Source organism: Empedobacter sp. ULE_I140, from assembly GCF_053482575.1.
In genome coordinates this window covers 1499456-1614798 of record NZ_JBQMTX010000001.1, presented here as the reverse complement: position 1 = coordinate 1614798, position 115343 = coordinate 1499456, and the positions used below count along the sequence as shown (strand labels likewise).

98 protein-coding genes, 3 tRNA genes, 1 pseudogene and 1 riboswitch (2 of these 103 running past the window's edge) are annotated in these 115343 nt (G+C 31.9%); of the genes and pseudogenes, 50 read left to right on the top strand and 52 right to left on the bottom strand.

Annotation, left to right across the window (positions count from 1 at the left end):
• The 8 genes from ACTS9J_RS07635 to ACTS9J_RS07600 all read left to right on the top strand — a co-directional run.
• Positions 1 to 748, top strand: the 3' end of a protein-coding gene (locus tag ACTS9J_RS07635) for an FUSC family membrane protein (RefSeq protein WP_280050133.1). It extends 1430 nt beyond the left edge of the window; only the last 748 of its 2178 coding nucleotides appear in the window; its start codon lies off the left edge, out of view; it ends in the stop codon at positions 746 to 748.
• Positions 749 to 751: 3 nt separating this feature from the next.
• The gene (locus ACTS9J_RS07630) at positions 752 to 2551 is read left to right on the top strand and encodes an ABC transporter ATP-binding protein (RefSeq protein WP_115001141.1); all 1800 of its coding nucleotides are present in this window, start codon (positions 752 to 754) and stop codon (positions 2549 to 2551) included.
• A gap of 60 nt (positions 2552 to 2611) precedes the next feature.
• The gene (locus ACTS9J_RS07625; RefSeq protein WP_416410770.1) at positions 2612 to 3286 is read left to right on the top strand and encodes a hypothetical protein; all 675 of its coding nucleotides are present in this window, start codon (positions 2612 to 2614) and stop codon (positions 3284 to 3286) included.
• 146 nt (positions 3287 to 3432) lie between these two features.
• On the top strand, positions 3433 to 4815 hold the full coding sequence (locus tag ACTS9J_RS07620; protein ID WP_221855572.1) for a TolC family protein: 1383 nt from the start codon (positions 3433 to 3435) through the stop codon (positions 4813 to 4815).
• Between the two features lie 4 nt (positions 4816 to 4819).
• Positions 4820 to 5812 carry an HlyD family secretion protein gene (locus tag ACTS9J_RS07615; protein ID WP_291051971.1) on the top strand — a complete coding sequence of 331 codons (993 nt, stop codon included), beginning with the start codon at positions 4820 to 4822 and terminating at the stop codon, positions 5810 to 5812.
• A 6-nt stretch (positions 5813 to 5818) separates the two neighbouring features.
• On the top strand, positions 5819 to 7000 hold the full coding sequence (locus ACTS9J_RS07610; RefSeq protein WP_291051974.1) for an ABC transporter permease: 1182 nt from the start codon (positions 5819 to 5821) through the stop codon (positions 6998 to 7000).
• 35 nt (positions 7001 to 7035) lie between these two features.
• Positions 7036 to 8925, top strand: a complete 1890-nt coding sequence (locus ACTS9J_RS07605; RefSeq protein WP_448353100.1) for an ABC-F family ATP-binding cassette domain-containing protein — start codon at positions 7036 to 7038, stop codon at positions 8923 to 8925.
• 67 nt (positions 8926 to 8992) lie between these two features.
• Positions 8993 to 9092, top strand: a riboswitch (SAM-I-IV-variant riboswitch).
• Between the two features lie 43 nt (positions 9093 to 9135).
• Entirely contained in the window at positions 9136 to 9381 is a 246-nt protein-coding gene (locus ACTS9J_RS07600) for a hypothetical protein (protein ID WP_448353099.1), read from the top strand.
• A 57-nt stretch (positions 9382 to 9438) separates the two neighbouring features.
• Here the strand turns inward: ACTS9J_RS07600 and ACTS9J_RS07595 are convergent, their stop codons facing one another.
• Entirely contained in the window at positions 9439 to 10926 is a 1488-nt protein-coding gene (locus ACTS9J_RS07595) for a helix-turn-helix domain-containing protein (protein ID WP_291049525.1), read from the bottom strand.
• 117 nt (positions 10927 to 11043) lie between these two features.
• On the opposite strand from ACTS9J_RS07595, the gene aceB reads away from it, so the two are divergent.
• The gene (gene aceB / locus ACTS9J_RS07590; protein ID WP_448353098.1) at positions 11044 to 12630 is read left to right on the top strand and encodes a malate synthase A; all 1587 of its coding nucleotides are present in this window, start codon (positions 11044 to 11046) and stop codon (positions 12628 to 12630) included.
• Between the two features lie 77 nt (positions 12631 to 12707).
• Entirely contained in the window at positions 12708 to 13985 is a 1278-nt protein-coding gene (gene aceA, locus ACTS9J_RS07585) for an isocitrate lyase (protein ID WP_349676205.1), read from the top strand.
• Positions 13986 to 14036: 51 nt separating this feature from the next.
• Here aceA and ACTS9J_RS07580 read toward each other — a convergent pair whose 3' ends face one another.
• Both ACTS9J_RS07580 and ACTS9J_RS07575 read right to left on the bottom strand, forming a co-directional pair.
• Entirely contained in the window at positions 14037 to 14474 is a 438-nt protein-coding gene (locus ACTS9J_RS07580; RefSeq protein ID WP_115002102.1) for a hypothetical protein, read from the bottom strand.
• 9 nt (positions 14475 to 14483) lie between these two features.
• Complete coding sequence (locus ACTS9J_RS07575; RefSeq protein WP_448353097.1) at positions 14484 to 15674, bottom strand: MFS transporter; 1191 nt, start codon at positions 15672 to 15674, stop codon at positions 14484 to 14486.
• A gap of 293 nt (positions 15675 to 15967) precedes the next feature.
• On the opposite strand from ACTS9J_RS07575, the gene ACTS9J_RS07570 reads away from it, so the two are divergent.
• A complete protein-coding gene (locus ACTS9J_RS07570; RefSeq protein ID WP_448353096.1) occupies positions 15968 to 16843 on the top strand; it encodes a helix-turn-helix domain-containing protein in 876 nt (291 codons plus the stop codon).
• Between the two features lie 93 nt (positions 16844 to 16936).
• Positions 16937 to 18886 carry an oleate hydratase gene (locus ACTS9J_RS07565; protein ID WP_286485601.1) on the top strand — a complete coding sequence of 650 codons (1950 nt, stop codon included), beginning with the start codon at positions 16937 to 16939 and terminating at the stop codon, positions 18884 to 18886.
• A gap of 156 nt (positions 18887 to 19042) precedes the next feature.
• Here ACTS9J_RS07565 and ACTS9J_RS07560 read toward each other — a convergent pair whose 3' ends face one another.
• The 3 genes from ACTS9J_RS07560 to ACTS9J_RS07550 all read right to left on the bottom strand — a co-directional run bounded on the left by ACTS9J_RS07560 (position 19043) and on the right by ACTS9J_RS07550 (position 21053).
• Positions 19043 to 19489: a hypothetical protein gene (locus tag ACTS9J_RS07560; RefSeq protein WP_448353095.1), complete on the bottom strand. Its 447-nt coding sequence runs from the start codon at positions 19487 to 19489 to the stop codon at positions 19043 to 19045.
• Between the two features lie 146 nt (positions 19490 to 19635).
• On the bottom strand, positions 19636 to 19842 hold the full coding sequence (locus ACTS9J_RS07555) for a helix-turn-helix domain-containing protein (protein ID WP_125349309.1): 207 nt from the start codon (positions 19840 to 19842) through the stop codon (positions 19636 to 19638).
• Between the two features lie 569 nt (positions 19843 to 20411).
• A complete protein-coding gene (locus ACTS9J_RS07550; protein ID WP_115001161.1) occupies positions 20412 to 21053 on the bottom strand; it encodes a DUF6266 family protein in 642 nt (213 codons plus the stop codon).
• A gap of 635 nt (positions 21054 to 21688) precedes the next feature.
• Here ACTS9J_RS07550 and ACTS9J_RS07545 point away from each other — a divergent pair.
• From ACTS9J_RS07545 to ACTS9J_RS07535, 3 genes are all read left to right on the top strand, one after another.
• Positions 21689 to 22783 (top strand): adenine-specific methyltransferase EcoRI family protein, encoded by a 1095-nt coding sequence (locus tag ACTS9J_RS07545; protein WP_448353094.1) that lies wholly within the window; start codon positions 21689 to 21691, stop codon positions 22781 to 22783.
• The gene (locus ACTS9J_RS07540; protein WP_448353093.1) at positions 22780 to 23943 is read left to right on the top strand and encodes a GmrSD restriction endonuclease domain-containing protein; all 1164 of its coding nucleotides are present in this window, start codon (positions 22780 to 22782) and stop codon (positions 23941 to 23943) included. The genes ACTS9J_RS07545 and ACTS9J_RS07540 overlap by 4 nt, the downstream gene beginning before the upstream one ends.
• A gap of 226 nt (positions 23944 to 24169) precedes the next feature.
• Entirely contained in the window at positions 24170 to 24664 is a 495-nt protein-coding gene (locus ACTS9J_RS07535) for a hypothetical protein (RefSeq protein ID WP_448353092.1), read from the top strand.
• A gap of 150 nt (positions 24665 to 24814) precedes the next feature.
• On the opposite strand, the gene ACTS9J_RS07530 is transcribed toward ACTS9J_RS07535, so the two are convergent.
• From ACTS9J_RS07530 to ACTS9J_RS07510, 5 genes are all read right to left on the bottom strand, one after another.
• Complete coding sequence (locus ACTS9J_RS07530) at positions 24815 to 26362, bottom strand: IS1182 family transposase (RefSeq protein WP_448353091.1); 1548 nt, start codon at positions 26360 to 26362, stop codon at positions 24815 to 24817.
• Between the two features lie 186 nt (positions 26363 to 26548).
• Positions 26549 to 29725, bottom strand: coding sequence for an efflux RND transporter permease subunit (locus ACTS9J_RS07525; protein ID WP_219034226.1), 3177 nt, complete (start codon positions 29723 to 29725; stop codon positions 26549 to 26551).
• A gap of 13 nt (positions 29726 to 29738) precedes the next feature.
• Entirely contained in the window at positions 29739 to 30809 is a 1071-nt protein-coding gene (locus ACTS9J_RS07520; RefSeq protein WP_221856169.1) for an efflux RND transporter periplasmic adaptor subunit, read from the bottom strand.
• Positions 30810 to 30821: 12 nt separating this feature from the next.
• Positions 30822 to 32135, bottom strand: a complete 1314-nt coding sequence (locus tag ACTS9J_RS07515; RefSeq protein WP_448353090.1) for a TolC family protein — start codon at positions 32133 to 32135, stop codon at positions 30822 to 30824.
• 7 nt (positions 32136 to 32142) lie between these two features.
• On the bottom strand, positions 32143 to 32733 hold the full coding sequence (locus ACTS9J_RS07510; protein WP_448353089.1) for a TetR/AcrR family transcriptional regulator: 591 nt from the start codon (positions 32731 to 32733) through the stop codon (positions 32143 to 32145).
• Positions 32734 to 32876: 143 nt separating this feature from the next.
• Here ACTS9J_RS07510 and ACTS9J_RS07505 point away from each other — a divergent pair, with 143 nt between their 5' ends.
• From ACTS9J_RS07505 to dinB, 4 genes are all read left to right on the top strand, one after another.
• A complete protein-coding gene (locus tag ACTS9J_RS07505) occupies positions 32877 to 33854 on the top strand; it encodes a YpdA family putative bacillithiol disulfide reductase (protein WP_448353088.1) in 978 nt (325 codons plus the stop codon).
• Between the two features lie 39 nt (positions 33855 to 33893).
• Positions 33894 to 34598 carry a class I SAM-dependent methyltransferase gene (locus ACTS9J_RS07500; RefSeq protein ID WP_221856162.1) on the top strand — a complete coding sequence of 235 codons (705 nt, stop codon included), beginning with the start codon at positions 33894 to 33896 and terminating at the stop codon, positions 34596 to 34598.
• A gap of 142 nt (positions 34599 to 34740) precedes the next feature.
• Positions 34741 to 37008 (top strand): cation:proton antiporter domain-containing protein, encoded by a 2268-nt coding sequence (locus ACTS9J_RS07495; RefSeq protein WP_448353087.1) that lies wholly within the window; start codon positions 34741 to 34743, stop codon positions 37006 to 37008.
• Between the two features lie 18 nt (positions 37009 to 37026).
• Complete coding sequence (gene dinB, locus ACTS9J_RS07490; RefSeq protein WP_286496366.1) at positions 37027 to 38106, top strand: DNA polymerase IV; 1080 nt, start codon at positions 37027 to 37029, stop codon at positions 38104 to 38106.
• Positions 38107 to 38531: 425 nt separating this feature from the next.
• On the opposite strand, the gene ACTS9J_RS07485 is transcribed toward dinB, so the two are convergent.
• The 6 genes from ACTS9J_RS07485 to ACTS9J_RS07460 form a co-directional block, all read right to left on the bottom strand.
• On the bottom strand, positions 38532 to 39344 hold the full coding sequence (locus ACTS9J_RS07485; protein WP_115001055.1) for a purine-nucleoside phosphorylase: 813 nt from the start codon (positions 39342 to 39344) through the stop codon (positions 38532 to 38534).
• Positions 39328 to 40368 carry a tetraacyldisaccharide 4'-kinase gene (gene lpxK, locus ACTS9J_RS07480; RefSeq protein WP_221856528.1) on the bottom strand — a complete coding sequence of 347 codons (1041 nt, stop codon included), beginning with the start codon at positions 40366 to 40368 and terminating at the stop codon, positions 39328 to 39330. The genes ACTS9J_RS07485 and lpxK overlap by 17 nt, the downstream gene beginning before the upstream one ends.
• A gap of 121 nt (positions 40369 to 40489) precedes the next feature.
• Entirely contained in the window at positions 40490 to 41107 is a 618-nt protein-coding gene (locus ACTS9J_RS07475) for a DUF4230 domain-containing protein (protein WP_052217853.1), read from the bottom strand.
• Positions 41100 to 41651, bottom strand: coding sequence for a TlpA family protein disulfide reductase (locus tag ACTS9J_RS07470; RefSeq protein ID WP_219034218.1), 552 nt, complete (start codon positions 41649 to 41651; stop codon positions 41100 to 41102). The genes ACTS9J_RS07475 and ACTS9J_RS07470 overlap by 8 nt, the downstream gene beginning before the upstream one ends.
• 35 nt (positions 41652 to 41686) lie before the next feature.
• Entirely contained in the window at positions 41687 to 42862 is a 1176-nt protein-coding gene (locus ACTS9J_RS07465; protein ID WP_286495560.1) for a M14 family zinc carboxypeptidase, read from the bottom strand.
• A 206-nt stretch (positions 42863 to 43068) separates the two neighbouring features.
• The gene (locus tag ACTS9J_RS07460) at positions 43069 to 44190 is read right to left on the bottom strand and encodes a GNAT family N-acetyltransferase (protein WP_286495561.1); all 1122 of its coding nucleotides are present in this window, start codon (positions 44188 to 44190) and stop codon (positions 43069 to 43071) included.
• Positions 44191 to 44395: 205 nt separating this feature from the next.
• Between ACTS9J_RS07460 and ACTS9J_RS07455 the strand changes: the two genes are divergently transcribed.
• On the top strand, positions 44396 to 45085 hold the full coding sequence (locus ACTS9J_RS07455; protein ID WP_286495562.1) for a zinc metallopeptidase: 690 nt from the start codon (positions 44396 to 44398) through the stop codon (positions 45083 to 45085).
• A 58-nt stretch (positions 45086 to 45143) separates the two neighbouring features.
• Here the strand turns inward: ACTS9J_RS07455 and ACTS9J_RS07450 are convergent, their stop codons facing one another.
• The 6 genes from ACTS9J_RS07450 to ACTS9J_RS07425 form a co-directional block, all read right to left on the bottom strand.
• Complete coding sequence (locus tag ACTS9J_RS07450; RefSeq protein ID WP_115001063.1) at positions 45144 to 46919, bottom strand: AMP-dependent synthetase/ligase; 1776 nt, start codon at positions 46917 to 46919, stop codon at positions 45144 to 45146.
• Between the two features lie 121 nt (positions 46920 to 47040).
• Positions 47041 to 47277 (bottom strand): hypothetical protein, encoded by a 237-nt coding sequence (locus ACTS9J_RS07445; RefSeq protein WP_038336082.1) that lies wholly within the window; start codon positions 47275 to 47277, stop codon positions 47041 to 47043.
• 1 nt (position 47278) lies between these two features.
• The gene (locus tag ACTS9J_RS07440) at positions 47279 to 48730 is read right to left on the bottom strand and encodes an MATE family efflux transporter (RefSeq protein WP_286495564.1); all 1452 of its coding nucleotides are present in this window, start codon (positions 48728 to 48730) and stop codon (positions 47279 to 47281) included.
• A 140-nt stretch (positions 48731 to 48870) separates the two neighbouring features.
• On the bottom strand, positions 48871 to 50628 hold the full coding sequence (gene aspS / locus ACTS9J_RS07435) for an aspartate--tRNA ligase (RefSeq protein WP_286495565.1): 1758 nt from the start codon (positions 50626 to 50628) through the stop codon (positions 48871 to 48873).
• Positions 50629 to 50747: 119 nt separating this feature from the next.
• Positions 50748 to 52166 carry a hypothetical protein gene (locus ACTS9J_RS07430; RefSeq protein ID WP_448353086.1) on the bottom strand — a complete coding sequence of 473 codons (1419 nt, stop codon included), beginning with the start codon at positions 52164 to 52166 and terminating at the stop codon, positions 50748 to 50750.
• A gap of 90 nt (positions 52167 to 52256) precedes the next feature.
• Positions 52257 to 54158 carry an amino acid permease gene (locus ACTS9J_RS07425; protein ID WP_448353085.1) on the bottom strand — a complete coding sequence of 634 codons (1902 nt, stop codon included), beginning with the start codon at positions 54156 to 54158 and terminating at the stop codon, positions 52257 to 52259.
• A 140-nt stretch (positions 54159 to 54298) separates the two neighbouring features.
• On the opposite strand from ACTS9J_RS07425, the gene ACTS9J_RS07420 reads away from it, so the two are divergent.
• Complete coding sequence (locus ACTS9J_RS07420) at positions 54299 to 55324, top strand: M28 family peptidase (RefSeq protein WP_448353084.1); 1026 nt, start codon at positions 54299 to 54301, stop codon at positions 55322 to 55324.
• Positions 55325 to 55375: 51 nt separating this feature from the next.
• Here ACTS9J_RS07420 and ACTS9J_RS07415 read toward each other — a convergent pair whose 3' ends face one another.
• The 3 genes from ACTS9J_RS07415 to ACTS9J_RS07405 are packed head-to-tail and all read right to left on the bottom strand — an operon-like array spanning position 55376 to position 58324.
• Entirely contained in the window at positions 55376 to 56137 is a 762-nt protein-coding gene (locus ACTS9J_RS07415) for an ABC transporter permease (protein WP_286495567.1), read from the bottom strand.
• Between the two features lies 1 nt (position 56138).
• Positions 56139 to 57020, bottom strand: a complete 882-nt coding sequence (locus ACTS9J_RS07410) for an ABC transporter ATP-binding protein (RefSeq protein ID WP_286495568.1) — start codon at positions 57018 to 57020, stop codon at positions 56139 to 56141.
• Positions 57020 to 58324: an erythromycin esterase family protein gene (locus ACTS9J_RS07405; protein ID WP_291047075.1), complete on the bottom strand. Its 1305-nt coding sequence runs from the start codon at positions 58322 to 58324 to the stop codon at positions 57020 to 57022. The genes ACTS9J_RS07410 and ACTS9J_RS07405 overlap by 1 nt, the downstream gene beginning before the upstream one ends.
• 185 nt (positions 58325 to 58509) lie before the next feature.
• Between ACTS9J_RS07405 and ACTS9J_RS07400 the strand changes: the two genes are divergently transcribed.
• From ACTS9J_RS07400 to ACTS9J_RS07385, 4 genes are all read left to right on the top strand, one after another.
• Complete coding sequence (locus ACTS9J_RS07400; protein WP_219034212.1) at positions 58510 to 60000, top strand: aminoacyl-histidine dipeptidase; 1491 nt, start codon at positions 58510 to 58512, stop codon at positions 59998 to 60000.
• A 262-nt stretch (positions 60001 to 60262) separates the two neighbouring features.
• Positions 60263 to 64330, top strand: coding sequence for a glycoside hydrolase family 2 TIM barrel-domain containing protein (locus ACTS9J_RS07395; RefSeq protein ID WP_448353083.1), 4068 nt, complete (start codon positions 60263 to 60265; stop codon positions 64328 to 64330).
• 97 nt (positions 64331 to 64427) lie between these two features.
• Positions 64428 to 65219, top strand: coding sequence for a cobalamin-binding protein (locus tag ACTS9J_RS07390; protein WP_219034207.1), 792 nt, complete (start codon positions 64428 to 64430; stop codon positions 65217 to 65219).
• A gap of 4 nt (positions 65220 to 65223) precedes the next feature.
• On the top strand, positions 65224 to 65535 hold the full coding sequence (locus ACTS9J_RS07385; RefSeq protein ID WP_219034206.1) for a hypothetical protein: 312 nt from the start codon (positions 65224 to 65226) through the stop codon (positions 65533 to 65535).
• Between the two features lie 26 nt (positions 65536 to 65561).
• Here the strand turns inward: ACTS9J_RS07385 and murB are convergent, their stop codons facing one another.
• Both murB and ACTS9J_RS07375 read right to left on the bottom strand, forming a co-directional pair.
• Entirely contained in the window at positions 65562 to 66581 is a 1020-nt protein-coding gene (gene murB, locus ACTS9J_RS07380; RefSeq protein WP_448353082.1) for a UDP-N-acetylmuramate dehydrogenase, read from the bottom strand.
• Positions 66582 to 66594: 13 nt separating this feature from the next.
• Positions 66595 to 67797: a pyridoxal phosphate-dependent aminotransferase gene (locus ACTS9J_RS07375; RefSeq protein ID WP_221854791.1), complete on the bottom strand. Its 1203-nt coding sequence runs from the start codon at positions 67795 to 67797 to the stop codon at positions 66595 to 66597.
• Between the two features lie 100 nt (positions 67798 to 67897).
• Between ACTS9J_RS07375 and ACTS9J_RS07370 the strand changes: the two genes are divergently transcribed.
• The 3 genes from ACTS9J_RS07370 to ACTS9J_RS07360 all read left to right on the top strand — a co-directional run bounded on the left by ACTS9J_RS07370 (position 67898) and on the right by ACTS9J_RS07360 (position 68987).
• Complete coding sequence (locus ACTS9J_RS07370) at positions 67898 to 68257, top strand: YtxH domain-containing protein (protein ID WP_125350224.1); 360 nt, start codon at positions 67898 to 67900, stop codon at positions 68255 to 68257.
• 63 nt (positions 68258 to 68320) lie between these two features.
• Positions 68321 to 68671, top strand: coding sequence for a phage holin family protein (locus ACTS9J_RS07365; protein ID WP_219034203.1), 351 nt, complete (start codon positions 68321 to 68323; stop codon positions 68669 to 68671).
• Positions 68661 to 68987, top strand: coding sequence for a hypothetical protein (locus ACTS9J_RS07360; protein ID WP_115000004.1), 327 nt, complete (start codon positions 68661 to 68663; stop codon positions 68985 to 68987). The genes ACTS9J_RS07365 and ACTS9J_RS07360 overlap by 11 nt, the downstream gene beginning before the upstream one ends.
• Positions 68988 to 69053: 66 nt before the next feature.
• On the opposite strand, the gene ACTS9J_RS07355 is transcribed toward ACTS9J_RS07360, so the two are convergent.
• From ACTS9J_RS07355 to ACTS9J_RS07325, 7 genes are all read right to left on the bottom strand, one after another.
• Positions 69054 to 70751, bottom strand: coding sequence for an AMP-binding protein (locus tag ACTS9J_RS07355; protein WP_219034202.1), 1698 nt, complete (start codon positions 70749 to 70751; stop codon positions 69054 to 69056).
• A gap of 115 nt (positions 70752 to 70866) precedes the next feature.
• Positions 70867 to 72744 carry a DEAD/DEAH box helicase gene (locus ACTS9J_RS07350; RefSeq protein ID WP_125350223.1) on the bottom strand — a complete coding sequence of 626 codons (1878 nt, stop codon included), beginning with the start codon at positions 72742 to 72744 and terminating at the stop codon, positions 70867 to 70869.
• Positions 72745 to 73007: 263 nt separating this feature from the next.
• Positions 73008 to 74423, bottom strand: a complete 1416-nt coding sequence (locus ACTS9J_RS07345; protein WP_125350222.1) for an L-serine ammonia-lyase — start codon at positions 74421 to 74423, stop codon at positions 73008 to 73010.
• Positions 74424 to 74630: 207 nt separating this feature from the next.
• Complete coding sequence (locus ACTS9J_RS07340) at positions 74631 to 75113, bottom strand: hypothetical protein (RefSeq protein WP_219034200.1); 483 nt, start codon at positions 75111 to 75113, stop codon at positions 74631 to 74633.
• A gap of 9 nt (positions 75114 to 75122) precedes the next feature.
• Positions 75123 to 75824 carry an NUDIX hydrolase gene (locus tag ACTS9J_RS07335; protein ID WP_038336322.1) on the bottom strand — a complete coding sequence of 234 codons (702 nt, stop codon included), beginning with the start codon at positions 75822 to 75824 and terminating at the stop codon, positions 75123 to 75125.
• A gap of 33 nt (positions 75825 to 75857) precedes the next feature.
• Complete coding sequence (locus ACTS9J_RS07330; protein ID WP_038336320.1) at positions 75858 to 76328, bottom strand: Lrp/AsnC family transcriptional regulator; 471 nt, start codon at positions 76326 to 76328, stop codon at positions 75858 to 75860.
• A gap of 213 nt (positions 76329 to 76541) precedes the next feature.
• Positions 76542 to 81137 (bottom strand): translocation/assembly module TamB domain-containing protein, encoded by a 4596-nt coding sequence (locus tag ACTS9J_RS07325; protein ID WP_448353081.1) that lies wholly within the window; start codon positions 81135 to 81137, stop codon positions 76542 to 76544.
• A gap of 63 nt (positions 81138 to 81200) precedes the next feature.
• Here ACTS9J_RS07325 and tsaD point away from each other — a divergent pair, with 63 nt between their 5' ends.
• The 3 genes from tsaD to ACTS9J_RS07310 all read left to right on the top strand — a co-directional run bounded on the left by tsaD (position 81201) and on the right by ACTS9J_RS07310 (position 83378).
• Entirely contained in the window at positions 81201 to 82220 is a 1020-nt protein-coding gene (gene tsaD / locus ACTS9J_RS07320) for a tRNA (adenosine(37)-N6)-threonylcarbamoyltransferase complex transferase subunit TsaD (protein ID WP_291075682.1), read from the top strand.
• Positions 82220 to 82927 carry an RsmE family RNA methyltransferase gene (locus ACTS9J_RS07315; protein WP_448353080.1) on the top strand — a complete coding sequence of 236 codons (708 nt, stop codon included), beginning with the start codon at positions 82220 to 82222 and terminating at the stop codon, positions 82925 to 82927. Before tsaD ends, ACTS9J_RS07315 begins: the two co-directional genes overlap by 1 nt.
• A gap of 97 nt (positions 82928 to 83024) precedes the next feature.
• Positions 83025 to 83378, top strand: coding sequence for a hypothetical protein (locus ACTS9J_RS07310; protein ID WP_291053520.1), 354 nt, complete (start codon positions 83025 to 83027; stop codon positions 83376 to 83378).
• Positions 83379 to 83737: 359 nt separating this feature from the next.
• On the opposite strand, the gene ACTS9J_RS07305 is transcribed toward ACTS9J_RS07310, so the two are convergent.
• The gene (locus ACTS9J_RS07305; protein WP_291064735.1) at positions 83738 to 85357 is read right to left on the bottom strand and encodes a glycoside hydrolase family 10 protein; all 1620 of its coding nucleotides are present in this window, start codon (positions 85355 to 85357) and stop codon (positions 83738 to 83740) included.
• Positions 85358 to 85542: 185 nt separating this feature from the next.
• On the opposite strand from ACTS9J_RS07305, the gene ACTS9J_RS07300 reads away from it, so the two are divergent.
• Positions 85543 to 85977, top strand: a complete 435-nt coding sequence (locus ACTS9J_RS07300) for a potassium channel family protein (protein ID WP_291047081.1) — start codon at positions 85543 to 85545, stop codon at positions 85975 to 85977.
• A gap of 36 nt (positions 85978 to 86013) precedes the next feature.
• Here the strand turns inward: ACTS9J_RS07300 and ACTS9J_RS07295 are convergent, their stop codons facing one another.
• Positions 86014 to 86748, bottom strand: a complete 735-nt coding sequence (locus tag ACTS9J_RS07295; RefSeq protein WP_291047082.1) for a DUF2911 domain-containing protein — start codon at positions 86746 to 86748, stop codon at positions 86014 to 86016.
• Between the two features lie 4 nt (positions 86749 to 86752).
• Positions 86753 to 86914: a DUF5522 domain-containing protein gene (locus ACTS9J_RS07290; RefSeq protein WP_160279602.1), complete on the bottom strand. Its 162-nt coding sequence runs from the start codon at positions 86912 to 86914 to the stop codon at positions 86753 to 86755.
• Between the two features lie 161 nt (positions 86915 to 87075).
• Between ACTS9J_RS07290 and ACTS9J_RS07285 the strand changes: the two genes are divergently transcribed.
• The 3 genes from ACTS9J_RS07285 to ACTS9J_RS07275 are packed head-to-tail and all read left to right on the top strand — an operon-like array spanning position 87076 to position 89399.
• Entirely contained in the window at positions 87076 to 87402 is a 327-nt protein-coding gene (locus ACTS9J_RS07285; RefSeq protein ID WP_038336313.1) for a hypothetical protein, read from the top strand.
• The gene (locus tag ACTS9J_RS07280) at positions 87403 to 88320 is read left to right on the top strand and encodes a 1-aminocyclopropane-1-carboxylate deaminase/D-cysteine desulfhydrase (protein WP_291047083.1); all 918 of its coding nucleotides are present in this window, start codon (positions 87403 to 87405) and stop codon (positions 88318 to 88320) included. It begins immediately after the preceding gene.
• Complete coding sequence (locus ACTS9J_RS07275) at positions 88317 to 89399, top strand: glucosaminidase domain-containing protein (protein ID WP_219034192.1); 1083 nt, start codon at positions 88317 to 88319, stop codon at positions 89397 to 89399. The genes ACTS9J_RS07280 and ACTS9J_RS07275 overlap by 4 nt, the downstream gene beginning before the upstream one ends.
• Positions 89400 to 89441: 42 nt before the next feature.
• Here ACTS9J_RS07275 and ACTS9J_RS07270 read toward each other — a convergent pair whose 3' ends face one another.
• Positions 89442 to 90026, bottom strand: a complete 585-nt coding sequence (locus ACTS9J_RS07270; protein ID WP_181816294.1) for a TlpA family protein disulfide reductase — start codon at positions 90024 to 90026, stop codon at positions 89442 to 89444.
• Positions 90027 to 90184: 158 nt separating this feature from the next.
• On the opposite strand from ACTS9J_RS07270, the gene queA reads away from it, so the two are divergent.
• From queA to ACTS9J_RS07250, 4 genes are read left to right on the top strand one after another with little or no spacing between them, the layout of a single operon-like run.
• The gene (gene queA, locus ACTS9J_RS07265; protein WP_038336356.1) at positions 90185 to 91234 is read left to right on the top strand and encodes a tRNA preQ1(34) S-adenosylmethionine ribosyltransferase-isomerase QueA; all 1050 of its coding nucleotides are present in this window, start codon (positions 90185 to 90187) and stop codon (positions 91232 to 91234) included.
• A gap of 7 nt (positions 91235 to 91241) precedes the next feature.
• Entirely contained in the window at positions 91242 to 92291 is a 1050-nt protein-coding gene (gene rlmN / locus ACTS9J_RS07260) for a 23S rRNA (adenine(2503)-C(2))-methyltransferase RlmN (protein ID WP_038336309.1), read from the top strand.
• A gap of 11 nt (positions 92292 to 92302) precedes the next feature.
• Positions 92303 to 93256, top strand: a complete 954-nt coding sequence (locus ACTS9J_RS07255; RefSeq protein ID WP_286495588.1) for a hypothetical protein — start codon at positions 92303 to 92305, stop codon at positions 93254 to 93256.
• Positions 93257 to 93312: 56 nt separating this feature from the next.
• Complete coding sequence (locus ACTS9J_RS07250) at positions 93313 to 94245, top strand: polyprenyl synthetase family protein (protein WP_180906365.1); 933 nt, start codon at positions 93313 to 93315, stop codon at positions 94243 to 94245.
• Positions 94246 to 94540: 295 nt separating this feature from the next.
• On the opposite strand, the gene ACTS9J_RS07245 is transcribed toward ACTS9J_RS07250, so the two are convergent.
• On the bottom strand, positions 94541 to 95452 hold the full coding sequence (locus ACTS9J_RS07245) for a GNAT family N-acetyltransferase (protein ID WP_448353079.1): 912 nt from the start codon (positions 95450 to 95452) through the stop codon (positions 94541 to 94543).
• A gap of 95 nt (positions 95453 to 95547) precedes the next feature.
• Between ACTS9J_RS07245 and kbl the strand changes: the two genes are divergently transcribed.
• The 4 genes from kbl to ACTS9J_RS07225 all read left to right on the top strand — a co-directional run bounded on the left by kbl (position 95548) and on the right by ACTS9J_RS07225 (position 101466).
• Entirely contained in the window at positions 95548 to 96747 is a 1200-nt protein-coding gene (gene kbl, locus ACTS9J_RS07240) for a glycine C-acetyltransferase (RefSeq protein ID WP_114999975.1), read from the top strand.
• Positions 96748 to 96815: 68 nt separating this feature from the next.
• Positions 96816 to 97304, top strand: coding sequence for a hypothetical protein (locus ACTS9J_RS07235; RefSeq protein WP_416410004.1), 489 nt, complete (start codon positions 96816 to 96818; stop codon positions 97302 to 97304).
• Positions 97305 to 97371: 67 nt separating this feature from the next.
• The gene (locus ACTS9J_RS07230; RefSeq protein WP_291047085.1) at positions 97372 to 100059 is read left to right on the top strand and encodes a PD-(D/E)XK nuclease family protein; all 2688 of its coding nucleotides are present in this window, start codon (positions 97372 to 97374) and stop codon (positions 100057 to 100059) included.
• Between the two features lie 138 nt (positions 100060 to 100197).
• Entirely contained in the window at positions 100198 to 101466 is a 1269-nt protein-coding gene (locus ACTS9J_RS07225; RefSeq protein ID WP_280037926.1) for a dicarboxylate/amino acid:cation symporter, read from the top strand.
• 82 nt (positions 101467 to 101548) lie between these two features.
• Here the strand turns inward: ACTS9J_RS07225 and ACTS9J_RS07220 are convergent.
• Together ACTS9J_RS07220 and ACTS9J_RS07215 are read right to left on the bottom strand one after the other, a co-directional pair.
• A pseudogene (locus tag ACTS9J_RS07220) lies at positions 101549 to 101865 on the bottom strand (GNAT family N-acetyltransferase).
• Between the two features lie 102 nt (positions 101866 to 101967).
• A complete protein-coding gene (locus tag ACTS9J_RS07215) occupies positions 101968 to 103089 on the bottom strand; it encodes a metallophosphoesterase (RefSeq protein WP_312066987.1) in 1122 nt (373 codons plus the stop codon).
• Positions 103090 to 103355: 266 nt separating this feature from the next.
• Between ACTS9J_RS07215 and ACTS9J_RS07210 the strand changes: the two genes are divergently transcribed.
• Positions 103356 to 104603 carry a GTP-binding protein gene (locus ACTS9J_RS07210; protein WP_284583857.1) on the top strand — a complete coding sequence of 416 codons (1248 nt, stop codon included), beginning with the start codon at positions 103356 to 103358 and terminating at the stop codon, positions 104601 to 104603.
• A gap of 245 nt (positions 104604 to 104848) precedes the next feature.
• Here ACTS9J_RS07210 and ACTS9J_RS07205 read toward each other — a convergent pair whose 3' ends face one another.
• The 6 genes from ACTS9J_RS07205 to ACTS9J_RS07180 all read right to left on the bottom strand — a co-directional run bounded on the left by ACTS9J_RS07205 (position 104849) and on the right by ACTS9J_RS07180 (position 109890).
• Positions 104849 to 105856, bottom strand: a complete 1008-nt coding sequence (locus tag ACTS9J_RS07205) for a cytochrome d ubiquinol oxidase subunit II (protein WP_448353078.1) — start codon at positions 105854 to 105856, stop codon at positions 104849 to 104851.
• 2 nt (positions 105857 to 105858) lie between these two features.
• Positions 105859 to 107196, bottom strand: coding sequence for a cytochrome ubiquinol oxidase subunit I (locus tag ACTS9J_RS07200; protein WP_448353077.1), 1338 nt, complete (start codon positions 107194 to 107196; stop codon positions 105859 to 105861).
• Positions 107197 to 107300: 104 nt separating this feature from the next.
• Entirely contained in the window at positions 107301 to 107660 is a 360-nt protein-coding gene (locus ACTS9J_RS07195) for a hypothetical protein (RefSeq protein WP_125350396.1), read from the bottom strand.
• Between the two features lie 18 nt (positions 107661 to 107678).
• Positions 107679 to 108680: an acyl-ACP desaturase gene (locus ACTS9J_RS07190; RefSeq protein WP_125350395.1), complete on the bottom strand. Its 1002-nt coding sequence runs from the start codon at positions 108678 to 108680 to the stop codon at positions 107679 to 107681.
• A 9-nt stretch (positions 108681 to 108689) separates the two neighbouring features.
• Entirely contained in the window at positions 108690 to 109424 is a 735-nt protein-coding gene (locus ACTS9J_RS07185; RefSeq protein WP_125350403.1) for a lysophospholipid acyltransferase family protein, read from the bottom strand.
• Positions 109425 to 109488: 64 nt separating this feature from the next.
• Positions 109489 to 109890: a hypothetical protein gene (locus ACTS9J_RS07180; RefSeq protein WP_416410008.1), complete on the bottom strand. Its 402-nt coding sequence runs from the start codon at positions 109888 to 109890 to the stop codon at positions 109489 to 109491.
• A 101-nt stretch (positions 109891 to 109991) separates the two neighbouring features.
• Here ACTS9J_RS07180 and ACTS9J_RS07175 point away from each other — a divergent pair, with 101 nt between their 5' ends.
• Complete coding sequence (locus ACTS9J_RS07175; RefSeq protein ID WP_219034183.1) at positions 109992 to 110243, top strand: hypothetical protein; 252 nt, start codon at positions 109992 to 109994, stop codon at positions 110241 to 110243.
• A 379-nt stretch (positions 110244 to 110622) separates the two neighbouring features.
• Here the strand turns inward: ACTS9J_RS07175 and ACTS9J_RS07170 are convergent, their stop codons facing one another.
• The 4 genes from ACTS9J_RS07170 to ACTS9J_RS07155 all read right to left on the bottom strand — a co-directional run bounded on the left by ACTS9J_RS07170 (position 110623) and on the right by ACTS9J_RS07155 (position 111367).
• Entirely contained in the window at positions 110623 to 110928 is a 306-nt protein-coding gene (locus ACTS9J_RS07170) for a hypothetical protein (RefSeq protein WP_180906354.1), read from the bottom strand.
• 149 nt (positions 110929 to 111077) lie between these two features.
• A tRNA-Arg gene (locus tag ACTS9J_RS07165) sits at positions 111078 to 111151 on the bottom strand.
• A 27-nt stretch (positions 111152 to 111178) separates the two neighbouring features.
• Positions 111179 to 111253 (bottom strand) — tRNA-Pro (locus ACTS9J_RS07160).
• A gap of 30 nt (positions 111254 to 111283) precedes the next feature.
• Positions 111284 to 111367: transfer RNA gene (locus ACTS9J_RS07155), tRNA-Ser, on the bottom strand.
• 145 nt (positions 111368 to 111512) lie between these two features.
• On the opposite strand from ACTS9J_RS07155, the gene ACTS9J_RS07150 reads away from it, so the two are divergent.
• The 5 genes from ACTS9J_RS07150 to ACTS9J_RS07130 all read left to right on the top strand — a co-directional run.
• Entirely contained in the window at positions 111513 to 112427 is a 915-nt protein-coding gene (locus tag ACTS9J_RS07150; RefSeq protein WP_114999956.1) for an N-acetylmuramoyl-L-alanine amidase, read from the top strand.
• A 157-nt stretch (positions 112428 to 112584) separates the two neighbouring features.
• A complete protein-coding gene (locus ACTS9J_RS07145; RefSeq protein WP_313254203.1) occupies positions 112585 to 112959 on the top strand; it encodes a VOC family protein in 375 nt (124 codons plus the stop codon).
• Positions 112960 to 113030: 71 nt separating this feature from the next.
• Positions 113031 to 113210: a hypothetical protein gene (locus ACTS9J_RS07140; protein WP_185655206.1), complete on the top strand. Its 180-nt coding sequence runs from the start codon at positions 113031 to 113033 to the stop codon at positions 113208 to 113210.
• Positions 113211 to 113213: 3 nt separating this feature from the next.
• Complete coding sequence (locus tag ACTS9J_RS07135) at positions 113214 to 113780, top strand: pentapeptide repeat-containing protein (protein ID WP_291063420.1); 567 nt, start codon at positions 113214 to 113216, stop codon at positions 113778 to 113780.
• Positions 113781 to 114210: 430 nt separating this feature from the next.
• A protein-coding gene (locus ACTS9J_RS07130) for a hypothetical protein (RefSeq protein WP_291091685.1) crosses the window boundary here: on the top strand, positions 114211 to 115343 show its 5' portion. It continues 100 nt past the right edge of the window; 1133 of the gene's 1233 nt are visible here — the first part of the coding sequence; it begins with the start codon at positions 114211 to 114213; its stop codon lies beyond the right edge, outside the window.

The window sequence follows — 115343 nt, the reverse complement described above, 5'->3', positions numbered from 1 at the left end:
TTACACTTTTATTCGTCATAAATATGCAATTGGTACATTTTATTTAACCGCATATATTCTTATTTCGTTTAGTTTTTATTCGCAAAAAGATTCATTGTATATTATTCAAGAACGTTTTATTGACACACTTGTTGGAGGATTTATGGCGTTTATTTCGAGTTATTTGATTTTACCAACTTGGGAAAAAAATAATATGAACGAATATATTCAAAAAGCATTGATTGCAAATTATGAGTTTATTTATTTGGTTTTTAAAAAATTAGCAGACAACGAAGTTTCTACAACTGATTATAAGTTAGCTAGAAAAGATGTTTTTATTGCAATGGCAAATATTAATTCAGTTTTTCAACGTGTAATTTCTGAACCGAAAGGAAAACAAGAAAATGCTAACGTACTGAATAAATTCACCATTTTCAACCAGTCATTTGTCTCATATTCAGTTGGTTTAGTTAAAATTTTAAAGAAAAACAATTCTGTTATTTTAACTTCAGAACACATTCGATTGATGAAGAAAATTTTGCAATTATTGTTACAAAACATTCGGCTTTATGGCGAATATGAAACAGAAAATTTACCTAAAACAATAGAATTTGGAGAAAAAACTGTTGCATATACTGAAATTGAAACAGAGGCTTTGCAAAATGATTCTGAACTGATTGAAGATCTATTAGAGTATTTATACGAGATTGCTTACGATTTCACAAAAGTTGGTCACGTTTTTGTGAAAGAACAACCGTTAAAAGAATAATAAATGACAATCATTCAACTGTTTAAAAATCTACGTCCATTTGTAAAACCTTATCGTTCTTTGGTTGTCGCAACTTTGCTCCTAACCTTAGTTGGATCTTTTACGTCACAGGTAAACGCCCTTATTTTACAGTATACCGTAGATTCTATAAATGGTTTGGTTGAAGCTGGAAAAGGATTAAAAGAAGGTCTGAAAATCATTTCGTTTATTTCAATTGTTTTGATGACAAAAGAAATCTTGAATGCTTTTATCACATTTGGTCAAAAATATTATGGTGAAAAGCTTAGAATCTTAGTTTCACAAGATTTAGCACAAACCATTATCGAAAAGATTTTGACGTATAGAATGGCATTTTATACAAATCAAGATAATCAAGCAGGAAAACTTCAAACCCGTATTGACAGAGGAATTGAAAGTTTGACACGTTTAGTTCAAAACTTTTTTATCGATATTCTTCCACTTTTTGCCAATTCAATTGTTGCTTTAATTTTAATGTTCAATGCTAATTTTTATGTTGGATTGGTTGGACTTTGTATCGTTCCGATTTATTTCATTATCACGCAACAGCAAGCGAAAAAGCTGAGTGGTTGGCGACGAAACTTAAGAGGTTATCGTGAACAAAAATCACAAGGAATTATCAGCATAATTGATTCAATTACAGTAATTAAATCATTTAACCGAGAAGATATAGAAGGTAAAAAACAACTTGATTTGCAAAAAGAATTGACGAATAATCAAATGCAAACACGCAAAACAAGCTTCTTTTTTGATGGTTTAAAATCTTTTATCGAGCAGTTTGGCGTAGTGATTATCATTATTTTAACTTCGTATTTGGTTCTTGACGGACAAATGACAATTGGTGCAATTATGTTTCATATTTTGTTGTTTAACAACGTTTCTGCGCCTATTCGTCAACTGCATCGTATTTACGATGAAATGAATGATGCTATGATTTATTCCGAAAGTTTCTTTGGAATTTTGAAAGCAGACAATGAAAAAGAATCATCTGGGAATTATCTTCCAACAAATCTAAAAGGAAAATTCGAAATCCAAAATGTTGACTTTTCTTATCCAAATGGTTACAAAGCCTTGAAAAATATCAACATGACAATTCAACCCAATAAAATTACTGCTTTAGTTGGTTTGTCTGGTGCTGGAAAAAGTACAGTGATTAATTTGTTAGATAAATTTTATCAACCTGATTCTGGAAAAATTCTACTTGATGGAATTGATTTAGAAGAATATGACACGCAATTTTTACGTGATAATATTGGGTTGGTTTTACAAAAAAATCACATTTTTAATGGAACAATTGAAGAAAATATTCGTTATGGAAATGTAAACGCAACTTTCGGAGAAATAGAAGATGCTGCAAAACGCGCTTATATTCATGAACAAATTATGGACTTGCCAGAAGGTTATCAATCCAAAGCCTTATTGTTATCTGGCGGTCAACAACAACGCATCGCCATAGCACGTATGTTTCTCAAAAATCCACCAATTATTTTTCTAGACGAACCTACTGCAAGTTTGGATGCAATTGCGACAGAACAGATTAAAAATAGTTTGGATGCCATCAAAAAAGATCGAACAGTTATCATTATTTCGCATAGTATTTCTCAAATTATCGATGCCGATTATACATACGTGATGAAACAAGGCGAAGTTGTAGAACACGGGATTCATGAAGATGTCTACAAAATGAACGGCACTTATAAAGAGATTTTTGATGCGATGGCAAAAAGCTTAAACATTGAAAAAATTGCCAAAACTTTTGACGATGAAGAAGAAGAAAATTATTAGCAATAATTTTATTATAAAACATTATAAATCACTACCTTTAAAGAGGTAATAGGATAGTGTATGAAAAAATTAGTTTATTTTATTGTTGGGGTATTGTTTTTTACCCAATCTTGCGAGCAAAAAAAAGAAGCTCCAAAAGAATTAGCACTTAATACGGTAACTTACGAAAATGCTTTAGACGTTCCTGTAAACAAAGTTGGTGTTCTCATTAACATAGATTCTCTTGTTTTTTTTGATCATAATTCTCAAAATTTAGATCAAAACATTGATTCAAAATCAATTGAAAATCAGCTTAAACAAATAAATTCTAAATTTGATATTGTAAAAATAATTCGTGATAAATCTGAGAAAATATTAAACGATAACAAGTATACTTATCAAATGATTGATAAATTTGATAAAAACTTAGTTCCAAATGAATTAATCACAAAGGAAAATGTAAATCAAGTTAAATTTAATGATTTAAAAAAAGCGATTAATCAAGATGATTTAGTTTTGATTAATGTAAAATCGGGTCTTGATTATGATCCTGCCAACAAACAGAAATACATCGCAAAAACATATGTCTATATTAATATTTTAGACCTTAAAAATAATGCTTTAAAATATAGCGAAACAATTGGTGGAACTAAATATATAGACGAAACAATCAATAAAAGTACGACGGATTATTTAGAGAAAATGATGAAAGAATCATTAAACGAAACGTTGGATATTATTGATAATAAATATTAAATACATTGAACTATGCGCCATTTTTTTGGCAACTTTTGGAAGTCCTGAACCCTTAAAAAGTTTCAGGATTTTTATTTTTAATGACATTCTAATATTGACTTTTATTCATGGTATATTTTTTGTTAATTTTATGCTAAAATTATAGGATGCCTATTATACGATATTTATCTTTTATTCCATTATTGACTTCTATTTCGGGATTTGCACAACAATTGATTGATCCGCAACTTCGATTGCCTGTTGAAAAAGCGATTGAGTCGAGTTACGAATTAAAAAATAAACAATTGGAAGTCGAGAAAAACAATTACCAATATAACGAAGTAAAAGGTAAACAACAACCAAGTTTATCTGCAATTGCGCTGGGTGGTTATCTAAACTCGAACGGAATTATCGATATTCCAACCAAATCAATCGATATTTTGTCCACAGAATTGTTTTCGGGTAATCAAAAATTCAATACCTCTGCAGGATTATTTACTGTTGGAGTTAACGCCACTCAAATTATATTTTCGGGATTACAAATTCCAAATGCGTTGAATGCTATTCAGGAAAAAAGTACTGCTTTAGATTATTTGAAAGAAGCCGAAAAAGAAACTATAACCAAAGATATTTTACAAACTTATGATCAATTGATGTTATTGGTCAAAGTAGAAGAATTAATTTCAAATTCTGCAAAACGATTGGATAAAGAACATCTTAAAGTGCAGAAAGCAATTCAAAATGGTTTAGCTATTCCATACGATCGGGAAAAAATAAAATTAGCAATTCTAGAGTTAGAAGCCCGACAAGTAGAATTGAACGGTAATCGACAATTGCTATACAAAAAATTAGAAATGTTGACGCATCTATCTGAACAAGATCTTCAACAAATTCAATACGAACTTACACCTATTGATATTCTTGCTTCAAGCTATACTTTAGAAAATAAAAAAGAATTGAAAGCACTTGAACACTCTGTAAAAGCTTACGAATTTCTGTATCAAAAGGAAAAAGGTTCACATTTACCGCAAGTTTTTGCATTCGCGAATACCAATTACACCTCAATTTTTGGAAGTCATTTCAAATTAAAAGATGGTGATGTATTAGGTGATGTTAATTTAAAAATGAACCAATTTTCGATGTTCCCTAATATTTTGATTGGTATTGGCGCAAAGTGGGAATTGTTGGATGGCGGACAACACAAAAATAAATTAGCACAAGCAAAAACTGACATTTTAATAAATGAAAACAAGTTGAGAAATTCGCAAGAAAAACTGAATTTATTATTAAGTAAAAACAAAATTGATTATGAAACTTCTACTGAAAAATTAAAAGTAAATAATCAACAAAATACCATTGCAACAAATAATTTAGAAATCGCTTCAAGACGATTTCAAGAAGGATTAATAGATGTAACTGAACGTTTGGCTGCCGAAAATGATTATTACAAAGCCAATCTAGGTTATTATGCTCAAATCTTAGATCAACGCTCTAAAACCTACGAATTACTTCAAACTTCTGGAGAATTATTTAATCAAATCTCAAATTAAAATCATGAAAAATACATTATCCTATATTTTTGCTTTAAGCGGATTAATTTTTATTACAAACTGTAAATCATCTGACAAGGAAAATAAAAAAGAACAGCAAACTATTTTTCAAGGTAAAATTGAGCGCGATCAAATTAGCGTTGTAACAAAAATCCCAGGAAAAATAGATCAAATATTAGTTCACGAAGGCGATGAAGTAAAAAAAGGACAAACGCTTTTTGTCTTACAATTACCAGAAGTTGACGCGAAAAAAAGTCAAGCAGAAGGCGCTGTAAATTCTGCCGAAGCTCAATACGAAATGGCTAAAAAAGGTGCAACAGATAATCAATTAAAACAATTGCGTGCAAAAGTTGCTGGTTTGAAGGAACAATTAGATTATGCTGAAAAATCAAATCATCGACTAAAAAATATGCTTCGAGATAGTCTTGTTCCGCAACAAAGTTATGATGAAGTTTATGCGAAATATCAAGGCGCTAAAAACCAATATTTAGCTGCAAAAGCTGAATTAGCTGATGCCGAAAATGGAACGCGTGTAGAGCAACAACAAATGGCTTTAGGACAAAAAGAACGTGCTTTGGGAGCTTTGCAAGAAGTAGATGTTGCAGAAGCGGAAAGACACATCAAAGCACCACAAGATATGACGGTTGAAACAATTAATCTAAAAGTTGGAGAATTGGCTTTGGCTGGATATTCTATTGCAAACGGAATTTTGGGAGAAACTACATTTTTTAGATTCACAATTCCTGAGAATAAAATCGGACAATTGCAAAAAAATCAAATCGTCAATTTAAAAGTTCCTTATAAAAATAATATGGTTTTGAAAGGTAAAATTGTTTCGATAAAAGTACTTAATTCGTACGCTAATATTTCGACTGCTTATCCTGATATTGATCAACAACAATCGCAATATGAAGTGAAAGTTGTTCCTGTTGACTATAAACAAGCTGCTCAACTATTGACAAAAGCAAATGTAATTTTGGATCTTAACGCTAAATAAATTCTGATGAAAACGATTTTTCATTTAATTATACGAGAATTCAAACTTTTCTTCAAGAATCCTGTTTTACCAATTTTATTCTTGGGAGCACCTATTATGTATGGTGTTCTGATCGGAAATGTTTATAAAAAAGGAAATGTAACCAATTTACCAATTATTGTTGTAGACGAAGATCATACGATGACAAGTCAGAAAATTATTCAGATGTTAGATGAAAATGAATCGGTGAAAGTTGCTGAAGTTTTACCTTCAACATTTGATTCTAAGAATAAAGCTTTAGCAATCGGAGCTGAAGTTGTGGTTGTTATTCCTCGAAACTTTCAGTCTGATGTACAACAAAAAAAATTACCTGAAATCGCTTATTTTGTAGATGCTTCAAATACGTTAACTTCTAATACAGCGGCAATCGCAATTACTACAGTTTTAACAACAATGAAAGCTGGTATTTCAATAGAAACAGCTCGAAAACAAGGTGTTCCAGAATATATTGCAACACAAAGCTACGAACCATTCAAATCAACGATGATTCGTCAAAATATCAGAAGTGGAAACTACTTATATTTTATGCTTCCAGGTGTTTTATTAACCGTATTACAACAAGTTTTATTATTAGGTTTAGCACTTTCATTTGCTTCAGAATTTGAGAATAGAATATTTAATGAATTAATCTCAAAATCATCCAATCCATTTACCATTTTATTCGTCAAAACTTTTCCTTATTTATTTATGTCAGTATTTATATATATGCTGTATTATTGGTTCGGAATGTTTTATGACATGAAATTAGAAACCGAGTTTTGGCCATTCTTCACTTCTTCTCTTGCATTTATTTTAGCCGTTTGCTTTTTAGGATTTTTAGTCAGTATTCTCCTTCCAAGCCAACTAAAAGCAACCGAAGTTTTGATGGTTGTTGCAACACCAAGTTTCATTTTAAGTGGATTTACATGGCCTTTAAGTCAAATGCCAAAATGGATTCAAGCAATTGCAGATTGCATTCCATTAACACATTATTTGAAAATATTCCGAATACTTTTCATCGAAAAAGGCGATCCTACCCTAATTCAACCGCATTTAAATAATCTAATTGTAATAGGAAGTATTTGCTTTGTCTTATCTTTGGCTATTCTAATCGTTAAAATAAGAAAAGCTAAACAATCGATGAAACAAATCGAAACAGAAAAGATTTAGCATCTTTTTTTAATTTACAAAACAGATAATAAACCATGAATTTTCTTACAGTTGAAAATCTAACCAAATCATACGGAATCAGAACTTTATTTGAAGATGTAAATTTTCATGTAAATGAAGGAGACCAAATCGCATTCGTAGCAAAAAATGGAAGTGGAAAATCTACTTTACTTAAAATTTTAGCTGGATTAGAAACTGCCGATTCTGGCGAAGTTCGTCCAAATAAAGGTGTTAAAATCTTGATGTTGGATCAAAGTGATGACTTTGACGAAAACTTGAAAAGTGAAGAATATATTTTCAATCATTCGAATGAAGTTTTAGATGTTGTTCGTCAATATGAAAACATGATCGAAAATGACCCAACAAATCCTGATTTAATTGATTTAATGGGAAAAATGGATGTTTTAGATGCATGGAAAGTTGAGCCAACAATCAAAGAAATTTTATCAAAATTGAAGATTGATTTCTTGGATCAAAAAATTGGAAAACTTTCTGGTGGTCAGCGTAAACGTATTTCTTTAGCGAAGTTTTTGATTGATTTAAGTTTCGAAACTGGATATGTTCTTTTAATTTTAGATGAGCCTACCAACCATCTGGATATAGAAATGGTGGAATGGCTTGAATATTTCTTGAACAAAGAAAACAAAACATTGATTTTGGTTACGCACGATCGTTATTTCTTAGATGCAATTTGTACCAAAATTCTCGAAATGGAGGACAAAACATTGTATGTACATTCGGGAAATTACGAAACTTATATTACGAACAAAGCATTGCGTATCGAAAATCAAAATGCAACAATTGACAAAGCGAAAAACCTTTATCGTAAAGAGATTGAGTGGATGCGTCGTCAACCACAAGCGCGTACAACAAAGTCTAAATCTCGTATTGAAGCGTTTTATGATACTGAAAAAGTTGCTAAACATAAAATTGTCGATCAACAAGTAAAATTAGAAATGGTAATGACGCGTTTGGGTCAAAAAATCATCGAAATGGAACATGTTTCGAAAGCATTTGGTCAAAAGAAAATTTTAGATGATTTCTCATATATTTTCGCTCGTGGTGGAAAAATTGGTTTAGTTGGAAAAAATGGTGTTGGAAAAACGACTTTCCTAAAAATGTTAGAAGGAATCGAAACTATGGATTCTGGAACAATTGAACGTGGAGAAACCTTAAATATTGGACATTTCAAACAAGATGGAATTGATTTTAAAGAAGATGAACGTGTCATTGAGTTTGTGAAAGATATTGCCGATTTTTTCCCGCTTGCAAATGGAAAAGAAATGCGTGCAGAGCAATTCTTAGAAATGTTTTTGTTTACGCCAGAACAACAACATACTTTTATCTCAAAGTTGAGTGGTGGAGAGAAAAAACGTCTGCAATTATTAGCAATTTTGTATAAAAATCCTAACTTTTTGATTCTCGATGAGCCAACAAACGATTTAGATTTACCAACTTTGACGGTTCTTGAAAGTTTCTTAGAAGAATATCAAGGCTGTTTATTAGTTGTTTCCCACGATAGATATTTTATGGATAAAGTGGTTGATGAATTAATGATTTTCGAAGGCGAAGGGAAAGTTTCTCGTTATATGGGAACGTATACCGAATATCATATAGAAAATAAAAATAAACCTGAGTCAGAAGATAAAAAAGCTGAAAAAGAAATTTCAATTCAAGAAAAAGTAGAATCAAAAGAAAAAATAAAAGAAGCCAAACCAAGAAAATTATCGTTTAAAGAGCAAAGAGAATTAGAAGAAATTAATAAATCTTTACCAATTCTTGAAGCCAAGAAAGAAGAATTAACGAATTTACTTTCTGATCCAAATTTAGGCTACGACAAAATCACAACTATTGGAGATGAACTACAAAAAATTGTAGACGAATTAGAAGAAAAAGAATTTCGTTGGTTAGAATTAAGCGAATAAAAATATTGAAAAGGAACTTTTTTGAGTTCCTTTTTTTGTTTTTAAAATTTATGCCTATATTTACTCTATCAATCATCAGGAGTTTCTGAAAAATCAGAACACCAACCGAGCCAAAACCGCGCTACGGTGGTATAGAATGAGGGCAAACGCCAAAATAAAAGGTTATTCTCCACTCTATCCTGTTGTTTTTATCATTAAAAAATTAAAACAATGGAAAATCTAAAAAATGAATTTGTCGTATTATTTCGTGAATTAACTGACAACGAATTAATCGAACGCTTTAATCAAAACGTAGGAAACAGTTCTTGGAATTCTGCAAGAAGATGTTATGTCAAAACATTATTCAACGAATTACAATACCGTAATTTTGATTGCACAACCATAGAAAGAGGAAACACATTTTCGCTTCAACATTATGTAATATTAATTGAAAATAGATTAGAATATTTAGATTAAACATATAAAAAGGAAAACTTGAAACAAGTTCTCCTTTTTATTTTATGGTAGATAATATTACTTACTCTGCTCTTTTATAAAATCATTAATCGTAACATTTAATCGTTTATTTCGGATATCTTTTTCAAAACGAATTGGTTCAGCAACACGTTCAGCACAGTCTTTCATACCACAATTTTCACACGTAACCGCAACTTCTTTTACAGGAATTGAAGGATCATTCATAAATTTAACTTTACGTTGAGCTGATTTGTACAACACACCAATCGTTACGCTTCGTAAATAATTTGGATTAAATGGATCTTTCGTTGCAGAAGAAATTACATAATATTTTTGATTATTATTGAACGGATACAACGAAATTTGTGCAGAAATCTCATGATGATCATCTTGATGTTTTTCCAATTCTTTCAAAACATTTAACGAAACCCAACGACGACAATAATGCTCATCCGTTTCATTTGCTTGTGGCGATTGTTGTTGATTAAGATGAAGTTCTTTCGTTAATTTATATGAATTTGAACCAACTTTTGCTGACAAACGCAAGAAAAACAAATCACGAATATTAAAATGTTTGGGTAACAAATTTGTCATTCGTTGATAAACCGTTTCAGGTGATTCGGTATATTTTCCTAGAATTTCTTGAAAATTAGACAAATCATGATGTTCTAAAGCAAACAAATTCTGCATATCCTTCAACAGTTTTTCTTCTGGTAGCAACAAAGCTCCAGCAAAATAAGACGCATAAAAATTGTTTAACAATTGATCAAAATTATCAAAACTTGCCCACGAAAATGTATACAAACGTTCCTTCAAATCAAGATAATTATAGCCTAATTCTTTCGCTAAAATAAATCGTTTTTGATCATTGTCAGAATTGATATTGATATACAAAAGTTTTTTCTCTTTGATAAAAATAGAACGCAATTTCGCTAAATCCTTCCCTCCTAAAGAAGTGAAATCTTCATAAACAATGGTATAATTATATTCCTCTTTCAGAATTTCCTCCATCGTTTCATTTTTTACAAAATCCTCAGATTCAATCAAATATTCTTGTAAAAAACTCTTTGCCGATTTTTCAATTTCAGGAAAGTAATTATCATTTGCTTCCTGAAAAGACCTCAACGAAGCCAAGAAAAAACTTTCGCGTGTAAGATTGTAATTATTACCTATTTCAATCAACGTAGAAATAAACGCATTTACCTTCATTGGGGCGTTAGAAATGATCTCAATTAAATCTCTTTCTTCAATTCCGAAGAGTTCCAAAGGAATTTCTTGCAATAAATTTGATTGTAGAATCTCAGCGACTGGTGCTAAATTTTTATCTAATTTTAAGGAAACTATCTCATCGTAAGGAATTTCCAACGCTTCGGCAAGAGCAACAATTTTATCAGTTTTTGGATATTTTTTACCTTTTTCGATCTCATTCAAATACGATTTCGAAAGTCCAGTTAACTTAGATAACTTAAACAATGACAAATCTTTAGCCATTCTAACTTGTTTTAGTTTTAAGCCAAAAATTAATTTAATGTATTCTTCTTGCATAATTTTTTCAAAAATATTTGGTAAATGTAAACGAATTTTTATAATTTAGCGAACGTTCGCTGGGAGTAAAATTCCGCTCGAATAACCAAAACCAAAATTACAACAAAAACACAAAAAATGGATACTATTACAAGTGAATTAAAATTATCACAGAATAAGCTGGATAATTATCCAGATATTTTGACAACCGAAGCGGTTAAATTTTTAACAGCTTTACACAAAAATTTCAACGAAAGACGTTTAGAACTTTTGGCGAATCGACAAGAAAGACAAATCTTTTTTGATTTGGGTAATTTTCCAACTTTTTTGTCAGAAACAAAAGAAATCAGAAATAGTGATTGGACAGCAGCTCCTATTCCAGCTGATTTACAAGACAGACGCGTTGAGATAACTGGTCCTGTTGACCGTAAAATGGTAATTAACGCGTTAAATTCAGGCGCTAATACATTTATGGCCGATTTTGAAGATAGTAATTCTCCCACATGGGATAACAATCTTCAAGGACAACAAAATTTAAGAGATGCAGTAAATGGTACTATTTCATTCGAAAATAATGGAAAAAAGTATCAATTAAACGAAAAGACTGCTGTCTTGCTTGTAAGACCGAGAGGTTTACATTTGAATGAAAAGAATATCATAATAGATAAACAAGAAATATCAGGCTCACTATTTGACTTTGGTTTATATTTTTTCCATAATGCACACACGTTACTTTCCAAGCAAAGTGGGCCTTATTTCTATCTTCCTAAATTAGAACATCACCTAGAAGCACGCTGGTGGAACGATGTTTTTGTTTTCGCGCAAAATTATTTAAACATTCCACAAGCTACGATTAAAGCTACAGTTTTGATCGAAACTATAACAGCTTCTTTTCAGTTAGATGAAATTATTTACGAATTAAAAGACCACATCGCAGGCCTTAACTGCGGTCGTTGGGATTATATATTTTCTTATATCAAAAAATTTAAGAAACACTCAAATTTTATTGTTCCAGATCGTTCACAAGTTACGATGACTTCGCCTTTTATGGCTGCATATTCGCAAGCAGTTATTCAACGTTGTCATAAACGAAACATACATGCAATTGGTGGAATGGCTGCTCAAATTCCGATTAAGAATGATGAAAAAGCCAATGAAATCGCTTTCGAAAAAGTGAAGAATGATAAACTTCGCGAAGTAAAAAATGGACATGACGGAACGTGGGTTGCGCATCCTGCTTTGGTAAAAGTCGCAAAAGATATTTTTGACGAATACATGCCACAAGCGAATCAAATAGATAATAAGCGAGAAGATGTTATAACAACTGCCGAGGCTTTGTTAGAATTGCCAAAAGGAACAGTTACAAAACAAGGAATTCGAGACAATATTAATGTTGGAATTTTATACATCGAAAGTTGGTTATCTGGAAAAGGAGCCGCTGCCTTATATAACTTAATGGAAGATGCAGCAACAGCAGAAATCTCTCGTACGCAGGTTTGGCAATGGTTAAGCCAGTCGATTACATTAGAAAACGGATGCGAATTTAATAGTGACAAATACAAAAAATTAAGAGCTGAAGAGGTTCAGAAAATAAAACAATTAGTTGGTGAGGAAAACTATTTGAACGGAAGATTTGAAGAAGCTATTTCAATCTTTGACGAATTAGTTTTATCGCACAAGTTTACCGAATTTTTAACATTAGAAGCCTATAAGTATATTGATTAAGCCCTTATAACCAAACACACACGAAAAGAAATACACACACAACACACATTCATAAACAAAACACAAAAAACACAATTATGAGCAATCAAGAAAGAATTCAGAAGATTCGGCAGGATTGGGGAACTAATCCACGCTGGACAGACGTTGTTCGTCCTTATTCAGCAGAAGATGTAATTCGATTAAGAGGTTCTTTGGACATCGATTACACCTTAGCAAGATTAGGGGCTAAGAAACTTTGGGAAGGTTTGAATTCAAAACCATTTATGGCGGGTTTAGGTGCTTTAAATGGTAATCAAGCCATACAAGAAGTACAAGCTGGTTTAGATGCAATCTATCTTTCGGGATGGCAAGTTGCTGCAGATGCAAATCTTTCGGCAGAAATGTATCCAGATCAATCATTGTATCCAGCCAATTCGGTTCCAATGGTGATAAAGCGTATTAATAATGCGTTGCGTCGTCGCGATGAAATACAATCTGTTACCCAACAAGGAAACATTGATTATATGGTACCGATTATTGCCGATGCTGAAGCTGGATTTGGAGGAAACTTGAATGCTTATGAATTGATGAAACAAATGATAGAAGCTGGTGCTGCTGGCGTTCATTTCGAAGATCAATTGTCATCAGCCAAAAAGTGTGGTCATCTTGGTGGAAAAGTTTTAGTTCCAACACAAGAAGCAATTAACAAATTGGTTGCAGCGCGTTTAGCAGCAGATGTCTGTGGCGTTCCTACTCTATTGGTTGCCAGAACTGATGCAGAAGCTGCGAATTTGATTACTTCGGATATTGACGAAAGAGATCAACCTTTTATCATCCAAGGAAGTAGAACTTCTGAAGGTTTTTACAATGTGAGAAATGGTTTGGAACAAGGAATTAATCGAGGCTTAAGCTATGCGCCTTATGCTGATTTAATTTGGATGGAAACATCTAATCCAGATCTTGGAATGGCAAGAGAATTTGCACAAGCGATTCGAGAAAAATATCCAAATCAGATGTTAGCTTATAATTGTTCCCCATCATTTAATTGGGCAAAACATTTAACAGAAGTTCAAATGGAAACATTCCGCGAAGATTTAGCTGAAATGGGATACAAATTCCAATTCATTACTTTAGCTGGTTTCCATGCAATGAATACCTCTATGTTCGAGTTATCACGTGCATACAAAGCCAAAGGAATGGCGGGATATTCGGCATTACAAGAAAAAGAATTTGCGTTACAAGAAGAAGGTTTTGCAGCTGTAAAACACCAATCTTTTGTAGGAACACAATATTTCGATTACGTACAAAACACAGTGCAACAAGGCATTTCATCTACTACAGCTATGGCTGAAAGTACGGAAGCCGCACAATTCTAATACATACTTTTCAATTAGAAAGGACGTACCGCAACTACGTCCTTTTTTATCTTAATTAATTTTACTAATTACAAAAACTTTTCCATTCATTTCGAACGAATCTTGTTCCGATTTTCCAACCAAGATTCTAGCCAAAGGAGTTTGAGTTGATAGGACAAATATCTTTTTATTCTCGAAAATAATTTCCCCAAAACTACACGCCATACAGAAATTTCCCATCGTAGTTTCAACATAACTACCTAAACCAATGGTTTTGTTCTCCACAATTTTTATTTTAGAAAACACGTCTTGCTGAATTAAAACTTCATTCAATTGATTTTGAATTCGAGTAATTTCCTGTTGCATCATTTCGCGCGACGTTTCATACTTATCACCCATACTACTTTTAGTATCGTTGTTTGAAGCACGTAAATCGTCAATCAAACCATTCAAATACGTTATTTTATCTTCGATTTGTTGTGCTATAAATTGATATAATTCTGCTTTCATTTCTTTCAATTAAATTGTTTGAGGCTTATTCTTAAATCTCAGCATGTAAATGGTTCCCAAAAGACAGATAAATGCCGAAACATAAATCACCATCGGAATGCGAGCCAAATAATCCTGAAAATACCAACCCGCACACAATGCTCCAAGTCCTATCCCCGCTTCCATCGCAATATACATTGTTGCCATCGCCTTTCCACGTTCATCAGGTTTACTAAAATCTATTGTCCAAGCATTTAGTGCAGGTGAAAGAATTCCGGTTGAAATTCCATACATCAACCCCCCTAAAATCAACCCTATTTTTGCATCAATAGAAGCCAAAAGTACCAATGCAATAATCAATAAAACTAAGCCTAATTTTATCACCAACACACGCCCTTTTTGGTCAGATATCTTACCTGCAAAGAAACGAACCATCATAGATGATATTGTAAATACCATAAAGAAAACCCCTTTATTTTGAAAACCTAAATGTTCGGTCCAATCTGGAATTAATGTCAATATAGAACCATAAGCAACATACGAAAGAAACGTAATCAATGCCGCTGGCAAAGCTTCTTTTGCAAAAACATCTTGCTTCGAAATCTTTAATAATCCGAACGAAAATTTTTGTTTATTTTGCAAGGTCTCTTTCATATTGAATAAAATCAATATCGATAATAATGCAAAAAACGAAGACGTAAAAAACATCACATTAATCGATGTATATAATGTAATTGTACTTCCCAATGCAGGTCCAATTGCCATTCCGATACTGAAACAAATTCCGTGCAAGCCCAATGCTTCGCCCCAACGTTCGCGCGGAATAATATCTGCAATATAAGCTGCTGTTGCAGTGGGTTTGAAACCTGTCGAAAAGCCGTGTACCAATCTCAAAAATAAAAAACCTGAAACGGTTGTTAAAACAGGATATAAAATTCCGCACACAAAACAGACAATAGAACCGACTGCCATAATAGGTACCCGCCCCACTTTATCGGTTAATTTTCCACTAAAAGGTCTCGAAATTCCCGCTGTCAAGGTAAATAATGCAATAATAAATCCTTTGTATTCTGCTCCTCCCATGCTGCTTAAATAAGCAGGTAGCTCGGGAATCATCATATTAAAACTCGCTGAAAACAACAACGAACTCAAACACATTAAAATAAAATGGAGATTATAAACGGGATCTAAATTTAATTTTTTATTAATGGCAGAAAACATAACGGATTTTTTGCAAAGGTAATTTATCTTAACCGAAACAAACTACACAATCCAAAAGTATTACTTGTTACAAAAAATTACTACATCATTCAACATTGTTAGCCGATATTTCATTGATTATATTCATGAAATTTCTTATTTAAGAACTACTTAGTTGATATGAAAATAACTTTTACATTAGAATACAGTTAAAATACCTTATTGTATTTAATTACTTACTAAACAATTCTTATTTTTGCTATATCAATTCTACTACCCTAAAAAAACGATCTAACCAACTATTATTTTCAAGCATGAAAAACTATGAAAACCTAAAAGAGACCTTGTCTTTTTATGGCGTAAATTGTAATAAACTATATTATATCTCATCAGGAAATCCAATTTTTGCTTTTCCTGAAAGATCTTTTCGAATCGACTTTTATGCATTTTGTATTTGTTTATCTGGCTCAATAGAAGTTGAGATAGATTCTCAGAAATATTTTATTACTCAAAACGAATTCTTGATTTCTGCTCCTTCTACTGTTTTGAAAATTCTAGATACTAGCTCTAATTTCAGAATGAAATTGTTATTTTTTGAGAAAAATTTTCTCCTTAAAAACATTTCTAATCCTTTCTTTATTGATAAACTTAATTTGTTTACACATCAAAACTTTACAGTTTGTAAGGCAAATAAAAAAGAAGCGAATCATCTTTTTATGCTAATTAATTATCTTCAAGAGCAACGAGAAAGAAATGTTTTGTTCTTAGAAGATATTATTCGATCGATTATTTTCACTTTACTACTTGAATCTGCCTCTATAATTGCTGAACAATATTCAAAAGAAAATAAAAATCATTCTCGCGAAATCAGCACTCTATTTTGTAAGTTCACACAACTTGTACAAGAAAATGTTATCGCTCACAAAGACGTACAGTTTTATGCAGATCAATTATTTATTACAAATAAATATTTGATTCATCTTGTAAAAAAAGCAACTAAGAAAACTCCACATGTTATTATCGACGAATATTTATTAAAAGAAGCGTATGTTTTACTTGGCTATTCAGAGAAAACAATTGTCCAAATAGCATTAGATCTAGGTTTCAACTCTTCTTCATCTTTTGGTCGGTTTTTTAAAAAATACACTTCTATTTCACCTCAACAATATAGAAAACAACAACATATATAAAAAAAGAAATTTGGGATACAAATGACGAATTTCGGGATACTTTAGAAAAATAATAAAGCGTAATTTTATTCTAGAATCTTAAAATAAATAATTATGAATAAAGTTACTTCAAAATTTGACAACGTTTTAAATCATTCTACTATCTACGGGAATATTGATCATCAACCAGATGCGAGTAAAGAAACGCCAAGAAACACTCCAGAAAAATCTTATCCTTTCTCTGATCAAATAGGAAATTACCAACGCAATAAAGGAATTCCTACAAAATCTTATAAGGACAGTAAGGTATATATTGTGGGAAGTGGTATTGCAGGTTTAGCTACTGCTTATTATTTTATTAGAGACGGACATTTCACTCCAGAGAACATCACATTTATAGAACAACTTCAGGTCGAAGGAGGTTCGTTAGATGGAGCTGGAAATGCAAAAGATGGTTACATAATTCGAGGAGGTCGAGAAATGGATTGTACCTACGAGAATTTATGGGATATTTTCCAAGACATTCCTGCATTAGAGTTACCAGAACCTTATAGTGTTTTAGATGAATATAGATTAGTAAATGATAATGATTCTAATTATTCTATTGCACGTTTAATTCATGAAAAAGGGAAAGTAAAAGACTTTAGTAAATTTGGTTTGAATAAGAAAGATCAATTAGCTATTATCAAACTTTTGTTGAAGAAAAAAGAAGAATTGGACGACATAACGATTGAAGATTATTTTAATCAATCATTCTTAGAAAGTAATTTCTGGACATTTTGGCGTACAATGTTTGCCTTTGAGAATTGGCATAGTTTACTAGAATTCAAATTATATATGCATCGCTTTTTACATGCGATTGATGGTTTAAATGATCTTTCTTCATTGGTATTTCCTAAATACAATCAATACGACACTTTTGTTACGCCATTAGGTAAATGGTTAAAAGAAAAAGGAGTAAAAATTCAGTTAAATACACTAGTTAAAGATTTAGATTTATTAATTAATACAGAAGGAAAAGTAGTCAAAGGAATTATAACAGAACAAGATGGACAAGATGTAATTATTCCTGTCACACCAAATGATTATGTTATTGTAACTACTGGTTCCATGACAGAAGATACTGCGTATGGAGATAATACAACAGCTCCAGTCTTAGCGATAGATAATAATACAAGTGGTCAAAGTGCAGGATGGAAACTATGGAAAAACCTTTCTGCTAAATCTCCTATTTTTGGTCGTCCAGAAAAATTTTGTGGAAATATTGAAAAATCTTCATGGGAATCTGTTACTTTAACTTGTAAACCTTCTGCATTAGTAGAAAAACTAAAAGAATATTCTGTTAATGATCCATATTCAGGTCAAACTGTTACAGGCGGAATTATTACCATTACAGATTCTAATTGGTTAATGAGTTTTACGTGTAATCGTCAACCACATTTTCCTACACAACCAGATGATATTTTAGTTCTTTGGGTTTATGCATTATTTATGGATAAAGAAGGAAACTACATTAAGAAAACAATGCCTACTTGTACAGGAAACGAAATCCTAACAGAATTATGTTATCATTTAGGAATTGAAGACCAAATAGACGACGTTATTGAAAATACAATCACTCGTTCTGCTTATATGCCTTACATCACATCTATGTTTATGCCTAGAGCAAAAGGAGACCGCCCACAAGTAGTTCCAGATGAATGTAAGAATCTAGGTTTAGTTGGTCAATTTGTAGAAACCAATAACGATGTAGTTTTCACAATGGAAAGTTCTGTTCGTACCGCACGTATTGCAGTTTATGAATTACTTAATTTAAATAAGCAAGTTCCAGACATTAATCCATTACAATACGACATTCGTCATTTATTAAAAGCAACTAAAACGTTGAACGATGATAAACCATTTATGGGTGAAGGTTTATTGAATAAAGTTTTAAAGGGAACTTATTTTGAACATATTCTACCTATTGGATCAGATTCTCCTCAAGAGGAAGAAGAAAAAGAATCTTTTCTATTAGAACAATTTGGTAAATTCAAAGAATGGGTAGGACATTTTAGAGGTTAAAATCACCCACAATTCAATCCTGAATACCAATGCTATAAAACCAATAAAAGCTTCTAAATCTTTAGTGATTTAGAAGCTTTTTGAGTATTACTATATTTTTTTCTATTTAAAAACTATACCAGCTTTTATTAATAAATATTAGCTATAGTGATATTATTATTGAATTATTAAAGGTTTTATTTCAAATTCTGATTCAATATTTTCCTTTAATTTTAGAAATTCTATTGTATGCATACTATGCAAATCAACATCAGTTAATCCAAATGGTCCATTTTTCTCAGTAATATATAGTCCATTTTCAAGCTCAATTATTGCTTTCTCCATTTCATCAAGTTCATTTTCGAAATATTTAAAATGATAATTAATGATTTTTAAATTTAAAATTAATTCTATTGGTTTAGATTCAACTTTCCTTGCTAATTCAAACTTTTTTAAAGTTTCACTTTCATTCCATTCTTCTGTTGGAAAGTAAGGAATTTGAATTACTTTATCATTATCAATTTTTATAAAAGACTCAAACTCCTGTAATCCATATTTATTTTCTGGGTTATAACAATATTTTATTTCGGTTATAATTTTTCCAATACTATCAGTCAGGGTCATTTTACAAAATTAAACTTAACAATATTTCTTTACAAGAATAAACAAAACCTGTTTTACAAAAAAGTTGTCATTTCTATATTTCATTCAACAACATTCCAATATACAAAATCTCAACCACTCCCAACACCTCATAAAAAAAGCTCTTATCAAAGAGCCATTTGGTTAAAGAACTGTTTTGGATAATAAAATTTATTTCCAAATTTTATATAAGGAATCTTATTCGTTTTCCTCATCCTATACAACGTTTTGTCACTCACGTTAAGCAAACTTTTTAGGTCTGCGTTATCATAGAATTTCTGATTTTCTTCTAATAGTAGAAAAGTTTTTTGGAATTCTATCAGCAGGAGCTTCATATCCTTTAATGCCTCTCCATCGTTTTGTAAAAATAAATCATTTTTCATATATTTAGTTGATGTTAAGATGTACTAATTTATAAAATAAATACTTAATAACCAAATATTTACCAAACAAACAATATTCCTTTACACGAAATCTAGCTATCACCCTACTTTTTGTAGAGTACTCAAATCGATTATGTTCGACAATAAACCAATGTATCGTTGAACAGTTTTAGGATTAAAACCATAAATACAAGCAAGGTTCTCCCAGAATTTTACACCAAACATAAAGTTGAAAAAAAAACACATATTCACTTTGCAAAAAAAATACCACATAGAAACATAGAACCAAATGATTTTGCTTTCCAATTAGTAGTCTACCTATTCGTATTTTCAACTAATCTTTATAAGCCATCACAACTAAAACTATGTTTCTATGTGGTCAAAATAAATTTGAACAACATCTATAAAATTCTATTTTCGATACGATTCTTCTTCACTCTTCTACGCCGTTAAACAAAGTATTGTACCGAAAAATCACTCCAATCAACGAACTTCATTTTACTACTACCTCACTACTACCTTTACACAACCATATACTCGCCAAGATAAATACTGGTACTCGCCATAGCCTTTGTTTCACTATTCAGAAACGCCCAAAAATTCACTTTTTTGCCATTGTAATACGTTGGTAAAGTAACATCTATAATCATAGAATCACGAGTTACAACATTCTGAAACACTTCGAACGAATTTAGTTCCTCGCAATAACAAACAAGATTCACAAAATCCGAAGGTTGCGCATTGCCTTGCCCAGAATTATCTTCCCAATTCATTTGGAAACTATCCCCACCTGCCGTCTCTATCGTAGGTTGTAAAAAGCCAACCAAATCGCCTTTCGACACCAATACACGCTCTAATACAATAACAGGTAAACCATTCTCCATTTCCAATGCATTGTTCAGCATATAAGAAGTCGCGATGTTGTAGCGCGATTTTAGCCCGACTCTATTCCCAAAATATAAATTAAGAATAAGACGAATTGGTTGCAAAAAACCAATAATTTTCTTAAATTTGATTTGTTGCATCAATTGCAAATCAGTAGGTTGGCTTTTAGATTTTTTTGGCAAACTACGGATAATGTCTTTGCCGCGCCAATTAACGCCTACTACAGTTCCTACTTTTCCTGAGAATCCACCAAGGATTCCTTTTTTAATTTCTGCCATAATTGCAAGTTTTTATTGTTAATATTCATAAAGTTAGCAACAGAAACAACACCATTTACAAAAACACAATTTTGTGCCCGCATTTGCCCTGCTCTGCCCGCATTTGTCCACTTCTGTCCAGTTGCTTTTTACACAATAATAGTAATATAACAAAATAAAAACCTCGCTAACCTCCTATTTATAAGAGCTAGAGAGAAGTTGAATTTTTGGTCAATTTTGGTCTTGTTCGACCATTGTTCGACCATTGTTCGACGAATCTTCGGAAAAACGGCATTCTCGTCGAAGAACGGTCGAAGAAAACACGAACAAAAGTGGGAGGAAATTGAAATTGTAAAAATAAAATGATGCAAGAATACTTTGTTTCGCTATCCATACATTCATTATTACATTCTACATTAAATTATTTCGTGATACATGAATATTGTTTTTATAAATATCTTATTTACAAAAAAATAATTATATTTGCTTCTAATTTTACGAAATGCAGATATAGGTGATTTTTTACGAAACAAAAGCTAGATCAGTTTCGTGAAAAAACAATGTTGGCAGCAAGGCTAACGGAACTCGGGGCTAAAAAAAACATTCCGAAAAAATAAGTCCGTTTGACTTTGTTGCCGTAAATCGGAAAACGGCAAATGGCGGACAAAAAAGCGAGCAACAGAAACTTAACAAAAGCGAAAAACACAAAAAACGATGAATTTTATACGCAATATTTTGATATTGAACGTGAAATCAACGCATATTTAGAATACGATCCAAACGTATTTCGTGGTAAGACAATTTTACTTCCTTGTGATGACCCGGAATGGAGCAACTTCACAAAATTTTTTGCACAAAACTTTGAAAACTTCGGACTAAAAAAACTGATTAGTACAAGTTTTGCACCCGACAGTAAAACTTTCAAAGGTGGCTACCAGCCTACCCTATTTGAAACCAACGACCCACAATTTGACGAAACTAAAACCGTAACAAACGGCAAAATTTTCACGCTTACAAAAGACAAATCGGGAGACGGAAAAATTGACGTAAACGATTTGGAATGGGAATATCTAAAAGGTGACGGAGATTTTAAAAGCAATGAAATCAAAAAATTGAGAGATGAAGCTGACATCATTGTTACCAATCCACCATTTTCATTATTTCGTGAATTTCTAAATTGGATTGTGGAAGCTGACAAACAATTTGTAATCATCGGAAGTATGAACGCCATTACCTACAAAGAAGTTTTTCCGCTAATCAAAGAAGATAGAATGTGGCTTGGAAACGGATTTAAAGCAGGAAATGCCTTTTTTTCTTCGCCTGTAAACAATGATTATGCAGACGGAGTTTTCAATCCTGATACTGGACTTGTAAAGTTTAGAAATGTGGTTTGGTTTACCAACATTGACCACGGAAGACGACACCAACCTTTGCCTTTAATGACAATGGCTGACAACATAAAATTTAGCAGACACAAAGAAATTAAAGGAAAAGAATACCAAAAATATGAAAATTATGATGCTATTGAAGTATCATATACAGATGCTATTCCAAGCGATTATACTGGAGTTATGGGAGTTCCAATTAGTTTTCTTGACAAATATTCTCCCGAGCAATTTGAAATTGTTGGTATGGCAGAAGATAACGGAAAGGGATTTTCAGGAGGAATTTGGGATGGGAAAAATCCTCATTGTGTCATAAATGGAAAAAATAAATTCAAAAGAATTTTCATAAAACATCGTACAATATGAAAACAACTTTACAAACAGAAATTACCATAAAAGATATTTGCGAAGGCTTTGTTTACAACGAACTCGAAGGCAAAGGCTTATTTGGACTTTCGGGAACTTTGACCATTCAGCCCGAATACCAACGAAATTACATTTATGCAGACGGAAAACGTGATGTTGCCGTTATTGAATCTATTTTAAAAGGCTATCCGTTAGGACTTATTTACTTCAACAAAGTGGATAACAACAAATTTGAAGTGTTGGACGGACAGCAACGAATTACAAGTATCGGACGATTTGTAACAGGAAAATTTGCAATCCAAGACGACAACGGAATGCAACAATATTTTAGCAGTTTAGCACCTGAATTACAAAACAAAATATTACAAACAAAATTACTTATTTATGAATGTGAGGGAACAGAACCTGAAATCAAAGAATGGTTTAGAACCATCAATATTGCAGGTGTTCCACTAAATTCACAGGAGCTTTTAAATGCGGTTTATTCAGGTCCTTTTGTAACACTTGCTAAAGAAGAATTTAGCAATAGCCAAAACGCAAATATTCAAAAATGGAGTGCTTATATTTCAGGTTCAGCCAATCGACAAGAGTTTTTAGAACGTGCTTTAGATTGGGTCAGTAAAGGAAAAATTGATGATTATATGAGTAAACATCGCTTTGATACCAATATCAACGAACTAAAAACATATTTTAATAGCGTTATAGATTGGGTTTCGACCGTTTTTACAGATGTTGAAAGTGAAATGCGAGGTTTGGAATGGGGACGACTTTACGAAACGTATCGAAAACAACCTTACAATCCGCAAAAGGTATCCGAACAAGTCCGTGAACTTTATGCAGACTCTTATGTAAAAAACAGAAAAGGAGTTTTTGAATTTATTTTGGGTGGCTCGACAGATTATAAATTACTTGACGTTCGGATTTTTGACGAAGCAACCAAAAAATCAGTTTACGCAAAACAAACAACCGAAGCCGAGAAAAACGGAACTTCAAATTGTCCGTTATGTACAGTTGGTAACAACGTAAACAAAACTAAAATTTGGATTTTAAAAGATATGGACGCAGACCACGTTTCTGCTTGGAGTAAAGGTGGAGCAACCGACATTAAAAACTGTGAAATGCTTTGTAAAACGCATAATCGAGCAAAAGGAAATAGATAAAAGCCCAGCTGCCAACAAAGGTTTTGCAAAAGAGCGGGTTAAGTGCAAAATTCAAGGTTTGTGCAATTAATCCGCAAAACCATTTTTTATTTGCTCTTTTTTGTAATTTAGCAAATAGAAAAAATGGTTTTGCTACGTTTGTGCTAAATTGAAACTTTTCGCTTCAATTTCCGCTACTGACGCCAAGCCCCGAAACGTTAGCTGCAATATAAAAACCAACATACAAATGAATCCAGAAAACATTGATTACAATAAACTACATAGTATCTTATATAAATTTAAATTTTCATTGGAACAAATTAAACCATATAATTATAATGCGTTAAAACCACACATACAAAAACAAATAGATGTTAATGTAAATGCTCTTGTGGAAAGAGCAAGTATTGTTTATGAAGCATATTTAACTGATGAAGTATTAATTTATATTGGTCAAAAAATAGATCCTAAAACATCATATCAAATACATAAAGCTTTAATTATCGATGAATATAAAAATAAATTATATAATAACTTACCTAAGGAACACCCTTTGAAATATTCAGATCGCATATTTTTGTATTTAATAATTTCTACAATTTTAATATTATTAGTATTTTTGGTTTTTAATACATTTAATGAATCTACTTTACTATATTCATTTTATACATTAATTATCGGAATAATAATTTCAATAATTACAAAAAAAATATATTTATATAAAAAATTTTCTACATTATAAAAATACTGCAGCTAACATAGGTAACTGTTGCACAACTCCAATTTACAGTAAAAACAGAATATATGACCTCGTTTAAGCCTTTTTAAGCGAGGTTTATTTTTTGGAAATATATTAAATTGTAAAATTATAGGGGTTTAAAAACGCACTTTTTTAAGTTGTGAAGGAGTACTTTTGTAAAAAGCTGTATTTCCCTTGTTTTAGGGAAACAACTTGGGCTAAAACACTCGGGATTTTGAAAATAAAGCGCAGGTATTTCTTCAAGTTGTAAGATAAACTTGACATCAAAACGTGTTTATTGGCTTTAGACATTCCTCTGCTGTTGATTCGTTTTAGGTTAAAGAAGTTAATCAACGTTCCTAAAACTGGTTCTACTGTAGAACTTCGACGTTTAACTAACCTGCGGTGATACGCTTTATTTTGGGTGAGTTTTTCATGCATTTTATCGTACAAAGGCTTGTGAATGCTATCTTCCAACTTTTTAAACTTGGTTACTTTTCCACAACAACTTTCTCGTAAAGGACATTGTCCACAATCTTTTTCCGAACTTCTATAGCTTTTCTTTTCGTAGCCTTTGCTATCTGTTAAAGTTCGTTTGAAAGGCAGAAAAGCTTTATTCCCTCCTTCTTGAATACATTCGTATCGGTTTTCTTTTTTATTGAAAATAAAGCCTTCTCGCTCGGGTTTATATTGTCCAAAGTTGGGAATCCAAGCATCTAAGTTATGATCTTCACAATATTGCAAACTTGTACCGCTACTATAGCCCGCATCAGCTAAAACTTCTCCTATTTGAATCTCGTTTCGTTTAAAATTTTCAATCGTTTGATCCATAATTTCTGCAAAGATAGCACTGTCTTTACTACCAGCTGTACTAGCACAAGCTCCTGTAATCACGTGGTGTTTATCATCAACTGCTAACTGTCCTGCATAGTTCAGTTGGCGTGGTTTACCTGGTTTGGTCGAGATTTTCGCATCAGGATCTGTTGGGCTATAATAGGTATGATTACTTAAAAACTTTGGACGAATATCTTCACCATCTTCATTTTTTTGAAGCGTTTTCACATGTCCCGGCATTCCTTTAAACGCTTCCTTTTTCCAATTATGATGTTGTTCTACCAACTTCTTTCGAGTTGATGTTACAGTTCGACTAGACTCACTGCATGCTTTGAATTCTGAATTTTCTTCCAACTCATTCACAAAAGCAAAAGCATCGTTTAGAACCTCTTTTTCAACCAGAGAATCCATACTTGCGTTTGCTTTGATAAAGGCAGAGTCTACCGCCTGACGTTTCCCTGAAACCATGCCTTTATTCACACACAGTTTTAAAACCAACTGAAACAATTGCAAGAAAACTTCTTGGCCAAATAACGCGCGCGTTCGGCTTATGGTTGAATGCCAAGGCAATTGTTCGTTCAGATCATAACCTAAAAACAAGCGAACATCCAAGCAATTGCTACAATAGCGAATCAATGCTCTGTCGCTATTGATATTATTCAAATAACCCACTAACAATATTTTAAAAAACACCACAGGATCTATACTTTCTTGACCTTGAGTACCGTAATATTTTTGAGTGGATCTATACAGAAAATGTAAATCTAATACTTGATTTACTTGGCGATAAAAGTTATCAGATGGAACTAGCCGATCTAAACTTAATTCATAAAAAAGTTGAGGAATAAATTCTTTTCGTCCTTGCATACAACAAAATACGAAAAATTAGTCTATTTTAGAGTTCTGCAACAAGCACATCGCATTAACAAAATAACGAGTTTCAACTAAATAAAAATCCTTGTCAAGGTTTAGAACTTTGACAAGGATTTTTTTATGTATCAATTAAAATAATAAAAACTGAACGGGTTTGATTAAATATCTAAAAACGAAAGATTACTCTTCCCATTCTTCTTTTATTTGTCGCGCTTCATAATCTGCAACCATTTCTGCTTCATAATCTACTTTTTCTCCTTTTGAGAATCGACGAATTGCACTATCGAATAATGAATAAACCACAGGAACAATAATTAAGGTTAGGAATAATGAGGAAACTAATCCACCGATAATAACCCATGCCAAACCGTTGTTCATCTCTGCTCCTGCTCCTTCTGCCAAAGCAATCGGAATCATACCAAAAACCATGGCGATAGTTGTCATCAAAATTGGACGAAGACGCGCATGATTGGCTTGTACCAAAGCATTGTGTGTTGTTTCTCCTGCTTCTTTTCTATGGTTTGTAAAATCGACTAATAAAATGGCATTTTTGCACACCAAACCAATCAACATAATCATTCCGAGAATCGTGAAGATATTCAACGAATTATTAGTTAAAGCTAAAACCACAAAGACTCCAATTAATGATAATGGAATAGAAAACAAAACCACGAAAGGATAAATAAACGAATCATACAAAGCAACCATCACCAAATAAACTAAAATAATTGCTGCTAATAATGCGTAACCTAATGTACCAAAACCTTCGGATTGATTTTCTTCATCTCCACCCCAAACATACGATACACCGGTTGGTTTTTTACTATCAATTTTTTGTAAACTATTTTTGAAATCAGTCACAATATCACCCGTTGTACGACCAACAGATTGCGCTTGCACAGTTACAGAAGGTGTTTTATCACGACGCTCTAAGAAACTTGGTCCAGAACTTTGTGTAACCGTTGCAAATTGATCCAAACGAATTTGTTGTCCTTTATCATTCATAAATATCAAACTACGAACATCATCGATATTCGAACGATTAAAATCATTGTACTGAATATTAATATCATATTCGTATTCACCCGCTCTAAATTTACCATCTGTATTTCCAGAGAAAGCAGTTTGCATCGTCAAACCAACTGTTTGTAAATTCAATCCTAAAGCAGCCATTTTATCACGGTCAACTTGCACATTAATTTCAGGATTTCCGGCTTCTGTCGTTAATTTCACTTCCGAAGAACCCTTAATTTGCTCTAATTCGTGTTTTGCTAATTCAGCAAATTTCATGGCGCTTTCTAAATTTGGACCTGTCACAACCAACGCTATTGGCGCTTGTTCCGCTCCAATTAAACCAACTGGAACAGTTTTAACCTTAGCACCAACTAATTCTTTTTCTAAATCGCGTTTTACTTTTGCCGCATAAATAAATGAATTGTCTTCACGCTCTGATTTATCATTTAAAATAACGTCTATTTCTGCTTTATAAGCTGTTGCTTGTGCTGCTCCAAATCCTTCAGAACTTTGACCAACAGTTGTAATCATATCAACAACTTCTTTTTTACCACGTAAAAATTTTTCTGCTTTTTGCGTCATAAAATTTGATTCCTCTATTGTTGCATCTTTTGGTAACTCTATTTGAACTAAGAATTCACCTTTATCTGTTTTAGGGAAGAATTCACCACCAATATATTTTCCTCCCATTAAAACTCCAATAACTGCAAATAAAACGATAAATACCCCAATAAAAACTCCAATTCTACGAACGGTAGATTTTAAACACCATTCTAACATATCAGAAATGAAGTGGGTAAATTTCATTAATTGTTTTTCGAACCAAAGAATAAATTTCTCAAAAATATTTTTCCCTGTGATATGTTCTAATTTCCCGAAACGAGAAGACAACCAAGGAACAATTGTAAATGACGACAATAAGGATAGTAAGGTTGCGATAACGACTGTCACACAAAACTGTGCAATAATATTCGCCACCAAACCTGTACTCATTGCAATTGGTAAGAATACCACGACAATTACCAACGTAATAGCTGTTACTGTAAATCCAATTTCTTTTGCCCCATCGTATGATGCTCTAATTTTCGATTTTCCCATCTCCATGTGACGGTAAATATTCTCTAAAACAACGATAGCATCATCCACTAAAATCCCTACAACAAGCGATAAACCAAGTAACGACATCAAGTTTAAGGTATACCCCATTAAGTACATTCCGATAAAAGTCGCAATTAACGATGCTGGAATAGAAACCATTACAATAAAAGCATTACGAATACTATGTAAAAATAAAAGCATTACAATTGCAACTAAAACAACTGCTAAAACTAAATCGAAAATAACGTGATCTGCCGCAGCCAATGTAAAATCAGACGTATCATTTACAATCTGAATTTTAAGTCCTTCTTTCTTATAATCTGTTTCAACTTTTTTGATGGTTTCTTTCATCAATTCAGAAACTGCAACCGCATTTGCATCTGATTGTTTTACAACCTGAACAATAATCGCTGAACTCTGATTAACACGTGCAATTTTTTCTACTTCTTTTTGAGAATCTTGCACAAAAGCAACTTCCGATAAACGAACTTGAATTCCATTATTCGAAGAAATTACCAAATTATTTAATTCATCAACTGATTTATATTTTCCAGAAAGACGAATAATTGTAGAGTTTTCACGTGTTTTTACACTTCCTGTTGGGAAATCTAAATTCGAAGTTAAGATTGCTTGCTGAACTTGAGGCACAGATAATCCATAACCTTTCAATTTCACAGGATCTAAACTTACCTGAATTTCACGTTCTTGTCCTCCAATCAAATTTACTTGCGCAACACCTGTCACACGCGATAAAACTGGTTCTATTTTTTTATCTAACAAATCATACAAATCTTTTTCTGTCAACTTATCAGACGTTACACCAGCTGTAATAATTGGTAAATCACTTAACGAGAATTTCGTCAAAGAAGGCGGATCTACATCATCAGGTAAATCTTTCTCAATGGCATTAATCTTACGTTGCGCATCATTCAACGCTAAATCTGCATTTGCATCAGAATTCAACGTCACCATTACAACTGATAAACTTTCATAAGATTTCGATTCTACTTTCTTTACATTTTCTAAGGCTGCAACCGCATCCTCTATCTTTTTGGTTACAGAATTTTCAACTTCGTTTGGAGAAGCTCCAGGATAAACCGTTGAAATCGTAACAACATTCGTTTCAAATTTTGGGATTAATTCGTATCCCATTTGCGTATAACTAAACAATCCTCCTAATGTTAAAATCGTGAATAACACGATAATCATTGTGGGACGTTTAATTGATATTTCTGCTATTTTCATGGAAAAACTACTCTTATTTTACAACTTTCACTTTCGTTCCATCTTTCAGATTAATCTGACCACTTGTCACGATTTCAGCTCCATCTTTAATTCCACTAATAATTTCAACTTCAGTTCCAACCGTTTTCCCAATCACAACTTTCGTTAATTTCGCTGTATTATTTTCAACCACGAAAACTTGTCCAGAACTAATTCCGTTAACAAAAGCATTCGCTGGAACAACCAATACATTTTTCCCTGCATTTACATCATCTTTTGTCGAGAAAACTGCCGTTCCGTACATACCAGCTTTTAAACCAGAATTATTCGAAACTTGAATTTCTACTGGAAAGTTTAATGAAGCATCTGCTTTAGGCGCAATAAAAGAAATTTTTCCTGCAAATTCTTGATCAGGAAAAACACTCGCCAATACTTTGATTGTTTGTCCCACTTTCAAATTCACAACTTCAGCTTCTGTTACTGTAACTTGTAATTTTAGTTTTGACACATTAACAATATCAAACATTTGCGAACCCGGTGCTACTACAGATCCTGGCTCTATGTAACGCTTGTTAATCACACCAGAAATAGTTGCTTTTACATTGGTATCACGAACACGTAAATTTTGTGCAGAAACCGCTGCTCTTGCATTTTTTAATTGCAAACGCGAATTATCCAATTGTTGCTTTGTTACTCCTCCAGTTTTGTACGCATTTTCGTAACGTTGATTATCTATAATCGCATTTTGAAGATTATTTTGTGCTTGAGTTACATCAACCTCAATTGCATCTTTTTTGATTGTTGCCAATGTTTGACCAACAGAAACATAACTACCTTCATCTACCAATACACGAACAATTCTTCCTGAAATTTCTGAAGGAAAACTCATTTCCTGAAATGGCGCAAATGTACCGTTTGACGTATAATCTGTATTTAAGCTTTCGTATTTTGCTTTAATTGTATTTACCACAACCTCATCGTTATTAGCATTTACAATCGCAACTTCCTTTTCTTGCTTCGCTTTGTTATTTTTGATTATGTAAACTGCTCCACCAATCAAGCCAGCAGCAATTAATATATAAAGTAAAGTTTTTACTGATTTCATAAATCGGTTCTATTATTGAATTAATGTTTTTAAGTCTCCTTTTGCTTTGATTAATGCTATTTCTGCAATTTTATATTCTAATAAAGCATTTGAGTAATTATTTCGAGCGTCTGTCAACGCATTTTCTGCGTCTAAAATTTCTGTCAAATTAGCTAAACCTTGTTGGTAATTATTTTGAGTATTTGCTAAAACTTTCTCTGCCAAACTCACATTTTCTTCTTGAATATCGACACTTTTCAATGCATTTTCTATTTGTGCTTTTGCATTTTGATATTCTAAACTCAAACCAAGTTTTGTGTCATTCATTTGTTCTTCGATATCCAACAAATCAATTTCTGCTTGATTAATTTTTGCTTTTGTAGCTCCACCCGAAAAAATCGGAACTTTAACACTCAAACCTATCGAAGCCAAATCTGACCAGATGTAACTTTTCGACGTAATAAATTTTTCGCCAAAACCTTGCAATCCATAATTTCCAGCTAAACCAACTGTTGGATATAAATTCGCACGCTCGGCTTCTTTAGCAAAATCTAACAATTCTTTTTGTTTTGATAAAACTTTAAATTCTGTTCTATTTTCAACATCTATTTGATCTTCCAACAAAACTAAATTTGGCGCAATAGTTTCTACTGCTAAATTAATTGGTTTCTCAATTGTATAACCCATATAAAATTTCAATGCATTTTTGTTGATTTCAACTGCATTTACCAACTGTTGACGCGAAGAAGAAATGTTATTTAATTGTACAACAATTCGGTCCAAATCAATTGGTTTTGCCAAACCATTATCCACTAAACTTTTGATTACATTTCGAACTTTATTTGTGTTTTCGTAACTTTTTTCAATCGTTTTTAATTTTTCTTCTTGAATAAAAACTTGATAATACGCATTCGCTACACGCTCAATAATTTGTTCGTCAGTTAAATCTGCATTTACCTGATAAAATTCGCGTGTTGTTTTCGCGGCTTTCAAACCTGTAAAAACACGTTGATCGAACAATGTTTGGTTTACCGTTACACCCAAACTCGAATTCCATGGTTGTCCCATTTTGATCACAGTTGTTTGTCCTCCCATTGTCAACGCCATTTCTTGTACAATTGGATTATATTGCAAACCTCCATTGGCATTTACCTGAGGCAAAGCTCCTGCTCTAGCTTCATCAATTTTGTATTCGGCTTTTTTGATTGCCAAATCTGCTCGTTTAGCATCTGCTTTGTTTTCTAGTGCAAAATTTACTGCATCTTTAAGTGCAATAACTTCTTGAGCATTAGCTGAACTTATCAATGCTACAATCGCTATAGAAAGTAATGGTTTTAATCTTTTCATTGATATATTAATTGTTAAAAAGTGTATTGAGAATAATTTCTTTTCGATCAGAAAGAATACGTTTAAAATCTTTGTCACTCAATTTCATATCCAATTGAAGAAGTGGACGAATTGTAAACGGATAATTTACCAAGGAAATCATGTTTAACAAAAACTGAAGTGGTTCCATCTTTTTTATCGTTCCTTTTTCCATTTCTTCCTCTAATCTTTCGTAAAAAACATTTACAACGACATCTAAATCATCTTTCATTAACTTAGAACACATTGTATTATTTTTATTCATTTCGGTAACGATGTAAGTTTCCAAATATGGATACTTGATTGATGTTGCAATAGAATCCTCTATAAATTCGCCAATCATTTCTTTGATATCACGATTTCTATCAAAAATAGCGCGCGATTTTTCATTACTTACACGCGTAGCTTCTTCGTAAATAATACTAATTAAATTGTTTCGCGATCTGAAATAATAATTAATCAACGTTCTATTCACTTTCGCTTCATCAGCTATTTCTTGCGTAGTTGCATGAAATCTACCTTCCGCAAAAAACATTCTTTTCGCTGTTTCTTTGATTAATTCTTCTGTATCGTCTTTCATATCTGTGCGGCTTTTTTATTTTGACAAAATTGTCAAACAAAATTATTAATATATTTCGTTAATCCAAATAGTTAAACATTATTTTTATAAAAATTGGTAAAAATCATAAAGATTACCGAACTGATTATCCGTAAATTTGCTTAATGAAAGAACAATATGATTTGATAATTGTAGGTGCTGGACCGATTGGTTTAGCTTGTGCAATAGAAGCGAAAAGAAACAATCTTTCTTATTTAATTATTGAAAAAGGTGCTTTGACAAATAGTTTGTACAACTATCCTTTGTATATGACATTTTTTTCGACTGCAGAACGATTAGAAATTGGAGAAATTCCATTTAACTGTATTGCGCCAAAACCTGGTCGACAAGAGGCTTTAGAATATTATCGAAACATTCATAAATATTTTAAATTTAATCTCAATCTTTACGAAGAAGTTGAATCGATTAATAAAGTTGAAATAAATCATTTTGATATTAAAACCTCTAAAAGTAATTATTCAGCAAAAAATGTAGTTATTGCAACAGGTTTTTATGACATTCCAAACTTAATGAATATTGAAGGAGAAAATTTGCCAAAAGTTCATCATTATTACAAGGAAGCTCACCCTTATTCTTTTCAGAATGTGGTAGTTGTTGGAGCGAATAATTCTTCTGTTGATGCGGCTTTAGAATGTTATAGAAAAGGTGCAAATGTAACAATGGTAATTCGTGGCGAAGGTTTTACGCATCGACTAAAATATTGGGTTCGTCCTGATATCGAAAATCGAATTGCGGAAGGAAGTATCAAGGCTTTTTTCAACTCGAATATTACATCGATTGACGAAAATCAAGTTCATATCCAAACGCCAGAAGGTGATATTTCAATTGAAAATGATACCGTTTTAGCTTTAACTGGTTATCATCCAAATTTCAAATTTTTGGAGAACTGTGGAATAACTTTCAGTAATGATGAATTGAAAACGCCAACTTACAATCCTGAAACAATGGAAACAAATGTGGATGGTTTATATTTGGCAGGCGTTGTTTGTGGTGGTATGTTGACGAATATTTGGTTTATTGAAAATTCGCGCGTACATGCACAGCAAATTGTTGAGGCAATTTTAGCAAAAAATAACAAATAAAAGTTTCTGTATCAATCAGAACATAAAAATAAAAATAACATGAAAGACCTTTTCGGACAGGCAATTTTAGATTATCAAACCAATCATTCGCCCGAAGATCTCTATACCGAAACATCAATTTCAGAGTTGGATGTGATGCCAATTGATTATCTTTTTCGAAAGTATGATGATATGCCAATTTTGGAACAAAAAGCATTAGATTTATCAAAAGGAAAAATATTGGATGTAGGTTGTGGAGCGGGTTCTCATTCACTTTATTTGCAAGAAAAAAGTTCAGATGTTTTAGCGATTGATATTTCTCCAAAAGCGATTGAAGCTTGTTTGTTGAGAGGAATTAAAAATGCAAAAGTTCAGAATTTCCTTGAAATCAATGAAGCTGAGAAATTTGATACGATTCTATTTTTGATGAATGGAACTGGAATTTTTCAGAATTTAGTTTTAATCAATGTTTTCTTGGATAAAATTAAAAATTTATTAACCGAAAATGGTCAAGTTTTGATTGATGGAACCGACATTATTTATATGTTTGATGAAGACGAAGATGGTGGAAAATGGATTCCAAGTAATGGAAATTACTACGGTGAGTTAGATTTTACGGTTCATTATAAAGGTGAGCAAGAAGAATCTATTCAATGGTTGTATTTGGATTTTGATACGTTAAAAAATGCGTGCGAATATCATAAACTAAAATGTACAAAAATAAAAACCGAAGGAGATTCTTATTTAGCAAAAATATCATTATAAAAAATTCATACTATTAAATACAAACTCACTAATTCAGATAAATTAGTGAGTTTTTTATTATGAGAAATTAAAATTTAATCGAATATTAAGCAGTATTTTATCCATTAAAAAACATTAAATTAGTAAAAAATAAACGCAATTTATGGAAGAACACCTGCCAAAACTTATTACCGATCTTGGATTAATTCTATGTGTAGGCGCTGTGACGACGCTTATTTTCAAACGTATCAACCAACCTCTTGTTTTAGGTTATATTATTGCTGGTTTTTTGGTTGGACCGCATTTCGAATATATTCCCACAGTTGCAGAAGAACATAATGTGGAGATTTGGGCGAAGATTGGTGTTATATTTTTGCTTTTTAGTCTTGGTCTCGAATTTAGTTTCAAAAAATTACTCAATGTTGGTGGCTCTGCCTCCATCACTGCAATTGTCGAAATTATTTGTATTGTAACCGTTGGTTATTTAGTTGGTCGATTTATGAATTGGTCGACGATGGACAGTATTTTCCTCGGCGGTTTATTAGCAAGTTCCTCTACAACCATTATTATTAGAGCATTTGATGAATTAGGATTGAAACGAAAGAAATTCGCGAATGTCGTTTTCGGAATTTTAATTGTAGAAGATATTGTAGTCATTTTATTAATGGTTATGCTTTCTACTATGGCGGTCAGCCAGCATTTTAACGGAGCAGAAATGATTAATTCTTTCGTTAAATTAGGTTTCTTTTTAGCGGTTTGGTTTATTGGAGGAATTTTTATTATTCCAACTTTTTTACGTTCAATTAAGAACTATTTAGATGATGAAACTTTACTAATTATCTCAATTGGATTATGTCTTGGAATGGTTTATATAGCGGATAGTGCTGGTTTTTCTATAGAATTGGGTGCATTTGTAATGGGGTCTATTCTAGCTGAAACTGTTTATGCAGAAAAAATCGAACATAATTTTCAATCTGTAAAAAATTTATTTGCTACAATCTTCTTTATTTCTATTGGAATGATGATTGATCCTGTTTCAATGTACGAACACAAATGGGCAATTTTAATTGTAACATTGCTGACGATTTTTGGAAAGTTAATTTTTACCACTTTAGGTGCTATAATTTCAGGACAACCGCTAAAACAGTCCGTACAAGTAGGAATGAGTATGGCACAAATTGGTGAATTTGCTTTCATCGTTGCTGGTTTGGGACTTTCTCTTGGCGTAACAAGCGACTTCTTATTTCCTGTTGCAGTCGGTGTTTCGGCAATTACAACATTTACTACACCTTATTTAATAAAATCATCTGACAAAGTTTATACTTTATTGGAAAAAGTTCTTCCACAAAAATTTATTCAAGGTGTTGAAAATTATTCATCTGATACACAACACATTCAAAACGAAAATAAATGGAATAAAATCATCAAACAAACAGTTTCTACAATTTTTATCAATGGAATAATCATTATCGCAATCACATTGATTATCAAAAGCTACGTTTTATTCTTATTAACCGATTGGTTTACCTATTTTGGCGCAAGTTTGGTTAGCCTTACATTGACATTTGTATTGTGTATTCCATTTATTTGGGCAATTATTGGAAATCGACCAAAAAGAGAAATTATTGGAGAGTTTTGGGATGAATCTAATTATAATCGTGCACCAATTATCGCGATTATTTCTATCCGTTTAACTTTAGTTGTAGTTGCTGTAATTTTTATTTATAATCAATTTTTTTCAAGCACAATTGCCTCAATTGTATTAGTTATTGGATTAATGATTACAATGTATTTTCTTTCAAAATATTTCAATCAATTTTACAATTATATTCAAACAAAATTCATTTATAACTTAAATGAACGTGAAATTCTAACTAAAAAAATTGAAGAGAAAAAGAAACAAGATAAATTTCAATATACTTGGGATAACACGCATATTTCGGATATGATTGTTCCTCAAAATGCCAATTTTATTGGTGTTCCTTTGGGTGAATTGGATTGGCGAACAAAATTTCAGATAAATATTGCGTATATCAAACGTGGCGATCGAATTATTCAGACTCCAAATTCTGAATCTGTTTTATATCCTTTCGATAAAATTGGAATCATTGGAACGGATGAACATATTCAACGATTTGAGAAATATTTGCAAATTATTGGCGAAACTCCTCCAGAAAATACAGATCTTAAAAATACAGATAATTTTACGTTAGATAAAGTAGTTATTCCGAATGATTTTTGTGTTTTGGAACATAAATCAATTGGTTGGGTAAAAGATACGGCAAAAGGAATTGTGGTTTCGATAGAGCGCAATGGAAAAATGATTCACAATCCTGATCGAAATGTACCCATTGAATTGGGCGATTATTTGACAATTGTTGCCGATAAGAAAAACTTAAAAAACTTTATTCAAGAGTATCATTTAAAATAAAGCGAGTAATTTTGCAAGATGCAGCGTAAGATTATTCACATCGATATGGACGCTTTTTATGCTTCTGTTGAACAACGAGATTTCCCCGAATTAAGAGGGAAATGCATTGCTGTTGGCGGAAATGAAGAACGTGGTGTGATTGCTACCGCTAGTTACGAAGCTAGAAAATATGGCGTCGGCTCTGCAATGTCTTCTGTTGTTGCAAAACGCAAATGTCCACATTTGATATTTGTAAAACCTCGATTTCAAGTTTATAAAGAAGTTTCGAATCAAATTCGTGAAATATTTCTTGAATATACTGATTTGGTTGAACCTTTATCTTTGGATGAAGCTTTTTTGGATGTAACAATTAACCATAAAGACATCGAAATCGCCACAGATATTGCAAACGAAATCAAACAAAAAATAAAGGAACGAACAGATTTGACTGCTTCTGCAGGTGTTTCTTTCAATAAATTTTTAGCTAAAATTGCTTCGGATTATAACAAACCTGATGGACTTTATGTGATAACACCTAAAATGTCTGAAAATTTTATTGATCAATTACCAATCAAAAAATTTCATGGAATTGGAAAAGTAACTGCAGAACGTATGCAAATGATGGGCATTCATACAGGTTTGGACTTGAAAAACCTAGAATTAGAAAAACTGTTACGGGAATTCGGGAAATCAGGTAAATACTATTACAATATTGTTAGAGGATTAGATTTTAGAGAGGTCAACCCTACTCGATTGCGAAAATCATCTGGTTCAGAAACAACTTTTAGCAAAGATTTAGAAACCTTAGAAGAAATGCAAATCGCATTATTTCCACTAATAGAAGATGTTTGGAACTTTTCTTTAAAAACATCAATTTACGGAAGAACAATTACTGTAAAAATAAAACACAATGATTTTTCGGTTACTACAAAAAGTAAATCAGCATCATTTCCAGTTAAAAATAGAGAACTTTTTGATCTTATTTGTTATGATTTATTAAGTGAAGGTTACTCCTTAGAAAAACCAGTTCGACTATTAGGTGTTGCTATCTCTAATTTATCCAATAATCAAAAAAAATTCGGAACTCAACTAGAAATTCCATTTAGAGAAACTATATAAAATCTTCAATATAATTTATCTTTAATAAGATATGACAAAATCAACTTTTACCATTGTTTATCAAACAAAAGTATGTTCTAATAAATTAATAAAATATGGTAAAACGAGGAACGGCAAACAACGTTATAAACGAGCTAATTATAAATTGTAATATTTTTTAAGTAAAAAAAACTAATATTTTAGATTTTTAAAAACATTATTATAACTTAAATCATATCCTAATTTTTGTATATTAGCATTAGAGTTATCGGAAATAGATTGAAATACTAAGCAATAAGAACCGTTACAAAATAATTACTACTCTTTTTCAACAATATTTATAAAATTTTGATTTTCAATAAATAGTAGCTTTTATAAATACTTTAAAATAAAAAAAAAACCAACTTTTCAGTTGGCTTATTAATTTATCTAAGTAATATCAAAAATTAACAATTCTCGATTACGCTTTTTACCACGCGAATTACATTTGGCATTGCTGTATTCGCTGCATTTAATACATCTTCGTGCGAAACATCGAATGAAATTTCTGGTCCACCTAAATCTGTAATAATAGATAAACAAAAAACGCGCATATCCATGTGACGAGCAACAATAACTTCAGGAACTGTACTCATACCAACACAATCTCCTCCAATAAAACGAACCAATCCGTATTCAGATGGCGTTTCGAAAGTTGGTCCTTGTAATCCTACATAAACTCCTTGATGAACCAGGATATCATTTGCTTTTGCAAATTCTGCAGCTTCATTCAACATTTCTCTGTCATATGCTTTAGACATATCCACAAAACGAGGTCCTAATTCGTCAATATTTTTTCCGCGTAAAGGATGTTCTGGCATCATATTAATATGATCTTTTACCAATAAAATATCTCCAACTTGGAAATTTGGATTAACACCTCCAGAAGCATTCGATAAAACAACTTTCTTAATTCCTAATCCGTTAAATACACGCATTGGGAACGTTACTTCTTCCATCGAATATCCTTCATAATAATGGAAACGACCAGCCATCATCAAAACTTTTTTACCTAAAATAGTTCCGTATACTAAATGACCTTTGTGCCCTTCTACTGTTACTTGAGGAAAGTTTGGTATATCTTTGTAGCTAATAACAACTTTATTTTCTACTTCATCTTCTAATTTTCCTAATCCAGACCCTAACACAATTACAAATTCTGGTTGATCTGGCAATAAATTATTGATGTACTTTACAGCCTCATTAATTCTGTCCAACATACTCTAAAATAGTTTGATTAAATTTTTCTTTATCGTTAATATCGATACTAATCGGAATGTAGTATAAATCGTCCTTTATCATGGATTCTTCCATCAAACGCATATAATCTTTCTCTGTTGTCATGATAATTTTATCAAAACGCTTTCTACCTTCCGTATCTTCGTATCGTTTGTAAATATACTCAATTTCTGATTGACTAAAATTATGATGATCTGGATATTCTAAATGCAAGACATTTGCAAAGTTTTCTTCCGCAAATTTTACCAAACCATCTGTTTTAGCAATTCCTGTAACTAAAATAACATTCAGATTTTTCCAAGTCGATTTCTCAACATTATCCAATTTCCCAATCAATTTGTTATCATAAACAATTTTCGAAAAAAATAATTGCTGATGAGATTTTAAGTTAATCTTTTTCGAAATTTCTTTGTGTTTTTCTTCCGAAATTCTGTCTGGACATTTCGTTACAATAATAATATCTGCACGACGAACTCCACTTCTACTCTCTCTCAAATCACCTGCTGGCAATAAAAAATCTTTGTAATATGGATTATTGTAATCGGTCAACAAAATATTGAAACCAGCTTTTATTCCTCGATGTTGATATGCATCATCCAACAAAATTGCTTCTGCATTATAATGGTCAATTAATTTTTGTGCACCAAAAGCTCTGTCTTCGCAAACAGCAATCAATATTCTATTCTTGAAACGTTGAAAAAACTGCATTGGTTCGTCTCCTATATCATACACTTTTGAAGAATAATTTGCAATCAAAAAACCCTTTGTTTTTCGTCCATATCCTCTACTCAATGTTGCAATTAATTTTTCGTCTTTCAACAAATCAATTAAATACATGATATGAGGTGACTTTCCCGTTCCGCCAACAGAAAGGTTTCCAACATTAATAATTGGAATATTGAATGATGAGGAACGCATCATTCCTATATTGTAAAACAGATTTCGAACCGAAGTTCCTATCCAATATAAACCAGAAAATGGAAGTAAAAATCTACGCCAATTCATTTTTATTTTTAATATTAAGCGAAAATACTATTTTCAATTTTAATTCTAAAGAAAGAAACACTTCATTTCTTTATTCAGCGAAAAAAAACCTATTCTATCGGAACAGGTTTTTAATTATTTATTAATCGTATAATTTATTCAATTCGTTGGCATAACTCGTTTTATCTTCTATCTTCCAACCATAGGTTTTTGCAAGGAAATACAAATCGCCAAGATTTTGAATTAATTGTTGATGTGCTTCTTGTTTTAGTTTGGTTTGATCCACAGTTTTTTCCACATGCTCCACGGCACGTTTTTTAATTCCGTTCAAATCATCTTTACTAAATTTATTGAAAACACTTTGATCCATGTCATAAAAACTAACATCTGGATATACTTGGATTTCAACTGGAGGAATAGATTTGATGATGATTTTTTTATTCACCGAATCCAATTCAATATCCATTTTTTTTAAATCATACGTTGCTTGTGCTTTGGCTTTCACCAAAAGTGTCACCTTTTTATCCGCAGAAAAAATATCAGTTAAACCTGGCAACGATTTTTTTGACGTGTGATTGTATAAATCTGAATAGGTTTGTTCTGCAACAATCATTTTATTCATTCGTTCGATTTGATACGCAATCACATGAGATTGTTCGGTATAGCTTTCAGATTTGAATTTATCCATGATGAAATACGTTATCATCACACCAAAAATAAAGGCTACAACAACAAGAATTATTTTCTTTAAATTATTCATTTGCATAATTTGGAGTCAATGGCGTACCATTCACAATCTGTGCCAAATCTTCTTCTAGATAGCCCGAAACTGGAGATTCTACAATTCTACCAACTTCTTCTTTTTTATTATTATATACGATAATTGTCGGAACGTGAGTCACATTTTTATTGATTTCTTCTCCGTTGAAACTTTTCTTTTGACGATTTACACCAATCACTTTCAAACGATTTTGAGGAAATTTAATATCATCTAAAATTTTGTACAAACGTGGTAATTCACGACGAGAATCTGGACACCAAGTTCCTACAAAAACTTCCAAACGGTAGTTACGTAAATCTTTTAAACCTTTCAATTTACTTTTCTCAACTTCGTAAGTGTCATATTCGTGGTGATACCATTCTTTAAAATCTTCTTCTTCCAAAGCTTTTCTATTGAATTCTCCCGTCAACATTTTCTTCCCATTTTCAGCTGTAATCGTACGATTCAACACTTTATTTTGAGCAAACGATTGCGTAGAAAATCCCAACATTGCAACAAGTGCAATTGCTAATATTTTTTTCATTGTATTTTTAGTTTATAGGTTAAATGTATAAATAATTATGAAATGATTTGCCCATTTTCAACTTTAATTGAGCCAATTTCGAAAGTCGCCAATTGATTCAATAAAGGATAATTTTTGGATGCTCCTTTATAAACTTGTTTTTCAGCATCAATTTCGAGATGACCAATAAATTTTCGCAAATCACCAATTTCAATAATTTTTGCGATTTGCTCTACCGAATTATTTTCTTCGTTGTATTCATCTTCAAAATAAATTCCCAAATCAACAACAGAAGATTTTTCACCATTCAGAATTTGAACATTATGAATCACAACATCCAAATATTTTTGTCCATTTTGAGGAATCGCTAAATATTCATCAAACGGAAAGTTATCTTGCGTAGCTAAAGCATTCAATCCTGCTAAAATAGCCAATGCATTGTATTTTCTTGTTGTATTACGTTGATAATCATTCGGAAAATGTCCCGCTTCAAATAATACGCACGGATAATCCATTTTTGTAAAATTATCCCCAGTAGACATCGGATAGAACTCTGATGTATAACGACCTACATGACCAGGAATTACTTTTTGCAATTCAATATTCATTGCCTGAATAATTCCCATCGTTTTTTCGCGAACTTCGTTTACATCTTCTTCAACATTGTAAGAAGGCGCCAAAAAAGAAAGCGTTGCAGGTTTTGCTGTTTGTCCAACATTGAAAATCGTACGCTGATCATGCAAATTGAATAACGTTTGATAATTTCCTTTCTCCACTTGATTCAACAAAACATGAATTTCTGTTGATTCTTTTGCTAAAAAGTCACGATTAATATCAATTCCAACCGCATTTCTACGTGTATTGACATTTGCACCATCAGGATTTAACATCGGAATAAAATCAATTGTCAATTGAGATAAAATGGTTTGAGCTAATTCAGATTTTTGTTCAAAAAAATTAATCACATCAAACATTGCACGCGTTCCAGAAGATTCGTTTCCGTGCATTTGAGACCAAATCAATAAACGTTTTTCTCCATTCCCGAAACTTAATTTATAAATCTCATTTCCTAAAAAAGATGTTCCAATTTGCTCTTTTTGACTTGATTTTAATGAAAAATAGTGATTTAAAGCTTCAAAATTTAACCATTTCGAATCAAAACCTTCTTGTCTGAAAGTTGAATATTCTTTCTCTAATTGATGAATATCAAACATATTTATTATGTTATACATTTATAATTTCTATGTTATAAATTTTGATTATCAAAATAAATAAAACCATCAATTCGAGTGAAATTCGTTTAGAATTTTGTATCGAGAATAAGGTTTTTGAAGATAAAATATATCTTAATTCTCGATACAATTTTTAAAAATAATCTTTCTAAAAATCACTCGAATTGACGAATTTTAATCCAAAATATACAACATTATTATTTATATTAAATTGATTTCTTGAAAGTTTTGCGACGTTTGTGATTTACAGGATTATATGCTTTCCATAAAACTTGAATACTTTCGTTGTCCGCTAATTCAGGGTTTGTTTCCAAAAATTTGATCCCGTTGTTTCTAAACGTATCAAACATTGCATTAAAAATCAATGCTGTAACTCCCTTTCCTTGAAATTTCGGATCAATTCCAATCAAATAAAATTGAGCAGAATCATTATTTTTACTTGCTTTCATTAAATGCCACCAACCAAAAGGAAAAATTTTACCTTTCGCTTTTTGCATCGCTTTCGAGTAAGAAGGCATCGTAATTGCAAACGAAACCATTTTTCCGTCTTCATCAACAATACAGTTCACAAAATCTGGATTGATAAACGGAATATATTTCTTTTTGTAATATTCTATTTGGTAATCCGCAATTGGCACATAAGTATCCAATTCGCTGTAAGTTTTATCTAACAAATCGAACATTTCGTCGACATACGGAATAATTTCAGAAGTTTTTGTAAACTTCAATTCTCGTAATTTGTAACGTTCTCGAATAATTTTATTAAATTTGATAACCTTTTCTGGCAATTCTGTTGGTGCAGCCAATTCATATTCCACCCACTCATTAGCCGTTTCAAAACCTAATGATTCTAAGTGTTGCGCATAGTACGGAAAATTATATAAACCAACCATTGTAGCCAATTTATCATATCCGAAAGTTAGCAAACCTGCCTTTTCCAAATTCGAAAAACCAACTGGTCCCTCTATATATTCTAATTGATTTTCTTTACCTATTTCCGTGACTTTTGCCAAAAGTACTTTCGTGACTTCGATATCATCAATCATATCAAACCAGCCGAAACGCATTTTACGTTTTTGTTGATTATTGACTTCTTGCCAATTGATAATTGCCGCAACACGTCCCACAATCTTACCTTCTTTTTCAGCAAGAAAATAACGCGCTTCAGCATCTTTAAAAACGGGATTTTTAGAAACATCTAATGTTTCCTTCTCCTCATTAATAAAGGGTGGAACGTAATATTGATTATCCTTATACAAATTCATCGGAAACTTAATAAATGCTTCCAAATCGTGTTTTGATTGTACTTCTATTATGCGAATACTCATAGCTTACAAAGGTAATGAGTTTTGTAATTTCAATTCAAAAATTTTTGAGCAAAATGTCAGTTTTTGTTCATTTTTATATGATTTAATACAGAACTCTGCCAAAAAAACTAACTTTTCTGCTATTTTTGTCTCTATTCACTTATTGGAATACTTTTTGAATTTTGAATAAATATTAAAATTGATTAAAAAATAAAATAGAAAATAGATGACAGGTTATTACATTATTATTGGGTTATTTATGCTGATTAGTTGGTTTGTTAGTAACCGACTGCAAAGTAAATTTAAGTATTATTCGAAGGTACATTTAGCAAACGGAATGTCAGGAAAAGAGATTGCAGAAAAAATGCTTTCTGATAATAATATTCGCGATGTTCGTGTTATCTCTACTCCTGGACAATTGACGGACCATTACAATCCTGCTGATAAAACGGTAAACTTATCGGAAGTTGTTTACCACGAACGAAATGCAGCGGCAGCAGCAGTTGCAGCGCACGAGTGTGGTCACGCAGTACAACATGCGGTTGGTTATAATATGTTGCATTTACGCTCGAAAATGGTTCCAATGGTAAACGTTGCATCTCGCTTAAATCAATGGATTTTGATGTTAGGATTAATCGTGATGGCTTCATCTAAAAATGCAACTTTATTGTGGATTGGTATTTTCCTATTTGCGGTAACAACAGTTTTCGCATTTGTTACTTTACCTGTAGAATACGACGCTTCCAACCGTGCGTTAGCTTGGTTAAAAGGAAACAATATGGTAATGCCAAACGAATATGAAGGCGCAAAAGATTCATTAAAATGGGCTGCAAGAACTTATGTAGTAGCGGCGATTGGTTCATTAGCGCAATTACTTTATTTTGTAATGATGGCAATGGGCGGACGACGAGATTAAAACTTAATTATTATAAAATTAAAAAAATCCCTTCAAAAATTTTTGAAGGGATTTTTTATTATTTCTTATCGTATAATTTATTGTATAAATCTTGATATTTAGCCAAGACATTTTTACGTTTCAATTTTAATGTTGGCGTTAATAATCCATCATCAATTGTCCATTCATCAGGAGTTAATTCAAACTTTTTGATTTGTTCCCAATGTCCTAAACCTTTATTCATTTTTTCAATTTCACGACCTATAATATCTAAAATTGCAGGCTCTTTAATTAAATCTGCCTTCGTTGCAGGTTCAGCAATTCCTTTGATACGTAAATAATCTTTCAACACTTGAAAATTAGGTTGAATAATCGCACAAGGCATCTTCTCTCCTTCTCCAACAACCATTACTTGCTCGATAAAACGAGATTGTTTAAACTTATTTTCAATAATTTGAGGTGCAATATATTTTCCTCCAGAAGTTTTGAACATCTCTTTTTTACGATCAGTAATTTTAAGTAAACCTCTTTCAAGAACTCCAATATCACCCGTTTTGAAATAACCATCTGGTGTGAATGCTTCAGCAGTTTTTTCAGGATCTTTATAATAACCTTGTGTAACGTTAGGACCTTTGACTAAAATCTCTCCATCTTCTGCAATTTTAACCTCGATTCCTTTTAATGGAGCACCAACAGTTCCGATTCCGAAACCATCTTTCTTCATACAATTCACCGAAATTACAGGAGAAGTTTCTGTCAAACCATAACCTTCTAAAATTGGAATTCCAGCACCCCAGAAAATATGATTCAAACGTGCTGCTAAAGGTGCAGATCCCGACACCATACATACTAAATTTCCTCCAACTCCTTCTTTCCATTTACTGAAAACCAAACTTTTCGCGATAGAATGTTTCAACCCAAATAATCCACCTTTTGGATTATAAGGATCGTAATCTTCAACAAGGCTTAAAGCCCACATAAAAATTTTCGTTTTAAGACCTCCTGCAGAAGCACCTGTATTGTAAATTTTATCGTAAACCTTTTCAACTAATCGAGGCACAACCGTCATTACATGTGGTTTGACCTCTTTCATATTATCTCCTAATTTATCGATGCTTTCTGCATACCAAATTCCAATACTCAAATGTTGATACAAATAAATCAACATACGTTCGAAAACATGATTAATCGGAAGAAAACTTAACGCAATCGCATGATTTGGAAAATCTGGAATACGATCAACAGACATTAAAACATCAGAAACGATATTTTCGTGCGTTAATACAACACCTTTCGGACGACCTGTTGTTCCAGAAGTATAAATCAAAGTTGCCATATCAGAAGGTTTTATCATCTCTTTGATACTATCTACTTCATGTTGTGTTGAATTATCTTCACCCAAATCTAAAATTTCTTTATAATTAGGAACTCCAGCAATTTCATCAAAACTATAAATCCCAACCAATGTTGACACTTTATCTTTTACAGCCGCAACCGTATCGTATAAACCTTTATCAGAAACAATGATAAATTTACATTCAGCATTATTTAAGATATAATCAAAATCATCTTCCGAAAGTGTTGGATATAATGGAACGGAAATCGCGCCAACTTGCTGAATACCGATATCACAGATGTTCCATTCGGTACGATTAGTTGAAGTGACTATTGCAATTTTATCTTGTGGCTTGATTCCTAATTGTAATAATCCTCGACTAAATGCATTTGCTTTGCCAACGTATTCTTGCGTAGATGTTTTCACCCAAGTTCCGTTCACTTTAGACACCAATGCATCTTCTCGAGGATTATTTTCTAATTGATTTTGCGGAAAATCAAATAATCTTTTTATTTCCATGGTTTTGAATAATTTTCTTAGTTGCAAAATACTAATAAAAAAATTATAATGCAAGCATATAAAATTATTTTAGTGTAAATCTTACACCAATAAAAACACAGAAATTTTATTTATTTAAGACTTATTCTTCATCATCTAACAAAGACATTTCTTGATCATAAAAATCTAAAGCGTCTTCAATTAAATTAGCAATTTCAGTATTAAATTCTTCGTTATCTTCTTCTTCAGAAATATCTTCAAACCATTCAATATCGTCAGTTTCTACATCTAATAAAAATCGAGGATAATCTGTATGTAAAATAAAGATTTTGTCTGGCATTGTAGAGTTATCAGCCAATAAAAATTTTGGTAATTCCATTTTATATGTTTTTTAATTTATCTTCTAAAATTATTTCTGCATTAGGATTTTCCCTAATCATTTTCTTCGTTTGACGATTGTAACGAATCATCAAAAACACTGCCGAAGCTGTTAATCCAGTTCCTAAACCAATCCACATCCCAAATGCTCGCATTTCAAATACAATAGCTAAGACTACACCAATCGGAATTGCGATTAACCAATATGAAATAAACGTTAGAATAGAAGGGATTTTAACATCAGTCATTCCTCTCAAAGCACCTAGTAATACCAATTGTACGCCATCTGACATTTGGAAAAGCGAAGCAATGATTAATAAGGATGCAGCTAAATTGATAACATCTGGATTGTCTAAATAAATTGTTGGTAACTGATAACGGAAAATAATAAACAAAATTCCACACAAAATCATAAATGATAAAACCATTAAAATACAAGACCAACCTGCCTCTCTTAAGGTTTTATAATCTTTTAAACCTAATTGATTTCCAATACGAACCGTTGCTGCAACCCCAATTCCTGTACACATCATAAAAGTTGTGGAAGCTAAATTTATCGCAATTTGATGAGCTGCTAAATTTACTTTTGCTAATTCTTGATCTGCAATAGAGTTTGTAAATGTATAACCGCAAACAAAGGCTGCCAGAGAGAACGCACTCATTTCAAAGAAAGAAGTTAAGGCGGTTGGAATTCCAATTCCAGCAATTTTTCTGAAAATAGTTTTCTGAAAATTACTTGCCTTAAATTGAACTTCTTGCAAAACTGATTTCGTTTTCTTAAAATTAAACAATACAATAATTAAGAAAATCATCATCACCAAACGCGCAACGAATGTTCCCCAGGCTGCACCAGCGACTTCTAAACGTGGGAATCCCCAATTCCCGTAAATCCAACCATAGTTTAACGTAATATTAATCACGTTACTCAAAACAGTTGCAATTGTAACAGGAATCGTTAATGATAAACCTTCCGATAATTGACGAAAAGTTTGGAAAATCATCAATGGAATCATCGAAAATGTCATAATCGTTAGATATGGAATACATTTTTCCACTACATCAGCGGGTTGTCCCATGTAGAACATTAGCGGTTTCAGAAATGTAATCAATAAGAATAAACCGATTGATAGAGTAATATTCAAGACCAAACTATGCGAAAAATAATTTGCAGCCATTTTTTTATCGCCTTTCGAATCTTCTGCCGCAATCAATGGTGACAACGCAAAACTAAATCCGAAAGCAAATACTAAAACCGCAAAAAATAATGAATTTCCTAAAGAAGCTGCTGCTAAAGCTGTTTTCCCCAAAACCTCATCTTCTATATTATCATATTTTCCACCTAAACCACCAACCATAATGTTATCAATAATGTTGACAGAAATTTGCCCCATTTGAGTAATCATTACAGGAAATGCTAATTTGATATTACGCCTTAAATGCTCTTTTAATTCCAATTTATTCTCTATTTACAATTGCAAAGATACAGCAAAGGTTTTGCTTCTACATTTAAAAATTGTCATGTAATTTAAAATTAATCAATAAAAAAAGACTACTTAAATAAGTAGTCTTTAATATTTATAGAAAATTTTTCTTTTTATTTTGCAACAAATGTTGACGCAATATTCAGTTCATCCATTTGTGTTTGATCAATTGGAGAAGGTGCATCAATCATGACATCGCGACCCGAATTATTTTTAGGGAATGCGATGTAATCACGAATTGTTTCTGAACCATCTAAAATCGATACAAAACGATCAAAACCGAATGCTAAACCTCCATGAGGTGGCGCACCATATTTGAAAGCGTTCATTAAGAAACCAAATTGCGCTTCTGCTTGATCTGGCGTAAATCCTAATAATTCGAACATTCTTGCTTGAACTTCTTTATCGAAAATACGAATAGAACCTCCACCGATTTCATTCCCATTTAAAACTAAATCATATGCATTTGCACGAACTTCACCTGGATTAGTCGCAATTAATTCCATATCCTCTGGTTTTGGAGAAGTAAATGGATGGTGCATCGCGTGATATCTTTCAGATTCTTCGTCCCATTCTAATAAAGGAAAATCTACAACCCATAATGGAGCAAAAACTTCTGGATTACGTAATCCTAAACGCTCTGCGATTTCCATACGTAAAGCCGATAATTGCGCACGAACTTTGTTTGTATTACCAGACATCACCAACATTAAATCTCCTGGTTTTGCGTTCATACGCTCTGCCCAAGCTGCTAAATCTTCTTGCGAATAAAATTTATCTACAGAAGATTTAAATGTTCCATCTTCATTATAACGCGCCCAAACAAGACCAGTTGCCCCAATTTGTGGACGTTGAACCCATTCGATTAATTTATCAATATCTTTACGTGTGTAAGCATTACAACCTTCCGCAGCAATACCAACAATTAATTCTTGTTCATCAAAGATTTTGAAATCTTTTCCTTTAGCTAAGTCTGTGATTTCACCGAATTCCATTCCAAAACGAATATCTGGTTTATCATTTCCATAACGACGCATTGCTTCTGCAAATGTCATACGTGGGAATTGTTCAAATTCTAATCCTTTGAAAGTATGTAATAAATGTTTTGCTAAACCTTCGAAAACATTCATGATATCTTCTTGTTCAACAAACGACATTTCACAGTCAATTTGTGTAAACTCTGGTTGACGGTCTGCACGTAAATCTTCGTCACGGAAACATTTTACAATTTGGAAATAGCGGTCTAAACCTCCTACCATTAATAATTGTTTGAATGTTTGTGGCGATTGTGGTAACGCATAAAATTCACCTGGATTCATACGAGATGGAACCACGAAATCACGCGCACCTTCTGGCGTAGATTTAATTAAAACTGGAGTTTCAACCTCTACAAATTCTTGTGCATCTAAATATTTACGAACTTCCTGCGCAACTTTAGAACGGAAGATTAATTTTTCTTTTACTGGATTACGACGAATATCTAAATAACGATATTTCATACGGATATCTTCTCCACCATCTGTATTATCTTCGATTGTAAATGGAGGCAATGCAGATTCATTCAAAATTGTAATGTTTTCTGCTAAGATTTCAATATCCCCTGTTGGAATGTTTGGATTTTTTGAAGCTCTTTCGATTACAGTTCCTGTAACTTGAATTACGAACTCGCGTCCTAAATGACGAGCAGTTTCAAATAATTCTTTCGAAGAACGTTCTTCATCTAAGATGATTTGTGTGATTCCATAGCGATCACGTAAATCGATCCACATCATAAAACCTTTGTCACGTAACGTTGATACCCAACCGCTTAACGTGACTTTTTCATTAATGTTGGCTTGTGTTAATTCACCACAAGTATGAGTTCTAAACATTTGTCGTCAAATTTATAGGACAAAGGTAAAGTTTTGCGTCGAAATAAAGAAGTTATCTAACTTATTTGAGAAAATAAATTTAATAAAAAAAGCGATTCAAAATTGAATCGCTTTTCATACTATTTACAAGTCGTTTTATATTTTTCAAAAAAGGTTTTGATTCCATCTACAGATTTTAAGTCAAAATCCGTCACATTTAAACTACATTTTATGTATTCGTTGAAATTTTTTTCCAATTTATCATCATTATTATTTCCTAAATAAAGCGCTTTTTCTTGATTAGGTATTTTTATATAAAGTTTATTATTAGACGGTTCTTCTAAAATAAGAAATCCGTTATCTTCATTTAAAATTTTATAGAAATATGAAAAATCAGTGCTTAAACTCATTACATTTCCAATTGAATTAAAAACATTACCAATCGTTTTCAAACCTATATAACAATCTCCTGAATCTGTACAGAATTTTGCTCCTGTGTTTGATTTATATCGTGTAGATTTTTCTTTCCCTTTCTCATTTACAGCTTTTACATAAACTGATTTACCGTAATTTTCAGGTAAAGATTCTATATTGCTTTTTTCAACTTTACTTGTTGCATTTTCAAAATTAATCGAAAGTTTACCAGCAACCTTATTTCCTTTTTCGTCAATAAGAAAACCTGGGACATCATATAAATTGGAAGAATTTGCTTTAGCTTCTGCAATTTTATTCTGATAATCAACCCTTTCCTCTGTTGAATTTTTTATTTGAAGTTGAGTATTTAAAGCAAAACCATTTTTTAAAGCAAATCCTACAATTTGGGTAAAAAATTTATTATTCTTTATATCTCTTGAACTTTTATCTTTTAATGGGTTTTCTAATTCTTTTAATTTTAATGAATAAACTTTATTTAAGTCACTAATTTCTAAAGAATTTCCTCCAAATTCACCTACTTTATAATTATTATTTTCAACTAAAGTATAATTATCTACAGAAAATCCAGAAGGAGAATACAATATTTGTCCAATTTTAATGTTATTTTGATATATAATTCCTTTATTGTCAAAATAAATCCCATTAGATTTCACTAATTCTGTTAATTCATCTAATAATTTATTATAATCTAAAATTTCATTATTATATTCCTCTTGTATATCTCTTTTATCAAGTTGCAAAATTTGTTGTACAATAGATTGATCTATTCCATTTGAAGTAATAATCTTATATTGTCCATTTGAAAAGGTTTTCACAATATCTTTTTCTAAATTAAATAAAGAGAAACCTTTCATATCTGTTTCAAAATCATTAGACTGATTTGATGTTAAATCAATCAATCTAAACCAAATTTTATTACCACCATATGGATATGGTTCAGCTTTATATTCAATAGATAAAATTGGTTTATTTTGTATATCTGACAACGTATAAACACGTTTTTTTCCTTCAACTAATACAACTTCTTTTTTATCAAATAGAACTTTTCCTTTTTTTATATCAATATCTTGCGCAGAAACATAAAAAGAACCTAAAATAAACAGGCTCAATAGAATTTTTTTCATAGGGTTAAATTTCTGCAAATATAACTGATAGAAACAAAAAGATCCGGTTATAAATGATTATAATCGGATCTTTTATTGTTTATTGTAAGTTTAAACATTTCTCAACTTACTATGTTTATAACCGTAAGTGAAATAAATTGTTAAACCAATTGCAATCCAAATCAAGAAAATCATCCAGTTTTTCAATCCTAATTGCGCCATCATATAAAAACAACACAACATACCAGCTAACGGAATAATAGAAGTTCTTTTGAAAAATGTTCTAACTACCATAAAAACATAAATCATTAAGAATAGAATCATTGGAATTTTGTGTTTGAAAACATCCCATCCTTTTTCCATCTTCTTATCTTCGTAAACTGGTAATTTGCTCAACGTAGATTTATATTGTTCTGGAGATAATTGTGCCAAATAATCATCCAAAAATTCAATTTCAGATCCTGTTAATTCATTAATTGTGGCATAAGAATCTTTTAATTCTTTTGGCGATAACGAACTTACAAAATGTTCAACTGGCATAGGTTGCGGTTTATTTGTAAAGAAATCAATCGAATCATCTTTAAATGTTGTTGCGCATAAAAATACAATCACGGCAGTTACAATTGGCATAATGTATTTTGCATTGATAAAAGGCGTTTTAAAATTTCCTCTTTTCGCATTTGGATCGGCATCCATACGAAGTACAGCAGCACAAACTAACACAAAAGCAAACAAAGTTCCGATAGAACAAGCATCAACAACCAATTCCAAATCTGTAAATAAAATAGGAACTCCAACTACAAATCCAGTAAAAATAGTTGCAAAAGAAGGCGTTTTAAATTTTGGGTGAATGGTAGAAAATTTCTTTGGCAATAAACCATCACGAGACATTGTCATCCAAATACGAGGTTGTCCAATTTGAAAAACAATAAATACACTCGCCATCGCTACTACAGCCGAAAAAGCAATAATTCCTGCCAACCATTTTAAATCTTGAATTTTATCAAAAACATACGCCAAAGGATCTCCAACATTCAATTCAGAATAATGCACCATTCCCGTAATCACCAAAGCAATAAGTACATATAAAACAGTACAAATAATAATTGAAGCAAAAATTCCGCGAGGTAAATCACGCTTCGGATCTTTACATTCTTCCGCAGTTGTACTAATCGCATCAAACCCAATATAAGCGTAAAAAACAGAAGAAACTCCAGCCAAAACACCTCCTATTCCATTCGGTGCAAAAGGATTCCAATTATCAGGATTCACATAAAAAGCACCAACCACAATTACCAAAAGCACTACTGCTAATTTTAACACAACCATTGCGTTACTTGCTTTTCTCGATTCATTAATTCCACGATAAACCAAAGCTGTAATCAAAAAAGTAATGATTAATGCAGGAATATCCACCACCAAATTAAATCCTAAATATGGAGCATCTTTGAAAGCTAAATATTTCGGAATCTCTTGTGCATAAGGCGAATTTGCAATTCCTTCTAATGTTTTACCTTTCGCTAATTCATTCGAAACAAACTCAAAACCTTCTCTCGCAGTGAAATAATCCATTGTCATCCATTCTGGCAGATGCAATCCCATTCCGGAGAGCAAGGTGGTAAAATAATCACTCCACGAAATCGCGAGAACAATATTTCCAATCGCATATTCCATAATCAATGCCCAACCAATTACCCAAGCAAATAATTCTCCAAATGCAACATAGCTATAGGTATACGCACTACCCGAAACAGGCACTAACGAAGCAAATTCTGCATAAGCAAAAGCTGTAAAACCACAGGCAATTGCCGTAAAAATAAAAAGGAAGATAACTGCTGGACCGCCCTCGAAACTTGCTCGACCAATGGTACTAAAAATACCAGCTCCAACAATTGCGGCGATACCAAAACCTGTTAAATCTCGAACACCTAAAGTTCTTTTCATTGTAGTCGTGTTCTTTGCAGATTCTGCTAAAATGGATTCGACAGATTTTTTTCTGAATAATTGTGACATAATTTATTTAAAAACGGGCAAATATAAAAAAGACAATCCCAAAATCGGATAGAATCCGTATAAATATTGGTTTTTTATTCAAATTTTCTTTTTTATTCTGCTTGGTTAGATTAATTTTAAATTTAATTCAAAAAATTAACATGAAACAATTTTTATTTGCAATTGCTTTAGCTGCTACTTTAGTAAGTTGTGATTCTACAAAACCAATTTCTCAGGAGAAATATCAAAAGAGTCTTGTAAAATATACAGACAAAATTTCTGAAGCTGAATTAAAAAAACAGCTTTACATCATTGCTGCGCCTGATATGGAAGGTAGAAATGCTGGAACTGAAGGCGAAATAAAAGCGGGAAACTATATCTCTAATTATTACAAAGAATTAGGAATTAATGGACCAAATAATAATTATTTCCAAATTATTCCTGCTGGAACTTTTAACCGAGTAAAAGGTCAAATGAGAAATGTGATGGGATTCATCAAAGGATCAGAAAAACCAGAAGAAATGGTGGTGATTTCGGCACATTATGATCACGAAGGAATAAAAGATGGAAAATTATATGCTGGTGCTGATGATGATGGTTCTGGAACTGTTGCTGTAATGGAAATTGGTCGTATTTTCCGCGAAGCTGAGAAGAAAGGAATTCGTCCAAAACGTTCGGTTTTATTGCTACATGTTTCTGGTGAAGAAAAAGGATTATTAGGTTCTAAATATTATTCAGAACATCCAATTTTTCCTCTTGCAAACACAGTTGCAAATGTTAACATTGATATGATTGGTCGAGTAGACTACGAACATAATGAACAAACAAGAGACTTTGTTTATGTAATTGGTTCTGAAATGTTGTCTTCTGATTTACACAAAGCTGTTTTAGCAGCAAATGATGGATTAGGAATTAATTTAGATATGCGTTACAATACGCCAGATGATCCAAATCGTTTTTATTACCGTTCTGACCACTATAATTTTGCGAAACATAACATTCCGTCTGTTTTCTTCTTTAATGGTGTGCACGATGATTACCACAAACCAGGCGATACACCAGACAAAATTGAATATGATTTATTGACGCGTCGTACAAAATTAGCTTTCAATACAATTTGGATTTTAGCAAACGTCGAAAATAGACCAGTTGTAGACAAAGAATCTCCTATGCCTTCTACAAGATAAATATAAAAAGTATACATTAAAAAATCCCTTGAATTCAAGGGATTTTTTGCTTTATAGATTTTTCTTTCTTATAAAGATAAAGTAACTCAACCCTAAAAAGAAAATATTGTATATAAGGTTGATATAATCTAATCTTTCTAAAGATGCTATTTGATTCATTAAGTTATCAAATGATTTTGGAGAACTTGAATAAGGAATGAAATCTGCAAACTTTTTACTACTAATCACAGAACAAAAAACAGTTACAAATAGAGAAAAACCTACTGGATAAATAAAACTTCTGAAGAATAAACTCAAAGCAAATTGTATCATAGATACAGCTAAACATCCAATCCATAATTTGAAAAAAGTGTAAAAAGCAATTTCTCTAAAATCAAAATTCTGAAAACCATAATTTGGTGAAATAAATTGTAATAAATATCCACTTAATAGAAAAAACACATAAGCCCCAACAACAGAAAAACTGACTATAATTAAAATAAATAAAGCTTTGGCTAAATAAATTTTAGCATGTGAAATGGGCAGTGTAAATAACAATTTATAATTGTTGTTCTTATATTCTACATCGCAACATGAATGCACAAACACAGCAATTAAAACTGGAAATAGCATATAGAAAAACATAAAAACATATCGTCCTAAAAAACCGTACCACGGATTCAAAGCAATAGGTTCCATTGGTACTTTATAAATTAAATAGAAAAAAACACCTAAAACGACTAAAGTTGGTAAAAATAATACACCAAAAATTTCTTTGTTTTTTGATAATTTATATAGTTCGGAAGCAAATGCTTTATAAAATGTATTTGTCATTTTAGTGTTGAATTAGGTTAATAAAAATTTGTTCAAGATTAGCTGTTTCAGACTGAACATCATAAATTTTAATGTTATGCTGAATTAATTGTTGTATTTTTTGATGAAAATCATCATCGTTTTCAATTTCAAAATGCATGACGTTATCTTCAATTATTACATTTTCAAAAAGTTGTTTTGCTTTCTCTGCATCATTTATTTTTATAGCAACTTTACGAACAACATTCCCAAGTAATTCTTCTTTTTTGCCTTCAAAAATCATCTTTCCTCCTTCTATAATTCCAATATGCGTAGCAACTCGTTCTAATTCACTTAAAATATGACTTGACAAAAAAATCGTTTTACCTGATGCATTCAACCTCAAAAACAATTCGCGCATTTCATAAATTCCTTGTGCATCCAATCCATTAAGAGGTTCATCTAAAATCAAAATTTCTGGATCATGAAAAATCGCTATTGCAATTCCCAAACGTTGTTTCATTCCCATCGATAAATCAGATGTTTTATAATGTTCCGCGTACAACAAACCAACCAAATCTAACACTTCACTAATTCGCTCCTCACCTTTTTGATAAATTACATCTAAGTATTTTAAATTTTCATAAACAGTCAATTTTGTGTAAAAACAAGGCGCTTCAATCAAATTACCTGTTAAAGCATGAATCTTAATAGGATGTTTTTTGATACTCAACTCATTCAAGAAAATAGTATCTTCATTCGAATTCAATAATCCTAAAAGCAATTTTATTGTTGTCGATTTTCCTGCTCCATTTCGCCCCAAATAGCCATAAATACTTCCTTTCGGAACATTAAGATTAACTTGATTTAATATTTGTTTTGACCCGAAACTAAAATTCAAATCTTTTATTTCTATACTTTTCATTATTTCTCTTCTTTTAGTGGTGTTGGTTCTTGATTAACATCGATGTAAAAAATTCCATCTACAAAGTCACTCCATTTTGCTTTTACATTCATTCCTTGATCTATAACTGAATAATACTCAGATTTTAGTGCAGATTGATTCGGAATTTGACTAAAATCTAAAAAGAAATAAGGCTGATTAAGTTGATGAAATGCATTCTCTACCGCATATTTATTAGGTGTATTAATTATTTGTTTCAGAGGATTATAAACGCCATACGAAGTAAAACCAATTGCATACGATTGGTTCTTGTATTTTTCTTTGATATATTGTCCCAATGGTTTAAAATTATTCGGATAATATTTTTTGTAAGCATGTACATTCGCCGACCAAATAATTACTTTCTGATTTGGATAAAGAGAATCCAATTGATAAATTAAATTCTCTACCATCAAAGAATCTCTAAAATTCATACTTTCCTTAGTTCCAGATTTATACATCAAATTTTTCTGAATATGGTTTTTAATATCTTTCAGATAACGTGAATAGATTTTAGTTTCTTCAGTTTTTGGAAGCCTTGATATTCGTAATGAAATCGATTGTAACTCTTTAAGGAGTTGAGTAATTTCATTTTTTTTATATGTAGCTTCAGTAAATTTTTTATATCTAAAAATTGTAAGATTATCAATATTTTGATTTAAAAAAGGGTAATCATATAAAGATATATTTTGATTCGCTAAAAACTCTCTTAATAATTTTATACGTCTTAAATACCCATTATTTAAAATTTCTGTCAGTAAATCACCAGAATATTGCATATCAAAACCACCTAATGTGATTGGATTATTTGTTTTCTTAGTTTGTAAATAATAGTTATTTAGAGGTTGAGTTTCTTTATTATCCCACCAAAAATTAAACATACCAAGTCCCGCAATCGAATCTTTTCCAACACCTAAAGTTCCTTTTTCCATTTCTTGGTTGGTTATCCACATATCATATTGTCCAGCTTCGTACAAGACAACATTGTAATCCAAATTTTCGTGCAAATACTTTATCAAGCGTGATTTGGCTTTAAAAGTTTGTCCATCTTGATGTATACCTTCACCCAAAAAAACAATACGATTATCTTTTAACATCATTTTCAAAAATTCTAAATCCTGATTATTTTGTTCAGTCATTTCAATCGAATTTATTGGATGTTTATATTGATTTGTTTCAGCGATTATCTTCTCTGAGTCATCATTGAAAGTTTTCTTGAAAACAAAAACATTCAACAATACTGCACTGAGTAAAGTCAAAATTGTAAATAGTGTTAATTTCTTCATGAATCATTAGTGTTATTTAAAAATAGTATTTTTCGTATTACATCACGTTTTTATTTTTTCATTTATAATAATATGATTCATAAAAAAATAAAAAGGTTGGTTGAGAATCAAAAAAATTTAAAACTTCTTTAATAAAACTATATTGTCGCAATTCCGTAACTTTGAGGAACAATAAAAAACAAACAATGAATAACGATATTCTTAATTTGGAACCAAAAGCAATCTGGAAAAACTTCTCAGCATTGAATTCAGTTCCAAGACCTTCTAAGAAAGAAGAAAAAGTACGTCAGTTCATCATCAAATTTGGTGAAGATTTAGGTTTACCTGTCGAAACGGACGAAGTAGGAAATGTTTTAATCAAAAAAGCTGCTTATCCAGGAATGGAAGACCGTAAAAAAGTGATCATGCAATCGCACTTGGATATGGTTTGTCAAAAAAATAACGATGTAACATTCGATTTTGAAACACAAGGAATTGAAATGTACATTGAAGATGATAAATTTGTTACAGCAAATGGAACAACTTTAGGTGCAGATAACGGAATTGGAGTTGCGACAATTATGTCTATTTTAGAATCGAAAGATATTCCTCATCCAGCTATTGAAGCATTTTTTACAATTGACGAAGAAACTGGAATGACTGGTGCTTTAGGTTTGAAAGCTGGATTCTTATCTGGGAAAATCTTGTTGAACTTAGATACCGAAGAAGATGATGAATTAGACATTGGTTGCGCTGGTGGTGTTGATGTAACGGCGACAAAAGCTTACACTACAGAAGCTACTAACGGAACTGCTTTTACCTTAACATTAAAAGGTTTGAACGGTGGACACTCTGGAATGCAAATTCACGAAGGTTTAGGAAATTCGAACAAATTAATTGCTCGTTTATTAAATGCTGCAACTGAATTTGGTTTACAAATCGCTCATATGGAAGGTGGAAGTTTACGTAACGCTATTCCTCGCGAGTCTTGGGCTAAAATTGTGATTCCTACAGATAAAGTTGACGCTTTCAAAGCTTCTTACGAAACTTTACGCGCTGAAATTATTGAAGAATATGAAACGAAAGAACCTAAAATGGTGATTACACTAGAACCAACTGATGCAACTGATGCAATGTCAGCACAAGATTCTAAAGTTTTTGTTCAAACAATTATGGCAGCTTTCAATGGTGTTTACAGAATGAGTCCAGATGTTGAAGGTTTAGTAGAAACATCTAACAATGTGGCTCGCGTAGAAGTTATTGACGGAAACGCTCGTGTTTTATGTTTAACGCGTTCTTCTATAGAATCAGGTAAAGAAGCATTAGCACAAACATTAAAAGCTGGTTTCGAATTAGGTGGTTTTGAGGTTAAATTCTCTGGTTCTTACCCAGGTTGGAAAGCAAATACTCATTCTGAAATTTTAGAATTGATGAAAGGAATTTATGTTTCAAAATTTGGAGAAGAACCAAAAGTTGTGGCTTGCCACGCAGGTTTAGAATGCGGAATTATTGGAACAAATTATCCAGGTTTGGATATGATTTCTTTTGGTCCAAACATCTCTGGTGCTCACTCTCCTGACGAAAAAGTAGAAATTGCTTCTGTACAAAAATTCTGGGATTATTTATTAGATATTTTAAAAGATATTCCAAACGATGGTCCAGTTAATTACAGCTGTGCAAATTCAAAAAATATATAATTTAAGCTGAAAACTTAATCTAAAGACCACTTTTGCAAGTGGTCTTTTTTTACAATAATACTTTTTAAACAATTCTTTTAATCAAATTAAAATTTTTCTATAATTCTATTTATTTCAGAAAAAAAATCATTAATCATTCATAAGATTAAAAAACAATTATTTACAATTTTATCACCTTATTTTTACTTCTTCAAATAAGCATAATCATTTAATAATCTAGACTATATTTGTTTAACACGTGATTAAAAATGCTTATTGAAAAATGAATCTTATAACAAAATACAGTAAAGTTATTGTTTCTGCACTTGTTGTTCAGACAACTTTTGCACAAATAAATCCGCCAATTGAAAATCCTTTTACTCATAATTTAGGGGGCTTCAATTACGGAACGAAAGATTCTCCAGACGGTAACGAATGGGAATCGCCAATGAATTTATCCTTCAACAAAGAATTACCTAAAAGCTATTTTTTCTCTTTTGAGAATCAAAATCAAGCTGTAAAACTTTTACCAGAAAATAGTCCATATTGGATGAATTTGAATGGTACTTGGAAATTTAATTGGGTAAAAAACCCAAACGAAAGACCGAAAAATTTTTACGAAAACAATTTTGATACCTCTTCTTGGGCTGATGTTCCTGTCCCGATGAGTTGGAATATTTTTGGAATTCAGAAAAATGGAGATTTAAAATATGGTGTTCCAATTTATGTCAATCAAAAAGTTATTTTTCAGCATGCTGTAAAAGTTGATGATTGGAAAGGCGGTGTAATGAGAGAGCCTAACAAAGATTGGACAACATATATTTATAGAAATGAAGTTGGTTCGTATAAACGTACATTCGATGTTCCTAAAAATTGGGATGGACGTGATATTTACATGAATTTTGATGGAGTAGATTCATTTTTCTACTTATGGATTAATGGAAAATATGTTGGTTTTTCTAAAAATTCTAGAAATTTAGCTTCATTTAACATTACACCTTATCTAAATAAAAAAGGTGAAAATTCTGTAGCAGTTGAAGTCTATAGGAATTCTGACGCTTCATTCTTAGAAGCACAAGATATGTTTAGATTGCCAGGAATTTTTCGTACAGTTTCATTAACATCAAAACCGAAAATCCAAGTTAGAGATTTGGTTGTAATTCCTGATGTAACGAATAACTATAAAGATGATGAACTAAATATTTCGGCTGATATTAGAAATTTATCAAATAAAGTCGCAAAAGGTTATAAAATTGCTTATACACTTTATCAAAATAAATTATACAGCGACGAAACTGAAAAAATTGCAACAACTGAATATATTATCAATTCTGATGCAGTTACAATCAATCCTAATTCTTCATCTATTTACAAACTAAAACTAAAACTAAAGAATGCAAATCTTTGGTCAGCAGAGCGTCCTTATCGTTATACGTTAGTTGGAGAATTAAAAGATGTAAAGAACAAAACAATCGAAACAGTTTCGACGAATGTAGGATTTAGAAAGGTTGAAATTAAAGATACAAAAGCTGAAGATGATGAGTTTGGTTTGGCTGGACGTTATTTCTATGTAAATGGAAAAACAGTAAAACTGAAAGGTGTTAACCGCCACGAAACAAATCCTGAAAAAGGAAAAGTTGTGACACGTCAACTGATGGAAGAAGAAATTAAGTTGATGAAACGTGCAAATATTAACCATGTTCGTAACTCACATTATCCAGATGATCCTTATTGGTATTATTTATGCGACAAATATGGGATTTATTTAGAGGACGAGGCCAATGTAGAAAGTCACCAATATTACTACGGTGAAGCTTCAATCTCTCATCCAAAAGAGTGGAGAGATGCGCACGTGGCACGTAATGTAGAGATGGTTCATGCAACAATCAATCATCCTTCTATCGTTATTTGGTCTTTAGGAAATGAGGCTGGTCCTGGAAATAATTTTGTTGAAGCCTACAATGCAATCAAAAAAATTGATACTTCTCGTCCTGTTCAATACGAGCGAAATAATGCAATTGTTGATATGGGATCTAATCAATACCCTTCTATCAATTGGGTTCGTGGTGCTGTACAAGGAAATTATAAGTTAAAATATCCTTTCCATATTTCTGAATATGCGCATGGAATGGGAAATGCAGCTGGAAATCTGATAGATTATTGGGAAGCAATGGAATCTACCAACTTCTTTATGGGAGGTGCTATTTGGGATTGGGTTGACCAAGCAATGTATTATTATGATAAAAAGACAGGCGAAAAATTCTTCGCTTACGGAGGTAATTTCGGGGATAAACCAAATGACGGAACGTTTGTAAACAATGGATTAGTTTTCGCTGATTTAAAGGAAAAACCTTCTTACTGGGAAGTTAAAAAAGTCTATCAAAATGTTGGTGTAAAACCTGCAAATATCTTGAATGGTGAAATCGAAATTTTTAATAAAAATTATTTCATTTCGTTAGAAGATTACACGCCAGAATGGGCTTTATACGAAGATGGAATCGAAATTGAAAGAAGTACAGCTTTTATTGAGCCTAAAAAAATCATTAGTCCTCGCGAAAAACAAATCGTTCGTTTACCAATTAATCAATCAAAATTAAAACCTACATCAGAGTATTTTGTAAAAATTCAATTCAAGCAAAATCATGATCAATTGTGGGCGAAGAAAGATTATGTTCAAATGGAAGAACAAATTTTTGTGAAAGCTGCAGAACAAATTCCGACAATTCAAGAAGTTCAAAAAACAAATCAAATTACCATAACAGATTCAGAAAAACTAAAAACAATTAGTGGAAATGGTTTCGCTGTAAAATTTGATAATCAAACTGGAACTATTTATAGTTTAAATTATAATAACCAAACGATTATTAAAGATGGTGACGGTCCAAAATTAGATGCTTATCGTGCACCAATGGATAATGACAACTGGGCGTATCAGCAATGGTTTCAAAAAGGTTTACATAATTTAAAACACAAAGTTTTATCATCAACTTCTTACACAAGAAAAGATGGCGCAATTGTATTATCGTATGTTGTAGAATCACAAGCGCCAAATAGCGCATCACTTTTAGGAGGTACTTCTGGAACATATAAGATCGAAGAACACAAAGACCAAGTATTTGGGGAAAATGATTTCAAATTTACTTCAAATCAAGTTTGGACGATTTATCCAGATGGTTCAATCGAATTATCGTCAAGTATTACTTCAAATGACGAATCGCTTGCTTTAGCGCGTTTAGGTTATGAATTGAAATTACCAGAAAATTTGAGCAATTACAACTATTACGGACGCGGTCCGATTAATAATTATGCAGATCGTAAAACCGCTCAGAATATTGAATTTCATAAAAGTACAGTGAAAGATCAGTTTGTACCGTGGCCAAATCCGCAAAGTATGAGTAATAATGAGGAAGTTAGATGGAGTTCTTTAACTGATACTTCTGGAAATGGGGTTGTTTTTGTAAGCAAAGATTTGATGTCAACTTCTGTTTTGCCTTGGAGCGAATTAGAATTAACGCAAACGCCTCATTTCTATCAATTACCAAAAAGTAATGGAACGTATATGCATTTAGATGCTGGTGTTACAGGGCTTGGAGGAAATAGTTGTGGGCAAGGACCACCATTAGAACAAGATCGTGTAAAACCAAACGCAACAACTTTTGGATTTATTATTCGTCCTGTTCAAAGCAATAATTATTCAACGCAAGCAAAAGTAAAAGGAGCAGGAGATTCTCCACTTCTTATTACACGAAACAAAATTGGGGAAGTTACAATTTTGAGCCAAAATCAACATGCAGATTTGTATTACAAAATCGGGAATGGAAAAGAAACGAAGTATACAGAACCTTTCAAATTGAGAGATGCGAATACAATTGTTACTTGGGATAAAAATAATCCGAACATTAAAGTTTCTTCAAAATTTACTAAAATAGAAACGATTCCGTTACAAGTTGTTTTTGCTTCAAGTCAAGAAACTGGAGAAGGAGATGCTGCAAATCTTGTAGATCGTAATCCAAGCTCTATTTGGCATACGATGTATTCTGTCACTGTTGCGCAATATCCTCATTGGGTTGATTTTGATGCAGGAGAATTCAAGATGATTAAAGGATTTACATATTTACCTCGTCAAGATGGAGCTAATGGAAATATAAAAGATTATAGAATTCAGATTAGTTTAGACGGAAAAAATTGGAGTAACCCTATCAAAGAAGGTTCTTTCGAGAAAAACACTAAACTGCAAACAATTTTGTTCGACAAACCAATTCGCGGAAGATATATCCGTTTCACAGCTTTAAGTTCTCAGAATGGACAAGATTACGCTGCTGGATCCGAATTTGGAGTTTTAGTTAACTAACATTTTTACTCATAGTTTTTTCAAAAGAAATTCATATCATACAAATGGTATGAATTTCTTATTTTTATACCTCACATCAATTTAACATCAAGCCAAAATGTCATCAAATCGATATCCTCAACGCATTGTTTGCTTAACCGAAGAAGGAACTGAAATTCTGTATAACATTAATGAACAACATCGTTTAGTAGGAATTAGTGGTTTTACCTATCGTCCGCCACAAGCAAGAAAAGAAAAACCTAAAGTTTCAACTTTTTTAGATGCTAAATTTGAAGATATCATCAATTTGAAACCAGATTTAGTTGTAGGATATTCGGATTTACAAGCAGATATTGCAGCAGGATTAATTAGAAGAGGAATCAATGTGTTTATCTTTAATCACCGAACAGTTGATGAAATTTTAAATATGATTGTGCAATTTACTTCATTGATTGGTTGCCAAGATAAAGGATTAAAATTAGTTGAATCTTATGAAAAGAAACTCGAAGAAGTAAAACAACAAGCTGCTCTCCTTCCCTATCATCCAACAGTTTTTTTTGAAGAATGGGACGAACCAATTATTTCGGGAAGCGCTTGGGTAAATGATTTGATAGAAATTGCTGGAGGAAAATTAGCTTTTCCAGAACTCAAAAATAAAGCTTTGGCTAAAGATCGTATTTTGTTGGCTGAACAAGTGATTGAACGTAACCCTGAAATTATTATTGGTTCTTGGTGTGGTAAAATGTTCAAACCAGAAAAAGTAAAACAACGTATTGGTTTCGAAAATGTAAAAGCAGTTCAACAAAATCATTTATACGAAATAAAATCTGAATTGATTTTACAACCTGGTCCTGCTGCTTTAACCGATGGTTTGGATAAAATTGTGGAGATTATTACAAATTATAAATAAATATATGGATCCGGATTTTTTAATTTTGTATACTAAAGTAATTTTAGTCCTTCACTTCGTATTCGATATTTTATTATTAATTATTTCTATTGTTGCTCACGGAAAAAAAATAAGTTTTAGTAATTATCTAATTTTCATAACAATTTCTATATTACTATTATCAATAATAAGATTATCTATAAAAGAATATCTTGGTGTTTCAATTTATGAACTAAATATAGTAACAAATATTCTCGAAAAACTTTTATACATAGCATTCGGAATTATATTAATAATTGGAATTTCTAAATTAAAAATCAATAAAGAAGAAGAATAAAAATCCCGCTGAAAGCGGGATTTAATTTATTGTATAATATTGACTTCTCTAACCAATGTTACGCCATATTTGGCTTTCACATCTTCTATAATTCGTTCAGACAAATCATATATTTCGCGTCCTGTTGCATTTCCATAATTCACCAAGACCAAAGCTTGTTTGTCGTGAACTCCCGCATCTCCAAAACGTTTTCCTTTCCAACCTGCGTGTTCTATTAACCAACCAGCAGCTAATTTTACACCTAAATCAGTTTTGAAATGAGAAATTTCTGGATGAAGTTTTTCAATCTCAGCAAATTCTTCATTCGAAATCACAGGGTTTTTAAAGAAACTTCCCGAATTCCCTATTTGCGAAGGATCTGGTAATTTACTTTGACGAATTTTGATCACAGCTGCACTAATTTCTTGAATCGTTGGATCAAAAATTTGCTCCTTTTCCAATTCAGATTTTATTGCACCATAATCAACATGAAGTTTATGATTTTTCTTTGTCAGTTTAAACGTAACTGCCACCAAGACATATTGACCTCTCAATTCATTTTTGAAAACAGATTCACGGTAACCAAAATGACATTCTTCATTTGTAAAATTACGCTCATCTCCCGTTTCTAAAACTAATGTCTGAACTTCTTCGATATAATCTTTTACTTCTACGCCATACGCACCAATATTTTGCATCGGTGCAGTACCAACATTTCCAGGAATCAACGAAAGATTTTCTAATCCTCCGAAATCATTTTGCAACGTCCATTCAACAAAATTGTGCCAATTCTCGCTTCCTTGCGCTTTTACATACACAAAATCATCATCTTCATTGATAATTTCGATTCCTTTCAAATTCAGTTTTAACACAATTCCAGGGAAATCGTCTACAAAAAGCATATTACTTCCTCCTCCTATAAATAAAATAGGTAAATCTTTTTGACGACGAAAAACCAAAACTTTTCGCAAATCTTGAATAGTTGCAACATCAGCAAAATATTTTGCTTTCGCTTCTATTCCAAATGTGTTATATAATTTTAATGAATAATTTTCGATGATTTCCATCTTCGTATTTTTCTTATGATCTAATTGTTCCTGGATATTGTTCTAAAGCTTCTTTCAAGATTTCGACAGAACGAACCAAATCTTCTTCTTTCAAAACATAAGCCAAACGAACTTCTTGAATTCCTGAATTTGGAGTTGAATAAAATCCTGCTCCTGGTGCCAACATTACTGTTTCTCCATTTGATGAGAAAGATTCTAATAACCAGATTGCAAATTTTTCTGCACTATCTACAGGTAATTGAATCATACAATAAAATGCTCCTTTTGGATTTGGACAAACAACACCTGGAATTTGTTGTAAACCTTCTACCAAAGTGTTGCGACGTTTTAAATATTCTGTACGACAATCTTCAAAATAAGTTCCTACGTTTCTGTGTGCTAATGTTGCAATGTACTGAGAAATTTCAACTGGACTTAAACGCGCTTGAGCATATAACATTGCTGCTTTTAAGAATTTCTCGTTACGTGTAATTAAAGCTCCAGAACGAGCTCCACATAAAGAAAAACGTTTCGATTCAGAATCAATTACAATTGCATTATCTTTCAATTCTGGGAAACTTAAAACAGATGTAAATTCTTCTTCTGTATATAAATATTCTGCATAAACTTCGTCCGCAATTAAATATATATCATGCTCTAAAACCAAATCTTTCAATTGATTTAATTCTTCTTTCGAATATACATAACCTGTTGGATTCCCTGGATTACAAATTAATATAGCACGTGTTTTATCTGTAATTTTTTTTGCAAACTCTTCTACTGCAGGTAATGCAAAATTATTTTCAATTGTAGATGGAACTGGAACAATATTTACATCGTTTTCACATGTAAATCCATTATAATTTGCATAAAAAGGTTCTGGAATAATAATTTCATCTCCTGGATTTGCAATAATTCCGAAAATAAATAATAAAGCTTCCGAACCTCCTAATGTTGCAATAAAATTTTCTGGCGTTAATTCAATTCCGCGATTTGTAAAATAATCTGCCAAAGCCTGACGATATTCCAACGTTCCTTCTGAGTGCGTATAAGAAATAATGTTTGAAGGAAAATTTTTCAATCCTTCTAAAACAGCTTTTGGCGACTCAATATCGGGCTGTCCAATATTTAAGTGATAAACTTTCGTTCCTCTTTTTTTCGCTGCATCTGCGTATGGCACCAACTTTCTGATTGGAGAAGCTGGCATATTTTGTGATTTTTCAGATAATATTAACATTTATTGTAATTTTTAAAATTTGATTTGAATTCTTTGGTATTGTTTTTGTAATTTTAAAGTGTAAATATAAAAAACGTTTAATCTCAAAAAAAACTTTATTATGAGTAAATTAAATAATGCAACTAAATTATTAGCAGGTTTAGCAATTGGAACAGCAATCGGAGCAGTAGTAGGTTTATTATATGCGCCAGAATCAGGGAAAGACACTCGCAAAAAATTAAAAAAAGAAGCTGACAAATACAAAAAAGAGTTAGACAAATACGCGAATGATTTTTCTGATAAAGCGAAAAAAACAAAAAAAGAATTAGAAGCTAAATTAGACGAAGTAAAATCAAAATTAGCAGAACAAAAAGACGAGTTTGTAGCAAAAGCGAAAGAAGCTGGAAAAGATTTAAAATCTAAAGCAAACCAAACAAAAGAAGATTTAAAAGACGAATTTCAAGAAAACGTAGGAGTTTAATTTCTTCGAAATACAACATTCCTTAAAATTTATAATTAACTTTGTCTGAAATAAATCAATTTTATGTTTAATGAACTAAAAGTTTATATTAATAATAGAATAACTTTAGCTAAATACGATCTCGTAGATTCGCTGAGTAATATGTTGGCGAGCGGTATTTATGTATTAATTATTGCCGTATTTTCTTTGTTTCTATTATTATTAGGAAGTTTAGCATTAGGATTTATTTTGGGAGGTTATTTTAATGATACAGGATTAGGTTTTCTTGCTGTAACTGGAATTTATTTCTTAATGATGGTTTTTTCTATTCTATTTAGAAAGAAATTAAAACTTTTCTTGACAAATATTGCCGTAGAAAACGCGATGGAAGCTATGTCTAACCAGGAAGATGACGAAGACGACGATGAAGAATAAAGAACAAATGTCTGCGATAAAAAATTTAGACGATTTGCGAATGGCAAAACGTAAACTAAAATTACAAATGAAAGTTGCTGAAAATAAACATGAAAATTCATTTGTAAATAAAGCAGTTAATCTTGTAACAAACTTAAAATCCGATACAAGTTTTACTTCTTCTAAAGTTGAAAGTGCATTAAATTGGGCTGGAGATAAAGCTTCAAAAAAATATCCAATGAAGGGAATTACAAAAATTTTAATTTCTGGATTGATTATGATAGCGGTTCCAATTATTACGAATAAAATTCAGGAATATATAGAAGAAAAATTATAAAATTATTTGATATTAAAAAACCACTTCGTTTGAAGTGGTTTTTTTGTGTGTTAATTTTAAGCTCGACTAATATTTTTCGTGAAAATATTCGTTTGGTATAATCGTTTTATTCTTTTTATCAACAGCTTCTTGGTTACGCAATTCCACTCGACGTATTTTTCCTGAAATTGTTTTTGGTAAACTCTCCACAAACTGCACAATACGTGGAATTTTGTAACGTGCTAAATGCTCTTCTGTATATCTAAAAATATCTTTTGCTAATTCTTCCGAAGCTTCATTTCCAGGTGCTAAAATAACAAAAGCTTTTACAGCATTACTTCTCAAATCATGCGGACTTGCCACAACAGCAGCTTCCATAATGGCATCATGCTCTAACAAAGCACTTTCTACTTCAAATGGTCCTACACGGAAATCAGACGCTTTTATCACATCATCATCACGCCCAACAAACCAAACATAACCATCTTCGTCTTTATAAGCTTTGTCTCCTGTATAATATAATCCATGCTTGAAAACTTTCGCCATTTTATCTTTCTGAATCAAATAAGTTTTGAAAATTCCATTGATGGTTTCTTCATTATGCACAACACAAATATTTCCTTCTTCGCAATCTTGTACAATATTTCCATCATCATCAGCAATCACAATATCGTATAAAAACGCAGGTTTTCCCATCGATCCATATTTAATCTTCTCATTTGGCAAATTCGCAATCATCGCAGTTGATTCTGATTGTCCATAACCATCACGAATCGTAATTCCTGTACCTTCTTTCCAGACATCTATAATTTCTGGATTAAGCGGTTCACCAGCTGCAACACATTGACGAAGTTTGAAATCATAACTTTTCAAATCTTCTAAAATCAATACACGCAGAGCTGTTGGTGGTGCGCAAAAAGTTGTTACACCCAAATCTTGAATGGTTTGTAATTGTTCTTTCGGAACAAATTTATCTGAATGATAACCCAAAATTGTCGCACCCATATTCCATGGAGCAAAAAAACTACTCCAAAAGAATTTCGCCCAACCTGGTTGAGAAATATTATAATGTAAATCACCTTTTTTCATTCCAACCCAAGAAGAAGTCGTGAAACCTCCAAGCGGATAAGTGTAATGCGTATGCACCACAACTTTCGGCATTCCTGTCGTTCCTGAAGTAAAAAAGTAGAATAAATCATCGTCTGGTTTTGTATCTGCAGCCTCAGCTTGAATAGATTCTTTCCATAACTCATTGATATTTATCCAACCTTCTCGCTCGCCTTCTGTGATTAATTTTACCTTAATCTTTTTATCAAATTTTGCTTCTGCTTCATCTATTTTCGATGCATTTGCTTGATCTGCTAAAGCAACTTCTGGAAAAGAAGACTCGAATCTAAACGTTAAATCCCTTGCTTCTAAAGTTGTTGCGGCTGGAATAATAATTAATCCACCTTTGATAGAAGCCAAATAACCAATCCAAGTAATCGGTAATAATGGAACTTGAGAAAACATTTTGTCTCCTTGTACAATTCCTTTGTTTCTTAAATAGTTTAAAAATTGATTGTATTTATCAGCTAAATTCTGAAAAGTATAATCTTCTCGTTCTTCATTATACTTCCAAATTAAACCTTTTTGAGTTCCTAATTGAGCAACATTATAAGGCTCAAAAATATCCTTCACCCAATTGAATTTCTCTGGTTTGAAAATTTTAATCTGTTTTAATTGCGTATAATTCTCTTCTTCGATGGATAATCGAATAGAGCTAAACAATTCTTGTACTGTCATTTATTTGTGGTTTTGAATAAATATAGAAAAATTATTTATTCAAACAGAAGTTTTATGAATAAAAAAGGATGATTTTATAAAATCATCCTTTTTGTTATTTTTTATTGAGAATATATTAATCTCTACCTCTTCTTGAGTTTCCTGTTCTATTACGGTCTCCTCCACGGTAACCACCACGATCTCCACCTCTAGAATCACGGTCACGATCACCTCCACGGAATCCACCTCTGTCTCCTCCGCGATCACGATCTCCACCACGATAACCTCCACTTCTTTCACGGTCATTATCACGACGGCTATTGAAACCACGTCCGCGAGAATCTCCTCTGTCATTACGACGACGATCTCCACCACGACGCTCACCATCACCACGTCTAGGTTCTGGTTTAGAGATTTGAACATCTAAGTCTACTCCATCACGTTGTGCATCTTTGAAAGATTCTAACACTAATGATTCGAATTGTGTATCAACTTCGAAGAAAGAGAAATTACGTAAAATTTCAATTTTTCCGATTTCGATGTTACGATTACGAGTTTGCTCGTTAATTAAACCAATTAAGTTTGGAACACGTAAATTGTGTTTTTGACCAATATTAATAAAGAAACGAGAGAAATCACGTCCACCACGACGGTTAGAAGAACGATCTCCTCTATCACCACGATCTCCTTCAGAAGAAATATCTTTCGTGTTTTTGTAATATTCTAAGAAAGAATTGAACTCAACTGTCATGAAACGTTTTAATAAATCGTCACGATCTAAGTTCGCCAATTTTTCATTTACAGTTTCCATGTAAGGCTCGATTAATTCTTCATCAACTTCGATATTTTCGATTTTATCGATTAAAGAAATTAAACGTTTTTCACAGATTTCGGCTCCAGTTGGTACATTTTTAGGCTCGATTTTAGAAGCAATTAATTTTTCTAAATCTCTAATTTTACGCGCTTCACGTCCTCCTGAAATAATGATAGAAATTCCTTTGTTACCCGCACGTCCTGTACGTCCTGAACGGTGTACATAAACTTCTGGATCATCTGGTAAATTGAAGTTGATTACGTGAGTCAACTCATTTACGTCAATACCACGAGCAGCAACGTCTGTTGCAACAAGGATTTGAATATTTTGGTTACGGAATTTCTCCATCACGTGATCACGTTGTGATTGTGATAAATCTCCATGTAATGCGTCTGCATTGTAACCATCTTGCATCAATTTATCTGCTACGTCTTTCGCTTCGCGACGAGTTCTACAGAAAACGATACCATAAATATTTGGGTAATAATCGGCCAAACGTTTTAAAGCTAAGTAACGATCAGAAGAACGTACTAAGTAAACGTGATGCTCGATATTTTTTGATGCAGTATTTACTTTACTTACAGCAATCTCAACTGGATTGTGCATATATTCTGAAGCGATACGACGAACCTCTGAAGGCATTGTAGCTGAGAATAATAAAGTTTGTTTTTCTTCTGGAGTTGTTTCTAAGATAGAATCAATTTCGTCACGGAATCCCATGTTCAACATCTCATCAGCCTCATCTAAAACTGTCCAAGTGATGTCATTAATTTTTAATGCGCCACGTTTGATTAAGTCCATTGTACGACCTGGCGTTCCTACAACGATTTGCGGATTATCTTTTAATCCTCTAATTTGTTTAACGATGTCAGCACCACCGTAAACTGCCTGTACACGTACTCCACGCATATCTGCAGAAAAAGATTCTAATTCTTTTGCAATTTGTAAACATAATTCACGAGTAGGACACAAAATAATTGCTTGTACTGATTTTGAATTGCTGTCTAATTGATTTAAAACCGGAAGCCCGAATGCTGCAGTTTTTCCTGTACCTGTTTGCGCCAATGCAATAACATCTTGATCTGATGAAAGGATTTGAGGAATAGCTTTTTCTTGGATTGGAGATGGGTTAACGAAGCCCATTTTCTCAATTGCAGTTAGGATTTCTTCTTGAAGTCCTAATTCTTTGAATGTAATCATGTTAGATACGATACCGAGATAATGAAATTCATTTATATTTCATATCACGGTTTTATTTTAAATTATTTAACCAACAGATATGAAAGAATAAAATTAAATGGCTGAGCAGCCTAAAAAATCCCTAAATGAATATTCTTTAACATCCGTACCTTAACTCTAAAAGGCTGTGCAAATGTAAGGATTATTTTTGAAATACACAACACACATTCATAATCCTTACAATTAATACACATAATATTATTTTACTGATAATAAATAAGTTACTAACAATCTGCAATATTTACAGCAACTGCCAAACCTCCTTCAGAAGTTTCTTTGTATTTATTATTCATATCTTTTGCAGTTTCCCACATCGTATTCACAACTTTATCTAACGGAACTTTCGCAGTCAACGGATCTGTATCCAGTGCTAATTCTGCTGCATTTATCGCTTTAATCGCTCCCATTGTGTTACGCTCGATACAAGGAATTTGTACCAAACCACCAATCGGGTCGCATGTTAAACCTAAATGATGTTCCATTGCAATTTCGGCAGCCATTGTTACTTGCGCAGGAGTTCCTCCCATTAATTCGCATAATGCAGCTGCAGCCATAGCTGAAGATACGCCGATCTCAGCTTGACAACCTCCCATTGCCGCAGAAATAGTTGCTCCTTTCTTAAAAATAGAACCAATAACTCCTGCTGTTGTTAAGAATTGTTCAATCTCTTTTTGACCAGCTTTATGATTTTCGATCACCAAATAATACATCAAAACTGCTGGAATAACTCCTGCACTTCCATTTGTTGGCGCTGTTACAACTCTACCTAACGAAGCATTTACTTCATTAACAGCAAGAGCAAAACAACTCACCCATTTCAAGATTTGACGAAAATATACTTTGGTTTTTCGGATTGATGCAATCCATTCTTGTGAATTAGAATAAGGTGTTGCTCCAACCAAATTTTTGTGCATATCGTAAGCACGACGTTTCACGTTCAATCCGCCTGGTAAAATACCTTCTGTATGACAACCAATGTACATACACTCTAACATAGTATTCCAAACACGCATTAATTCGTGGTGAATTTCATCTTCAGTTCGAATTGTTTTTTCATTCTCGAACATAATTTCAGAAATCGATTTATTTTCTTTCGAACAAAATTCTAATAATTCTGTTGATGTATTAAATAAATATGGAAAAGCACAAGTGACATCTGTATTGGTAGCACTATCATCCTCTTTTGTAATAAATCCTCCCCCTATCGAATAAAACGTAGAAGATAATTCTTCGTTCTCATAGAAAGCTGTAAACATCATTCCATTAGCGTGAAAAGATAAAAACTCACGATTGAAAACGATATCAGTTTCGGGATTAAAATCAATTAAAAATTTATTTCCAAAATTTAATTGTTTATTTGTATTGATTGTATTAATAATATTCGAAATATCATCAACAGGAATATATTCAGGATCAGCACCGCTTAACCCTAACATTACTGCATAATCAGTTGCATGTCCTTTACCCGTAAGCGATAAAGAGCCGTACAAATCTACACGAACTTTTGTAATTTTATTAAAGATAGATGCAGCATCCAATTCTTTCAGAAAAGCTTCTGCAGCGCGCCAAGGACCTAAAGTATGCGAACTTGAAGGACCAACGCCAATTTTGAGCATATCAAATACTGAAATACAATCCATTTTGTACTTTTAATTTATATTTTTTCCACACAAGACAAATATAGCCGTTAAATTCTCATATTCACTTTATTTAAGCAGTTTTTTTATCAACTTAAACAATTAACATGCTTAAAATATTCATATTGAATGATATTAATACAAATAATTCAGCATCAAAAAAAGAGGTCACAACTAATTGTAACCTCTTTTCTAGACTTTATTAAGTTTTTATTTAAACTTGTGCCAATATGGATAGATAATCGCTAAACCATAACCTATAAACACAAATAATGTAAACATGGTAAAAAGTGTTCCATCTGCCATAAATTCGGGCTGCATTGCTGCTGACACAAATAATGATGTCACAACCATATATACACCAATTCTTTTATAAGATTTCACTAAAAAGATACCTATCAATGCAATAACTCCTAAAACAAGAGTCGAAATTGGATACCATTTTGGCATTTCTGGCGCATCTTCGTTCATCATTTGGCGGAACAAATAATCATTTGTCACCAATAATTGATAACCACGATAAAGAATACTCAAAATCAAGAAAACCATTATAAAGATCATTGACTTGAAAAGGAATGATGTTTTGTTTCCTTCGTGTTTCAAATCTTTTGTTTTGGTATTATCCGACATTAAAACTTTTGTGTCAAAAATATCGTCACGTTCTTGATTTTGTTCTACTTTTTGATCTGTCATAGCTTTATTTTAAAATAAGAAATCATATCCTTTCAAACTCAATTTTTCGTATTTTTCTTCATCAAAACGATACAATTTAGATACTTTACGATGTTGTTTAGGATCTGTTGTATTACCTGTTTCGATAATTAAATTTGAGTTAAAGATTTTCTTTCTAAAGTTACGTTTATCCAACTCACGATTCAAGGCTTTTTCATACAAACTTTGCAATTGCGCAATTGTAAACTCATCTCCAAGTAAGTTAAATCCTACTGGACGACGTTTTACACGACGTTTCACACGCTCTTTTGCATATTTTACAATCTCATTGTGATCAAAAGCCAAATCCGGAACACGGTCGTAAGCATACCATTCTCCACCTTGTGTTTTCACTTTTTCCTCTATTTGAGGTGTCAATTTAACCAAAGCGTAATAAGCAACATTTACAACACGTCCTAATGGATTACGAAAAACTTTTGTAAAAGCTTTCAATTGTTCAATATATGTTTGATGCTCATCGTAAGCAATTTTCTCAATCAACAATTCGTGAATTGCTTGATCGTTACTTACCGTTGGCGCAATATATTTTCCTGGCAAAACCAATGCTCCTTTGAAAGGATCGTTTAGTTTTTTATACACCAATATTTTGAGATCTTCTCCATCAAACCCGAAAAGTACGAGACTTGAACATAGAGCGACCTGAAAATATTTTTCTTTTTCTTCGTCTGTCATTTTGTGGGATGATTAATAAATTGAAATTTATTTTTAATGAAAAATTGAATGCATCAATCTATTTTTATCGTTAAAAGATTCTTCTAACGAAATCATAGATTCTGTTCTCAATACATCATCAATTTGATCAATTTTGTAGATAACATCTTTCGCATCAGAAGTATCTCTTGCACGAATTTTACAGAAAATATTATATTTTCCAGACACAACGTGAACCACTGTTACGTTAGGAATTTTATATAATTCATCTATCACTTTCTGAGTTTTGTTTGTTTTTGTAAGTAACAATCCTACATACGCAACAAACTGATAACCCATTTTATCATAATCTGTAATTAGTGTAGTTCCTTTGATGATTCCAGCCTCCTCTAATTTCTTGACACGTACGTGAATAGTACCAGCAGAAACATTCATTTTCTTTGCAATTTCTGTAAATGGCATTCTTGTATTGTCAATCAAATACATCAAAATTTTCTTATCAACATCATCAATTATGTAATTCATTTTCCTAATTTTTGATTATTATTATTATTTTAATAAAAAATCGAATTAATTTTTAGCAAAATTATAAATAAAACAAACAAACTTCAAAATATTTTTTAATGATTTATTTAATATTTTACTTTTGTTATAATAATAGTTCAAAAAAGAAAGAACTAATCACTTTTGTTTGTTTGCGCGAGTTTATTGTCTAACCACAATAAACTCATTTTTTTTTTATTTAATTTTGACTAAACCACGACGTTTTTGTTCCACTTTAGGTTGAGTACTTTTTTGATACGTAACTTTGACCGTATCTTTTGTAGTTTGACGAGTAGAATCTATTCTTCTTTCCTCACTTTTAAACTGTTTCGGAAGTACAATCGAATCAAATCTTTCTTGCTGTTGCTCTTCTTTTTTAGCTTTTGCTTTTCGTTTATTTTCATCTAAACCTAAAAATCCTCTAAACGTATCGAAGCTTTTGTTGTACTGAATTCCTACTCCGAAACTTTGATTTAAGTTATTTTCCATTCCTGGCAATAAACCGAAAGTTGTAGGTTTTGTAAATGCTTTTAAGACCAAAGATCCATTGTTTAATTTCGAGATATCATAAGAAACATCAAAATTCCCATCGAAGTTCTCTTGTACATTTCTATTATTTGTAACCGCAATTCCATACGAACCACGTAAACTTAAACGATTATTAACCCGATAAGAAACAGAAGTTCTAATTTTATCATTTGTCTCCGATTGCGCACTACCACCGACATACTCCATTTGTATATCTACATTGTTCGCAATAGAAGACAACATACCCGCAATTGTCGATAAACCAATATCAGCAGCTGTACTTGTTACACCAGATTGAACAGCCGAAGCATCACCAAATTTACCTGTCAATAAGATATAACTAAACTGAAGCATCTGTTCTTCTGTATTTGAACGGAATTTTGATTGTAACTGCGAATTGATATCCGAACCTGCATTAGGAATTGTTAATCCAAAATCGATAATAGGTTTTTTCAACGTTTCAGAAATATTAATTGATAAGAGAGCATCATAAATTTGCGAATATCCTACACCTAAATAGTCTCCAACATTTGACACCGAACGTTGATATTCAGCTGTAATATTAAGCGTTGCATCAAGTGGATTTCCTGCAAATTGTACCGAAGATCCTTTTTTGATTTTAAAATCTTTTGGAATCAGCGGAAATTGTCTAAACTCATATGTTCCACTTTCTATATTATATACCCCTGTAATACTCAATCCTGCTTTATTCATTAAGAATCTAAGATTTTCTGCAGTTCCTCGCGCTGTTGCTTTATCATTTGTAGCTGCATCAAAAATCAAATTCACCATCGCATTTGGATACGCATTGATGTTGACATCTATCGACATTCCTTTTGGTGCGTGAGGCTCGTTATTTTTCGATTTTTCATCTAGATGTTGGTTAGGAACAAAACGTACCAAATTATTTTCTGACTCAATTGTTGTACTTCCTGTATTTATCGTTAACTCAGAATTTCCAACCACTGTCGCATCTCCAGCAATCTCCAATTCCTCTACCGCACCAAACATAGATACATTTCCTTTCGCAAATACTTTTCCATAAAACAATTCATTGTCTTTAATAGACGTGTTCATCACCAATAAATTATCGGTATCAAAATCTAAGTTGAGACCCCATTTAGATAAATTACGAAAAAGAATTAAACCATCAACTTTTCCTTTTGTATTGTACGCAGTATCTTTAAATGCAATATCATTCAATCTAATAACCCCTTGTCCTGCTCCTTCTTTAAAAACAAATAAGTCGTTTTCTCCTTCAAATAAATAATCAGTTCCTAAGAAATTAACTTTTAATCCAAGATCTTTTGCAATCATATTTCCGCTAAGATTTGGTAAATCAATTGGTCCAGTAATTTTTAAATCACCAGATAACGTTCCACGCATATTAGAGAAAACAGATTTTAAGAATCCTTCTAAGAAATCGATATGAAACTCATCAAAATTGGCATCTACATCGACTTCAGGACCTGTTGGTTTATTAATAATATTACCATAAGCAACCAACGATTGAATTTGCTCTTTCTGTAAACTTGTTTCAAAATTAAATTGTTTATCCGCTACATTATAACCTCCTTGTAAAGTCAAATTACCAAGCTCAAAATCATTTAAACCTAACTTATCAATTTTAGCTTCAAGTGTTGGTTCTAACTTTTCTTTTGTTCTAATAATATCTACTTTACCGTTCGCTATACCGACAATTTTTAGATTATTCAATAATGTTTTAGGAATGATTTTTTCTAAATGCAAATCTTTAAAATCAGCATTGAAATTGTAATCTACATTGTTATTAAATAAACCACTTACTTTTAAATATTGTTCTTCCGATTCTAATGACAAATCTTCAACTTTTAATGATTTATTGATTCGATTAAAAATTACCCGATTAGAATTTGCATCATTCAAATGATTAATTGTCCATTGTGTCGAATCTATTTGTATTGTCGAAGGTGAAAATCCAAAAATCAAATCATTATTATTCTGAACTGTGTGAAAAAGATTTAGATTAAATAAAATTGGATTCTTACGACCTATATTAAAGTCTGTTTTGACAATCATTGTATCATTCTTCGGAATCGAATTTACGTTAATTGCATTAATCGTAACTCCACTCACTTTCATACTATCAATTTTCGCATTAAGTGTTGGTAGTTCTGCAATTGTATTTAGATTAACATTCGACTGAAACAATTGAATTCCTGCATATTTTATACCTGGAGTATCCAATGTCGCTTCCAATTGATTTTTCGTACCATCAATATAACCTTTAACATGTGTATCTGGCTCAATAGAAATCGATGGATCGATATATTGTAATAAATTTTCTTGCACATAAACATCAAACGAAAAAGCCTGATTTGGCGAAACTTTTTTATGGCGGAAAGATGGCACTAGATCTACAAGCGAATTATTGATAACATTTGCAACTTCAGTAATATTAAATTTACCATCAACAGTGGCTTTCATATAATCTGGCACATCTAATGTCATGATTTTATGCGAACCATCTATTTGAGAATTCAACATGACATGTGACAATTCTAACGTATCTTTTTTAGAACGGAAATAAAGATTTTTGACATCAATATTTCCCCTAAAATCATTAATATTTGTCAGCTTAAAATTCCCTTCAACATCGCCACGTACTATTGCATTTAGATTTTTTGTAACTCCAAGAAAATCTAAATTAACTTGACGAATGTTTGATGTAAAATCAAAATCATATGGTTTTCCACTGAAGTTAATTTTTCCGTTCAATTGTGCATTCAAATTAGGATCTTTGATATCAAACAAACCATTAAACTGATAATTTTTGACCAAACCATCTACCGTAATATTTTGATATCTTTTTCCAATCAAATCGATGTAACGAAGATTTCCATCTAAATTTAAATTGATATTTTTTAGATCAGTTCCTTTTCCATCAAATCTAAATTTTCCGCTTACATAACCCAAATCTTTTGCATTTGTTAATTGACGAAGATTAAGATTTTTCGCATCTAAAGTTCCCTTATAAATTAACGATTTTACATCTTTGTAATTCCTAATTTGAGCTTTAATATCAGCATCACCAAGTCCAGAAACTGCGTAACCATTCGCATGAATTTCATTTGGATTTAATGAAATATCACCACGATAATTTAAGTTTCCAAAACGAGTCAACATATTCGGAATTTTCTTAGAAACAAAGGTTGGAAGTAACTTTACAATTTTTTGATAGGATGTATTGATTTTTACATTTCTTGTCGAAAAATTTAGCGAAGAACCATGTGTCACATCTTGCAATTGTAAACGAGAAGCACCAACATAATTATCTTCTCCTTTCAATTCGAAATCTGTAAATGTTAAATTATTCAGGGTTCCATTTACTTTTCCATATAAATCAACCGAAGAATTTTTATCAAATAAATCAGTGAAATAGCGAATTTCTTTAAAATTAATTTTAGATCCTCGATCAAAAAAAACGTCCCAACGAACTTTATTATTAAAATCAGACATATCCGAAGGTTGATTGTAACTCAATAATAAATTTCCGTTTAAAACAGACGTATCCGATCGTAAATTTAAATTCCCAACTCGAATTTCTTTTTTCGAATAATGAACTTTTCCTGTGAAATTTTGTACGTTATACGTTTCTTTATTTTTTGTTGCAACAAAGCAGAAATTTTCTAAATCGGCCGTAATATCAGAATCAACTAATCGAAACTTTTTTACCGTCATGTTCAACTGCTTCGAATCCAACCAAACATTTCCAGAATTTTGATTAACAATTGAAACTTTTCCGTCCTGTAAAATAAAATCTCCATCTAATTTGAAAATCTTTTTCGGATCTTTTGGTTTATCAGAACTAAAACCGTTCACAAATTTGATGAAATTCGAAATCGAATCACCTTTGTAGGTAATCACACGAATTTCAGGTTCAATCAATTTCACTTCACTCAAATTGATATGATCTTTTTTGATTCCTGGAATTAACGACCAAACATTTATTGTTGTTTCTAAAGTCTTCGACTTCAAAAAATCATATTTGTAATCGTCTTTAATGTGTACACCATAGAAATAAATACGCCCAAAAAAATCAATATCAACCGCATCTACATACATTTGTGTGTTCAACGATTTATTTAATTTTTCTAAGGCAAAATGTGCTATTTTTGTCTGTACCGCAGGGATTTGTATTGCGATTGCTACTGTTAAAACAAGGGTTAAAACGAGTATAATCAACGACAATAAAAATCTTCCTATTCGTCTGACTATTTTCAATGGTTTAAATTTACGATATTTGCAGGGTAAAAATAAGTTATAAATTTTATTCTACAAGGAATTATGAGCGATAAAAACTACATTTTAGCCATAGAATCTTCTTGTGATGATACAGGCGCAGCAATTATTGACGGAAATAAAATTATTTCTAATGTTGTGGCAAGCCAAAAAATTCACGAAATATATGGTGGCGTAGTACCAGAATTAGCTTCGAGAGCACATCAACAAAATATTGTTCCCGTCGTAGATCAAGCCCTAAAACAGGCAAATATTAATAAAGAAGAACTTAAAGCAATCGCGTATACACGTGGTCCAGGATTGATGGGTTCGCTTTTGGTTGGCGGAAGTTTTGCGAAATCTTTCAGTCAATCATTGGATATTCCGTTGATTGAGGTTAATCACATGCAAGCACATATTTTGGCAAATTTTATTGAAGATGCCAACGACGAAAAACCAACTTTTCCATTTTTATGTTTGACTGTTTCTGGTGGACATACACAAATCGTGAAAATCAACAGTTATTTTGAGATGGAAATTTTAGGTGAAACAATTGATGATGCAGCTGGTGAAGCTTTTGATAAAGCAGGTAAAATTTTAAATTTACCTTATCCTGCAGGTCCAATTATTGACAAAAAATCTAAGATTGGAGATCCTACAAAATTCAAATTTGCAAAACCAAAAATTGATGGTTTAAACTTTAGTTTTAGCGGTTTCAAAACGTCAATTTTATATTTTATTCAGAAAGAAGTCAAAACGAATCCAAATTTTATTGAAGAAAATATTGACGATTTGTGCGCTTCTATTCAACATTCTATCGTTAATATTTTGATGGAAAAAGTAAAAAAAGCATCGGACGAAACTGGAATTAAACAAATTGCGATTGCAGGTGGAGTTTCGGCTAATTCTGAAATTCGTCAACGATTAAAAGATGGAGAAACAGAATTTGGTTGGAAAACTTTTATTCCAAAATTTGCTTATACAACAGATAATGCAGCGATGATTGCAATGGTTGGAAGTTTAAAATTTGATCAAGAGTTATTTACAAAAAACACAGCGAAATCTGTGGCTAAATACCATATTTAATGAAATTATTTTTTGGAGAAATTCATCACGAAACAGCTATCCTGAACGAAGAAGAAAGTCATCATTTTGCGAAAGTTTTGCGCGGAAATGAAGGCGATTTGGTTCATGTGACGGATGGAAAAGGAAATTTGGCTCAAGTTGAAATTACGTCGATTTCTAAAAAAGCAGTTGAAGGAAAAGTAATTGATTTAAAAACAAATTTCGAGCAGAAAAATTACTATTTACATGTTGCAATTGCACCAACAAAAACAATGGAACGTTTGGAATTTTTCTTGGAAAAAGCAACCGAAATTGGTGTTGATGAAATTACATTTTTGCAAACTTTTCATTCGGAACGAAAAAATATTAAAATTGAACGAATTGAAAAAATTGTTCAGTCTGCAACAAAACAATCGTTGAAAGCGTATTTGCCAAAAGTAAATGATTTGACAAAATTCAACGAATTTATCAAACAGGATTTTGAAGGTTTCACGAAATGTATTGCGCATTGCGAAGCGGATATTGAACGAACACCTTTAAGAACAGTTTTGGAAAATAACCCGCAGAAAATTTTAATTATGATTGGTCCTGAAGGTGATTTTTCGCGAGATGAAATTTTCGCTGCAGAAGATCACAATTTCACAGGAATTAATCTTGGATATCAACGTTTCCGTACTGAAACTGCAGCTTTACAAGCTGTTTTTGCCGTTGATTGGGGATTGAAATAAATCGAGTAAAACTATTACTTTATACAAAAACCGATTCTGTTGGATCGGTTTTTTTCTTTTATCTGAAAATAAATATCTTTATCAAAATTAAAAACTTATGAAAAAATTAGCACTTATTTTGGGATTATTCATTGGAAGTTTTTCATTTGCACAAACTGTAAATGATGTTCCGATTAAAGATATTAATGTCGACTATGTACAGATTATTGGAACTGGACGAGGTTTGAGTACAAAAATGAATATTCGCTTGGATTTTGGACAAGAAACCAAATCAATTTCTTTTAAAACTGGTTTGAAAATAAAAGATGAACGCGGAATTGCAGTAAAATTTAATTCAATGATTGATGCGTTGAATTTTATGTCTGCGAGTGGATATGAATTTCAGTTTGCGTATACCTCAAAAGAAAATGATGACGATACGCTTTATTATATTTTAAAGAGAAAAAAATAAACAAATCCTCAACTTATGTTGAGGATTTGTGTTTTATATTAAATTCTAATTTTCAACTTTCTTTTTCTTCAACATAAAAAATATGCAGAATATAAACGTTACTGAATAAATAATACCTAATGCTGTATTTTTAAACGTAAAATCTTGAAAATTAAACTCTCTTAACAAAGCTAGTCCTATTGGAAATGCAATAAGCGCAAAAATAATATTGAAACCTATTTTATTTTTCATATAATTATGGTTATTTAAATATGTGTTAAACTATTAATGTATAATCAAATATACAAAAACAACAAAGTTGTAAAAACAAAAAAATCCCCAACTTTCGTTGAGGATTTATATTTAGAGAAATTCTATTCTTAATTAATTTTTTGAGCAACGTAATCACTTTCGTTCCCTAAACGATCAACAGCTTTTAGTGCAACTGCCGTTAAGCTTTTACCATCTTTATGTTTCAAAATTGTTTGGTTTGTTTTGGTTTTATCCAAAATAGATGTTTCCCAATCGTTGTTGTAACGTGTATATAAAATCCATTTCGAAACATTCGAATTCATTTTATAATCATTCCAATTCATCACAACTTCTGATGCTTTTGCATTTACAGACAAACTTGGTTTTGCCAAACGATCTGCTTTTATCCAATTCATAGTTGGCACCAAAGCTTTAGCTTTGTATGGACCTTCTTTCAGATAACTCAACATCGAAGGATTTTTCGTTAATCCAGCAATACTCCAGTGAATAACACCCACATTGTTTTGTAAAATTTCTCCAGCCATTTTTACCTGATTTGTAATCTCAGTTGTTCTATCCGAAACTTTCACTTCTACAGTATTCAAACCTGGCCAAAGATGACGATTATGTGTGTTTTCTGATTTCCACCATTCTAATAATTTCGGAAAACTTTGTCCTGTCGAATTAATTGGCCAATACAATTGTGGCGAAAAATAATCAACCCAACCTTTGTTCAACCATAATTTTGCATCTGCATACAATTCATCATATTGCGAAGAACCTGTAATTCCAGCAGGATATCCTGGTTTCCAAATTCCAAAAGGACTAATACCAAATTTTACAAAAGGTTTTTCTGCTTTGATTTCTTTATAAATACGCTCAATAATTGTATTCACATTTTGACGACGCCAATCTGCTCTCGACAACATTCCTCCATTATTCTTGTAAACATTCCAAGTTGAATTATCTGGAAAGTCTGCACCACCATTATACGATGCATATGGATAGAAATAATCATCAAAATGAACACCATCAATATCATAACGCGAAACGATATCACGAACAACTTCCGAAACGTGATCTTGCGTTTTTTTGTCAGCAGGATCAAACCAATACATACCATTCTTCAATCTGACCACATTACTTGGCGACCTTTTCACCATCGACTCACTTGTCACCGGCCCTCCACTACTGTGATGCGCTCTGTAAGGATTTAACCAAACATGCAACTCAATTCCACGTTTGTGCGCTTCTTCCACCCAAAACTCTAACGGGTCATAATATGGAGAAGGCGCTTTTCCTTCTTCTCCAGTTAAGAAGTAAGACCAAGGTTCAAAATTACTTTTGTACAAAGCATCTGCCGCTGGACGAACCTGAAAAATAACTGCATTAAAATTGTTTGCTTCTAACATATCCAACAACTTTATCGCTTCATCTTTTTGTTGCGTTGTCGTTAAATCTTTTTTAGAAGGCCAGTTAATATTTGCAACAGAAGCTACCCAAGCCGCTCGGAACTCACGATTTACTTCTGGTAATTTCACTGTAAAAACTTCATCTTTCTTATTCGAAATTTCAGTTTTTGATGTAGTAAGAATAGTTGTTTGCGTAGATTCTACAGGTTTTATAGGCTGCTTAGATTCTACTTTTTTATAAACTATTTTTTTCGAATTTTTATTTGAAGCACACGAAGATAAGCCAATTGTAGCTATTCCGAAACACATCAAAATATATTTAAAATTAATATTCATTCGTTGAAATATGTATTTTTAACGTTACAAAATTAGTAATAAAGCTTTATTAATCCAGATTTTATCAAATATTTAGGATATCTAGATTTTACTTCTCTATTAAATTTACAAAATTTTTAGCTTCAAAAAGTATTATATAAATTTTATTCTTTACATTTTTGTACTCGCCTATAATAGATAAAAATATGTTTCTAATTATATGTTATGGCGTATTGATTATTTGTGTGAATGTTATTTTACAATCAACTGTCACTGTTTATTCGCTAAAATATCTACATAAATTTAATCTCAAAAAACAACATTTAACGTTTAGTCAAGTAATTTGGCAAATGGCATTATCTGTTTCTTTGCTTACTTTGTTACATGGCGCACAATATACAATTTGGGCGGCTACTTTTTATTTCAATCCAAATATTGACAATTTGTATAGTTTTCAAGAAGCAATCTATTTTTCATTAATCACATTTACAACCGTTGGTTATGGTGTTGTTGTGATTGATAGTGAATGGAAAATCATGGCTGGATTAGAAGCTATAAACGGAATTATGATGGTTGGCTGGTCAACTGCGTTGATGTTTTCTTACTTACAAATTATCTTAAAAAAGAATATTTCTGAATAAAAAAATCCCTTCAAAAATTTTTGAAGGGATTTTTAATTAATATTTATTTTTTTCCAAATTAACTTTCAATTCTTTGTAATAATCTGGCGCATTTGCATCTTTTTCTAAAGCTGTATTGACCCATTTCAACGCTTGATTTCGATCCAATTTATTCGAATAATAGAAGTTTGCCGAATTGTAAAAATCTCTTGCAGAAGAATTTTCGTTCAATTGATCTCCAATCATTTTTAAAACTTCGTTAATTGTATTCGTTTCAATATCCAAAACAACCGTTGTGTTATCCCAAGCTAATACCAAATTCGCTGATTTTTGCGTCACATTTGTAAAACGAATCTCAAACGTTTCTGTCTTATTGTTCATCGATTTTGTTGACGGAGCTTTCACTTTCAAAGCGATATTCGACTCCTTCCACTCTTTCGGATTTCCCCAGTTTTTCGTGTCTTTGTAAAAAATTACCTCCCACTCCTCTTTATTCGGAATGCTATACAACGCATATTCGCCAGCAGCCAACTCTTGTCCATTCACTTTGATTGGTTTATCAAATTTGATGACCGTATTTTCATTCGCACCAGTTCGCCAAACTTCTCCATTCGGTACCAATTTTCCAAATACTTTTCTTCCGTTTACATTTGGTCGATTATATTCAACTTCAAATTCTGTTAAACCTACTTTTTGTTCAACTTCAGCATGAGAACTTACCGCGGGAAATTTCATTTGAGCAAAAGCACAACTTCCTATTAACAAAGCTAAAACTGTTGATGTTATTTTCATATAATTATTTCTTATTCTTTATTTTATCTGTTTTTTTATCGTATCCATACGGACAATGTTTGCATCCACTTTTACAACAATACCCTCTTTTTTTTAGATATTGTTCAGTAAATATTCTGAAACCTTCTGGAGATAAATAATAATCTCCTTCTTCAAACTTTTTCATTTCTAACGCTGTGAATTTACAACTTTTATCTATAAACTATCATTAATTTTGGTATGATAATTATTTGCGAAACTTCTTCTAAATTTACGCTTTTTAACGCTTTTTAAATCAATATCTTTTCAGATTGATTAATTTTGCAATAAAATCGAATTACCTAAATCATGTTTGTAGTTGTTTTGCGTCATTTATTCCGAAAGAATTTTATTGGAATTACCATTTTTCCTTTCATTTTTTTGAGAGATAAAAAACTGAAAAATGATGAAGTTTTAATCAATCACGAAACCATTCATATCATTCAACAACTCGAACTTTTGGTCGTTTTTTTCTATCCTTTTTATTTTATTGAATATGCCATTCGATTGATTCAATATCGCGATCAACACAAAGCATATCGCAATATTAGTTTTGAGCGTGAAGCTTATGCAAACGAACACAATTTGAATTATTTAAAAAAACGAAAATTTTATAATTTTCTAAAATATATCTAAATGATTTGGAACGATTTTAAAGCTCAAATTCAAAACATTGACATCAAACATTTAACTTCTCAAAATATTCAACTTTCTATATTAAGAGAAGATTTGATTCATCCAGAAATCTCTGGAAACAAATACCGAAAACTGAAATATAATTTTATTGAAGCTGAAAAACTTGGTTTCAAGAAATTGATAACATTTGGTGGCGCTTTTTCCAATCATATTGCAGCAACGGCGGCAGCTGGTCAACTTCATCATTTCGAAACTATCGGTATAATTCGTGGAGAAGAATTAAGTGATAAAATCGATGAAAATCCTACGTTACGTTTTGCTCAAAAATGTGGAATGCAATTGCATTTTATTTCCAGAGAAGATTATCGAAAAAAAGATGAAGTAGAATTTATTAATCATTTAAATACTAAATATCCAAACACTTACGTTATTCCAGAAGGAGGTACAAATGATTTTGCGATAAAAGGTTGCGAAGAAATTTTGTACGATGATTGTTTCGAATATGATTTTATTGCTTCGGCAATCGGAACTTGTGGAACAATTGCTGGATTGATTGAAAGCTCGAAACCTCATCAAACAGTTTTAGGTTTTCCGAGTTTAAAGGGAGATTTTATCCAAAATGAAATCGAAAAATTGACAAATAAAACGAATTTCACTATTTTTAATGATTATCATTTTGGCGGATATGGGAAAGTTTCGGATGAATTAATTACTTTTGTAAATGATTTCAAGCGAATTAACCATATTCAATTGGATCCTATTTACACTGGAAAAATGGTTTTTGGTATTTTTCAATTAATTAAAAATCATTATTTTAGTGATAATTCTAAAATTCTTTTGGTTCATACAGGCGGATTGCAAGGAATTGAAGGAATGAACAAACTTTTAAAGAAGAAGAACAAAAATATTATAGAATGAAAAAATTGTTATACATTTTTAGCTTAGTGTTGTCGATTTCGACGCAAGCACAAGAAAGTAGAGACATAACTTACATTCGAAAACATGCTATTTTAGCTGTTGAAGAAATGCAACTTTACAAAGTTCCAGCAAGTATTACGTTAGCACAAGGATTATTGGAAACTGGAGGCGGACAAAGTAAATTAGCCGATCAAGCCAATAATCATTTTGGAATAAAATGTAAAGGTCCTGAAGAATGGTCGTTGGATAAACCTCGTATTTATCACGATGATGATTCGAAAGGAGAATGTTTTAGAAAATATTCTTCAGTTGAAGAAAGTTATAGAGATCATTCTAAATTTTTGGCTTTAAGACCTTATTACAAAGCTTTATTTTTCTTAGATCCGACAGATTATAACGCTTGGGCAAATGGTCTGAAAAAATCTGGTTATGCAACTGATCCAAAATATGCTTCAAAATTAATTTCGAGAATTGAGAAATATAATTTAGATCAATTTGATAAGATTTCTCCAGAAGAAGTTTATACAAAATTGTATACATTATACAACAATCAGGATGATATGATGATGGCAAATAATTCATCGAAATCTAAAACGAAGAAAGAATCTAAAACAATCAAAGAAGAAATTGCATTAGCGTCTTATCAACCAAATAATAATAGTATAGAGAAAAATGAGCCTAGTGTAAATAACAAAACAATTGCTTACGAAACTCGTCCTCAAAATCCTACAACTCGCATTAAAAATCACAAGAATAATATTCCTTATATTGTTGCTCAAGCGGGAGAAACAATTGCGACTATTTCTAAAACATACAACAAAGTTCCTTCGGATATTGCGAATTTCAATGAAATACAAATGGGTTCTAAATTGAAAGATGGACAAATTGTATTTTTCGGAAAAAAGAAAACAAAAGGTTCTGATTATTCATACAAAGTACAAGAAGGTGATGATATGTACACGATTTCGCAACGTTTTGGTGTAAAAGTAAACAACCTATATAAACTAAATCGTATGGAACCAGGTGAACAACCTAAAATTGGTCAACGTATTAATTTGAAAACAAAAGTTAGAGCATAATGAGCTCAATAATAAAAAAAAGCTTCCAAATGGAAGCTTTTTTTATTTCATCATTTTGAGAATATCAACCAATTGTTGATTGATTCCTCCTGTTTGATAATCCATCGGTGCAGGCGCGCGATCAATCATAATATTTCCTTCTTTGTCTAAAATAATAAAAGTCGGAATGTATTCTATCTTATAATCAAAGCCAAAGTTATCTTCTCTTCCTGCAAATAACTGTACACCAGACATCTGATTTTCTCTCACCATTTTTTCCCAAATTGGCTTATCTTCTAATTTATCCAAAGAAACACTTACAAAATGAATTGGTGCATTATGAAATTGTTTTTCCAATTCTTTCATAAAAGGAATTTGAACTTTGCAAGGTCCACACCATGTTGCCCAAATATCCATGTAGACATATTTTCCTTTGAAATCTGATAAGTCAAATCGTTTTCCATTGATATCAGCCAAAGAAAAATCTGGTGCTTTTATCAATTCTTTCGGAATTTCTGATTCTGGTGATTCTTTTTTTGCAACAGAATCAATCTTTTCTATTTCAGCAGATTCTTCAATTTTTTGTTCGGATTTATTACAACTAAAAAATGTAAAAAACATTGATAGTAATAGTAGTTTCGTTTTCATTTTATTTTTCAAATAAGTATTAAAAAACTTGATAATATCTATAAGTCTTTCGTCAAAAATAAACATTTAAACGTTAGCAATTTCATAAAATACCTCAATTCACTTGACAAAGGGGTATCTGACATCGTATATTTGCAAAAAATTGTACAATTATGAAAATGAAAACCTCCGATTTCGACTTTACTTTACCTGAAGAACTTTTAGCAGATCGCCCTTCTGAAAACAGAGACGAAGCTCGCTTAATGGTTGTTCACCGTGACACCGGAGAAATTGAACATAGACAATTTAAAGATCTTATCGAGTATTTCGACGAAGGAGATGTAATGATTCGTAACAATACGAAAGTTTTCCCTGCTCGTTTGATGGGTAACAAAGAGAAAACTGGTGCTCAAATCGAAGTTTTCTTGCTAAGAGAATTAGATGCTGAGACTCGTTTATGGGATGTTTTGGTTGATCCAGCGCGTAAAATTCGTATCGGAAATAAATTATTCTTCGATAATGATGATACATTAGTTGCAGAGGTTGTTGACAATACAACTTCTCGTGGACGTACTTTACGTTTCTTATTTGATGGATCTTACGAAGAATTCCGTGCAAAATTGAAAGAATTAGGAGAAACTCCACTTCCAAAATATATTTTACGTGATGTTGAACCAGAAGATGCAGAGCGTTACCAAACAATTTATGCAAAACACGAAGGAGCTGTTGCTGCACCAACAGCTGGTTTACACTTTTCTAAACACTTATTAAAACGTTTAGAAATTAAAGGTGTTGATTTTGCTGAATTAACATTACACATTGGTTTAGGAACTTTTCAAGCTGTAGAGGTTGAAGATTTATCTAAACACAAAATGGAGTCTGAGCAAGTTATTATTCCTCAAGAATCTGCTGATCTTGTAAATCGTGCAATTGACGAGAAGAAAAAAGTTTGTGCTATTGGTACAACTTCTATGCGTTCTATCGAATCTTCTGTTTCTGCAGATGGTCATTTAAATGCATTTGATGGTTGGACGAACAAATTTATTCACCCACCATACGATTTCTCTATTGCAAATTGTATGATTACAAACTTCCACACACCAAAATCTACATTAATCATGATGATTTCTGCGTTTGCTGGACACGATTTAACAATGAAAGCATACAACGAAGCTGTAAAAGAAGGATACAAATTCTACTCTTACGGAGATGCAATGTTAATCTTATAAGACAAGTTTGAGTACAACAAAAAAAGATATACGAAAGCTTTCACAAGCTGAGATTGAAGATTATTTCAAAGAGATTGGAGAAAAATCATTCCGCGCAAAACAAGTGTACGAATGGTTATGGAAAAAGAATGCGCATCAATTTGATGACATGACGAATATCTCAAAAGCTCTACGTGAGCAATTGGGAGAATCTTTCCAAATTCAACCTGTTGAAGTTGATCTTCTACAAAAATCTAACGACGGAACCATCAAGAATGCGGTTAAACTTCATGATGGTAACGTTGTGGAATCTGTTTTAATTCCGACTGATTCTCGCACAACTGCATGCGTTTCTTCGCAAGTTGGTTGTAGCTTGGATTGTACTTTTTGTGCAACAGCGCAATTAAAACGTATGCGTAACTTAACAGCTGCCGAAATCGTCGATCAAGTTGTGATTATCGATGAAGAAAGTAAACGTTATTTCAATCGTCCTTTAAGCAATATCGTATTTATGGGAATGGGAGAACCTTTGTTAAATTATAACGAAGTAATTTCTGCCATCAAAAAAATCACATTGCCAGAAGGACTAGGAATGGCTCCAAGACGAATTACAGTTTCTACTTCGGGAATTCCTAAAATGATTGAAAAACTGGCTGACGAAGATTTACGTGTTAACCTTGCGGTATCTTTACATTCGGCTCGAGAAGAAGTTCGTAATGTGATTATGCCTTTTTCTGTTAAATTTCCGTTGACGGATTTAATGGATAGTCTTCAATATTGGTACCAACAAACAGGTTTACGAATTACGTTCGAATATATTGTTTGGGGCGGTGTTAATGATAAAAAAGAAGATATCGATGCATTGGTAAAATTCTGTCGAAAAATTCCTTCTAAAGTGAATATTATCGAATATAATTCGATTGATGACGGAATCTACAAACAAGCATCAGAAGAAGCAGTTAACAATTATATCAAAGCTTTAGAATCCAACAATATTGTGGTAAATGTACGTCGTAGTCGCGGAAAAGATATTGATGCAGCTTGCGGACAATTAGCCAATAAAACTGGAAATGATTAAAACATAATCAAATGAAATATTTAGCCATATTTTTATTTTTGATTCTGACTAAATTCTCTTTCGCGCAAATAGTAGAAAACATCGATACAATTTCTATTGATGATTATAAAATGGAAAGTATCAACTTACCGCCTACTTTGAACGAAATTTCGACTTTAGAATATGAAAAAGAAGATAAAAATGTGGCTTCTTTTTGGGGTTTAAACGATTCTGATTCCAAACCAGAATTGTATCGTTTTGATGCAAAAACAGGTAAAATTATCAATACTATTTTCATCACAAATGCTCCAAATATCGATTGGGAAGAAATGTCTTCGGATGATAATCGAATTTATTTTGCTGATTTTGGAAATAATTTGGGCAAACGAAAAGATTTAGCCATTTATTTTATCCAGAAATCAAACATCGATTATTCAAAATCTTATCAGCAATTAAAAGCTGAAAAAATAGAATTTTATTATCCAGATCAAGAAACTTTTCAGTTCAAAAATATGACGACAAATTGGGACGCAGAAGCATTTTTTGTCTACCAAAATCAATTGCATATTTTTACAAAAGAATGGTCAAATATGTCAACGTCTCATTATGTTGTTCCTATTGACTCTTCTAAAAAACACGCAGCCAAAAAGTTAGAAACTTTTCCTACAAATTACGCTGTAACTGCTGCTTATATCGATGCTGATGTAAATAGTTCTACCAAAGGAGTTTATCTGTTAGGCTACACAAAAGAAGCGTTAACGTTTATCAGTTGGTTTGATTTGCCAAAAGATAACAATCAGTTATTCTTCACTTCTCAAGTTAAAAAAATAAGTTTACCTTTGGGCTTCACGACACAGTTGGGACAATTGGAAGGTATTTCAGTTTTGCCAACCGAAAACAAAATTTGTTTTAGCGGAGAGGAATTTAATTATAAAGGATTCTATGCAAAACAGGTTGTACATTGCATCAATAATTTTACGAATTAAAAAACTAAATTTTGGGTAACACGGTAGATTTGATTAAAGCTCCGATCGCGGAGGAAATGAAATTGTTTGAACAGAAATTCTTCGAATCGATGAAGAGTAATGTTTCGCTTCTTGACCGTATTTCCAATTATATCGTGCGTAGAAAAGGAAAACAAATGCGTCCGATGTTTGTATTTTTAACTGCAAAATTAAATGGCGAAGTACAAGAACGTACCTATCGTGCAGCTTCTTTTATCGAGCTTATTCACACCGCAACTTTGGTACACGATGATGTAGTGGATGATAGTACATTGCGTCGTGGTTTCTTTTCACTTAATGCGATTTGGAAGAACAAAGTAGCTATTTTGGTGGGAGATTATTTTTTATCAAAGACCTTAATTATTTCGACTAAAAACAAAGATTTCGATTTACTTGAAGTTGTTTCGGTTGCGATACAGGAAATTTCGGAAGGTGAATTATTGCAAATCGAAAAAGCGCGAAAACTTGATATTACAGAAGATGTATACTTCGAGATTATTCGAATGAAAACGGCAACGCTTATCGCAGCTTGTTGTGAAGCTGGTGCGCGTTCTGTTGGTTGTTCGGAAGAAGTAGCGAAGAAAATGCATCGCTTTGGTGAATTGGTTGGAATTGCCTTTCAGATCAAAGATGATTTGTTTGATTATACCACTTCTAATGCAATTGGAAAGCCTGTCGGAATTGACATCAAAGAACAAAAAATGACGTTACCGTTGATTTATTCAATTAACACAGCGAATGAAAAAGACAAAAAATGGTTAATTAATTCGGTAAAACGTTACAACAATGACAAAAAACGTGTACGCGAAATTATTCAGTATGTGAAAGATCACGGCGGAATTGAGTACACGCAAAAAATGATGAAACAATATAGCCAAGAGGCTTTAGATATACTATACGAATTTCCCGAAAGTGAATTTCGAAATTCATTGGAAACAATGGTGAAATACGTAATCGAAAGAGAAAAATAACAAAAGGACTTCTTATTGAAGTCCTTTTTGTTTTATATTAAGAATTAACATTTCTAAACTCTAGATGCGATATTGAAACAAGTTCAATATAACTTCGATAAATTAAGATCTATTTTCAATAATAAATTAAGGGAGAATTTCAAGTTGAATTCAATTCAGCTTCTCATCACTTTAAAAACTAAATCAACCTCACGACATTACGAATTAAGTCAGCTTGGTTCTAGACACTTTGTTTACAACATAAAAAAGCCATTACAAACCGTAATGACTTTATATTTTGATTAAAACCTTATTTTTAAATGGATTTCTGATAAATATAATCATCCATAATATATCCATTTCCAATGTCAAATGTTTTTGATTCCATATTCTTGTAACCATTTTTCTCATAAAAACGAATTGCTTTCGCATTGTGTTTATTCACCGTTAAATGAACAGCTTTTGCTCCTTTTTCTCGCGCATAATCTACAACTCTATTCAACATCAATTGTCCAATTCCTTTGGTTTGATTAGACTCTTTCAAGTAAATTTTGGATAAGAAAACAGTATTATTTTCATCTAATTTGTAATGCAAATAACCAGACGGAACATTATCAATTTTCAGGATTTCCCAAACATCTCCATTTACAATTCCTTCGTTTACTTTATCAGTATTATACATCATATCAATCATATAATTGATTTGATCTTGTGATAACAAATCCTTGTAACATTCGTTCCAAATCTCATTTGCCAAAGGTTGAACTAAATGAATGTTTTTCTCATTAATAGTGTGAAAATGAGGATAAACGTCCAATTTTACTGGATTTATTTTTTGATTAACTTCTAAATTTTGTAGAATTTCATCTTTACGTTTATCAATTTCGACTTCTAACATTTGCAATGTCCATTTACGCTTTAATGAATTGTAATAAAACATTCCGATACCAATGTATAAAAAGACTTGTACAGCAATTGACACATAATTTTCGGCCAAAAATTTATTCATTTTAAGGCTATTTTCCATCAAATTATCCATAGATGAACTATTAAAATTAACACCGATATCAATAATTCCTGAAGCAAACAATAAAACAAATACAAAAGAAAAAGCAATCTCACCCGCTATGTATAATCCTACTGCTGATAAAACCGTTTTTAATTTATCCTTTTTGAAAAATTTTGCTAAGAAATAGAACTGAAAACTAAATATGATGATTAGAAACACTGTTTATTATTTTTTATGTCTCACAAAAATACGAAAAATATGCCCGCAAACATTTATATTTGTATGAAACATATCAAAACAAAAAGTGATTTATTATGTATAGCGATAAATTTCAAAACTACTTACAAACGCAATTGAATGATTTAGAAGAACAAGGATTATTCAAAAAAGAACGCATCATTGCTTCTCCTCAAAGTGCAGAAATTACATTAGAAAATGGTAAAACATTACTTAATTTTTGTGCGAACAACTATTTAGGATTATCTGATAATAAAGACGTTATCTCAGCTTCTCAAAAAATGTTAGATGACCGCGGATACGGAATGTCTTCGGTTCGTTTTATTTGTGGTACGCAAGATGTACACAAACAATTAGAGAAAAAAATCGCTAATTTCTTAGGAATGGAAGATACGATTTTATATGCTGCTGCTTTTGACGCAAATGGTGGTGTTTTTGAGCCTTTGTTTACAGAAGAAGATGCTATTATTTCTGATGAATTAAACCACGCTTCTATTATTGATGGTGTTCGTTTATGTAAAGCTGCTCGTTATCGTTATAAAAACAATAATATGGCTGATTTAGAGGCTCAATTAATTGTAGCTTCAGAAAAAAATCATCGTTTCAAAATTATTGTAACAGACGGAGTTTTCTCTATGGATGGTATCGTTGCAGACTTAAAAGGTGTTTGTGATTTAGCTGATAAATACGATGCTTTGGTAATGGTTGATGATTCTCACGCAACTGGTTTTATTGGAAAAACTGGACGTGGAACACATGAGCACAACGAAGTAATGGGACGTGTAGACATCATTACATCTACTTTAGGAAAAGCTTTAGGTGGTGCAATGGGTGGATTTACTTCTGGTAAAAAAGAAGTAATCGAAATGTTACGTCAAAAATCTCGTCCATATTTATTCTCTAACTCTTTAGCTCCTGGAATCGTTGGCGCTGCTTTGCAAGTGTTAGAAATGTTAGAAAATGACACAACTTTACGTGATAAAGTAATGTGGAATGCTGAATATTTCCGCAAAGAAATGGTTGCTGCTGGTTTTGATATTCCAGAAGGTGATGCTGCAATTGTACCTGTTATGTTGTATGATGCAAAATTATCTCAAGTAATGGCAGACAAATTATTAGATGAAGGTGTTTATGTAATCGGATTCTTTTTCCCTGTTGTTCCTCGCGACAAAGCACGTATTCGTGTACAATTATCAGCTGCACATACAAAAGAGCAATTAGATCATACAATTGCTGCTTTTACAAAAGTTGGTAAAGAATTAGGAGTGATTAAATAAGAATTTGTTTTTTCAATATTATATTAGCGACTAAATATTTTTAGTCGCTTTTTTTATATATTTAACTTATGCTTTTCAAAAATAAAACATATCAAATAACGACAAATCTTTCTGATCAAGAAGTTTTTAAAATACTGAATGATAATACAGAAGAAAAAAGAATTCGTTTTTATAAAAGTAAATATGAATTTGAAGGGATAGTTTATAAAGATCATTTCAATTTGATGAAAACGATTAGCGGACGAAATAGTTTTAATCCTCAAATTATTGGTCATTTCAATACCAACGACAATAAAACCACTATTGTTTACAATTTAGAATTAAACTCTTTTGTTTCAATATTTTTCATTGTTTGGATAAGTATTGTGACTTTATTTTTTATAATCTCACTTTTTCAAATTATTACTAATGGAATTCATAATTTTTTACCTTTAATTTCTATTCCGATGTTATTTTTTGGATTCATATTATATTTTGTTGCTACAAAAATGTCTGAGGATAAAATCACTGAAACTTTTGAAAAATTATTTCAAGAAAAAGTTCAAGAAGTAAAATAATTCAACGCCACGAATTGTCTCTCAAAATCCTTACTTTTACAACAACTCAACGAAAGAAAATTTCAAAATGGCTCAATTCATAGAAAATGTTGTAAAAGATTTAGTCCAAAATCAAAAAAACTTTATCAACACCACTTTAGTTTTACCAGGAAAACGTCCCATGTTATTCTTCAAACAAGAATTTCAGCGTCAAGCGCAAAATATCATTCTTCCACAAATGAAAAGTATCGAAGAATTGATGAGCGAACTTTCTGGTTTAGAAATTATTTCTGGAATTAATCTATGGTTCAAAGCGTATCAAGCCTATAAAAAAATCGTTGACAAGCCTGATTCTTTCGAAGATTTTATCAAATGGGGACCAACTGTTTTGAAAGATTTCGATGATATCGATGCTTCTTTGCAACCTGCGCATAAAGTTTTAGACTATTTGATTTCGGTAGAACGAATTAGTCAATGGGGAGATGGAAAAATTGAGATTGGGAAAAATGAAATCATTCAAAATCACTTAACGTTTTGGGGAATTGTTTCAAAATTATATTTTCAATTACAACAAGATCTGTTGGATTCGAAAGAAGGTTATGCTGGGATGGTTTTTAGAATCGCAAGTGAAAAGGTTGAAGAGATTGTCGAAAACAGAACTTCACATTATGTTTTTGCTGGTTTTAATGCCTTGACAAAAGCAGAACAAGCACTAATTTTTCGATTAGAAAAAGAAAAATTAGCCACTTTATATTGGGATGCAGATAAATATTATTACGAAAATCCGAATCAAGAAGCTGGTTCTTTTCTAAGAAAATACAAAGAAAAAATAAAACCTATCAATTGGGTGGTTGATGAATTTTCGAGACCAAAAAATTTACAGACAATTGGTGTTGCAAAACAAGTTGGACAAGCAAAATATATTGCAGATTTAATTAGAAATCTCAACGAAGATGAGATAAAAAATACCGCGTTGATTTTGGCTGATGAATCTATTTTACCAGCAATTCTCAATTCGTTGCCCGAAAATATCACACATCTCAACATTTCGATGGGAATTCCGTTACGTTCTGTTCCGTTAGCGCAATTTTTCAAATCAATTTTTGAGTTGCAAATGAATCGGGAGAAGTTAGGAAAAGGAACCATGTTTTATTTCAAAAATGTCTTACAAATTCTTGAAAATAAAACATTATCTCTTTTTAGCACAGAAGAAAGTCGAAGATTAATCGGTGATATTCGTTTACAAAATAGAATATTTAATTCTCAAAATTCGATTCAAAATGCCTTAAGAGAATCAATCTTTAAATCTATTTTTCATATTCCGAAAAGCATCACTGAATTTATTCATCATCTAAAAAATTGGACAGACGAATTACTGCATCATCCTTCGATGAACGATTTGTTGACAAAAGAATATTTGTTCTTTTTCAAAAAAGTTTTCAATCAATTGCACGAAAATTTGTTGAGTGTTGATGATATCAAAGATTACAGAACCTTGTTTTTATTGTACAATAAAATCGTTTCTTCCGAGACAATTTCCTTTATTGGAGAGCCTTTGAAAGGTTTACAATTGATGGGATTATTGGAAACTCGTTTATTGAATTTCGATAATATTATCATGACTTCTGTGAATGACGAAATTTTGCCTTTGGGACGACAAAACAATACATTTATTCCGTATGACATTCGCAAACAAATGAAATTGAATACATTTACCGAAAATGATTCGATTTATGCATATCACTTTTATCGTTTGATTCAGCGTGCGAAAAACGCTTATTTCGTGTACGATACCGAAGCTGACGGAATGGGTTCTGGAGAAAAATCTCGCTTTTTGGCTCAAATCAAATTTGAAAGTAATCACGAAGTGAAAGAAACTTTTGCTGCTCCAAGTTTTGTTACAAAACCTTTGAAAGAAATCATTGTTCCTAAAACTGACGAAACAATGGCTAAACTTCAAAATTGGGCTGAATATGGAATTTCACCTTCTTCACTTTCGACATATTTACGCAATCCGTTAGATTTTTATGAACAACGTGTTTTTAATGTAAATGAAGTCGAAGAAGCCGAAGAAATTGTAAGCGCAAGAACGTTAGGAAACATTGTACACGGAGCTTTAGAGGATTTGTACACGCCTTATATTGGACATATTTTGCATGAAAATGATTTCAAAAATATCGAAAAAATAAAAGATAAAACCTTACAAAAACATTTTAGCAAAGAATATAAAGATGGGCATTTAGATAAAGGACCAAATTATTTGATTTATAAAATTGCAGAGCGAATTGTAGATGGCGTTTTGTCTAAAGATACAACTACTGCAAAAGAAAATGAATTTGTTATTCGAGCTTTGGAGAGCAAGCTCGAAGTTGATTTTACACTTACAAATGGCAAAATTGTAAAACTGAAAGGGGTGATTGATAGAATTGATTCTGTCAATAATCAAACTCGAATTATTGATTACAAAACTGGTTATGCGAAAGATATTTCGGTTAAAACCGAAGAAATAGAAACCGTTTACAAAAAAGAAGATAAAGCCAAACAATTGCAATTAATTTTCTATGCTCATTTATTTTATGCAGACAAAAAAAATCTAAATAAAGACATTGAATTGTGTATTTATCCGATCAAATTTCCAAATAAAGATTTAATTAAACTTTCGGTTGATAAAAATACAACCATCGATTATTCGATTGTCGAGAATTCTAACGCGCCAATGTCAACATTAATTGAAGAGATTTTAAATCAAGAAATTCCGTTCAAACAGCCAGAATAGTACACAATACACTATAAAGAAAACCCTTTATAAATACTACATACAAAGGGTTTTATATTTTATTTGGTGTATAAATTGATTTATATTCTTAATAATTTGCTAAAAAATAGTAGTTTTGGAAAAGTTTAAAATCGCATAATGAAAAACAATAAACTTTTTATAGCTATTATTATTGCCCTTCTTATCGGGGTTGCGCTTGGAGGATATGTACATTATAATACCTCTCCAGAATTTATTAAAACATTTTCGACTAACATAAAACTTCTTGGTACTATTTTTATTCGTCTTATTCAGATGATTATTGCGCCTTTAGTTTTCTCAACATTAGTAGTTGGTATTGCTAAAATGGGCGATATGAAAATGGTTGGACGTGTTGGTGGACGTGCAATGGGTTGGTTTATCACAGCTTCACTTACTTCTTTGGTGATTGGTGCTATTGTTATCAATGTAATGAAACCTGGAGAAGGATTGAATATTGAAATCGATTCAAGTTCTGCTCAAGATTTATTAAAAGGTCAAGCTTCGCTTACATTAGAACATTTCATTACACATATGATTCCTAAATCTGTTTTCGAATCATTTGCAACAAATGAAATCTTACAAATCGTTGTTTTCTCTATTTTCTTTGGTGTCGCAATGGCAGCTTATGGAAAAGAAGGCGAAATGATTACGAAAGCGTTAGATAAAATTTCGCATATCGTTTTAATTATGGTTGGATATGTAATGTGGACTGCGCCATTAGGAGTTTTAGGAACTATTTCTGCTGCTATTGCAACGTACGGATTCGGTATATTCTTACTTTATGTTAAATATTTAATCGCCTTTGTAATTGGTATTTTGCTTCTTTGGGCTGTTTTAATTTTGGTTGGATATTTCATCTTAGGAAAACGAGTAATCGACTTATTAAGACACATCAAAGCGCCATTATTAATCGCTTTCTCTACAACTTCATCAGAAGCTGTATTCCCAAAATTAGTTGAAGAATTAGAAAAATTTGGGGCTCAAAAGAAAATTATTTCGTTTACTTTACCGCTCGGATATTCCTTCAATTTAGATGGATCGATGATGTACATGACGTTCGCGTCGCTATTTATCGCGCAGGTTTATGGAATTCACATGCCGATCGAGAAACAAATTTTGATGTTATTAGTCTTAATGCTTACTTCAAAAGGTGTTGCAGGTGTGCCAAGAGCTTCATTAATTGTAGTGGTTGCAACTTGTTCGATGTTTGGAATTCCACCAGAAGGAATCGCATTGATTTTACCAATCGACCATTTCTGTGATATGGCTCGTTCGATGACGAATGTTCTTGGAAATGCTTTATCGACTGTTGCAGTTGATAAATGGGAAGGACACGTCGCAATTGAGCAAACATATACACACGATGATGATCATCACAAAGCTTAAATAAATTGCTTTTCAAAAATATTACAAGAAATGCGACCTGATTAAGGTCGCATTTCTTGTAATAATCTCATTCGTTAACCGATTACAATTCGTTATAGTTAGAGAATTTAGGATGAACAATTCGTTTCCATTCCGGATGTTTCTTGATGTAGGCATATACATAAGGACAATACGGAAACAAAGGATTTTTATGTTCCTCCAAATAAACCAATGTTTTTTCAACCAAAGCAGCAGCAACGCCTTTTCCTCCTAATTCTTCAGGAACTTCGGTATGAATCAATTGATAATATCATCTTCTTCTTTATAATCTATAAAAGCGATGTATCCGTCTACATTCAGCTCAAAACGAAAAGCTGATTCATTTTTTACAACCTGTAAAGGAATTAATTCTTCATTCATATTATTTCTTTTTTTATGACAATAATCCGATAAAAATCTGTTTTCAGAATTGATATACATCAAAAAAGCAATCAAAAACTTTGATTGCTTTTTCCTAATACTTTATACTGATTTCAACTCTATTAATGTTATTTCTGGCCAAACACCTACTCTTCCTGGGTAAAAATGATAACCAAATCCGCGATTTACATTGATAATCTTTCCTTCAAAATCATAAAAACCTGCCCATTGCGGATACACATATTGCGCCGGACTCCAACGCAAACCAATTTTCGGAACTTCAATTCCTAATTGCATTCCATGCGTATGTCCAGACAAAGTCAAGTCAAAATGTTTCGGATGATTTTTCAATATCTCATTCCAATGCGAAGGATCATGAGACATCACAATTTTAAAATCTTCTGTATTTACATAATTCGAAGCTGCATCAATATCACCTAATTTCTTAAATCGTGTTCCCCAATTCTGAACGCCAATCAATGCAATTTTTTCACCATTCTTTGTAATAAATCGGTTTTCATTCAATAATAATTTCATTCCAATCTTAGGGAAAATCGCTTTAATTTTCTCAAAATTATCTTGCTTTTCTTCCTCCGTTTTCCAATCCGAATATTCTCCATAATCATGATTTCCTAGCACTGCAAAATTTCCGTGCGGCGCTTGTTTTATTTTAGAAAAAACATCGTACCATTTGTCCATTTCCCAATGAAAATTATTCACAATATCACCCGTAAACAATAGTATATCAAACTCTTGTTGATTAATTAAATCCACTGCATATTCTATTTTCTCACGATTGTCCAAACTTCCCGAATGAATATCCGTTATATGTAAAATCTTGAAACCATCAAACGATTTTGGTAAACGTTGATATGCCAATTTTTTCTTGATTACCTTGAAATTATATTTTCCTAAAGTCATTCCATAAATCAAACTAAAAAAAGGTATTGAAGCTACTATTAATCCAGAAATCATTACAAATTTTCGACGAGAAGGTAAATAAGAATCTTCTTTTGTTTGATGATTTGTTGCACGATTAAATAGCCACCCAAAGCCTCTAAAAATATCTTGAACCAAGAAAAATAGAACCAAAATAATTCGAGGAAAACCAAACAACATAAACAAACCTGTTGCCCACATTGTCGTTTGCGTTTGACCAACATTACGATCAAAAAAGATTAGATTATATCCAAAATTACCCAAAACAAGTAACCACAAAAGCATATTCCCGAAAAGAATATACTTATTTTGAATGAATTTTTTAAAATTATAATACAGGTAAATTTCAAGTACGATTGAAATAATTATTGACGTGATAACACTATAAACAAACATTATTTTATTTGATTTTGAACAAAAATAAAAGAAATCTTTCTAACAGTGATTTATTATTAAATTCTTAACAGAACATTATAAAATTTATAGATGATTCTACACAAAAATTTGCGTGATAAAAACGTAACTTTGTAGCATATTTTTAAGCATAAATTATGAAAAATAGACTACCTGTAACGGTACTTTCTGGATTTCTTGGAAGCGGAAAAACGACACTTCTTAATCATATATTACACAATAAAAAAGGACTAAAAGTAGCAGTTATCGTGAACGATATGGGCGCAGTAAATATTGATGCGCAAATGGTTTCTCGCGAAAATGATTTAATTCAAACGGATGAAAAATTGGTTGAATTAAGCAACGGTTGCGTTTGTTGTGAATTACGAGAAGATTTGATCGTAGAAATAGAGAAGTTGGCACAATCAGGGAAATATGATTATTTGGTTATCGAAAGTTCTGGTATTTCTGATCCAGGTCCTATTGCGCAGTCATTGGATTTTGTTTCGCCAGATGGTAAAATTGATTTGCCAAAAGTTGCGCGTTTAGATACGTTGGTAACTGTAGTTGACGCTTATAATTTCTTCAAAAATTTAGGAACTGATGAAGATGTTTTTGATCGTGGTTTCACAGAAAATAGAGACGATAATCGTCCGATTGTAAATCTTTTAATCGATCAAATTGAATTTTCGAATGTGATTATTCTAAATAAAATGGATTTGGTTGAAGAAGAAACGTTGATGAATATTGAAGCGTTTGTGACAAAATTAAATCCTTCTGCTAAAATAATTCCTGCAAGTTTTTCTCACGTTGAATTAACTGAAATTTTGAATACCAATCTATTCGATTTCGAAAAAATTCAGGATATAGACGCCTGGGTAAAATTATTAGAAGAGCAAGAAAAAGAGGAACATCACCATCACCATCATCACGACCATGATCAAGAATGTGGCGAACATTGTACACACGAACACCACGATCATTTGGAAGAAAAATATGGAATGACTTCTTTTGTTTACAGACAAAAAATTCCATTTCATGCAGAACGTTTTTTAACCTATTTGAATGATAATTTTCCAGCAACAATTTACCGTTCAAAAGGTTTATTTTGGTTAGCAAATCGTCCTGATGAAGCTATTTTCTTGAGTCAAGCTGGTGGTAGTATCCGAATTGATCCTGCGGGGGCTTGGTGGTGCTCGATGCCATATGACGAAAGAATTCAGTTTGCAGCGTATCAATTTAATCAAAAAACGATTGAAGCCAAATGGTCGAAAGAATGGGGAGATCGAATGATAGAACTTGTTTTCATTGGACAAGGTTTGGATAAAGAAAAAGTTACACAAGAATTAAACTCTTGTTTGCTGAATGAGCAAGAAATTGCTGAATGGCAAGCAAAACATAATTAAAATAAAAGAGCCTTATTTCGAATTGAAATAAGGCTCTTCTCTTATCATCCTTGTTCTAAAGATTTAAATAGATTTATTTCATTTATCAAATTCACTTGTTCTTTTCTAAGGCTCGGTTAATTACAAACAGCTATGTTTATCCTATCCCGAGGACTCAGTTGATTGTAAACAGATGTGTTTGTAATAAAATCTTCTTGACAAACATTACAAACAAGTATGTTTGTAATAAAATTTGGAACGGATATTTATATTTTTTGTTTTTGATTGAATGAATAAATCAAGTAAAACAAGAATGGTAAAATAAATATCGAGCCGAGTAATAATGCCCAAGCTAACATATTTATCGTACTCAACGCACCGTAATCTGTTAATAAAGATAATGTTGAACCATCTTTAAATAATACCAAATTTGGAAAATGCGAATAAGTTGCCGCAAATAAAATCATCATCACAATAATTCCTGCGTAAACTTTCAACAAAGAATCCTTCGCTTTATTTAAGGCTGAAAGTAATAATACAATCGAAATTGAAGCAATTGTAATTGCGATATAACCGTAAATTTCTGATGTTATCCAACTAAATAATGGAAGGTTTTTCCAAAGTGAAACTGCAAATACCAATGCACCAGCAACAAAAATTAAAGCTGTATAAAGCTTCGCACGTTTTCTTAAAATCACTTTATCTTCTTCCTTTTTAACAGTTTGAATTGAATAAACCGAAGCCAAGAAAGCACAAATCACAACAGTGAAAATTCCAACTGAAAAATTAAACCAACTTAGCCACGAAAAAATATAAGCATCTTGAAACGAAAGTGCATTATCATCAATACTTCCCGAAACGATAGATCCTGCTATTATGCCCAAAAACAAAGGTGTTACAACACTTGAATAAGTAAAAATGACATCATACAAATTGTGCCATTTATCATTAATTGCATCATAATTTCTGAAAGTAAACGATGTTCCTCTTGCAATAATTCCCAATAACATGATTACTAACGGGATGTGCAAATAATTTGAGATTTCTGCATACATCTTAGGAAAACCAACAAATAAAATAACAATGACAATGATTAACCACATGTGATTTGCCTCCCAAATTGGTCCAATCGAATTGTACATAATCTTCTGCGTACGTTTTTTGTAACTCTTTTCAGAGAACAATTCGACAATTCCAGCACCGAAATCTGCTCCTCCTAAAATTAAATATAAACAGATGGCAACCCACAAAAATGCTATTACTACGTAAATCATACTTAATGTTTTTCTGGTTTATAATTTGGATCTTCTGGATCGTAAAGCTTCGCAACCATTTGTATTTGTCGATTCATTAAGAACACCAAAATAATGGACAATGTGATGAAGACAAATGTGAAAATGTAAAACGAATATTGTATTCCTGGCATTGGCGTGATGGAATCTACCGTTCGCATAATTCCGTAAATAATCCACGGCTGACGACCAACTTCTGTTACCGTCCAGCCTGCTTCTAAAGCGATATATCCAAAAGGTGTCGCAATCATAAACAATTTATAAAACCATCGTTTTGTTCGCCAATCTTTCTTAAAGAATTGCGCAATCAAATAAATCACAGCTATTCCCATCATCAACATTCCGAATGTTATCATAATCTGAAATGCATAATGTACAACTGCCACAGGCGGCCATTCATCTTTCGGAAATTCTTCTAGACCTTTTACAGGTGTTTTGAAATCTGAATGAACCAAGAAACTTAACACACCCGGAACTTTTATCGCGTATTTGATTTCTTCTTTTGACTCGTCCACTATTCCACCCAAAACAAACGCAGCACTTTCTTCTGTTTTGAAATGCGCTTCCATTGCAGCTAATTTAATTGGTTGACGCTTCGCTACATCTTTTGCCGAAATATCTCCACTAAGAGGTGCTAATAACGCCGCAGTAATAGCCAATACAGAACTAATTTTGAATGCTTCTCGATGAAAATTCACATTCTTACCTTTCAAAATAAGATAAGCATGTAAACCAGCAACAGCAAAACCAGTTGCACAAAAAGCAGCAATCGTCATGTGTAAAGCTTGAGAAAACCACGCATCGTTGAACATAGCTTTTACAGGATCTATGTTTAAATATTCGCCATTTATAAAATCGAAACCTGACGGAGAATTCATCCAAGCATTTGCAGCAACAACCAAAATCCCTGAAGCTAAACCACTAATCCCTACAATTACACCACAAATCCAATGAAACCATTTATTGAATTTGTCCCAACCATAAAGGAAAAAACCTAAAGCAATAGCTTCAATAAAAAAAGCTGTTCCTTCTAACGAAAATGGCATTCCGAAAATTGGTCCAGCGTGTTCCATAAATTTAGGAAACAATAACCCTAACTCAAACGAAAGCATAGTTCCTGAAACTGCTCCTGTAGCGAACAAAATTGCAACTCCTTTACTCCACGCTTTAGTTAGTCCTTTGTAAATTTTTTTTTTAGTTCTGAGGTATTTGTAGTGAGCAATTGCCATCATAAACGGCATCACCATCCCGACACACGAAAAAACAATGTGAAAGGCTAACGACATCGCCATTTGACTTCTGGCAGCAATAAAATCGTCCATAAGCAGTTGTTTTTAATTTCTTTGTTGGTTAAAGTTACTAAATAAAAAGAGGCAATTCGATTTTGAATTGCCTTTTTTTATATGATTTTGATTATATGTGATTTTCAAAAATTATTCAAATAATCTACATTCGGTATTTGATAAACTTTATTACTATCAAAATTTTTAATTTTATTACCCCTTACCATAATTCTTTTAGTTCCAGACTCTGTTGAAAAAATAATTTGAAAATCTTCATCAAAATTTTTAGAATCTATTTGTTTAGCTTTATTTAAAATAACTAAAAGTTGTTTTATCTGATTGTCATTTAATTGTTTTATTTCTGAAAATTTTCCATTTGAATTACTATCAGGTCTTTCTAATATAACTTCTTTAATTTCATTAATATTAGATGGATAATTTAACCTATCAATATTTGAACATGAAATTATAAATAGAAAAAGTAAAACAATCTTGATATACATCTTAATAAAATTGATTTTCTATTTAGCTGTCGCAGGAACTAACCACTTGAATTGTGGTCCTACTTCAGGAATTACAATACGTTGCGAAATTCTATCCATTCTATCTGGGAATTTCATGATATAATCTCTTGCTTTTTCAGCCTCAGCATTCAATCCAGAGATTTTATCTAATTGCCAAGCTTCAATTAATTTTCGCATAATATCGATGTAATCAAACGCTGTGTACACACCAATGCGTTGCGCTGCATCTGAAAACGCATCAAACAAAGTTCCTCTTTCTTCACCAGAAGCTCTTAAGAAATGCGCTGGCATTACAATTTTAAGTTTGAACATATGTTGAACAGCTAACATCATTTCAGAAGGATCAGCTTCGAAGATACGACGAACGAACTCTGTGTAAGCTAAATGGTGACGCATTTCATCTCCTGCAATAATTTTACACATACGCGATAATTTTTTCGCTCCGTATTTTTTTGCAATTGCTGATACATTATTGTGCGATACATAAGTTGCTAATTCTTGAAAACTTGTGTAAACAAAGTTTTTGTAAGGATCGTGTGCTGTTCCAATGTCGAAACCGTCATTTATCAAATGTTGCGTTGTTACTTCAACCTCGCGCATATTGATACGTCCTGATAAATACAAAAATTTATTCAAAACATCACCGTGACGATTTTCCTCTCCTGTCCAATGGCGAATCCATTTTGCCCAACCATTTTCTAGGTAATTTCCTTCTTCATCTACCACACCGTCCATTTGCATCAACCAAGATTCGTAGGTTGGCAAAGCTTCCTCGGTAATGGTATCACCAATCAATGTAATCCAGAAATCATCTGGCAAATCTTTCGAAAGCTCTTGTAATTCTTTGATTTCGTCAAAAAAAGAATCTGTTTGAGAATTCGGTAAAAAATCTGTTGGTTGCCAAATTTTATCGGCTGGAACTAAGAATTTGTCCATATAAGCATCAATATCTTTCTCAAGAAATTGCATTACTTCCAGGCGAACATTATTTATTGACATATAATTATTTTATGCGGTTATACTACTTTTTACAGTTTTTTCGGTAAGCTCGAATATTTCATCAAACTTATAGTCACTCACTTTTAAGGGTTTATGGTATTGTATCGTTACTTTCGCGCCCAAATACATCGGGAATTTACCCCACTTTTCTATTTCCCACGTATTATTTAGCGTAACGGGAACAACATAAGCGTCTTTAGCATATTTCGTCAAAACTTTCAATCCATTTTCTTTGAAAGCCTTTGGTACTCCATTTTTGCTTCTTGTACCTTCTGGAAAAATAATAGCTGAATAATTATTTTTCTGAATGTATTGCGCTAATTTTTTTATTTCCTCTATTGCTTGTTTTCCGTTCTTACGATCGATTAATGCAGAACCTCCATGCGTTAAATTGTACGATACACTGGGAATTCCTTTTCCCAATTCTATTTTCGAAATAAACTTAGGATGATAATCAGCCAAATCATATTCCAACGGAGAAATATCATACATACTTTGGTGATTACTCACAAAAATCAATGGTACATTTTGTTTCAAATTTTCTCTTCCTTTATAGGTATACGTTGTACCTAAAATTCTTGTCCAAAAAACCAAAAGACCATTCATCACTTTTACACTTTTGTGATGAGCAGCATAACCTCCCAAATTGTAGCACAACCATTGCACAACATGCATTACCAACAACGTTAATCCATAAAAAATATAAAAGATTATAGATAACGGATAACTTAAAATTTTCTTCAACATTAGAAATTTAGACAAATTTAATAAAAAATTATGCTAAGCATAATATATTTTTCTAGGCGATTTACTTTATTAATTTCAAAGTTAACTTTTCTTGATGAGCTTCATCATAAAAAGTAATTTGATTTGATGATTTTACTATAAAATATGCAGTTTTTTGCAAATTTTGAATCAAATTTTGAGGAATTTCGCAATCAGAATTCACTTGTTTTAAATGATTAAAAATTATAGCTTGATCTATTTTGGTATAATCAGCCGTAATAATTCCGCAAACCGTTTTCATTACCATTTTTTTCGTTGCATCTTCAAAAATAATGTAATCTCCTCCATCATTTATATTCCATTTACCCGACAAATCGCTAATTTCTGAAGTCACAACTTTAGTTTCGGAAACTGTTTTGGTTGGTAAACAACTTGTTAATCCTAAAACAAAAAACAAAAGTATTGCTTGAATTGTATATTTCACGTGGTTTTATTTGTAACGAAGGTAGAAATATTTTGAATATTACGGATTGATTTTTTAAATATTCAATTTTATTAAGAAATTTGTTCTCTAAATAAGAAACAATGGCGAACACAAAGAAAGGAGAAGTTTTTACTGATCAAAATAACATCAAAAAAGTAAAAATAGAACGAAAACCAAGTTTTCCTAAAATCTATATTTTAACCGATGATTGTCAATTCGTGGAAGATGGTTTGTACGAATTAGATTTTTTTGAAACGCCAAGTGTGACTAATTTCAAATCTAAATTGAATCCAACTATTCCTGCAATTAACTTTAAACAATTGAGTGAAAAAGGAAAAGATTTTTTACAATAATATGCTGAAATAATTTTCTCTAAAAACACAATTAAATAACAACACAATATCCATTGTTGAAAAAATAGAATTCTACATTTTTTCTCCTACTTTCCTTCGAGGTTTCTTCGACCGTTGTTCGACGAAAATGCCGTTTCGTCGAACAACGGTCGAAGAATGGTCGAACAACAATCGAACAAACTAAAAAACAACTAAAAATTCATATCGCTCAAAACGATGATAAATAGAGGCATAAAAAAGAATTTTTCTTTTTACTAATTGAATAAATAATGATAGGACAAATACGGACACAAAAAATGTTTTTTTTATAATTATTCTAACTTTTTAGTATCTTTATGAATCTTCGTTTTTTGAAAAATCAATAAAAGACGAAAATTTATTAAAAACTTCCTCCGAAATTAGCACCTTCAAATAGTTTTAAAATTCCAAAAAAAGGAATAAAACTTAAAAGTAATACAAGATATAATATCCTATTTTTATAGTTAAAAATAATGGATATTACTGAAAAAAGTGGACATAAAATAAAAGACCCAAATCCAGTAATAGCTATAAAATCGAACATAAAATTTTGATTTCTTGCTATTTCAGTTCCATCAATACTATACATAACAATAAAGCATAGAAAGAAGAATATTGTCAATCCTATAAATACTCTTGATATGTTGATTTTGGTTGGCTGATTCATACAATTTATTTGAATAAAAATAAGTAAACTTTACAGAAAGCATCTCACTGAAAATAGTGATTTACAATTTTGCTTAAAATTTGATTGTATTGAAGCAGTAATAAACAAAAAACCCATACTGATTATCAGTATGGGTTTTCTTTAGATTGTGATCCAGTCAGGATTCGAACCTGAGACCTACTGCTTAGAAGGCAGTTGCTCTATCCAGCTGAGCTACTGGACCAATCCAAAATTCTATTACTAAAATTCGTCGGGGTGGCAGGATTCGAACCTGCGACCTCCTGCTCCCAAAGCAGGCGCGATGACCGGGCTACGCTACACCCCGAGTGGTGTTTTATTTCTAGCTTTAAAAAAGCGGAGAGACAGGGACTCGAACCCTGGCATCGGTTTCCCGATGACAGATTAGCAATCTGCTCCATTACCGCTCTGGCACCTCTCCTAACTTTTAAAAATAAGACTGATTAGTCTCATAAAGCGGTTGCAAATATATATTGACTTTTATTGCAAAACAAGTCTTTTTAGAAAAAAAATTAAATTATTTGGCTTAATTTTGGCTATTCAAAAGACTATTTAGAACTAAAAGAATGAATTTTAAAGGATTAGTATTTTCGGCAATTTCTTGTTTTTTTATTTTGGCTAGTTGTGCAACTAAAACAGTTCCACCAAAAACAATTACAAAAGTAATTCGTGACACAGTCATTATCAATTCAAAAACAGATCAACCGGAAATGACTCGAGCTGCAAAACTCGACAAGTACAAGGTAACAACAGATTATTATCCATCTATCTCGCAAGATGAACGTGTACGATTTTTGGTGTTACACTACACAGCAATCAACACAGAGTTATCGTTAAAAGTATTGACTCAGAAAGATGTAAGTGCGCATTATTTGGTAAATGATTATGATGACAAAACAATTAATCTTTTAGTTGACGAAACAAAACGTGCATGGCATGCAGGTGTTAGTAGTTGGAAAGGATTGGATAATATAAACTTTTCTTCTATTGGTATCGAAATCGTTAATCTTGGAAACAAAGGAACGGATGCTTATCCAAATTACACGCCTTATCCAGATTATCAAATCAAAAAAGTAGGTGAATTGACACAAGATATTGTAAAACGTTATAATATTTCTCCTTTTAATGTAATTGGGCATTCTGATGTTGCGCCAGGAAGAAAACCAGATCCGGGTCCACTTTTCCCTTGGAAAAAATTGTATACAGATTACGGTGTTGGTGCATGGTACGATGATACAGACAAGTATGTATTTATGCAACAATATCCTTGGGATACAACAAGTTCCGTTTTTATCACACAAGTGCAAACTGATCTTAAGAAATATGGGTACAACGTTCCTACAAATGGAATGATAGACGCGCAAACAAAAAATGCAATTGTGGCATTTCAGATGCATTTCCGTCCAGAAAAATACGATGGAGTTGTAGATGCTGAAACTTGGGCAATCTTGAAAGCATTAAACAAAAAATATAATCCATAAATCAATTTTGATTTATAGTATGAAACTCCTACGTGTTAGGAGTTTTTTTATGGAATAAACTTTCAGTAAAATAATATGAATAAATAGCTTAATTTTCATTAAAAATGGAATTGAGAGTTAAGAAAAATTGAAGTAATTTTATCCAAAATAATATAACATGGCTTTTAAAAGTTTGCGCCCAATTATTTGGACGAAAGATTTACAAAAAACAACAAAATTCTATAAAAAATTAGGATTTAAGATTGCTGATCAAAATGAAGATTGGATTTGGGCTTGCTTGCAAAAAGACGATGTAGAAATTATGTTGGCTTATCCAAATGAAGGAGCAGATTTTGAACGAGCTAATTTCACAGGTTCTTTTTATTTTGTTGTAGACAACGTAGACGAGTTGTGGAATCAAGTAAAAGATGATTGCGAAGTTGTATATGAAATTGAGACCTTTGAATGGGATATGCACGAGTTTGCAATCTACGACAACAATGGTTATATCTTACAATTTGGACAAGAAATAGAAGTTACATTCGAAGATTAATTATGATCTCAAAACGATATTACAACATTATTTTAGCGATAATTATTCTTATTATTCCAATTGTTTTTTACATGATTATTAACACTATGGTTAGTATAAAATATGAAACCGACGGAGTTGACACTTGTATTTCTACTGTAACAGGAAAAAATCTTTGTTCGCAAATCGATCAACTAAAAGTTACTATTTATATTGACATGATTGTGATGATTTTCTGGTTAGCCTTAAGAAACTTAATCGTAAAAAAATAACTTATGGATTATCATTTCGAAGAAAAATTTGAACAAATTAATTTCTCAGAAAATCAAAATATATCTGGTGAATACGAGAATTGCGAGTTTATAAATTGTGATTTGAATGGATTAGATTTAAGCGATATCAAATTTATTCAATGTCAATTTATCGAATGTAATTTGAGTAATGTAACTTTAGAAAACACAAGTTTTCAGCAAGTTGAGTTTATGAATTGTAAAATGATAGGTTTTAATCTCGAAAATTCGAACAAATTTGGATTAAGCATTTCATTTGAAAATTGTACGTTAAACGACTCATCTTTTTATGAATTACCGCTAAAAAAAACAAAGTTTAGCAATTGTTCTTTACAAAATGTAGAATTTTCTTTCGCAGATCTTAGTCAAGCTTATTTTATGAACTGCAATTTGGCTCACGCTATTTTCTATCAGACCAATTTAAAGCAAGCCAACTTCAAAACGGCTTATAACTTCACGATAAATCCGAATGATAATCAATTGAAAGGTGCGCAGTTTTCCAAAGAAAATTGTGTTGGATTATTAGATTATCTTGGAATTACAATAAATTAAAAAAAAGGTTTCGAACAAAATCGAAACCTTTTTTATGCTTTCTACTTATACTATTCTAATCAGAATAAATAATTTCAGATTATATTTTACTAAATCATAACATTTTAGAATAAATTACTTCCATTCTTTATCAATTAATCAATAATTATTTCTTGATTTAATAAATAATAAGACTATTATTGCATCTTTTTTTGATAAATTCTCTGAAATAAATTCATCTCAGATTATCAACTTAAAACTTTTCTTGACATTTTCTTAAGAAATTAAAAAAAATATTAGCGTATTATTTACACTAATAAAATAAAAAAGAAATTCTTTATCAAAAAAAGCATTATTATTATTCGATACGTTATTTTAGATAAACTTAAGTCTATTAATTAAGTCAATACAAAATCACAAATAATGTACAACTAACACCATTTATTAAAAAATGAAAAAAATTTTTGTTGCACTTGCTCTACTATCCATTTTTGGAGCCACGGAATTGAAGGCTCAATATGCTTCTGAATATGATGGCGGTTTGGTCGTTAAATTAAATCCAGAAGGAAGTAAATATGTCCGATTTATTCTTTGGGGACAAACTTGGTTTCAGGATTACGAAGGAAAACACGCCAATGATGGATTTTCTATCAAACGAGCGCGTGTTCTTGCTTATTCGCAAATCAATGATCGATTTATGATTTTAACACATTTTGGTGCAAATGGAATCTATGACAATAATCTTTCTCCGATGGGAAAAAGTACAGATGTATCATTTTTCTTGCATGAAATGTTTTTACAATATAAGGTAACGAACAATTTAGCAATTGGTGCTGGAGTTCACAATTTTGGTGGAATTTCTCGTGGAAATGGTCAAGGTTCTATCAATATGTTGACCTTAGATAATAATAGAGCTGACTGGTCTACACTTGGTTTGTCTGATCAATTTTCAAATCATTTGGGAATGTTTGCAAAAGGGCGAATTGGAAAACTGAATTATCGTTTAGCATTAAGTGATGCTATTACGAATACTTTAGATGGAAACTCTTCGACAGTTTTAGAAAACGGACAAGAAAAGTATTTAGGAAAAGCGATACTTGGAGAAGGAAAATATGCGGTTTCAGGATATTTTGATTATCAATTCTTAGATCAAGAATCGAATGCTTTACCTTATCGCGTTGGAACCTATTTAGGAACTAAAAAAGTATTTAACATTGGAGCAGGATTTTTCAATCAAAGTAATGCAATTGTCAAAAAAGAAAATGATAATTTGATTGGAGAAAATGTAACTCATCTTGCTGTTGATGCTTTTTATGATGCGCCAATCGGAAAATCTTCTTCGATAACAGCTTATGCGAAATATCAAAATTCGGACATGGGCGAAAATTATGTACAAGGAAATGTTGTAGGAGATGGAAATCAGTTTTCTGGACATGTCGGGTATTTATTGCCTAAAAACATCAAAGAAGGAGAAGGGAAATTCCGTAATAGAATTCAGCCGTATGTAGGATATTCTTACAGAGATTTCAAAGGTTTAGTGAAACCTGCAAACGAATTAAAATTAGGTGGAAACTGGTACATTGA

Excerpts from the sequence above, each read along its gene's own strand:
- ACTS9J_RS07275 (WP_219034192.1), top strand. The coding sequence starts at position 88,317 with ATGAAAAAATTGTTATACATTTTTAGCTTAGTGTTGTCGATTTCGACG.
- ACTS9J_RS07500 (WP_221856162.1), top strand. The coding sequence starts at position 33,894 with ATGAAAGACCTTTTCGGACAGGCAATTTTAGATTATCAAACCAATCAT.
- ACTS9J_RS07420 (WP_448353084.1), top strand. The coding sequence starts at position 54,299 with ATGAAACAATTTTTATTTGCAATTGCTTTAGCTGCTACTTTAGTAAGT.
- kbl (WP_114999975.1), top strand. The coding sequence starts at position 95,548 with ATGTATAGCGATAAATTTCAAAACTACTTACAAACGCAATTGAATGAT.
- ACTS9J_RS07315 (WP_448353080.1), top strand. The coding sequence starts at position 82,220 with ATGAAATTATTTTTTGGAGAAATTCATCACGAAACAGCTATCCTGAAC.
- ACTS9J_RS07385 (WP_219034206.1), top strand. The coding sequence starts at position 65,224 with ATGGATCCGGATTTTTTAATTTTGTATACTAAAGTAATTTTAGTCCTT.
- ACTS9J_RS07290 (WP_160279602.1), bottom strand. The coding sequence starts at position 86,914 with ATGAAAAAGTTTGAAGAAGGAGATTATTATTTATCTCCAGAAGGTTTC.
- ACTS9J_RS07620 (WP_221855572.1), top strand. The coding sequence starts at position 3,433 with ATGCCTATTATACGATATTTATCTTTTATTCCATTATTGACTTCTATT.
- ACTS9J_RS07340 (WP_219034200.1), bottom strand. The coding sequence starts at position 75,113 with ATGACAGATCAAAAAGTAGAACAAAATCAAGAACGTGACGATATTTTT.
- ACTS9J_RS07570 (WP_448353096.1), top strand. The coding sequence starts at position 15,968 with ATGAAAAACTATGAAAACCTAAAAGAGACCTTGTCTTTTTATGGCGTA.
- lpxK (WP_221856528.1), bottom strand. The coding sequence starts at position 40,368 with ATGAATTGGCGTAGATTTTTACTTCCATTTTCTGGTTTATATTGGATA.
- ACTS9J_RS07205 (WP_448353078.1), bottom strand. The coding sequence starts at position 105,856 with ATGATTTACGTAGTAATAGCATTTTTGTGGGTTGCCATCTGTTTATAT.
- ACTS9J_RS07515 (WP_448353090.1), bottom strand. The coding sequence starts at position 32,135 with ATGAAAAGATTAAAACCATTACTTTCTATAGCGATTGTAGCATTGATA.
- ACTS9J_RS07540 (WP_448353093.1), top strand. The coding sequence starts at position 22,780 with ATGAAAACAACTTTACAAACAGAAATTACCATAAAAGATATTTGCGAA.
- ACTS9J_RS07630 (WP_115001141.1), top strand. The coding sequence starts at position 752 with ATGACAATCATTCAACTGTTTAAAAATCTACGTCCATTTGTAAAACCT.
- ACTS9J_RS07470 (WP_219034218.1), bottom strand. The coding sequence starts at position 41,651 with ATGAAAAAAATATTAGCAATTGCACTTGTTGCAATGTTGGGATTTTCT.
- ACTS9J_RS07350 (WP_125350223.1), bottom strand. The coding sequence starts at position 72,744 with ATGATTACATTCAAAGAATTAGGACTTCAAGAAGAAATCCTAACTGCA.
- ACTS9J_RS07145 (WP_313254203.1), top strand. The coding sequence starts at position 112,585 with ATGGCTTTTAAAAGTTTGCGCCCAATTATTTGGACGAAAGATTTACAA.
- ACTS9J_RS07215 (WP_312066987.1), bottom strand. The coding sequence starts at position 103,089 with ATGCTTTTGTGGTTACTTGTTTTGGGTAATTTTGGATATAATCTAATC.
- ACTS9J_RS07390 (WP_219034207.1), top strand. The coding sequence starts at position 64,428 with ATGTCATCAAATCGATATCCTCAACGCATTGTTTGCTTAACCGAAGAA.
- ACTS9J_RS07495 (WP_448353087.1), top strand. The coding sequence starts at position 34,741 with ATGGAAGAACACCTGCCAAAACTTATTACCGATCTTGGATTAATTCTA.
- ACTS9J_RS07395 (WP_448353083.1), top strand. The coding sequence starts at position 60,263 with ATGAATCTTATAACAAAATACAGTAAAGTTATTGTTTCTGCACTTGTT.
- ACTS9J_RS07190 (WP_125350395.1), bottom strand. The coding sequence starts at position 108,680 with ATGTCAATAAATAATGTTCGCCTGGAAGTAATGCAATTTCTTGAGAAA.
- ACTS9J_RS07210 (WP_284583857.1), top strand. The coding sequence starts at position 103,356 with ATGAAAAATAGACTACCTGTAACGGTACTTTCTGGATTTCTTGGAAGC.
- ACTS9J_RS07360 (WP_115000004.1), top strand. The coding sequence starts at position 68,661 with ATGAAGAATAAAGAACAAATGTCTGCGATAAAAAATTTAGACGATTTG.
- ACTS9J_RS07510 (WP_448353089.1), bottom strand. The coding sequence starts at position 32,733 with ATGAAAGACGATACAGAAGAATTAATCAAAGAAACAGCGAAAAGAATG.
- ACTS9J_RS07255 (WP_286495588.1), top strand. The coding sequence starts at position 92,303 with ATGAAATATTTAGCCATATTTTTATTTTTGATTCTGACTAAATTCTCT.
- ACTS9J_RS07280 (WP_291047083.1), top strand. The coding sequence starts at position 87,403 with ATGATTTGGAACGATTTTAAAGCTCAAATTCAAAACATTGACATCAAA.
- ACTS9J_RS07445 (WP_038336082.1), bottom strand. The coding sequence starts at position 47,277 with ATGGAATTACCAAAATTTTTATTGGCTGATAACTCTACAATGCCAGAC.
- ACTS9J_RS07365 (WP_219034203.1), top strand. The coding sequence starts at position 68,321 with ATGTTTAATGAACTAAAAGTTTATATTAATAATAGAATAACTTTAGCT.
- ACTS9J_RS07305 (WP_291064735.1), bottom strand. The coding sequence starts at position 85,357 with ATGAATATTAATTTTAAATATATTTTGATGTGTTTCGGAATAGCTACA.
- ACTS9J_RS07535 (WP_448353092.1), top strand. The coding sequence starts at position 24,170 with ATGAATCCAGAAAACATTGATTACAATAAACTACATAGTATCTTATAT.
- ACTS9J_RS07560 (WP_448353095.1), bottom strand. The coding sequence starts at position 19,489 with ATGACCCTGACTGATAGTATTGGAAAAATTATAACCGAAATAAAATAT.
- ACTS9J_RS07295 (WP_291047082.1), bottom strand. The coding sequence starts at position 86,748 with ATGAAAATAACATCAACAGTTTTAGCTTTGTTAATAGGAAGTTGTGCT.
- ACTS9J_RS07335 (WP_038336322.1), bottom strand. The coding sequence starts at position 75,824 with ATGACAGACGAAGAAAAAGAAAAATATTTTCAGGTCGCTCTATGTTCA.
- ACTS9J_RS07150 (WP_114999956.1), top strand. The coding sequence starts at position 111,513 with ATGAATTTTAAAGGATTAGTATTTTCGGCAATTTCTTGTTTTTTTATT.
- ACTS9J_RS07475 (WP_052217853.1), bottom strand. The coding sequence starts at position 41,107 with ATGAATAATTTAAAGAAAATAATTCTTGTTGTTGTAGCCTTTATTTTT.
- ACTS9J_RS07530 (WP_448353091.1), bottom strand. The coding sequence starts at position 26,362 with ATGCAAGGACGAAAAGAATTTATTCCTCAACTTTTTTATGAATTAAGT.
- ACTS9J_RS07525 (WP_219034226.1), bottom strand. The coding sequence starts at position 29,725 with ATGAAAATAGCAGAAATATCAATTAAACGTCCCACAATGATTATCGTG.
- ACTS9J_RS07250 (WP_180906365.1), top strand. The coding sequence starts at position 93,313 with ATGAAATTGTTTGAACAGAAATTCTTCGAATCGATGAAGAGTAATGTT.
- aceB (WP_448353098.1), top strand. The coding sequence starts at position 11,044 with ATGGATACTATTACAAGTGAATTAAAATTATCACAGAATAAGCTGGAT.
- ACTS9J_RS07595 (WP_291049525.1), bottom strand. The coding sequence starts at position 10,926 with ATGCAAGAAGAATACATTAAATTAATTTTTGGCTTAAAACTAAAACAA.
- ACTS9J_RS07575 (WP_448353097.1), bottom strand. The coding sequence starts at position 15,674 with ATGTTTTCTGCCATTAATAAAAAATTAAATTTAGATCCCGTTTATAAT.
- ACTS9J_RS07330 (WP_038336320.1), bottom strand. The coding sequence starts at position 76,328 with ATGAATTACATAATTGATGATGTTGATAAGAAAATTTTGATGTATTTG.
- ACTS9J_RS07345 (WP_125350222.1), bottom strand. The coding sequence starts at position 74,423 with ATGGATTGTATTTCAGTATTTGATATGCTCAAAATTGGCGTTGGTCCT.
- dinB (WP_286496366.1), top strand. The coding sequence starts at position 37,027 with ATGCAGCGTAAGATTATTCACATCGATATGGACGCTTTTTATGCTTCT.
- ACTS9J_RS07135 (WP_291063420.1), top strand. The coding sequence starts at position 113,214 with ATGGATTATCATTTCGAAGAAAAATTTGAACAAATTAATTTCTCAGAA.
- ACTS9J_RS07170 (WP_180906354.1), bottom strand. The coding sequence starts at position 110,928 with ATGAATCAGCCAACCAAAATCAACATATCAAGAGTATTTATAGGATTG.
- ACTS9J_RS07230 (WP_291047085.1), top strand. The coding sequence starts at position 97,372 with ATGGCTCAATTCATAGAAAATGTTGTAAAAGATTTAGTCCAAAATCAA.
- queA (WP_038336356.1), top strand. The coding sequence starts at position 90,185 with ATGAAAACCTCCGATTTCGACTTTACTTTACCTGAAGAACTTTTAGCA.
- ACTS9J_RS07405 (WP_291047075.1), bottom strand. The coding sequence starts at position 58,324 with ATGAAGAAATTAACACTATTTACAATTTTGACTTTACTCAGTGCAGTA.
- ACTS9J_RS07450 (WP_115001063.1), bottom strand. The coding sequence starts at position 46,919 with ATGGAAATAAAAAGATTATTTGATTTTCCGCAAAATCAATTAGAAAAT.
- ACTS9J_RS07415 (WP_286495567.1), bottom strand. The coding sequence starts at position 56,137 with ATGACAAATACATTTTATAAAGCATTTGCTTCCGAACTATATAAATTA.
- ACTS9J_RS07425 (WP_448353085.1), bottom strand. The coding sequence starts at position 54,158 with ATGTCACAATTATTCAGAAAAAAATCTGTCGAATCCATTTTAGCAGAA.
- ACTS9J_RS07460 (WP_286495561.1), bottom strand. The coding sequence starts at position 44,190 with ATGAGTATTCGCATAATAGAAGTACAATCAAAACACGATTTGGAAGCA.
- ACTS9J_RS07615 (WP_291051971.1), top strand. The coding sequence starts at position 4,820 with ATGAAAAATACATTATCCTATATTTTTGCTTTAAGCGGATTAATTTTT.
- aceA (WP_349676205.1), top strand. The coding sequence starts at position 12,708 with ATGAGCAATCAAGAAAGAATTCAGAAGATTCGGCAGGATTGGGGAACT.
- ACTS9J_RS07270 (WP_181816294.1), bottom strand. The coding sequence starts at position 90,026 with ATGAAAACGAAACTACTATTACTATCAATGTTTTTTACATTTTTTAGT.
- ACTS9J_RS07235 (WP_416410004.1), top strand. The coding sequence starts at position 96,816 with ATGCTTTTCAAAAATAAAACATATCAAATAACGACAAATCTTTCTGAT.
- ACTS9J_RS07370 (WP_125350224.1), top strand. The coding sequence starts at position 67,898 with ATGAGTAAATTAAATAATGCAACTAAATTATTAGCAGGTTTAGCAATT.
- ACTS9J_RS07410 (WP_286495568.1), bottom strand. The coding sequence starts at position 57,020 with ATGAAAAGTATAGAAATAAAAGATTTGAATTTTAGTTTCGGGTCAAAA.
- ACTS9J_RS07605 (WP_448353100.1), top strand. The coding sequence starts at position 7,036 with ATGAATTTTCTTACAGTTGAAAATCTAACCAAATCATACGGAATCAGA.
- ACTS9J_RS07625 (WP_416410770.1), top strand. The coding sequence starts at position 2,612 with ATGAAAAAATTAGTTTATTTTATTGTTGGGGTATTGTTTTTTACCCAA.
- ACTS9J_RS07505 (WP_448353088.1), top strand. The coding sequence starts at position 32,877 with ATGAAAGAACAATATGATTTGATAATTGTAGGTGCTGGACCGATTGGT.
- ACTS9J_RS07175 (WP_219034183.1), top strand. The coding sequence starts at position 109,992 with ATGGCGAACACAAAGAAAGGAGAAGTTTTTACTGATCAAAATAACATC.
- ACTS9J_RS07610 (WP_291051974.1), top strand. The coding sequence starts at position 5,819 with ATGAAAACGATTTTTCATTTAATTATACGAGAATTCAAACTTTTCTTC.
- ACTS9J_RS07455 (WP_286495562.1), top strand. The coding sequence starts at position 44,396 with ATGACAGGTTATTACATTATTATTGGGTTATTTATGCTGATTAGTTGG.
- ACTS9J_RS07195 (WP_125350396.1), bottom strand. The coding sequence starts at position 107,660 with ATGTATATCAAGATTGTTTTACTTTTTCTATTTATAATTTCATGTTCA.
- ACTS9J_RS07200 (WP_448353077.1), bottom strand. The coding sequence starts at position 107,196 with ATGGACGATTTTATTGCTGCCAGAAGTCAAATGGCGATGTCGTTAGCC.
- aspS (WP_286495565.1), bottom strand. The coding sequence starts at position 50,628 with ATGTTTAGAACTCATACTTGTGGTGAATTAACACAAGCCAACATTAAT.
- ACTS9J_RS07400 (WP_219034212.1), top strand. The coding sequence starts at position 58,510 with ATGAATAACGATATTCTTAATTTGGAACCAAAAGCAATCTGGAAAAAC.
- ACTS9J_RS07550 (WP_115001161.1), bottom strand. The coding sequence starts at position 21,053 with ATGGCAGAAATTAAAAAAGGAATCCTTGGTGGATTCTCAGGAAAAGTA.
- ACTS9J_RS07300 (WP_291047081.1), top strand. The coding sequence starts at position 85,543 with ATGTTTCTAATTATATGTTATGGCGTATTGATTATTTGTGTGAATGTT.
- ACTS9J_RS07485 (WP_115001055.1), bottom strand. The coding sequence starts at position 39,344 with ATGTTGGACAGAATTAATGAGGCTGTAAAGTACATCAATAATTTATTG.
- tsaD (WP_291075682.1), top strand. The coding sequence starts at position 81,201 with ATGAGCGATAAAAACTACATTTTAGCCATAGAATCTTCTTGTGATGAT.
- ACTS9J_RS07430 (WP_448353086.1), bottom strand. The coding sequence starts at position 52,166 with ATGAAAAAAATTCTATTGAGCCTGTTTATTTTAGGTTCTTTTTATGTT.
- ACTS9J_RS07465 (WP_286495560.1), bottom strand. The coding sequence starts at position 42,862 with ATGTATAACATAATAAATATGTTTGATATTCATCAATTAGAGAAAGAA.
- ACTS9J_RS07225 (WP_280037926.1), top strand. The coding sequence starts at position 100,198 with ATGAAAAACAATAAACTTTTTATAGCTATTATTATTGCCCTTCTTATC.
- ACTS9J_RS07355 (WP_219034202.1), bottom strand. The coding sequence starts at position 70,751 with ATGACAGTACAAGAATTGTTTAGCTCTATTCGATTATCCATCGAAGAA.
- ACTS9J_RS07565 (WP_286485601.1), top strand. The coding sequence starts at position 16,937 with ATGAATAAAGTTACTTCAAAATTTGACAACGTTTTAAATCATTCTACT.
- ACTS9J_RS07375 (WP_221854791.1), bottom strand. The coding sequence starts at position 67,797 with ATGTTAATATTATCTGAAAAATCACAAAATATGCCAGCTTCTCCAATC.
- murB (WP_448353082.1), bottom strand. The coding sequence starts at position 66,581 with ATGGAAATCATCGAAAATTATTCATTAAAATTATATAACACATTTGGA.
- ACTS9J_RS07580 (WP_115002102.1), bottom strand. The coding sequence starts at position 14,474 with ATGAAAGCAGAATTATATCAATTTATAGCACAACAAATCGAAGATAAA.
- ACTS9J_RS07140 (WP_185655206.1), top strand. The coding sequence starts at position 113,031 with ATGATTATTAACACTATGGTTAGTATAAAATATGAAACCGACGGAGTT.
- ACTS9J_RS07555 (WP_125349309.1), bottom strand. The coding sequence starts at position 19,842 with ATGAAGCTCCTGCTGATAGAATTCCAAAAAACTTTTCTACTATTAGAA.
- ACTS9J_RS07285 (WP_038336313.1), top strand. The coding sequence starts at position 87,076 with ATGTTTGTAGTTGTTTTGCGTCATTTATTCCGAAAGAATTTTATTGGA.
- ACTS9J_RS07310 (WP_291053520.1), top strand. The coding sequence starts at position 83,025 with ATGAAAAAATTAGCACTTATTTTGGGATTATTCATTGGAAGTTTTTCA.
- ACTS9J_RS07545 (WP_448353094.1), top strand. The coding sequence starts at position 21,689 with ATGGCGGACAAAAAAGCGAGCAACAGAAACTTAACAAAAGCGAAAAAC.
- ACTS9J_RS07600 (WP_448353099.1), top strand. The coding sequence starts at position 9,136 with ATGGAAAATCTAAAAAATGAATTTGTCGTATTATTTCGTGAATTAACT.
- ACTS9J_RS07520 (WP_221856169.1), bottom strand. The coding sequence starts at position 30,809 with ATGAAATCAGTAAAAACTTTACTTTATATATTAATTGCTGCTGGCTTG.